The sequence below is a fragment of the Pseudomonas fluorescens genome (assembly GCF_000802965.1).
Classification (GTDB): domain Bacteria; phylum Pseudomonadota; class Gammaproteobacteria; order Pseudomonadales; family Pseudomonadaceae; genus Aquipseudomonas; species Aquipseudomonas fluorescens_A.
In genome coordinates, this window is sequence record NZ_JSAK01000020.1 from 57672 (window position 1) to 173014 (window position 115343).

Sequence of the window (115343 nt, forward strand, 5' to 3'; positions counted from 1 at the left end):
TGCCTGCCAGAAGTTGAGTTCCAACTCGTCAGGAAAATCGCCAATTTCTGCCAGAAGCTGACGACGCTCGCAGCGATCTTCAATGGCGCGGCGGAATTCCATGCGGCGCTGATCTTCTTGCTGACGACGGGTTTTGACAGCGCTGTTGCGTTCTTCGTAGGGCATGGCCATTTCGAGTCTCCCAAGGCGAGTACGGGAGCTTCAAGATAGGCGCGGGGGATGACGGTTTGGCGGCTCAAGCATTACAGACTGATGAAAGTTTTGTTGGCGGCAAGCATACCTGTGGCGAGGGAGCTTGCTCCCGCTGGACTGCGCAGCAGGCCCATTTTTTGGGGCCGCTACGCGCCCCAGCGGGAGCAAGCTCCCTCCCCACAGAGTCCGTGCCAATCCTGGGATCAATCGTCCAGCGCTTTCACCGACTTGGGCGACAACCGCAAGCTGCGAAGGCTACGCTTGACGCTCTTGAGGTGGTTGACCAGGCTCGGCCCGCGCGCCATGGCCACACCCATCGCCAACACGTCGATCACCACCAGGTGAGCGATACGCGATGTCAGTGGCGTATAGATCTCGGTGTCTTCGTGCACATCGATCGCCAGATTGACAGTCGACAGTTCCGCTAACGGTGTCTGGCTAGGGCACAGGGTAATCAGCGAGGCACCGCTTTCGCGCACCAGGTTCGCGGTGATCAGCAGATCCTTGGAGCGCCCGGACTGGGAAATACAGATCGCCACATCACTCGGCTTCAAGGTGACTGCCGACATCGCCTGCATGTGCGGATCGGAATACGCCGCAGCGGTCAGCAGCAAACGGAAGAACTTGTGCTGTGCGTCCGCCGCGACCGCACCCGAAGCGCCAAAACCGTAGAACTCGACACGCTGGGCCTGGGACATCAGCGACACCGCTCGCTGCAACTCCACCGGATCGAGCTTCTCGCGAACCTCCATCAGGGTGTGCAGGGTGGTGTCGAAGATTTTCAGGCTGTAGTCGGCGACCGAATCATCCTCATGGATCGCAAACTGGCCGAAGCTGGCGCCGGCCGCGAGGCTCTGGGCCAGCTTCAGCTTGAGGTCCTGGAACCCGGAACAACCGATGGCGCGGCAAAAGCGCACGATGGTCGGCTCGCTGATGCCCACGCTATGGGCCAGGTCGGCCATGGAACTGTGCATCACCGCCGCCGGGTCAAGCAGCACATGATCGGCGACCTTGAGCTCCGACTTGCGTAACAGGTGACGTGACTGGGCGATGTGTTGCAGCAGATTCAAAGGGCTGGACTCTTTGTTATTGGCAAATGCCGGGGATGTAGCACGCTTGTAGTTATACTACATGAATCGGCTTTTTGCCTGCTCAATGCGTTACCGAATCCCTCGATTTCAGGTGCCCGCACCGCATGTAGCACTCGTTTTCATCTCTCTAGCGGGCCACCTTTACACGCCCTTCAATAGTCTTTTTGCTAATTAACTGCGTTATTCATATCAAACGCCATTAATTAAACTCCAGCAAAAACGTACAAAGCCTTACAACTAAATCAAAAATAACCCACCCACCCAACAACCAAGTTAGTTATAGTTGTCTCCGCAGGAAGCAATAAATATTAATTACAGGAGTTACACATTTATGAGCATTAAAACCAAAGACTGGACCGCACAAATCGATCGCATGCCGGGAGCCCCATCGTTCCGTACCTACGGCACTGTAACCGTTGCCCACACTGGTATCACACCGAAGCTGGAAATGACCGCACTGCAAGACAAGTCCTTTGACCTGCGCCTGGAACTCAAACTGGAAATCTCCAATGAAGTTTCTCTGCAAGTCGAAAATGACAAGTTTGTTGAATACAAAGTACCGGGCAATTCCAATGTTACCGGCGTCAGCATTTTCTACGAAGACAAGTTGTTGCACCATATTGATAAAGTACTGATTACCAACTAAGCACTTATATCGCTTCCGGCAATTCAGGCGTCCCGCAGACTCAGCTGCTGAGGAACGGGACGCCTCCTTCTCGGCCAGCGGCCTGCGCGTGAAGCAAGCCGGCCATGGTATCAGCCTCTACGGGACGGCTGACCAGATAACCCTGTACCTCATCGCAGCGCTCGGCTTTCAGGAATTCAAGCTGCTCCGGCCGCTCCACCCCTTCCGCCACGACCCTCAACGACAAGCCGTGAGCCATGGCAATGATTGCCCGGGTAATCGCCGCGTCTTCACTGCCCTCCCCCAAGCCACGAATGAACGCCTGATCAATCTTCACGTAATCCACCGGAATGCGCTTGAGATAGCTCAACGATGAATAGCCAGTGCCAAAATCGTCGATTGCCAGTTTCACCCCCAGATCACGCAACTGTTGGAACGTCGCGATAATGTGTTCGACGCTGTCCAGCAACTGGCTTTCCGTGAGTTCAAGCTCCAGGTAGTGCGGCGCCAAGCCGGTTTCTTCCAACACCTGTCGCACCAGACTGACCAGCTTGCCCTGGCGCAATTGATGTACCGATAAGTTAACCGACACCCGAATCGGCTCAAGCCCCTGGCGCTGCCACTCGCAGGCTTGCCAGCAGGCCTGGCGCAACACAAACTCGCCGATCGGGCCAATCAAACCGGTTTCCTCTGCCAGACCGATGAAGTCTCCCGGCGGCACGCGGCCCATGGTCGGATGATCCCAACGCACCAACGCCTCGGCGGCATTCAGCTTGCCCGTGGCGAGGCACAGTTTCGGTTGGTAGAACACCTTCAACTGCTTCTCTTCAATGGCTTTTCGTAGCTGGTTTTCCAGCTGCAAACGCTCCAGCGTGCTGGCTTGCAGGCTGTCGGTGTAGAACTGAAAATTGTCGCCACCCAGATGCTTGGCGTGTTGCATGGCCATGTTCGACTGGCTGACCAACGCGGAGATTTCCCGTGCGTTGTCCGGCAACAGACTGATGCCCATGGATGCGCTGACCACCAGTTCATGCCCCTCGACAGTCACTGGCAAACGCAATTTGGCGGCCAGTCGCGTTGCCACCCGTGCCAGGCTCGAAAGGTTGCCGTAGGAATTGAACAGCACGGCAAATTCGTCGCCGGACAATCGCGCAATGGTGTCAGCCTCCGGCAACGCGTTGATTAGCCGACGAGCCATTTTCTGCAATAGATGATCGGCGACTTCGTGACCCAGACTATCGTTGAGCTGTTTGAATCGATCCAGATTAATGTGCAGCAACGCCAGGCTGCGATAGCCGCCCTGGCGCACACGCTGATGCGCTTCGTTGAGTCGTTCGCGGAACATCGAGCGGTTGGCCAGGCCCGTGAGCTCGTCGTAATGGGTCAGGTAGCGCATGCGCTCCTCGGACTCACGGCGGGCCGAAAGATCGGCGAAGAAGCCGACAATGTGGCTCACTTTCCCCCGCGTATCGCGCACCGCACTTAGCTGTAGCCATTGCGGGTACATCTCGCCATTCTTGCGAGTTTCCACCAGCTCCCCCTGCCAACTGCCATGCTGCTCCAGCGCCTGATGAATCGCTCCGTAGTGCCGGCGGGCATCGCGACTGCACGGCAGCTCGACCACATTGCGTCCCAGCATGTCCTCGATTTCGTAGCCGGTTACGCGGCTGAACGCCTGGTTAGCCGCGATCAGGGCGTAATTCGGATCGAAAATCACGATGCCCTCGCTGGCCGCCTCGAACACGGTGGCCGCCAGTTGCTGCTGCTCTTCCAGCGCTTTGCTGACGCTGATGTCGCGGCGAGTGCCGACCATACGGGTCACCCGACCGTTTTCGGCGCGCTCGACGGCTCGCCCGCGGTCCTCGATCCACACCCAATGGCCGTTGCCATGGCGCACGCGGTACTCAACCTGGTAATCCTCGGTACGCCCCTTCAAATGATCGACCAGCGCCCTTCTCAATGCCGGAAGATCTTCGGGATGCAGGCGTGGCTTGAGATGCCGGAGCATCGCCGTGACGAATTCCGGCTCCAGGCCGAACAGTTCCTGAACCAACGTGTGATGGACTTCATCGGTTTGCAGATTCCAGTCCCACAGCCCCAGTTCACTGGCCTTCAACGCCAGCGCCAGACGCGCCTCACTTTTGCTCAGCGCCTGGTTGGCGGCATCCAGCTCCAGGCTGCGCTGGGCGACACGGTTTTCCAGATCGACCTGGATTTCACGCAATTCGTCCTCGGCACGCCGACGCTGCTCGACTTCCTCTGCCAGTTTCTGATTGAGCTGGTCACTGCGGTTCTGCGCTTGCTGCAAATGTTCGATCAGTGATTGATTCTGGAAGCGTCGCATCAAGCCCCTATCAATCAGCCGATTGACCTGCCAGGCAACAACACTCAACGCACCCAGCAAAATCAGGCCGAACCAGCCCCAGCCCTGCTGTTGTTCGTCACCGCCCCAGAACATATAAGCAATGGCTGGCAACAGGCACGGCAAGGTAAATGACAGGAATGCCGGCAGGCTGACTGCATAGGCCACGCTGGCCGAAAGGGCCGCTGCGCCGATCAGGCCGAAGACCCAGGCTTGCTGGATGAAATTGTCGGCAGGAACCAACGCGATGCCAGCGCCGGCCAGGGTCAAACCGGTGAGACCGGAACCCAGCAAAAACATGCGCCGCCAGATCGGATGGGCCTGACGGTTGGGAATCGCCGAGTCGAAGGCCGCTACCTGGATCACCCGCAACGCCACCAGCGACAACAACCACACCAGCCAAACGGTGACCAGGAAGTATCGCTGCGGACTCCAGAGCAATCCGGCGCAGACAAGACCATTGATCAACATGAACAGGGTGGGCAGCAAAGAGCCCTGATAAAGCAGGCGCGTGCGTTCAACCGCCATTTCCATGGCGTATTGTTTACGGATAACCCGGGGCTCCACAGTAGGGCCCGACAGGTCGGAGCTGAGGGTCATAGGCAATGTTCTTGTTCTTATAATGATGAGCATGGGCCCGAAACGTCGACGGAGCATACACAAGCAAATGCCCGGACCAAACTGCTCCCGGTCAAAAAACAGACAAAAATTTTAACCACCCGGCCCGGCGCCAAACCCGCCGGACGAGCCCCACCAATGCTTGCAGCCGATGACTGACCGGTCGTCCCTCGCGTATCTTTCATCGGCTAATGCAAAGCGATGTTTGCCCGGTGTGACGCGGCCCCCTAGAATGCCCCGATGCGCGATGATCTCTCCCTTCTGCTGAACTCCCTCAACGATGCCCAACGCCAGGCTGTAGCTGCCGCCGTGGGTCGTCAGTTGGTCCTGGCCGGTGCTGGTTCCGGTAAAACCCGAGTGCTGGTGCACCGTATCGCCTGGTTGATCCAGGTCGAAAACGCCTCGCCCCACTCCATCCTGTCGGTGACCTTCACCAATAAGGCTGCCGCCGAGATGCGCCATCGCATCGAGCAGCTGATGGGTATCAACCCGGCCGGCATGTGGGTCGGCACCTTCCACGGCCTGGCGCACCGCTTGCTGCGGGCGCACTGGCAGGAGGCGGGCCTGAGCCAGACTTTCCAGATTCTCGACAGCGACGACCAGCAACGGCTGGTCAAGCGGGTGATCCGCGAGCTCGGTCTGGACGAGCAACGCTGGCCGGCCCGTCAGGCCCAGTGGTTCATCAACGGGCAGAAAGACGAAGGTCTGCGCCCGCAACACATTCAAGCCAGCGGCGATCTGTTTCTGGCGACCATGCGCAGCATCTATGAAGCCTACGAGGCCGCGTGCCTGCGCGCCGGCGTGATCGACTTCTCTGAACTGCTACTACGCGCCCTCGACCTATGGCGCGATCACCCGGGCCTGCTGGCGCATTATCAAAAGCGCTTCCGGCACATTCTGGTGGACGAGTTCCAGGACACCAACGCCGTGCAGTACGCCTGGTTGCGTCTGCTAGCCAAGGGCGGCGACAGCCTGATGGTGGTCGGCGATGACGATCAGTCGATCTACGGCTGGCGTGGCGCGAAGATCGAAAACATCTATCAGTATTCCGAAGACTTCCCGGACGCCGAAACCATTCGCCTGGAGCAAAACTATCGCTCCACTGCCGGCATCCTGAAGGCCGCCAACGCCTTGATCGCCAATAACACCGGACGTCTGGGCAAAGAGCTGTGGACCGATGGCGGCGACGGTGAAGCGATCAACCTGTATGCCGCGTTCAACGAACATGATGAAGCTCGCTACGTTGTCGAAACCATCGAAAGCGCGCTGAAAACCGGCCTGGCTCGCAGCGATATCGCGATTCTGTACCGCTCCAACGCCCAATCGCGGGTTTTGGAAGAAGCCTTGCTGCGCGAGCGCATCCCGTACCGCATCTATGGCGGTCAGCGCTTCTTCGAGCGGGCGGAAATCAAAAACGCCATGGCCTACCTGCGTTTGCTCGAAGGCCGTGGCAACGATGCCGCGCTGGAACGGGTGATCAACGTGCCGGCCCGTGGCATCGGCGAGAAAACCGTCGAAGCGATCCGCGACCATGCGCGCCACAGCGATGTGTCGATGTGGGAAGCAATGCGCCAACTGGTGGCCAACAAGGGCCTCACCGGTCGCGCGGCCAGCGCCCTTGGCGCGTTTGTCGAGCTGATCGAAAACCTCGCCGCCAAGTGCATGGAGATGCCGCTGCACCTGATGACCCAGACTGTCATCGAGCAGTCGGGACTGATCGCCTACCACGAAGCAGAAAAAGGCGAGAAAGGTCAGGCACGGGTAGAAAACCTTGAGGAATTGGTCAGTGCCGCGCGCAACTTCGAAAACAGCGAAGAAGACGAGGACCTGACGCCACTGGCCGCGTTCCTCGGCCACGCCTCGCTGGAGGCCGGGGATACCCAGGCCGATGAGCACGAAGACAGCGTTCAGTTGATGACCCTGCACAGCGCCAAGGGCCTGGAATTCCCCTACGTGTTCCTGGTGGGCATGGAAGAAGGCCTGTTCCCGCACAAGATGAGCCTGGAAGAACCCGGCCGTCTTGAGGAAGAGCGCCGTCTCGCTTATGTCGGCATCACCCGCGCCATGCAGAACCTGGTGATGACCTATGCAGAAACCCGACGCCTGTACGGCAGCGAGACCTACAACAAGGTTTCGCGTTTCGTACGCGAAGTGCCGAAAGGCCTGATTCAGGAAGTGCGGCTCTCCAACAGCGTCAGCCGTCCGTTCGGTGGTAATCAGTCGATGAGCGGCGGCAGCCTGTTCAGCGGCAGCGAGATTCCGCAAACCGAATTCAGTCTCGGCCAGGCCGTACGGCATTCGGTGTTCGGTGATGGCGTGATTCTGAACTTCGAAGGCGCTGGAGCACAGGCGCGGGTACAGGTGAATTTCAGCGAAGGCAGCAAATGGTTGATGCTGGGTTACGCCAAGCTGGAAGCGATCTAAAGGCTGAAAAGATCGCAGGCTCCTACAGTTTTCACATTCCCCTGTAGGAGCTGCCGAAGGCTGCGATCTTTTCCCTGAGTCCACTGCGGGTTCAAATGAGGCGCGATAACCATGGGCTCAGGCTTCTTTTCTTCCTGGACTTTCTGGGCTTTGTTGTCTGCTGTATTCGCGGCGATGACCGCGATCTTCGCTAAGATCGGCGTTGAAAACGTCAATTCCGACTTCGCCACGCTACTGCGCACCGTGGTGGTCCTGGTCAGCCTGGCCTTGATTTTGTACGCCACGGACCAATATCAGTCCTTAGGATCGATCTCTGCCAGAAGCTACCTGTTTCTGTTGTTGTCGGGCCTCGCCACCGGGGCGTCTTGGATTTGCTATTTCCGAGCACTAAAAGTCGGACCGGCTTCGCTGGTCGCTCCAGTGGACAAACTCAGCGTTGTGCTGGTGGCCGTGCTGGGTGTGGTCCTGCTGGGCGAGAAGCTCGACCTGCGCCAATGGGGCGGAATCGGTCTGATCACGGCCGGGGTGATCCTGTTGGCGCTACGACGCTAAGCATCTCTCCTACAGAACTTATCCACTCATCCTACAGACCAAAGTTAACAAGCCTTAATGCGCTGACTACAGCTGAATGCAACCTGTCAGGCAAAAGCCCGAAACACTCTGCCGCTAGCCAGTAACACTTCAGCTGTGCAACATGGCGCGCGTGCCTTCCACAAATGGGAATTCCCTATATGAAACGTTTTCTTAGCATCGCCATGGCGTTGTGCATCGGCCTGACGATGAGTCTCGACGTCAATGCCGCCAAGCGCTTCGGTGGTGGCAAAAGCGCCGGCGCTGCGCCGACTCACCAAACCAGCCAGATGGCTCCTTCTTCTCCAGGCATGGGCGGCGCTGCGGCGACCGCTGGTGCTGCCGGTGCCGCTGGCGCCGCCGCCAAGGCCGGCGGTGCTTCGCGCTGGCTCGGCCCTCTGGCCGGCATCGCCGCCGGTGGCTTGCTGGCGTCCATGTTCATGGGCGATGGCTTCCAGGGCATGCAGATCTTCGACATCCTGATCATGGCGGTCATCGCCTTCCTGGTCTTCCGTTTCATTGCCGCCCGTCGCCGCAAGCAGCAAGAGCAGTACGCTCCAGCTGGCCACGCGCCGATGCAGCGTGAAGCGTTCGAGCACAAGCCTGCCGGCGGTTCGATCTTCGGCGGTTCGGCTGCTCCTGTTGCCGCTCGTCCGGTAATCAATGCTCCGGCCTGGTTCAATGAAAAGAACTTCATCGAAGCGGCCCGCAACCACTTCCAGTCCCTGCAGCAATACTGGGACGCCAACGAAATGGACAAGATCGCCGAGTTCGTGACCCCGCAGATGCTGGAGTTCCTGAAGCGCGAACGTGCCGACCTGGGCGACGGCTTCCAGTCCACCTACATCGATAACCTCGTTGTGCAACTGGACGGTGTGGATGATCGCGCCGACAAGACCATCGCCACCCTGACCTTTAGCGGCCTGTCGAAAACCTCGCGTTTCGACCAGGGCGAAGTGTTCAGCGAAAGCTGGAACATGGAACGTCCGCAGGGCGAAAACCAGCCTTGGCTGGTGGCTGGTATCCGCCAGAACGGCTGATCACCCTCCGCGATTCACTTGCTGTAATAAAAACCCCGGCCTCTGCCGGGGTTTTCTATTTCGCGGTTGCATCTATAGCGAGCTACTGTATAAACCGCCCCATATAAACCGCGCCATACAAGCAAGAGGATCCCGGACGTGGAAGAAATCATCGAACAACTGCGTGAAGCCAACGAACCGGTACCGGTCCCCTTGGAGCTGCCTGACGAAGACATGCTGGTGGAAATCGAGGAACAACTGTTCATCGACATTCCGTTCGTCTTCAGAGAATTTCTGCTGACTGTCAGCGATGTGGTCTACGGCAGCCTGGAACCCGTGACCGTCACCGACCCGCAGTCTCACACTTACCTGCCGGACGTTGCCGCCAATGCCTGGGATGCTGGTGTTGATCGCAGCCTGATCCCGATCTGCCAGGACGGTGATGATTACTACTGCGTCGAAGAAGACGGCACCGTGGTGCTTTGGCAGGCCGAAGAAGAGCTGATCGCCGAAGAAACCTGGGAGTCTGTGTGGCATTGGGCGCGGGACGTCTGGCTGGAAAGCTGAGTCCGCTGACGCCCCTTTGGGTTAATGCCCCGGCGAATCCTTGTGGTTGTCCAGGGTATCCAGCAAAGCCACCTGCATCCGCGTGTGAACGCGGATAAACCAACGCCACAGTAGCGCCGCCACGGCGGCAGCCACCACGACGATCAGTACCAGCAACTTGTTGGTCGGCAGAATACTGGCCGACAAGGCGGCCAACAGCAGGAAAATCACCAGCAGCGAGAGGATCGGGATCACTTCCGAGATCACCCGCCGCACTCGCTGCGTGTGGCGGCCGGCCATCTCCGGCTTCACACCCATTTCCGCCAGCAACATCGACAGCGCCTTGAGCTTGCGATACGCGGCGATCAGGAATGGCAGCGACAACAAAAGAGCCCCGCCCCAAATCAACGCTTTCTGCCAGCTCGGGTCGCTGATCCAGCCTTGCAGGTGAGTGGACATGCGTTCGGCGAAGTAAGCGCCCGCAAAAAAGATCGCGATCACCAGCGCCAGATTGACGCCCACCTGCAGCAAAATTCGTCGAATCATCGAGGCCAGCAACGCGCCCTCGCCCTGCGGCTGGATGCTGCGCAGCCATTCGCCATACATGCCCAACACCCGACCCAACCGCTGCGGCATCACGGCGGCAAGCTTGATCGACAGAGGGTCTGCGGCGCGAATCAGGTACGGCGTCAGCAACGTGGTGATCACTGAAACGGCCACGGCCACCGGATAAAGGAAGTTACTGGTGACCTGCAGGGTCATGCCCAGCGCAGCGATGATGAAAGAAAATTCGCCAATCTGTGAAAGCCCCATACCGACGCGCAGTGAGGTGCGTCCATCATTGCCGGCGATAAAAGCCCCCAGGCCGCAGGACAACATCTTGCCCAGCACCACGGCCACGGTGATCACCGCGATCGGCCAGGCGTATTGCAGCAGGATCATCGGGTCAAGCATCAACCCGATGGCGACGAAGAAAATCGCACTGAACAAATCGCGAACCGGTTCGATCAAGCGCTCGATCTTCAGCAACTGTCGGGATTCGGCCATGATCGCGCCAATCAAAAACGCGCCGAGCACCATGCTGTATTCGAGTTTGACCACCAGCAAACAGAAGCCGAAACACAGGCCCAGCACGGTGATCAGCAGCATTTCGTTGCTTTCGAATTTGGCCACGTAGGCCAGCAAGCGCGGTACCAGCAAAATGCCAATGACCAGCGCGACGATCATGAACAGCGAGAGCTTGCCGACGGTGGAAAACACTTCGCCGGAGCTTACTGTGCCGCTGACTGCGATGCTTGATAGCAAGGCAATGATGCCGATGCCCAGGATGTCTTCAACGATCAGCACACCGAAGATCAGCTGCGCAAAACGCTGATTTTTCATCTTCAGATCATTGAGCGCCTTGACGATGATGGTGGTTGAGGAGATCGCCAGGATCGCACCGAGGAACAGCGAATCCATGGTGTTCCAGTCGAACCAACGGCCGATTTCGTAGCCGATCCAGATCATTAGCACGATTTCCAGGAATGCCGCGATAAACGCTGTAGCACCGACTTTGAATAACTTGCGCAGGCTGAACTCCAGCCCGAGGCAGAACATCAGGAAAATCACCCCGAGTTCGGCCAGGGTCTTGATGGTTTCTTCGTCGTGGATCAGACCGAACGGCGGGGTGTGCGGGCCGATGATGAAACCAGCCACGATATAGCCGAGGACCACGGGTTGTTTGAGCCGGTGGAAAAGCACCGTCACCACCCCTGCGACCAACATGATCACTGCCAGATCTTGAATGAAACTGATGGCATGCATGGCGTGGGGCTCCTTGGGTGACATGGCTCAAGCGCCAGACGCGTGAAACGTCCGATCGAGCAGAGTAAAAAATCCGCGCTCCGCGTAGGAATTTGCCCGTTGAGCTGGGCTTTTGCAGGGTAACACCGCGACTTCCGGCAGAAAGGCGGTGCAATATATGGAAACAGATCGATCCGGCGTGACGGCGATCAATCGTCCGGCGTCCCGATAACTGTTGGTTTGAAAAAACCGCGCAGGCACCCGCAGAGGTGCGTCCCTCAAATCCTTGCCTTGATCCGTGAGAACGCTATGGAACCCGGAAACGCCCAACTGTCGATGACGGTATTGATGACCCCCGACATGGCCAACTTCTCTGGCAATGTTCACGGTGGCACCCTGCTCAAATACCTCGACGAAGTCGCCTACGCCTGCGCCAGCCGTTATGCCGGCCGCTACGTGGTGACCCTGTCGGTGGACCAGGTGATTTTCCGTGAGCCGATCCATGTCGGCGAACTGGTGACCTTCCTTGCTTCGGTCAACTACACCGGCAACACCTCCATGGAGGTGGGTATCAAGGTGGTGACCGAAAATATCCGCGAGCGCTCGGTGCGCCACACCAACAGCTGCTTCTTTACGATGGTTGCCGTGGATGATCAGCGCAAACCTGCCGTCGTACCGCCATTGCAACCGCAGAACAGCGAAGACAAGCGCCGTTTCATGCAAGCGCAGCAGCGTCGTCAGATTCGTCAGGAACTGGAAAAGCGCTATCAGGAAATCAAGGGCGACGCATAAAGCAAAAGATCGCAGCCTGCGGCAGTTCCTACAGGAATAGCCTCAGGCTGCGATCTGTTTGTCGTGACCGGATTACAAACTGATAGGCATTGCTTCGAACCGCACCCGCGGATGGGCAATCCGGTCTTGCGCCCGCACCAGTTCCAGCTCGTAGCTGGCGCAGGCCTGAGTTTCCAACAACACCTCATGCACCGCCGATGCGGCGAACTCGAAAGCGGCCACCAGACTATCGCCCAATAACACGCGAGCCAGGAACAACCCGGACGTCAGATCGCCCACGCCTACCGGCTGACGCGGAAACGCCAGCAGCGGACGTTGCAGAAGCCAGCTGCCTTCGGCCGTCACCAGCAGCATCTCAAAGACGTCCGGCGTTTTGCCGGGATAATCCAGGTGCTTGACGAGTATCGCTTTCGGACCACGCGCCAGCAGCGCTCGCGCCATCGCCAGGCAATCGAATAGCGACTGCGGCTTGCGCCCCGAGAAGCTGTCGAGTTCCAGTTGATTCGGGCACATGAAATCCGCCACGGCAGCTGCCTCTTCCAGCAGAAAATCGCTGACTTCCGCCGGCACGCTGCAGCCCTTCTCCGGATGCCCCATCACCGGGTCACAGAGGTACAGCGCCTTGGGATTCATCGACTTGATCCGCGCCACGCCGGTCAGGATTGCCCGGCCCTGGGCAGCGCTACCCAGATAGCCGGACAGAACTGCATCGCAATTGCCCAATTCGCCAATCGCCGCAATGCCTTCCACCAGATCCGGAATCTGGTGGGGTGCGAGCACATCTCCAGCCCATTGGCCGTACTGGGTATGGTTGGAGAACTGTACGGTATTGAGCGGCCAGACATTCACTCCAACCCGCTGCATCGGGAAAACCGCGGCACTGTTGCCGGCGTGACCGAAGACTACGTGGGACTGGATAGCGAGCAGATGGGGCGTACGTTTCATGCGGTGTGTTATCCGTAAAACGATTGAAATTCGAGCCACGCAGTATGCGACTAAACGCAGCCTGTACGACAGACCGGCGACGCAGTTAAGCTGACACTATCTTGTTGGAGCACCCTGTTGATGCTGACCCTTGGAAACATTTTCGTGCTGATGCTGCTCGCCACCGGTGGCGCGTGGCTTTGGCACAACCACGGCTTGCGCGAACGTGCACTGGAGCGGGTCAAGCAACATTGCAGCAAGCTCGGGATCGAGTTGCTGGATGGCAACGTGGCATTGAAAAAAATTGCCTTGATCAAAGATGCCAATGGCCGGCGGCGTCTGGCCCGTGTGTATAACTTTGAATTCACCGTGACCGGCGAAACCCGTCACAACGGCACCATTACTCAGTTTGGCGCCCATAGTGCGCAGATCGAACTGGCGCCCTACCCGATGCCGTTCGACGACACGCCTGCGGTCGCTGATGTGGAGAAGCCCAGCGCCCAGATCATCGAGTTGAGCCATTGGAGGCAGGAACATACGAAGTGGCGGCCCTGAACTGACAGATCGCAGCCTCTGCAGGAGCTGCCGAAGGCTGCGATCTTTTGATCTTTACCCCAACCGACAGTTAGCCAGATCGGTTTGCAACACTTCAACATCCTGCGGCTCACCGAATATCAGCTCAATTCGCGAATCCCGCCGCCATTCGCTGGATTGCCATTGCGGCGCAGAGCTATCCAGCGCATTCGCCGAGACCCAACCCTCGACGCTGTGGATAACCAGTTTAGCCCGCCGCCAGGCCAGGCTTTCCAGCCATCGGCCGACAAGCGCTGCATCGAATGTCTGACTCGGATGCCAACGCCAACCAATGCTCCAGCCGCCCTCCTGTTCCTGACTCAAGCATATCGGCAACGTTGGGTCAGTCCAGATCGCCGGCATCTGCGCCAGTCCTTTGGGTGCAACGAAGCTATCCACACCCGCCACCGCCTGAGATTCCAGCCCGGGCAACTCGATCAATGGCAGCACAGCTTGTTGCGTCCAGTACATCGGGCGCACCGGCAACTGCGCCGTGATGCGCCGGCGATCACCATCGTCGAGACCTTCAGACTTATTCATCAGCAACAACCCGGCACTCTTGAGCGCCTCCTGCTGCGCCTCAGGCAGCGGCTTGCCAGCGGCCAGCGACTGGGCATCCAATACCAGTACGCAAGGCTGAACCCTCAGTACACCTTGCCACGGCGCCTCGCTCAACTGCCTCAGTAATTGCGCCGGATGCCCCAGCCCGGACGGCTCGATAAACAACCGATCCGGCTTTGCCTTGCGCAACAAACGGCCGAGCCCGACCTGAAACGGCGCGCCATTGACGCAACACAAACAGCCGCCGGCCACTTCACCCAGTGCGATACCATCGGCATCCCGGGTCAGCAGTGCAGCGTCGATACCGATCTGGCCGAATTCATTGATCAGCACCGCCCACCGCTCGCCGTCCGGGCGTTGCGCCAGCAGGTGCTTGATCAGGCTGGTCTTGCCGGCGCCCAATGGTCCGGCGATGACGTGGGTTGGAATGTTCTGCAACATGATTGGCGGTTTCTGAGGAGATAAGAATGCGGTGGATGGGATTGTCGTTGCTTCTGGGGCTCGTTTCGAACGAAGCATTCGCCCAAGCCTGCGTAGTACATAGCACAGCTGAAAGATTGGACGTGAAAGTCTGCCAGCAGAATCGCACCATCCCGGAAAAACTGTTCAATGACGGTTTCTGCCAGCCGACACTGGCCGGGCAGAAGGTCGAGGTGCAGTACGTCGACCAGTGCCCCAGCGGTGCGTTCGGCGTGTGCAGCAACGCTCAAGTCGCCAATATGCCTTACCGGCAGGATATTCACTATTACGGTATAGCCACGGACGCGGCGTATTTGAAACCGTTTTGCGAAAGCCAGAGCCAGGGTTCCTGGCTCAAGCCGTGAGCCATTAGCTCGCTTCTTCATACCAAGGGCCGAACGGATCAGGCAGCCCCCTCCAGACTTCCGCGCCCAAGGCCATTTCGTCATCAGTCAGCAGGCAGTCATCGAGCTCTGCGGTCAGTTGCGCGAAGTCGATGTGCTGGCCGATAAACACCAGCTCCTGACGGCAATCGCCGGTAGCCGCCACCCAGTTTTTCATGATGGCGGCGGTGCTTTCTTCGTCCTGCGGCCATTGGTTTTTCGGCACAAAACGCCACCAGCGTCCGGCGAAACCGTAGCGCATCAAACCACCGGCCTGGGACCAACTGCCGGCGTCTTCGTGTTTGTTCGCCAACCAGAAAAACCCTTTGGAACGCAGCAGTTTGCCGTTCTCCCACGACTGATTGATGAAGCTGAAAAAGCGCTGCGGGTGGAAGGGCCGACGCGCACGGTAAGCGCTGGAGGCGATGCCGTATTCTTCGGTTTCCGGTACGTGCTCGCCACGCAGTTCCTGTAACCATCCTGGCGCCTCGGCGGCTTTTTCGAAGTCGAATCGACCGGTGTTAAGGATCCTTTTGAGCGGTACTTCGCCCATCACCATCGGGATTATTTCCGCCTGGGCGTTAAGTCGTTCGAGTATCGCGATCAACTCTTCGCGTTCGCGGCTGCTGATCAAATCGATTTTGCTGATCAGGATGACGTCTGCGAATTCGATCTGCTCGATCAACAGGTCGGTGATCGAGCGCTCGTCCTCTGCTCCCAGGGTTTCGCCGCGGGATGCGAGGCTCTCGGCGGCTTGATAATCGAGCAGGAAGTTCATGCCATCGACCACCGTGACCATGGTGTCGAGCCGGGCGATGTCCGCAAGGCTTTGGCCGTTTTCATCTCGAAAAGTGAAGGTTTCCGCCACTGGCAGCGGCTCGGAAATACCTGTGGATTCGATCAACAAGTAGTCATAGCGACCGTCCCGGGCGAGTTTCGCCACCTCCACCAGCAAGTCTTCGCGCAGCGTGCAGCAGATGCAGCCGTTGCTCATTTCCACGAGTTTTTCTTCTGCACGATTGAGGCTGACATCGCGCTGGACCTCCTCGCCATCAATGTTGATTTCGCTCATGTCGTTGACGATCACAGCGACACGCAGGTTTTCACGGTTGCGCAGCACGTAGTTGAGCAGCGTGCTTTTGCCAGCGCCGAGAAAACCGGAAAGAACGGTAACGGGGAGGCGATTGGGCATCAGGTATTTCCTCATCAGGGATGCCCGGTCGAATCGTCGGGCTTTATTTAGTGTTATGTTATAACCATATTGTTATACCATAACACACCGAATCAACTCCCACGATGGACCTTCTGATGAATGCGCTGACGCTGCCGGATATCGCCACGCAGACCTCACAGCAAACCCTGCCGCTTGAGTGGGTGGGCATGTGCGGTATTGCTCTTCCTGTTTTATTCGATGGCCAACGGCTGAGTGCAAAAGTCGATGCCGGCGTGAGTCTCGATGACGGGAATGCCCGTGGCATTCACATGTCACGGCTTTACTTGGCGCTGGAAATGCTTGAGCAGGAAAACCTGAACCCCGCTCAGTTGCGTCGGGTATTGCAGTGTTTTCTGGAAAGCCATCAAGGCTTGTCCAAAAACGCTTACCTGAAAATAACCACTGATTTGCTGCTCAATAGGTCTGCGTTGGTCAGCCCATTGGCTGGCTGGAAATCCTATCCGGTCTGCATCGAAGCACACTTGAAAAACGCAATGTTCCACGTGGAACTAAAAATCGATGTTGCTTATTCCTCGACGTGCCCCTGTTCCGCAGCGCTATCACGACAGTTGATTCAGCAACAGTTCGTCGATGACTTCGCCAACAGGACACTGCAACACGCCGACATCCTGGCTTGGCTCGGCTCCTCAAAAGGCATCGTCGCAACACCCCACAGTCAACGTAGTACTGCGCAATTACGTTTTCGCCTGAATGACTGTGTGGACGACCTGCCACTCATCGCGCTCATCAACGACGCTGAAGCAGCCCTGGGTACGGCGGTGCAAACCGCTGTGAAACGTGCTGACGAAAAAGCATTCGCCCTGGCCAACGGTCAGAACCTGATGTTCTGCGAAGACGCTGCTCGTCGCTTGAACCTGGCGCTGAAACGCTCGCCCGGCATCAACGGTTTTCACGTACGTGTCGTCCACGGCGAGAGCCTCCACGCCCACGATGCAGTGGCCGAGAGTTACTGGAACTGGAATTGGGAGGCATGAGCATGAATAAAAATTTAAAGAGACCGACACGACAAATGTCTACATGACAGCAGCCAGAGTTTCCCTCTAATGGTTACGCGCTAGTGCATGTGATCGAAGTATCCGAGAACAATAACCATGATCCAGATCACCCTGCCCGATGGTTCATTGCGTGAGTACGATCAGCCGCTGTCCGTGCATGAGGTTGCCGCCAGTATTGGCCACGGGCTGGCCAGTGCAGCGGTAGCGGGTCGGGTGGACGGCAACCTGGTGGATTGCGAGTACATGATTGAGGCGGATGCCCGAGTCAGTATTGTCACGCCGCAAGAGCCTGACGGCCTGGAGATCTTGCGCCGCTCCTGTGCGCTGATGCTGGCGATGGCGGTCAAGCAACTCCATCCACAGGCACAGATGCGCTCCGGCTCGGAACTGGGTGACGGGTTCTTTTACGTGTTTGCGGTTGAACAATCATTGACCCCAGCCGATCTGCCGCTGATCGAAGCGCGTATGCAATCCTTGGCGGCGACCAATCACTCGATCCGGCGCAAGGAAGCGTCATCACCTCCCAAAGAACTGTCGCTTTACCGTCTGGGGGATACCGAATACTTGACCACCGGGCCACATGTTCCCGCCACCAAAGTGTTGCAGGCATTTGCCCTTGATCACATCAGCGGGACCTTGCAACAGCGCATCTACGGTACGTGCTGGTCGAGTCACCAGGAGCTGCAACACTGGCGCCTGCCACCCCATGTGATGGTCGTCAGCATGGATGAGCGGCAGACGACGTATGCGCACGCTGTCACCGAGACTTTACGCCGCAACGGCGTGCGAGCGCTTGCAGACCTGCGCAATGAGAAAGTCCGCTACAAGATTCGCCAGCACAGTCAGACGGTGCCGTATCTGGTGGTGGTTGGGGAGAAAGAAAAGGCCGGCGAGTTTGTCAGTGTGCGCAGTCGTACTGGGGAGGATTTTGGAAGGATGAAGGTTGATGCAGTGTGCGACTGGATGAGATCAACAGGTATTGCCGATGCCTGACCGCCGGCATTGCGAGCAAGCTCGCTCCCACAGGGGTGGTATGTAACCTGAGGGAGCGAGCCTGCTCGCCTAGCTTTTAGGCTCGCGGTTTAACAGTCCCGCAATCCTGCCCCAACCAAACGGCGCGGGTATCGAGGCTACCCTTCTGCTGGATGCCAGTGGCGTTGAAAGTACCGTTGACCTTGGTAGTGAACTCGCGATCACTCAGGAACGTCGCCACCCCCGCACCTTGCGCTTTCGGGCAGCTGAAGCGGAATTTCCACTGGTTGCCGGTACGCTCGGTGATTTCCTGTTTGCAACCCGACTGCGGGTCGGTCAGCGGGATATTGTCGGACTTGACCTGCTCAGGGGTCAGGCACGCCCGAATCCCCTTTCCGCCCATGGTGATGCCCTGTTTTTCCAGTTGTGCGCGTTGTTCAGGGGTCATCTGGCTCTGTATCTGACCAAGGATCAATTGCAGGTCCGGCAGGTTCTGGTCATCGACCTTCATGTTGCTCGAGGTCAATTCCCACAAACCGGGCTGGAGCATCTGCGCCTGAGCAACCACAGGAAGTGCCAAACCCAATGCCATGGCTAAACTCAGCAGACGAACGTTCATCGTGTAACTCCTGATCAGTAGTGGCCGTTAGACGTCGCCGGTCGGCTTCGGTTCATGGGCCAATTAAATAGCGACATTCTGCCCGGAACATGGTCTTTTAAGCATTGAATCTTCAGGAGCAAGGCTGCCCCCATGGATTATTTTGGACCGCACATTTTCGGCTACACCATCGCACTTCTGCACTCACTGGGTATGATCGCAGCGATACATGCCGTGTTGACCGTGCGCACCGCCCAAGGCTCGATCGCCTGGGCCCTGTCGCTGTTCTTCATGCCCTACCTGACGCTCATTCCGTATCTGGTTTTCGGTCGCAGCACCTTCGACGGCTACATCAAGGCCCGACGCCAGGCCAACGAAGAAATGCGCAAGGCAATCTCCGAACTTAACTGGCGGCCATGGGTTGAAGAGGCGCTGACCGCTCGCGCGTCCAATGCTTATGCGTCCTTGCGGGCCATGCCGAAGTTGGGTCGCATGCCGTGCCTGGCCAACAACGAAGTGCAATTGCTGATCAATGGCCAAGCCACTTTCGATGCCATTTTCGACGCTATCCGGCAGGCCAAGGAAGCGGTGCTGGTGCAGTTTTTCATCATTCACGACGATCGCCTCGGCCAACGCCTGCATAAACTGCTGTTGGAGAAAGTCGCCGAAGGCGTGGCGATTTATCTGCTCTACGATCGAATCGGCAGCCATTCCCTGCCCCACAGTTACGTGCAGTCGCTGCGCGATGCCAATGTCCAGGTCAAAGCCTTTGCCACCCGCAGCGGCTGGCTCAACCGCTTCCAGGTCAACTTCCGCAATCACCGTAAAATCGTGGTGGTCGACGGCGTCCTCGGCTTCGTCGGCGGGCATAACGTCGGTGACGAATACATGGGCGAGAAACCGCCCCTGGCGCCTTGGCGCGATACTCATGTACGAGTTCGCGGTCCGGTGGTGGCGTGCATGCAGGAGTCCTTCGCTGAGGACTGGTTCTGGGCAGCCCGCTCATTGCCGCCGCTGATCTTGCCGGAGGTCTACCCGGACGACGGTGTGCTATGCCAATTGCTTGCCAGTGGCCCGGCAGATTCCTACGAGACCTGCTCATTGTTCTTCGTCGAAGCCATCCACGCGGCAACAGAACGGGTATGGATTACCACTCCGTATTTCATTCCCGACGAAGCGGTTCTCGCTGCGCTGCGGCTCGCGGTGCTGCGCGGGGTGGATGTAAGGATTCTTCTACCCTCTCGCCCCGACCACCGAATCGTCTACGCCGCCTCCAGCCTCTATGCCTTCGAAGCGGTGCGCGCTGGCGTGCGGGTGTTCCGCTACGAACCCGGATTTCTGCATCAGAAAGTGGTGCTCATCGACAATGAAATCAGCGCCATTGGCAGCGCCAATATGGACAACCGTTCGTTCCGGTTGAATTTCGAAGTGATGTTGCTGACGGTCGACAGCGCGTTTGCCGCCGAAGTGGCGCAGATGCTCAACAATGACTTCGACCAGGCTCACGAAATTGCCAAGGAAGAAGGCCGGGAGACTGCACGCCTGCAACAGGTGGGCATGCGGGTCGCCCGGCTTATCTCGCCGATTCTTTAAGGCGTATAGATGTCGTCGCGGGTCCATGGCAGTTCATGGCTGCCATCGGCGTGAGCTTTCACCGCGAGAATCTGGTGCAGGTTGATCCAGCCTCTGGCGAACGCGTAAGCACATCCAGCCAGGTAGAGACGCCAGATTCGCAGGGCTTGATTCGGTACCAGTTTGGAAGCGGCGTCGAGGTTGTCCTCCAGGCGTTCGCTCCAGTGATCCAGGGTGCGGGCATAGTGCAGGCGCAAGCTCTCGACATCGACGATCTCAAGCCCTGCTTCGCTGATCTGCGCCGAGATCATCGACAAGTGAGGCAACTCGCCATTGGGGAACACGTACTTCCCGATAAAGTCGCCAGCACCGCGCCCTACCGGACGGCCATCGGTGTATTTGGCGGTGATCCCGTGATTCATCACCAGGCCGCCCTCTTTCACCGCGCCGAACAGGGTTTTGCAGTACTCAGCCAGGTTAGCGTGGCCGACGTGTTCGAACATACCGACGCTGACCACTTTGTCGAAGCGTCCATCCTGAGGGAGGTCGCGGTAGTCGAGTAATTGCAGTTCGACCAAATCCTCTAGGCCCTCCGCTTTCACCCGTTCCCGGGCCAAAGCCAGTTGTTCTTTGCTGAGGGTGATACCGAACACCTTCGCGCCAAACTCACGCGCCGCATAGCGCGACAACCCGCCCCAACCGCAGCCGACATCCAGTAAATACTCGCCCGGTTGCAGGCGCAGCTTGCGACATAAATGGCGGAACTTGGCTTGCTGGGCTTGTTCAAGGCTTTCACTGCCGGTCTCGAAATAAGCGCAGGAATACGCCATGTCACTGTCGAGCCAGAGCTGATAGAACGCGTTGGAAAGGTCGTAGTGGTAGGAAATCGCCTTGGCGTCGGTCTCCTTGTCGTGAACAGTCCGTACAGGCTGATTGTCGTCGTCTTCGTTCAACAACGCCTGACTCCATTCATCGCAGACGCGGATCACGTCGCTGATGGAACCTTCGAGCTCCAATTTGCCTTCGACGAACGCCGCCCCGAGCGCGTCCAGGCTTGGATGGGTGAATTGGGTAACCATTTGTGGGTCCTTGACCACAATCGTGACGCTGGGCGTCGGCCCCAGATTGAATTCATGGCCGTCCCAGAGTCGCAGGCGTAGCGGTAACTGCAGATTCTGTAAGGCCGGTGGAAGTTGCGCGAGCATGGAAAATCCCCCTTGTTTCAGACGTCTGATGAGAGGTTAGACCATCCTTGAAAAATAGCTGGCTATCGAATTAATAGCGGATTTCTATAAGTCCAGTGTGTACCGGATTCACAGAAATGACCGCTCTTACCGTAGATGACTGCAAAAGCGGCGCACAGTTCGATAACTATAGTCCCTGTCAAAATTCGTCGTTGAGCTTGAGGAGCGGCTCTTGAAAGCGTAGTAAACGTCCGGCGTTACCCAGCACCAGCAACGTGCTGAGGTTATGCAATAGCGCCGCAATCATCGCCCCTGCGGCACCGAGCCAGCCGAACGCGGCGAATGCAACAATCGCCAGTGTCCAGCCCAGACCAATGATGACGTTGACCTGCAAGGTTTGCCGACATTGACGGCTCAGCCGTACACAAGTGCCGAGTCGGCGCAGGTCGCTACCGATCAGCACGATGTCCGCCGAGGCGAGCGCAATGTCCGCCCCGCCGGCGCCCATGGCCACGCCGACCACCCCGGCCTTGAGCGCCAGAGAATCATTGATGCCGTCGCCTACCACCATAGGACGGAAGCCGTTACCGATTTCTTTCAGCACGCGATTGAGCTTATCTTCGGGCAGGGCCTGAGCCTCGACATCGCTAATCCCGACATCTCTCGCGAGTGTATGCGCGACACTTTGCCGGTCCCCTGTAAGCAACAGCTGGCGGCCCAAGCCGAGCTCGCGCAACTCACTCAGGGCAAATCTGGCTTCGGGTTTGACGCTGTCGGCGAGTAACAACCAGGCGAGGAATTCACCGTTGAGCGCCAGGCCGGCAATCGGACCATCGTGTTCAGGAACGGCTGAAGTGGGGATGCTCAACTGGCCAAACAACTCAGGTCGTCCCAGCGCAGCCTCACCCTGCTCGGTCATCGCGACCACGCCCAGGCCCTGACGCTCATGAATGTCCGAGAGCAGCAAAAAATGCTCCTGCGTCACCAGCCCGGCCAACGCACGGCTGACCGGGTGACTGCTGGCAGAGCCGAGACTGGCGGCAAGTTTCAACACATGACTGCGATCTTCCAACGGGCTCTCGATGGATTGCAGGCGCAAAGTACCGAAGGTCAGGGTTCCGGTCTTGTCGACCACCAGCGAGGTCAGGTCTGCCAACTCCTCTAGAAATGCCGAGCTGCGGATCAGAATTCCGTGCCGCGCCGCCACCGCCACCCCGGCAATCGCCGTCGCCGGTGCGGACAACACCAGCGCACAAGGACACGCCGCCACCAACACCGCGAGCATGGCTTGGGCATCGTTGGTGATGAACCACGTCACCGCTGCCAGCAGCAACACCAGCACCATGTAGCTGCCGGCATAACGTTCCAGCAGTCGCGTGATCGGCGGCTTGGAGCGCTCGGCGTTTTGCATCAGGGCGATAACTTTGCCAAGGGTCGACTCGTGGCCGGTTCGTGTCACTTCGATGCGCAGCAGGCCGTCGAGGTTGATGGCGCCGCCGAATACCTGCATGCCGACACCCACTTCCATCGGCACCGATTCGCCGGTAATGGACGCAGTGTCCAGGCTCGCCTGGCCGGACAACACCCGCCCATCCGCCGGCACACGATCACCGGCACGTACTTCCACCCGATCACCCGCCATGAGCGTGCCGTTGTCGACTTCGACGATGGAGCCATCTGCCAGAATCTTTCGTGCCTGGCTGCGAGTGAGCTTGCCGAGCGCGTGAATGGCTTCCTGCGAACCGATCACACTGCGCTCCTCCAACACATGACCAAAGATCATGATGATGGGCAGCAATGCCGCCGTGAGCAGATCACCCGTCGCCCAGGCACCGAGCATCGCCAGGGCGATCAACTGATCGGTGATCCCATGCAGGCTCGGATAGCGCAAGCTGTACCAGGCCGAACGCATCACCGGCACGGCCACCAGCAAGGATGCAAAACCGAGCAGCAATTGACTGACACCCGTTTGCTCCGGTGACAGCCAGCGCCACACAAGACCGAGTGCGAGCAGGCCCAACGCGAGCATGGCCAAGGTCAACTGACGGGCAGCGCTGCGTCGTTCGGCCGATGACAACAAGCTCGGTGCAGTGGTGGTTTGCTCGGTCATTGTGCTGCTCCCTGAATGATCAGGCGGGAATCGTCTTTCGGATCAACCGTGGTCAACGAGCCGGCCTGGCCGAGAATTTTCGGCATCCGCTCGCGGTAGAGTCGCAGCAACATTTGCGGGTCAGTGCCCTGTTGTTGCGCCTTCGCCAGGCTCAATACGGTGGCGGTATCCGCTGAGGCTTTTGCCAGCCGTTCGCTCGCCTGGGCGTGGGCGACTTGCAACGCGCGGTCGGCTTGTTCGTTGGCGGTTTGGGTGAGTTTCTCGGCTTCGGTGCGCGCGTTGGCTACGGCTTTATCCGCTTGCTGGCTCGCGGTCAAAACGGCGTTAAAGGCGTTCACCGCCGGGCCAGGCAAACTCGATTGCACATCGACCCGCGCCACTTCAATCCCCAGTCCCTGCCCCGTCGCCGCCAATTCGGCCAGCCGTTGGTTGATGCCTTGCACCAAGTCACCGCGCAAACGTTCCCGTCGTTCGGCCGCGTTTTTATCCGCGCCGATCAGCTCCGGGCGTGCCACCAGGATGGTGTCCAGGTCGCGGGCGGCGGTCAGTGCCACGGCGCTGCGGGTGACGAGGCGATCCAGCGCCGGCAACACGTGTTCACCTTGGAGCACGAACGCATACGGATCGGTGACTTTGTAGAAAACCCGCACATCCAGTTGCACCACTCCCGCATCGCCGGTCAGCAAATAACCGGAGCCTGCCAGTGCATCGCTGATCGGTGTGGCAAAACTGGCCACTCGATCAGCCTGCAACGCTGCATCACTGCGCAGCAGATTTTCCACTCGACGTTCAATCACGCGTTCTGCCGCTGGCAACAAAATCACCTGTTCAAACGGGCGCGGCCACGCTAACAACAATCCGGCATTCTGAATGCGATCCAGTGCGCCGAAATGCAAAACCACGGCGCGATTTTGCGGATCAATCTGCCGCACGTTGGAGAACGCCCAAGCCAAAGCGGCCAATACCGTCACCGCGTACAGCGCGAGAAATGCCAAGCGACCTGCCTGAATCCAAGGACTGCTCAACTCATTTGTTCCACGTGGAACCTGACTCATGGCTGCGATCCGGACTTGTTTTCCAGGTTCGGCGGACCGTCAACCAACACCCGGAATGGCGCGGCATCGGTGCGCAGAATCAGTTTCGTACCCGGCGTGACGATCGTGCCCAAGGTGTCGAGCGAACGAAGCAAGTTGTAGAGCTGCGGCGAACCGGCATAGGCGCGGCCATAAATCTGCGCGGCTTCGAGTCGGGATTGCGCCTCGATGTCGGCCGCTTTCACCGTGGCATCGGCTTGCACGATCCGCGCATCACGCTCGGCGGCGGAACGTATTTGCGCGGCCTCGCGTTTGCCAATGGCGGTGCGTTCGGTGGCGATGGTTTCGCGCTCGGCGCGCATCCGATCAACCGTTGCCGTGAGCGTGACCGATGGCAAGGTCAAACGCTCGATGCCCACTTGCAGCACGCGCACGCCGTAGGTTGTGAGCAACTGCTGATCGATTTGCTGACGCAGTTGCGCTTCGAAATCGGCGATGTGCACCTGATTGGCGTCGGTGTTCACCAGGTTGGCCAAGTCAAAACTGCTTGCGGTGGTTTCCAGCGCCGAGCCGATAAAAGTGCGAATTTGCCGCGCCGCTTCGTCCGGCTGATTCTGCACGGCGCGCATGAAACGTTGCACGTTGTCCGGATCGCCCTGAACCTGCCATGCCACATACGCTTGGACGATGATGCGCAACCCGTCCCGCGTACCCACATCCTGCAAACCGCTGGAAGTAGTGCGCAGCCGCAGATCCACCGGAATTGCCGCTTCGAACGGTGCCGGCCAACGCCAACCCAGGCCCGGCTGCAACAACACTCGCGAAGGATTGCCGAAGCGCGTGATCACCGTTGCTTCGCCCGAGCGCACTTGCACAAGGCTCGCGGCCGCGACTGCAAACGCTACCAGCAATGCCGCCCAACCCATACGTCGCCAAGGGAATGGGCCGGCCTCTTGCGGATCGCCGTGATGGTGGTGATGGCCGTGGTGGTGATGGCCGCCGTGACCGTGATCGTGGCCACTGTGGTCATCGTGATCGTGGGTAGGGTGCTGGCTCAATGGGCGGCTCCTGGCTGAGCGGTTTGACGGGACGGCGCAGGGTCAGCCGGCAACGTGAATGTACGAAGGTCAATGGTCGGCGCATTGCTGCTGCCGCCCAAACGGTGGTCGAGCACCAGCAATCTGGCATTGGCCAGGCCGTGGGAAAGTTGACTGAGGTATTGCTCCAGCACGAAGGCCTGACCGGCGCTGGCGTAAGCCTTTTGTTCGGCGCTGAATTTCAACGCTGCAGCCTGTGCGGTTGCATTGATTTCATGAGCGGTGGCGGTGGCCTGATCATGTGCAATGCTCGCCTGCAACTGCGCCTGGTTAGTGGCTTCGGCGGCGGCTCCGCGCTCACGGGAAATCAACGCTTGCGCGCCGATCTGCGCCGCTTGTACACCGTGATAAGCATTGGCTGCTCCTGCCGGTGGATGAATCGCTTCGACCACCGTCGCGAGTATTTCAACGCCGCTGTCGAGTTTTTTCAGATCCGCCTGAACAGCCCGGCCGATCTCTTCGGCGAGCCCTACCCTGTCCTCGCCAAGCAACCCATCGAGCGTTCGCGATGCAAAATCGTGAACCAGGATTCGGCTGGCTGTGCTGCGGATCAGCGTCGGCACATCGGCGCTGTTGTAGGTCGCGGCCAACGCGGCCTGATCGCTCAGACCGATGCGATAGACAAAGCGCACATCCATGTTGACGATCTGAAAGCTTTGCTTGTCGGCACGGCTGCTGGCGATCACCTGGGATTTGTCGTTCACATGGCTCGCGTCCCACAACCGATTGGCGGTCATCGGCGCCGGGCCTTCGGCAGGGTCGACCTGCACGGGTGCCGACATCTCACCGACACTGGTGGCCAATTCATGGACCACGCCGTTTTCGACACTGAGGACCTGACCCAACGGCCACGGTAAACCTGCGTGCAACCCCGGGCCAAACACCGCCACCGGTTTGCCAAAGCGCTCGTAAATGCCTCGCCCTTGCAGCGGTATTTCGTGAATACCGGTCAGTGACCAACCGACGATGGCGACAACGCCCAACACCGGCAAAAACGCCCGGCGCATGTAAGTGAAAGCCCAGATCTGCCGCAGGTCGATACCGAAGCGGTTGTGTAATTCGTGCTGCAATGCCAGAAGAGGTTGCGGAGGCCAGCGCAGCATATCGGCGAGAAAGCTGCGCGCGAGCAAGGCTGGTTCAAGTTGATCTCGGCGAGGACTGAACAATGACAGCACGGCCCGCAGCAGCAACTCGGCCGCGACAAGTCCCGGCACCATCCCGATCAACACGGCCAAACGTACAGGCCAGACCGAGGTTTCATTGCCGAACAGCAGGCACAACGCACCGAGTACCAGGCTGATGATTGCGACCCGCGTCAACTGCCCCAACGCCCCGGCTTCAGGCCATTGCGCGGTGTTTTCCTGGGCAAGTTGGCGCTCGAGCACCAGCAACCCGAAAGCGAGCAATAACGCGAGGGCCGCGCCGACAGAAGCTGACAGTCCCAGTGCCGCAGGGGGCAAAGTAAGGTTCCACGCCTGTTCGACGCTGAGCAACGCCAACAACGCCCAGCCGCCCAACCACAGCGTCGGTGCCCCTATCTGCCTGAGCACATTCCGTCCGCGCTGGCCGAGCCGATCCAGCAGCCGTTCATACCACCCGACCGGGGCTTCCATGTCTTCAGGCACAATCACTGGCATCACGGGGTTCATCGCCCGCTCGCGCCATTGCGTCACCCACCACGCGGATTGCAGGCCCGCGACCATCACCAGCAACCCAGCGCTCTGATTGAACAGCAAGGCAGGCCAGAGTGATTGCGGCGCAAACAGGCCGACAAAAAAGCCCGATACCAGGCCCATTGCCGCCAGCGTACCCAAGCCGATGGCGAAATGACGCAATCGGCGCCCTTGGAAAACCGCTTGCTGGAACCGCGGCAGCGTCGCTACCTCGGCTCCATCAACATCGAGATCGACTTGCATACCACCCCAGTATTCGAATTTGTGCTCATCGCAATTCGTTACGATATAACAAAAACCGTGAAATTTTTGTACTCAATTGCGCTATCTAAAGATGCCTGACCTGTCGCTTGCCTGAAGCCTTGACCGAAATACGTCGGAACGCACATATTACGCTCGTAATTTTAACCAAAGACTACTTTTACCCCCTCCGATCCCCTTTCAAACCAGGAGTAAATTCATGAGCACTTATGACGTCGTGATACTCGGCGGTGGCCCCGGCGGCTACAACGCAGCGATCCGTGCCGGCCAATTGGGTTTGAAAGCGGCCTGCGTAGAAGGACGCGCCACCCTCGGCGGTACCTGTCTGAACGTCGGTTGCATGCCGTCCAAAGCATTGCTGCATGCCTCCGAACTGTACGACGCGGCCATGGGTGCGGAATTCGCGAACCTGGGGATCGAGGTCAAACCCACGCTCAACCTCGCGCAAATGATGAAACAGAAAGATGAAAGCGTGACGGGGCTGACCAAGGGCATCGAGTTTCTGTTTCGCAAAAACAAGGTCGACTGGATCAAAGGCTGGGGTCATATCGACGGGCCCGGCAAAGTCACCGTGACGGACAATGCCGGTGGCAAGACCGAACTGAGCGCCAAGGACATCATCATCGCCACAGGCTCCGAGCCCACTCCCCTGCCCGGCGTGGACATCGATAACCAGCGCATCCTGGATTCCACCGGCGCACTGTCGCTGACGGAAGTGCCCAAACATCTGGTGGTGATTGGTGCAGGCGTGATCGGGCTTGAACTGGGCTCGGTGTGGCGACGCCTTGGCGCGCAGGTGACGGTGGTCGAGTTTCTCGATCGGATCTGCCCCGGCGTAGACGGCGAAGCGGGCAAAACCTTGCAGCGCTCGTTAAGTAAGCAAGGCATCACTTTCAAGCTGAGTTCGAAAGTAACCAGCGCCACCACCTCCGCCACCGGCGTGCAACTCAGCGTCGAACCCGCTGCGGGAGGTACCGCCGAAATACTCGAAGCCGATTACGTGCTGGTGGCCATCGGGCGCCGACCTTATACACAAGGCTTGGGGCTGGAGAACGTCGGCCTCGCCACCGACAAGCGCGGCATGCTCGCCAACAAAGGCCACCGCACCGAAGCCGCTGGCGTCTGGGTGATCGGCGACGTGACGTCCGGGCCAATGCTCGCCCACAAGGCTGAAGACGAAGCCATGGCCTGCGTCGAGCAGATCGTTGGCAAGGCTGGCGAAGTCAATTACGAGTTGATTCCCAACGTGATCTACACCAAACCCGAACTGGCCAGCGTCGGCAAGACCGAAGAACAACTGAAGGCCGAGGGTCGCGCATTCAAGGTCGGCAAATTCCCCTTCACCGCCAACAGCCGGGCGAAGATCAATCACGAGACCGAAGGCTTCGCCAAAGTGTTGGCCGATGAGCGCACCGACGAAATCCTCGGCGTGCACCTTGTAGGTCCGAGCGTCAGTGAAATGATTGGCGAGTATTGCGTGGCGATGGAATTTAGCGCTTCCGCCGAGGACATCGCCCTGACCTGTCACCCACACCCGACCCGCTCCGAGGCGTTGCGCCAGGCGGCGATGAATGTGGAGGGGATGGCGACTCAGATGTAAATAAAATCAAAAGATCGCAGCCTTGTAGGAACTGCCGAAGGCTGCGATCTTTTCGCTTTTTCAGTTTGGCAAATGCCCCAAAGGCAACGCCCCCGGCGTCTTCACCGTATGAATCGCAAAGTTGCTGCGGATATCGCTCACACCCGGCAACTTCAACAAGCACCCGGTGAGAAAACGGTCGTAGGCGCGCAAATCCGGCACCACCACCTGCAGCAGAAAATCCGATTCCCCAGACACCAGGAACGCCGAAATCACCTCAGGCAACGCCGTCACGGCCAAACGAAAAGACTCCGCCTGCTCGTCGTTATGGCGCTCTACCTTGACCCCGACAAACACGGTCAACCCAAGCCCGACCTCATCGCGATCCAGATTGACCTGATAGCCACGAATCACCCCGGCTTCTTCAAGCATCCGCACCCGACGTAAACACGGCGAAGCCGACAGGCCGATTTCTTCCGCCAGTTGCACATTGCTCAGGCGTCCGTCCCGTTGCAGCGCGGCCAGAATTTTCCGGTCGTAAGCATCCAGTTTCATGGTTTGGCAGATCCCGTTAGTCAAACGATCAGTTAATGGCAGGTTATGCCAACTTTCACCGCATTAGAAGCAAACTACGCAAGCACCTGCCCTGCCTTGGCGCTCTAGACTGGCCGTACCAAATCGACAACGAACGGGGTGCAACATGGCGGGACTGTGGCTGTTTTTCATGGCGCTGGCAGTGGTGTATTTGTTGCCTGGCCCCGACATGATCCTGTTACTGCAAACCGGCGCCCGACAGGGCAAAGGCGCGGCGCTGGCCACCGCCATCGGTTTGGCCATCGCCCGTGGTTGCCATGTGGCGCTGGCGGCACTGGGGTTGGCGGCGCTGTTCAAGGCTGCACCGTGGACGTTTGACCTGGTGCGTCTGGCAGGCGCGGCATACCTGTTGTGGATCGGCATTCAATGCCTGCGATCGACGCTCGTGCCAAACCTGAACGGTGCCGACGAATCCAACACTGACCCCCGTTGGCGCGAAGCGATCCAACGGGGTTTGTTGACCAACCTGCTTAACCCCAAGGCACTGCTGTTCTGTTCGGTATTGCTGCCGCAGTTCATCGATCCAAACGCCGGGCCGGTGCTCGCGCAATTTGCGACCCTGGGCGTCATGTTGGTAGCCGTCGGTTTGCTGTTCGACAGCGCTTACGCCCTCGTCGGTGCGGCGCTTGGCCGATGGTTGCAACGCAGTCCATCGGCGCAGCGCCTGCAGCAGTGGCTATTCGGAAGCCTGTTGATCGGTTTCGCGGTGCGGCTGACGTTTGTTCAACAGGCTTGAGGCTTATTGCTTACGGCGGCGACGATTGATCAACAGCAACGCCGCTGCCGTAACCGCGATCACGGAACCATACTGCAGCGATTTTTTGTAGGGCCGCAGCGTCGAGCGGGCAGCATCAACGACCTGAGTTACATAGCGTTTGTTGGCGCTCTGAAACTCTGGATACGGGCATTGATGACCGAAATTCACTGCCCAATCCACATAGGGACCTTCTTTGACGTAGCGTTGATAGAAGGCGTTATGCTCTTCAAGACTGCTATTCCAACCCGCCGCCGCGCACAGCACCGCCGCAAACGCCTGGCTCGTATGCGGCAAATTGTCGGCGGCGCGACTGGCCAACGCCGTGGCGACGAACCGATAGTGATAACGTTGATCAGGTTGTGCGGCACTGGCCTGCTGACGTTTCACTTCGTCCTGGGCCACCAGCGGCCCGACTTTAAGCTCGGTGGTTTCGAGGCTGTAGTTACCGCCGAACGTCGCGTAATCAGGGGCCATTTCGTAGCCCAGTATGTCCATCCCCCATTCACGCGCCATCCAGCCCGCATTAAATAACGCAGCGGCGCGACGGGTTGGCCACCATGCAGCGTCCGCTTCATCAAGCATCTGGCCATACGCCTTGGCCTTGTTTTGCAGATCACTATTATCGAAATACGCCGGCGCCTCTTCGTAGCGCCCTTCCCGTAGCAAGCGTCGCCCGAGTAAATTGCGCAGGCTCGCCGCCACCGGCAAAGGCACGTAATTATCACGGTCCTGCTGGCTGAGCGGCGGCGGTGCCGACACCTGGGTGTCGACATAATGCTTGAGTTCATCAAGCGTCAGCACACGCTCGGCCACGGTGGCTGCGTCGAACCAATAGATGTTTTGACTGCGATAAAGTTGATCGAAAGCTTGCAGGTAATCCCCGCGTTGCAGGGCCAGAATCGCGCTTTCACCTTCGACCCGACACTTGGGCTGAAGCGTTTCGTAATCGTAGTCCGGCGTTCTCCGGTCACCCCAGGATTCACTCTGCGGGAAGGCCTGGGCCGCCTTCGCATAAGCAGCAGCTGCGGCGCTTTTATCGCCGTCACGCATGGCCAGTTTGGCCCGCAGCCACCACGCCAGGCCACCATCGCCGGCGTGCTCGAGGAAGGCTTTGGCACTGGCGTAATCACCCTGTTGATAATTCATCGCCGCCAGGCGATCGGCGTTATCTAGACTGCCGCGCGTGCTGCTTTGAAGGAGATTGATCAACTTCTGTTCGTTCGACGGTTGATCACCGAATGACCAGCCGAGTCGACTTATCAGCGATGCGGTAACCAATTGCTGTACCGGTTTCCCCTTAAGCAAACCAGTCAGCTGATCCTCAGGCATCGCCGCCAGATCGGCCATCAACAATTTCAGCGAGGTATAACCCACCGCCGAACCATGAACATTCTGCGCGGCGTAGAGTTCGATCGCGCTGTTCCAGTCACCGTCTGTGCGGGCCACGCGGGCCTCTTCACCAAGGCTGGCGACGCCCAGCTCCAGCGGATCGCTGAAGCCGTCGACACTCAATTGGCGTGCCTGCTCGAAGGCCTTGCGTGACTGCGCCAGCAGGTCGGGAGCCGCGCCCGCCTCCGCGCTCATGGCGAACAACGACCGGCCCAACGAGTACGCGGCCCAAGTGCTGCGCAACGCACGTTGATCGGCCGGCAACGCCAACACTTTCTGGAAGTATTCGGCCGCCAGTGCGTGATCACCGGCGCTGAATGCCACGGCTCCGGCCAGGTAGAGTGTGAGTTCAGCCGGCAGGTTCGCGCCCTGAACCTCAACCTGACGCGCATCGGCCAAACCCCGAAACTGTTTCACCAGCGCTTGCTGTTCCACCGTCAAACCGGTTTGTTCGGCCAGGTTTCGCTGCTCCGCATAATCGGAAGCTTCCATGCCGTAGGCGGCTGGCGCAACAGTCTTTAATCCGGCAATCGCGTGGCCGAGACGGCTGACCTCGAAGCTGAAGTTGCCTTCAGGCAGTTCCGCCAGTGATTGGCCACGGTTGTCCAGCAGACGCATGGGAAAATCCGGTCCGCAGGCCAGCGCCGAACCCAGCGGCAAGCTGAGGCTCATGCAAAGCAAATGACGCGGCCAGTTACGGGTAAACATTCGACGCTCCTTGATCAATTTTTGCGCAGCGCGCCCAACCGATGGCACGCTGCCCGCCGGCCGCTATCCGGCCATCGCGTTGGCGGGTGAAGGTAAGCAGATCCGGTTGCTGTTGCAACGCATAACCGGCCAGTGCATCGGCGCCTTCACAGCCCTGCGCTACCAGGGTCAGTCGCTCGGGCCAGGCACTGTCGAGGTTGCCCTCGTTCGAGATACCGATGTCATAGAGGTCGTTCTGGGCCGAGAGTTTCAGCGCCAACCGACTGACCAGCACATCACCGCGAGCCACCGCGCGCAACGTCGTCAGGCTCCAGGCTCGACGGTCATTGGCCAGTGGCAGGCGAAACCAAATCAACCCGGCCAAGTGCGCGGGTGGGTCGTTGCGCAACTCGATGCCGAGTTTGCTCAGTTGTTGCGGGTCGGCCAGCAATTCCCGGCGCTCGCCACCCCGATCGAGCAGCACCTCGCTTTCCACAATTGGCGCGCCACTGGTGCCTGGCAACAACGCCACGCCATAGGCGGGCAGCGCCAGATAGAACGGTTTCGACGAGATGCGACTCCAGGCCTTGGCCCATTGCCGCGCCTGATCCGCATCAAACAATCCCCTACGCGGATCGCTCACCGCATGCACCTGCAACACGCTGCTGTCGACTGTGGATAACAACGCAGGCAGTTCAGGACTGTCGAGCCAGGCCGGCAACGCGGTAATGCTCAGCGGCAACGTTGGGGGTAAACGCGCGTGCAAGTGCGTCAGAAATTCGCGATAGGCCGGTAGCCGAGCATTGCCCGCATCGTGGTCGATTTCCACACCGGCGAGGGTCAGCCCTTGAGCCTGCCAATCGCTGATCACCTGCTGAATCTGCGCTGTCACCTCGTCCTGATTCAATGACTGAAGCTGACCATCAAGGCGGATCACCGCAATCAGCGGACGCCCATCACGGCTTAGCAGCACCGGATCAATTTTCGCCCGACTCCAACCTGCTTGCGGGAAAGCCTGTAACGCGAGTATCCGCAGGGTCGAAAATTCTGCGCGGCTGTCCCTTAACGCAGCGTCATGGGCCGGCGTCCATTGTCTTTGCCAGACGTAAAGTTGCTGATCGAGCGCTGGGGCGTCCTGCCGTTCGCAACCATTGAGCAGCAAAAGCGCCGCCAACGACACGAACAATCGGGTGATTAAAACCATTAGAAATGCCTGTCCCTGAAATGCAGAAAGGGCCTGTCACGGCCCTTTTTCGTACTGCGCCTTACCCTACTCAGCCATCGGCCGATGGGCAATGCTGGCTTGCTGCGCCCCCCTCAGATATCCAGGACCAAAGGCTGCGTTCCTTGAGCAGGAATCGCACAGCAGATCAGTACGTGCCCTGCATCCGGCACTTCCGCCGGTGGCTGTGGGTAATTCACCTGGCCGCTGATCAGGCGAGTCTTGCAGGTCCCGCAGGAGCCTCCGCGACAACTGAATTCAGGATGCAAGCCACGGCTTTCCGCCAACTCCAGCAAACTACCCGCATCAGGCTGCCAGCGCGCTTCCTTCGCCGAGCGCTGGAACACCACCGGCAATGACGTCGTTGCGGCGGGCGGTTGTTCGATAACCACCGCATCGGGATCGGGTTGCCGGCGCAATGTGGAAGGACCGAACGTTTCCGCGTGGATCCGTGCATCGCGGATATCCAGTTCCCGCAGGCCGTCGTACATCGCCTGGGTAAAACTGCCGGGACCACACAGGATAAAATCCAACTGATCGTAGTCGTCGACCTCAAGCAGGTCTTGAAGCAGCGCGACATCAATCCGCCCGGGCAAATCGAAGTCCTCACCCTCCCGGGCGTCCACTTCCGGTTGACTGAGCAGGCGCACTACCCTGACTGCATCACCCGCACTCTCGAGCAAGCGATCCAGCTCGGGACGAAACGCTTGATCCGCCAAGGTCCGCGAACTTTGTAGAAACCAGGTCGGGCGGATACGGCGAGTGCGCAAACCTTGATATACCACCTCACGCAGCATCGATAGCAGCGGCGTAATGCCAACGCCAGCAGCCAGCAATATCAACGGCCGGCGTTCGTGGGGCGCCACGGTGAAATGCCCTTGAGGTGCGCGCGCCTCCAGTAAATCGCCCACCGATATCTGCTCATGCAGGTGCGAAGAAACGCGCCCATCACGCTTCACACTAATGCGGAAGAAATCATCGGACGGCGCGCTCGACAAGCTGTAGGTGCGGATATGCACCTCCCCATCAATGTCGAATCGCAGCGGCAAATGCTGACCGGCCTGGAACAACGGCAGACCGGCTCCGTCGGACGGCTCGAAATAGATCGAGCGAATGTTGTGACTTTCCGCTTCTATGCGGACTACCCGCAACGGTCGCCATTGATCGCCCAAGGCTTTTGCTTGCAGCCGTGCCTTCGCTTGGTCCCAGGTTCCGGTGAGCAAACTGGTGGGTGACACGCCGTCGAAACGCCAGCGCAAACCTAAAGCGGCGGGTCGACGCACCAAATGTTCCACGTGGAACTTCCATAAACGTTCGGCACCTTGAAATGCTTCGACCTGCGGCCCCTCAAGGATAATTTCGGTGCGCCCACTAAGGTGCAGTAGGTCACCGGAATTGAAATCGATGAACAACAAACCAGCCTTTGGGTTAATCAGCAGATTGCCCAAGGTATTGAAAAACAGGTTGCCGGCGAAATCCGGGATGGTCAGGCAATTGCCCTCAACCTGCACGAATCCTGCCTGGCCGCCGCGGTGTGAAACATCCACCGAACGCTCGCCCTCAACGTCCACGAAGCTGGCAACAAAGAATGTGTCGGCCGCTTCGATCATTGCTGTGGCTGCGTCATCCAGATCGCTGAGGTGCTGTGCGATGCGCGTCGTCGGATCTGCCAACGGGACCGAACGAAACTGGCGCAATTGGATGTACTGCGGGCAATTGCCGTAGGACTGTTCCACCGTCACCCCGAATCCACTTGCCGACACGGCCTCGACTCGCCCATTGATCCGGTTGCGCCGGCGAGTGTGCAGTTCGATCCCCAGCAGGCCGATTGCCGCACCATCGCTCAATTGCGCTGGATCGTCCGCAGCCGGCAGGCTGCCGAATTGCAACAGCCCCGGCTCAGGTGAATGAGCAAAGCCTGGTTCACCTTCCAACACGCTGGCCCAAGGATTACCGTCCGCATCCACCGCGCCGTACAGCATGAACGGCAGTTGCTGATAGAACGTACGGTGTTGGTCAGGCATCTCGCGGCGAATCACCCTACGACCCAACGTCTCCATTCGATCGACTACGCCTACATGTGCCTGCAACTGTTTCTCGCCGGCATGCCACGGTGAATGATCCATTACGGCTTCTCCCTGCGCCAACGGCGCAGCGTGAACGGCCCGACAAACCCGGGCCGAAAGCATCAGGCAGTCTTTTGCAGGCCGGCGACGGTGCGCGGCATGCCGACGAAACCGGGCAAGGCTTCGACACGCGCCAGCCAGGCGCGAATGTTGGCGTAGTCGTCGAGCGAGACATTGCCTTCCGGCGCATGCGCGATGTAGCTATAGGCCGCAACGTCGGCAATGGTTGGCTCGCTACCAGCCAGATAAGTCGTGTTGGCCAATTCCTGGTCGACCACCTTGAGCACGGTGTGGGCGTAAGGAATCACTTCTTCAGGCTTATACGGCGCACCAAACACGGTGATCAGTCTCGCCCTGGCCGGGCCGAAAGCGATGGGACCTGCGGCGGCGGACAACCAGCGCTGCACTTTGGCGGCACCGACCGGATCGGCTGGCAACCAGCGACCGTCGCCGTACTTTTGCGCCAGATAGACCAGGATCGCGTTGGAGTCCGCCAACACCACACCGTTGTCATCCAGTACAGGCACCTGGCCAAACACGTTGAGTGCAAGGAACTCCGGTTTCTTATGCTCACCCTTGGCCAGGTCGATGAAGATCAGCTCGGTAGGCAGTTGCAGCAGCGAGAGCATCAGTTCCACACGGTGTGCGTGGCCGGAACGTGGGAAGTTGTAGAGTTTGATGGCTTGCATGGTCGACTCCGCGAGTAAGTGGCGCTGTTCGGGAGAGATCAGCACCGTTGGCGGCCATCTTCTACCAGTCACCAAAACAACAGAATAACCATCAAACGCAATCCATTATTTCGCTGAGTGAAACAAACCATCAAGCCCGTAATGCCGGATGCTCTCGGAGCGCCTTCACCGTAAAGTCGACAAAACTGCGAACCCGCGTCGCAGCCTTGCGCCCGCCCTGATAGATCACATGGATGGGCAGTGGCGGCATTTCGAAATCCGCCAGTACGATTTCCAGCTCCCCGGCCGCCACTTTGCTCGCCGACTGATAAGACAGCACGCGAGTGAAGCCCAGACCAAGGGCGGCGGCGGTAATGGCCGCCTGATTCGCCGTCACGGTGAGTCGCGGATCTGCCCGAACACTCAGCGGTTCGCCATCCTCAAGGAAAGGCCAGTTTTTCAACTGACCGATCGCGGATGTCGCAATGATCGGCGCGTCAGCCAATTCTTGTGGATGTTTTGGCCGACCATGGGTTGCCAGAAACTGCGGTGATGCACAGATCACCCGCCGCACTTCACCCACTCGAATCGCATGCTGATTGCTATCAGGAAGCTCGCCGATGCGCACTGCCACATCAATGCCCTCCTCGACCACACTCACCACCCGGTCAACCAGCAGCGCATTGATCGTGACGTCGGGGAATTGCGTCAGAAAACTCACCATCAGCGGTGTGATAAACAACTCACCAAATAACACCGGCGCAGTGATTGTGAGTTGCCCACGTGGTTGGGCATGACTGCCCGCTGCCGAGTCCTCTGCTTCCTGCACCTCAGCGAGAATTCTCCGACAGTCCTCCAGATACCGCTGGCCCGCCTCGCTCAGATGGACGCTGCGCGTTGTGCGAGTAAGCAAGTGCGTACCGATGCGCTTCTCCAGCGCTGCCACCGCTCGGGTAACGCTGGCCGCCGACAGGCCCAGGCGCCGTGCCGCTGCAGAGAAACCCTGCTCTTGGGCTACGGCGGCGAAGACCTGCATTTCCTGGAAGCGATCCATTAAGGAACCCTCGTTAAAAATCAAAAGATCGCAGCCTGCGGCGGCTCCTGCAGGTGTATATCAATTCCCTGTAGGAGCCGCCGCAGGCTGCGATCTTTTTTGCTTTTTCGCTATCTGTGGATAACTTATTCCACAGTTACCGATTTCGCCAGGTTGCGCGGCTGGTCAACGTCCGTGCCTTTCAACACTGCCACGTAATACGAAAGCAATTGCAGCGGGATGGTGTAGAGGATCGGCGAAAGGATGTCGTGGATGTGCGGCATCTGCACAACATGCGTGCCTTCACCATTGGTCATGCCGGCCTTCTCGTCAGCAAAGACAACCAGTTGTCCACCGCGAGCGCGGACTTCCTGAAGGTTGGACTTCAGCTTCTCCAGCAGTTCGTTGTTCGGTGCAACGGTAACCACTGGCATATCGTTATCCACAAGCGCCAGCGGACCATGTTTCAGCTCGCCGGCCGGGTAAGCTTCGGCATGAATGTAGGAAATCTCTTTAAGCTTGAGTGCCCCTTCCATTGCCACCGGGAATTGCGCGCCACGGCCGAGGAACAGCGTGTGGTTCTTCTCGGCGAACAGCTCGGCGATTTTCTCCACCGTGTTGTCCATCGCCAACGCTTCACCCAGACGGGTCGGCAGGCGACGCAGTTCTTCAACCAGCGTTGCTTCAACGCCTTCGGCCAACGTGCCTTTAACCTGACCCAGGGACAGGGTTAGCAACAGCAGGCCAACCAACTGGGTGGTGAAGGCTTTGGTGGAAGCCACACCGATTTCGCGACCGGCCTGGGTCAACAACGTCAAATCGGATTCACGCACCAGCGAACTGATACCGACGTTGCATATGGCCAGGCTACCGAGGAAGCCCAGTTCCTTGGCATTACGCAGCGCAGCCAGCGTGTCGGCAGTTTCGCCGGATTGGGAAATGGTGACGAACAGCGTGTCGGGTTGCACCACCACTTTGCGGTAACGGAACTCGCTGGCGACTTCGACCTGGCACGGGATGCCGGCCAGTTCTTCGAGCCAGTAACGGGCGACCATGCCAGCGTGATAACTGGTGCCGCACGCGACAATCTGCACGTTACGCACTTTGGCAAACAACTCGGCTGCTTGCGGACCGAACGCTTGCACCAACACTTGATCCTGGCTCAGGCGACCTTCCAAAGTGCGCTGAACTACGGTCGGTTGTTCGTGGATTTCCTTGAGCATGAAGTGGCGGTACGTACCTTTTTCCGTCGCTTCGGCACTGTCGCGGTACTGCACGATTTCGCGCTCGACAACTTGGCCGTTAACGTCCCAGATCTGCGCGCTGTCACGACGGATTTCGGCGATATCGCCCTCTTCCAGGTACATGAAACGGTCGGTCACCTGACGCAAGGCCAACTGGTCCGAGGCGAGGAAGTTTTCCCCCAGGCCCAGGCCGATCACCAGCGGGCTGCCGCTGCGGGCGGCCACCAAACGATCGGGCTGCTTGCCGCTGATCACTGCCAAGCCATAAGCGCCATGCAACTCTTTAACCGCTGCTTTGAGGGCCTCGGTCAGGTCAGGCAAATCCTTGAGTTTGTGGTTTAGCAGATGAGCGATGACTTCAGTGTCGGTTTCCGAGGTGAACACGTAACCCAATGCCTTGAGTTGTTCGCGCAGGGCTTCGTGGTTTTCGATGATGCCGTTGTGCACGACCGCTAAATCACCGGAAAAATGCGGGTGCGCGTTGCGCTCGCACGGCGCACCGTGGGTTGCCCAACGGGTATGAGCGATGCCCAGACGACCGACCAGCGGCGTTTCGGCCAGCGCCAGTTCAAGCTCACTGACTTTGCCCGGTCGACGCACGCGTTCGAGTGTTGCGTCATTGGTGTAGACCGCCACGCCGGCGCTGTCATACCCACGGTATTCCAGACGCTTCAGGCCTTCGACCAGGATGGCGGTGATGTTACGTTCTGCGACTGCGCCGACAATGCCACACATGCTATTTCTCCTGACTGACAGCCGCGCATATCAAAGTGATGCCGCGGGCTTGAATCTGATCGCGGGCCTCAAGCGGCAGGCGATCATCGGTAATAAGGGTATGGACGCTGCTCCAAGGCAGTTCCAGATTGGGAATCTTGCGGCCGATCTTGTCGGCCTCGACCATAACGACTACTTCGCGGGCAACTTCAGCCATGACGCGACTCAGACCCAACAATTCATTGAACGTGGTTGTACCGCGAACCAGATCGATGCCATCGGCTCCGATGAACAACTGATCGAAGTCATAGGAGCGCAGTACCTGCTCGGCCACCTGACCCTGGAAGGATTCGGAGTGCGGGTCCCAGGTGCCACCGGTCATTAATAGCACCGGTTCATGCTCCAATTCACTCAAGGCGTTGGCGACATGAAGGGAATTGGTCATCACCACCAGGCCCGGCTGCTGACCGAGTTCCGGGATCATCGAAGCGGTAGTGCTGCCGCTGTCGATGATAATCCGCGCATGTTCGCGAATTCGCGTCACCGCCGCGCGGGCAATGGCCTGTTTGTATTTGGAGACTGGCAGACCGACGTCAGCCACCAGTTCCTGAGGCATGGTGATTGCCCCACCATAACGACGCAGCAACAGACCATTGCTCTCAAGTGCGGCCAGATCCTTGCGAATCGTAACTTCCGACGTTTCGAAGCGCTTGGCCAACTCATCCACAGTGACTTCGCCCTGCTCAGTGAGCAAGGCGAGGATGTTATGGCGACGTTGTGGTGTGTTGCGCTTCGACATGGCTGATTAAGTTTCGATTCGAAAGATAACGTAAGCAATCAAAACCTATCAGCGAAACTTCGTCAAGCGGTGCAACGAGAAATTATCTGTGGATAAACGAAGGCTGCGATCTTTTGATTGTCAATCGCTGTGGATAACTCAGCTCTTCTTAATCTTCACCGGCCGTTTCCAGCCATCGATATTTTTCTGCCGTGCGCGCCCCACAGCCAACTGCGCGTTATCCACATTCTGAGTGATGGTCGAACCTGCCGCCGTGGTTGCGCCCGAAGAGATATCCACAGGCGCCACCAACGAATTGTTGGAACCGATGAACACATCCTCACCCAGCACCGTTTTCCACTTGTTGGCGCCATCGTAATTGCAGGTGATGGTGCCAGCGCCAATGTTGGTTCGCGCGCCAATTTCGGCATCGCCCAGGTAGGCCAGGTGACCCGCTTTGGCACCTTCGCCCATGTGCGCATTTTTCAGCTCGACGAAGTTACCCACATGCGCCCGCGCTTCCAACACAGAACCTGGACGCAAGCGCGCGAACGGACCGGCATCGCTACCCTCACCCATAATTGCGCCTTCGAGATGGCTGTTCGCCTTGATCACCACACCTTTACGCAGGGTGCTGTCCTTGATCACGCAGTTCGGACCAATGACCACGTCGTCTTCAATGACAACTTTGCCTTCGAGAATCACGTTGATATCGATCAGCACGTCGCGGCCAACGGTAACTTCACCGCGGACATCGAAACGGGCCGGGTCTCGCAGGGTGACGCCCTGAGCCATCAAACGGCGGCCGGCGCGCAATTGATAGTGACGCTCAAGCTCGGAAAGCTGCTTGCGATCGTTGGCGCCCTGCACTTCCATGGCATCGTGAGGTTGTTCGGTGGCTACGACCAGCCCGTCGCTTACCGCCATGGCGATCACGTCAGTGAGGTAATACTCGCCCTGGGCATTGTTATTGGAGAGGCGGCTCATCCAGTCGCCAAGACTTGCGAATGGCAGGGCCAGAATACCGGTGTTGCCTTCAGTGATTGCGCGCTCGGCTTCATTGGCGTCTTTCTGTTCGACGATAGCGGTAACGTTACCCGCCGCGTCACGCACGATGCGGCCGTAACCGGTCGGATCGTCCAATTCGACAGTGAGCAGGCCCAGTTGACGCGGTGCAATCTTCTTGAGCAGACGTTGCAGGGTTTCCACTTCGATCAGGGGCACGTCGCCATAAAGGATCAGCACCGTATCGGATTTTATGAAAGGCACGGCTTGGGCCACGGCATGGCCGGTGCCCAGTTGTTTGTCCTGAAGGACGAAATTCAGATCATCAGCGGCCAGGCGTTCACGTACGGCGTCGGCGCCGTGGCCTATCACCACATGGATCCGCTGTGGATCAAGTTGCCGGGCGCTGTGGATAACATGCCCAAGCATCGAGTTACCGGCAATCGGATGCAAAACTTTTGGCAACGACGAGCGCATGCGGGTGCCTTGGCCAGCAGCGAGAATTACGATTTCAAGAGACATGACTGGCTACCAATCCTGGGTGGTCAGCGGCTGCGACCGGGTTTAAAAATCGGAAAAGAAAAAAGGGTAGCCGAGGCTACCCTTTTTAATCAATCACACAACAAGCGTTGGCTTAGTGGCCAAACTTCTTGCGGATCTGCTGGACGGTACGCAGCTGAGCTGCGGCCTCGGCCAGACGTGCGGCAGCAGAACCGTAATCGAATTCCGCGCCCCGCTCATGCAGGGCTTTCTCGGCAGCCTTAACGGCTTCCTGAGCGGAGGCTTCGTCCAGGTCGGCAGCACGTTGCACGGTGTCGGCAAGAACCTTGACCATGTTCGGCTGAACCTCGAGGAAACCACCGGAGATGTAATACACCTCCTCTTCCCCGCCCTGCTTGACCAGGCGGATCGGACCTGGCTTCAGATTAGTGATCAGCGGCGCGTGACCCAGAGCGATACCAAGATCACCCAGTGCACCGTGCGCAATCACCATCTCGACCAGACCGGAAAAGATTTCTCCTTCCGCGCTGACGATATCGCAATGGACTGTCATAGCCATCTGATTGCCTCAACCTAAATTAGCGCCCGTTGCCGGGCGCCGGGATTACAGTTTCTTGGCTTTCTCGATCGCTTCTTCGATGCCGCCAACCATGTAGAACGCTTGTTCTGGCAGGTGGTCGTAGTCACCGTTGAGGATGCCTTTGAAGCCAGCAATGGTGTCTTTCAGGGAAACGTATTTACCCGAGGCACCGGTGAAGACTTCAGCCACGAAGAACGGCTGCGACAAGAAGCGCTGGATCTTACGAGCACGGTTTACCAACTGCTTGTCGGCTTCCGACAGCTCGTCCATACCCAGGATCGCGATGATGTCCTTCAGCTCTTTGTAACGTTGCAGAACGTACTGGACGCCGCGAGCGGTGTCGTAGTGGTCCTGGCCGATTACGTTCGGATCCAGCTGGCGCGAAGTCGAGTCGAGTGGATCGACCGCTGGGTAGATACCCAGGGAAGCGATGTCACGGGACAGAACGACGGTGGCGTCCAAGTGGGCGAAGGTGGTCGCTGGCGACGGGTCGGTCAAGTCGTCCGCAGGTACGTATACCGCTTGGATCGAAGTGATCGAACCTTCCTTGGTCGAAGTGATACGTTCTTGCAGAACGCCCATCTCTTCAGCCAGGGTCGGCTGGTAACCTACTGCGGAAGGCATACGGCCCAGCAGTGCGGATACTTCAGTACCGGCCAGGGTGTAACGATAGATGTTGTCGACGAACAACAGAACGTCGTTACCTTCGTCACGGAACTTCTCGGCCATGGTCAGGCCGGTCAGTGCTACGCGCAGACGGTTACCCGGCGGCTCGTTCATCTGACCGTAAACCAGTGCCACTTTGTCCAGAACGTTGGAATCCTTCATCTCGTGGTAGAAGTCGTTACCCTCACGAGTACGCTCACCCACACCGGCGAACACGGAATAACCGCTGTGCTCGATGGCGATGTTACGGATCAGTTCCATCATGTTTACGGTTTTGCCTACACCGGCACCACCGAACAGACCAACTTTACCGCCTTTGGCAAACGGGCAAACCAGGTCGATAACCTTGATGCCGGTTTCCAGCAGGTCGTTGCCGCCTGCTTGTTCAGCGAACGAAGGCGCTGGACGGTGAATGCCCCAACGCTCTTCGGTGTCGATCGGGCCAGCTTCGTCGATCGGGTTACCGAGGACGTCCATGATCCGGCCCAGGGTCGCTTTACCGACCGGTACGGAGATGGCTGCGCCGGAATCGGTAACTTCCAGACCGCGCTTCAGGCCTTCGGTGGAACCCATCGCAATGGTGCGAACCACGCCGTCGCCCAGCTGCTGCTGAACTTCCAGGGTGGTTTCAGCCGCGCTCACTACTTTCAGCGCGTTGTAGATGCTCGGTACGCTGTCGCGTGGAAATTCCACGTCGATAACGGCGCCGATGATTTGAACGATACGTCCGCTACTCATAGCTGGATCCTCTGAATATTTGAACCGTTAAACCGCGGCAGCGCCGCCGACGATTTCCGAGATCTCTTGGGTGATCGCAGCCTGACGCGCCTTGTTGTAGACCAGCTGCAAATCGCTGATCAAATCACCGGCGTTGTCGGTAGCGTTCTTCATTGCGATCATCCGCGCAGCCTGTTCAGCCGCGTTGTTCTCGACCACCGCCTGGTACACCTGCGACTCCACGTAACGCACCATCAGGCCGTCAAGCAGCTCTTTGGCGTCCGGTTCGTAGAGATAGTCCCAGTGGTGCTTGAGTTCTTGATCCGGGGTTGCCACCAGCGGAACCAATTGCTCCACGGTAGGCTGTTGCGTCATGGTGTTGATGAACTTGTTGGACACCACGGACAGGCGGTCAATACGGCCGTCCAGGTAGGCATCCAGCATCACCTTGACGCTGCCGATCAGATCATTGATCGACGGCTCTTCACCCAGGTGGCTGATAGCTGCAACGACGTTACCGCCGAAGTTGCGGAAGAAAGCCGCACCCTTGCTACCAATCACACACAGATCAATCTCGACGCCGTTTTCGCGGTTTACCGCCATGTCCTTGACCAGGGCCTTGAACAGGTTGGTGTTCAAGCCGCCGCACAGACCACGGTCACTGCTCACCACGACATAACCAACGCGCTTTACTTCACGGTCGATCATGAACGGATGGCGGTATTCCGGGTTGGCGTTGGCCAGATGCCCAATTACCTGGCGGATACGCTCCGCATAAGGACGGCTAGCAGACATGCGCATTTGTGCCTTGCGCATTTTGCTGACCGCCACTTTTTCCATGGCGCTGGTAATCTTTTGCGTGCTTTTGATGCTCGCAATCTTACTGCGAATCTCTTTTGCGCCTGCCATGTAACACCTATCAGGTTAGCAAGCGGGAGCCTTGCGGCTCCCGCTGCGGCTTACCAGGTTTGGGTGGCCTTGAACTTCTCGATACCGGCTTTCATGCCAGCGTCGATTTCGTCATTGAAGTCACCTTTCACGTTGATCTTCGCCATCAAATCGGCGTGATCGCGGTTGAAGAAAGCAATCAGCGCTTGCTCGAAGCTGCCGACCTTAGTGATTTCAACGTCAGTCAGGAACCCACGCTCAGCGGCATACAGCGACAGCGCCATGTCAGCGATCGACATTGGTGCGTATTGCTTCTGCTTCATCAGCTCGGTAACGCGCTGACCATGCTCAAGTTGCTTACGGGTCGCTTCGTCCAGGTCAGAAGCGAACTGGGCGAATGCCGCCAGTTCACGGTACTGAGCCAGAGCGGTACGGATACCACCGGACAGCTTCTTGATGATCTTGGTCTGAGCGGCACCACCCACACGGGATACCGAAACACCGGCGTTCACTGCAGGGCGGATGCCCGAGTTGAACATGGCCGATTCCAGGAAGATCTGACCGTCGGTGATGGAAATCACGTTGGTCGGAACGAACGCGGAAACGTCGCCAGCCTGGGTTTCGATGATCGGCAGTGCGGTCAGGGAACCGGTTTTGCCGGTCACTGCGCCGTTGGTGAACTTCTCTACGTACTCTTCCGAAACGCGGGATGCGCGCTCCAGCAGACGGGAGTGGAGATAGAACACGTCGCCTGGGTAAGCTTCACGGCCTGGTGGACGGCGCAGCAGCAGGGAAATCTGGCGGTAAGCCACTGCTTGCTTGGACAGATCGTCATAAACGATCAGCGCGTCTTCACCGCGGTCGCGGAAGTATTCGCCCATGGTGCAACCGGAGTACGGTGCCAGGAATTGCAGCGCAGGAGATTCCGAAGCACTGGCAGCCACGATGATCGTGTTGGCCAGGGCGCCGTTTTCTTCCAGCTTGCGAACCACGTTGGCGATGGTCGATTGTTTCTGGCCGATCGCGACGTAGACGCAGAAAATGCCGCTGTCTTTCTGGTTGATGATCGCGTCGATCGCCAGAGCGGTTTTACCGATCTGACGGTCACCGATGATCAGCTCACGCTGGCCACGGCCGACAGGGATCATGGCATCGACAGCCTTGTAGCCAGTCTGTACAGGCTGGTCTACCGACTTACGCCAGATCACGCCTGGAGCAACTTTCTCGACCGCGTCGGTCTCGGTGTTGCCCAGTGGACCTTTGCCGTCAACAGGGTTACCCAGTGCGTCGACAACGCGACCCAGCAGTTCCTTACCAACCGGAACTTCGAGGATGCGGCCGGTGCACTTGGCGCTCATGCCTTCAGCCAGAGACTGGTAAGCGCCCAGTACAACGGCACCTACGGAGTCTTGCTCCAGGTTGAGGGCCATACCGTAGACGCCGCCCGGAAACTCGATCATCTCGCCGTACATAACGTCGGCCAGACCGTGAATCCGCACGATACCGTCAGACACGCTGACGACAGTGCCTTCGTTACGGGCTTGGGAGGTCACATCGAGCTTGTCGATGCGGCCCTTGATAATTTCACTTATTTCGGAAGGATTGAGTTGCTGCATTGCTCTGCTGCCCCTTCAAACTCAAGATTTCAATGCTTCGGCAAGTTTCGCGATTTTGCCGCGAATCGAGCCATCGATAACCAGGTCGCCGGCGCGGATGACAACACCCCCAATAAGGGATTTGTCTTCCTCGACTTGCAGGCGCACTTCCCGGTTGAGTCGTGCACTGAGAACCTTGGCGAGTTTGTCTTGCTGTTCTTGGTTCAATGCAAAAGCACTGGTCACTTCAACATCTACCGATTTCTCTTGTTCGGCCTTGTACAGGTCGAAAAGAGCGGCAATCTCCGGCAGAAGCGAGAGACGGTCGTTTTCGGCAACGACGTTGATGAAGTTCTGTGCCTTCACATCAAACTTGTCGCCGCACACGTCAATAAACGTGGCGGCCTTTTCTGCGCTCGTCAGTCGCGGGGCCTTGAGCACGCGCTGCATGGTGTCGTCTTGCGACACCGCTGCTGCCAGGCCGAGCATGGCTGACCAATTGGCCAGTTGCTGGTGGGCCTGAGCGTGCTCGAAGGCCGCCTTAGCGTAAGGTCGGGCCAACGTGGTCAGTTCTGCCATGATCGCCCTCGCTTAGATTTCAGTAGCCAGTTTGTTTACCAGCTCTGCGTGCGCGTTTTGATCGATTGTGGCACCCAGGATCTTCTCGGCGCCGCCGACTGCCAGCAAGCCCACTTGGGCACGCAGCGCGTCTTTGACACTGTTCAGTTCCTGTTCGATCTCGGCCTGAGCCTGAACCTTCACACGGTCAGCGTCGATACGGGCTTTTTCAACAGCCTCTTCAACGATCTGGTTACCGCGTTTCTTGGCTTGCTCGATGATTTCAGCTGCCTGAGCTTTCGCTTCGCGCAGTTGCTGACCCGCTTTCTCTTGGGCCAACTCCAGGTCGCGAGCTGCTCGGCTGGCAGCGTCCAGTCCATCCGCGATCTTCTTTTGACGTTCGTGCAGTGCCGCGATGACCGGAGGCCATACGAACTTCATGCAGAACAGTACAAAAATCAGGAACGCAACGGACTGGCCAATCAGGGTCGCATTAATGTTCACGCCAACACCTCGCAGTTACGTTGTCCATCACACCAAATTACCCGGAAGATCCGAGTAATTAGCCAGCGATCTGACCAACGAACGGGTTCGCAAAGGTGAAGAACAGAGCGATACCAACACCGATCATGGTTACGGCGTCGAGCAGACCGGCAACGATGAACATTTTAACTTGCAGCATTGGAACCATTTCTGGCTGACGCGCTGCGCCTTCCAGGAACTTGCCGCCCAGCAGGCCGAAACCAATTGCGGTACCCAGTGCGCCCAGGCCGATCAACAGTGCAACAGCGATAGCGGTTAGACCAACTACAGTTTCCATCTTTCCTCCCGACTTTTACGTCGTATGGTTTAGGTTTTTTAGATTAAAGCGGTAAAACAAATCGTTTCAGATGCTCCGTGAGGAGCACCTTCCCGTTTGACCGGGAAGGACATCAGACTAGTCGAGACTGGTCTTAATGGTTTTCTTCGTGCGCCATCGACAGGTAGACGATGGTCAGCATCATGAAGATGAACGCCTGCAGGGTGATGATCAGGATGTGGAACACAGCCCACGCCCACTGCAGAACAACGCCCAGGCCACTAAGCCAGAGCAGACCGCTGCCGAACATCACAGCAATCAGAATGAACACCAGCTCACCGGCATACATGTTGCCGAACAGACGCAGAGCCAGGGAGATCGGTTTGGCGATCAGGGTTACGAATTCCAGCAGGAAGTTCACCGGGATCAGCAGGGCCTGAACGAAAATGTTCTTGCTGCCAAACGGGTGCAGGGTCAGCTCGCCGATAAAGCCGCCGATGCCCTTGACCTTGATGCTGTAGAAAATGATCAGTGCGAAAACCGACAGCGCCATGCCTAGGGTCGCGTTCGGGTCGGTAGTCGACACGGCGCGGAACGGGATGTGTGCATCGCCGGAGATCAGGATGGCCAGCTGAGGAATCCAGTCGACCGGTATCAGGTCGACGGCGTTCATCAGGAACACCCAGACGAAGATGGTCAGTGCCAGCGGTGCAATCACCGGGCTACGGCCATGGAAGCTGTCTTTCACGCTGCCATCGACGAATTCGACCAATACTTCAACGAAGTTCTGCAAAGCACCAGGCTGACCGGAAGTCGCCTTCTTTGCCGCCATGCGGAAAAGAAGAACGAAGATCAGACCCAATGCGACCGACCAGCCGAGGGTATCGACGTGGAAAGCCCAGAAGCCCATTTCTTTGGCTTCTGCTGCGGTGTGGGCAAAGCCCCAGCCGCCGGTAGGGTGCTGACCGAAAGTCAGGTTCTGCAAGTGGTGCTGGATATAGCCCGAAGCGGTTGTTTCTGCCATGGTTGCCTCAAACGCCCTAAGGTCTCGAAAGTCTTGTTCTCATCAGCAGGGGCGCGAACCAGCTGACCAGTTGGGTCAGAACGAAGACGCCGAATACAGCTAGCGGCGCCAATGGCTTCACACCTGCAAACGTCAATGCAAAGAGCACTGCCGTCAAAATCAGTTTGCCCGCCTCGCCGGCATAAAATGACCGGACGATGGCTTGAGCTGCTCGGGCGCCGGAAAACCGAAATGCCCTGTGAGCGAAATAAACATTGGGCAGCAAGGCTATCAGGCCTCCGCAGAGTCCCGAGTACCCGGCAACGACTCCATACAATTGCCAGAGCGCCAAAGCGGCAATCAGCAAAATGACAAACTGAGCCATTAACACCGGAAAAACTGCCAGACGATGGAACGGCAAGCGGTTTGGCGTGCGGGTTTCCATCACTATTGCTCTCCAATGGTCGGCTGCCAGAATTCAATAACTTGGCATAATTTGTGCCGACAAAATGCGCGCAGAGTATAGGGGCGGTTCTGCCCCTATTCAACTGTCAGGTAGTGATTTCCGACTGCGCGCTACATGAGGAAATGTTTCAGCGGATATGCGCGAGCACACCTTGTAGTTCATCCAGGGAGTTGTAGCCAATCACCAACTGACCCTTTCCCTTCTTCCCGTGGCGAATCTGCACCGCAGAGCCTAGGCGCTCGGCCAGGCGCTGTTCCAGACGAGCGATATCCGGGTCCGGTTTTGCCGCTTCAACAGGCTCCGGTTTGCCACTCAACCACTGCCGAACTAGTGCCTCAGTTTGGCGCACAGTCAGGCCACGTGCGACAACATGTCGCGCCCCTTCAACCTGTTGATTATCCGGCAGACCGAGCAACGCACGGGCATGACCCATTTCCAGATCGCCGTGGGACAGCATGGTCTTGATCACTTCCGGCAACGAAATCAACCGCAACAAGTTAGCCACGGTCACCCGCGACTTACCCACAGCTTCGGCGACTTGTTGCTGGGTCAGCTGGAATTCCTGCTGCAAACGCTGCAAGGCCACGGCTTCTTCGATCGGGTTGAGGTCTTCGCGCTGGATGTTCTCGATCAGCGCCATGGCGATCGCGGTTTCATCCGAGACATCGCGAACCATCGCCGGGATGGTTTCCTGGCCCGCTTGCTGGCTGGCGCGCCAGCGGCGTTCACCGGCAATGATTTCGAAACGACCGCTACCGATTGGACGAACCACGATCGGCTGCATGACGCCCTGAGCCTTGATCGACTGCGCCAATTCTTCGAGCGCTTGCGTATCCATATCCCGACGTGGTTGATACTTGCCGCGCTGGAGCAGGTCCAGGGGCAGGTGCTGCAACTCGCGCTGATCGGCTTGCACCGCTTGTTCCTCCAGCGAGCTGACGGTCGGACCACTCAGCAGTGCATCCAGTCCACGTCCGAGACCTCGTTTCTTGACGGCCATGGGGATTCCTTAAGTTGGCTGGGCGGCGGCGATGCGTGAGTTTTTGCGTTGACGACGAACCATTTCACCCGCCAGAGCCAGGTAGGCCACGGCACCGCGCGATGATTTGTCGTACGCCAGCGCCGGCATGCCATAGCTTGGAGCTTCGGCCAGACGGATGTTGCGTGGAATGACAGTGTCGTAGAGCTGATCGCCGAAGTGTTCCTTGAGCTGTGCCGATACGTCGTTCATCAGGCTCAGGCGCGGGTCGTACATCGTCCGTAACAGGCCTTCGACCTTGAGGTTCGGGTTCAGCAGTTCAGCGATGCGCTTGATGTTATCCACAAGGTCGCTCAAGCCTTCGAGTGCGAAATACTCGCACTGCATGGGGATAATCACCCCGTCGGCGGCAACCAAAGCGTTCAAGGTCAGCATCGACAGCGACGGCGGGCAGTCGATCAAAATGTAATCGTAGTTTTCACGGATCGGCGCCAGCGCGCTGCGCAGGCGACTTTCCTTCATCTGCATTTCCAGCAGAACCACTTCGGCGGCAGTCAGATCGCGGTTGGCCGGCAACAACTGGTAACCACCGTGTTCGGAATAATGCATGGCCTGAGCCAGATCGCATTCGCCGATCAACAGGTCATAGACCGAGTTTTCCAGGCCGTGTTTATCCACACCGCTACCCATGGTGGCGTTGCCCTGTGGATCGAGATCGATCAGCAATACCCGACGCTTGGTCGCGACCAGGGATGCTGCGAGGTTGATACAGGTGGTGGTCTTGCCCACACCACCCTTTTGGTTCGCTATCGCGAATACCTTAGCCATTCTTGCTTGTGTTCCCAATCATGCCGTGCGGCGCAGTATCAGCAGATGGCGTTGGCCTTGGCAACCGGGTACGGCCAGGGCGTGTTCGCTATCGAGGTGGAAGTCCGCCGGCAATGCTACCAGCTCATCGGCGGGATGAACGCCCTTCATTGCCAGCCAACGTGTATCGGTGTCGCCGAGGTGGCGCGTCCAGTTGCTGAAGTTCTCCATGCTGCTGAACGCCCGGGAAATTATCCCGTTGAACGGCTGGGCAGGCTGGAAGGCTTCGACGCGACTGTGGATAACTTGCAGGTTATCCAGTTTGAGTTCGAGTTTGACCTGGGTCAGGAAGCGGGTTTTCTTGCCGTTACTGTCCAGGCAAGTCACTTGGGACTCTGGAAACAGGATCGCCAACGGAATCCCCGGCATGCCGCCGCCGCTGCCCACGTCGAGCCAGCGACCGTTTTCGATGAACGTCATCACGCTCAGACTATCGAGCAAATGACGGGACACCATTTCGTCCGGATCCCGCACGGCGGTCAGGTTGTAAGCCTTGTTCCATTTGATCAACAGGGCCAGATAACCCAGCAGCTGCGCGTGCTGGGTTTCAGTCAGAGCGACACCGAGCTGGCGAGCACCTGTGGATAACTCTTCTGCGTGTTGCGAGGTGACCAACGAACTCAAGCGCTTTGCTCCAACTGACGGCCCGCGCCGCGTTTTTTCAAATGAATCATCAACAGCGAAATGGCCGCCGGTGTGACACCCGGGATACGCGACGCCTGGCCCAAAGTTTCTGGACGGGTCGCACCGAGCTTGCTCTGGATCTCCTTGGAGAGACCGGAAATGTTCGTGTAATCGATATCCACAGGCAGTTTTGTATCTTCGCTGGCCCGTAGACGAGCGATTTCATCTTGTTGACGATCGATGTAGCCGGCGTACTTGGTCTTGATTTCGACCTGCTCGGCAACCTGTGGATCTTCTGCGCCCCCGCCGGTCACGGCGATCAGACCAGCGTAGTCGATTTCCGGACGGCTCAAGAGATTGAGCAGGTTGTATTCGTGGGTCAGTGGCGTGCCGAATTTTTCGGCAATGGCATCGCCCTGTTCGGTGCCCGGGCGTACCCAGGTGCTTTTCAGGCGCTGCTCTTCCAGTTCGATGCTTTCGCGTTTTTTGCAGAAAGCCGCCCAGCGCACGTCATCCACCAGGCCCAGTTCGCGACCTTTTTCGGTCAGGCGCAGGTCGGCGTTGTCTTCGCGCAGGATCAAACGGTATTCGGCACGGGAAGTGAACATCCGGTACGGCTCTTGGGTTCCCAAGGTAATCAGGTCGTCAACCAGGACGCCGATATACGCTTCATCGCGACGCGGACACCAGGCGTCTTTACCTTGTGCACGCAGTGCCGCGTTGGTGCCGGCGAGCAAACCCTGGGCACCGGCTTCTTCGTAACCGGTTGTACCGTTGATTTGCCCGGCGAAGAACAGGCCGCCGATGACTTTGGTTTCCAGGCTGTATTTCAAATCGCGAGGATCGAAGTAGTCGTACTCGATCGCATAGCCCGGACGCACGATGTGCGCGTTTTCCATGCCGCGGATCGATTGCACGATCTGCAATTGCACGTCGAACGGCAAGCTTGTGGATATCCCGTTTGGATACAGCTCATGGGTGGTCAAACCTTCCGGTTCGATGAACACCTGATGGCTTTCCTTGTCGGCGAAGCGATGGATTTTGTCTTCGATCGACGGGCAATAACGCGGGCCAATGCCTTCGATCTCACCGGCAGCGGAATACATCGGCGAACGGTCGAGGTTCGCGGCAATGATTCCGTGGGTGCGGGCATTTGTGTGGGTAATCCAGCAACTGACTTGCCGTGGATGCTGTTCCTTGGTGCCCATGAACGACATCACAGGGATCGGTGTATCACCGGGTTGTTCGGACATAACCGAAAAATCCACAGACCGGCCGTCGATACGCGGCGGAGTACCGGTTTTCAGACGACCCACACGCAATGGCAGTTCACGCAGACGGTGAGCCAGCGCGATTGATGGTGGATCACCGGCGCGACCGCCGGAAAAATTCTGCAACCCGATGTGGATAAGTCCACCGAGGAACGTGCCGGTGGTTAACACCACGGAATCGGCGAAGAAACGCAGACCCATTTGGGTGACAACACCACGGACTTGTTCTTGCTCGACGATCAGGTCGTCGGCGGCCTGCTGAAATATCCACAGGTTCGGCTGGTTTTCAAGGATTTCGCGGACAGCAGCCTTGTACAAAATCCGGTCTGCCTGTGCACGGGTTGCGCGCACGGCAGGGCCTTTGCGGCTGTTCAACACGCGAAATTGAATACCACCTTTATCGGTGGCCATGGCCATCGCGCCGCCGAGGGCATCGATTTCCTTGACCAAGTGGCTTTTGCCAATCCCGCCAATGGCCGGGTTGCAACTCATGGCACCGAGGGTTTCCACGTTATGCGTCAGCAACAGGGTTTTGACCCCCATACGTGCTGAGGCCAGTGCTGCCTCGGTACCGGCATGACCGCCGCCGATGACGATCACTTCAAAACGGGAAGGGAAATCCACCACGCACCTCGTGCCTGCTTAAGTAGGTAATTCAGGAATAGTTTGAGCTCAGGTTTTTGGACCTGGTCGACAAGTATAGGGACTTCGCCCTTCCTAAAGAACCCTTTGCACAAAATTTAACCAGCTGTGGAGAAGTCGGGGTTATAGAAATTAAAAAGAGAGAAATTTATTAAATCTTTGTTTTTATGTTTATTTCTACTGACCGATGTTTCTGTGGATAGATCGCTGAAGGCCTTTATATTCAACGTGTACAGAGAATCAAAACCCTGTGGTCATGTGCCAATGAGGCCCTTGGATAAGCGGTCTAAGCCTGTGGATTAAAGTAGTGGTTATCCACAGAGGCGGTTATCTTCAGTTTTGAGGCCCTGTTATCAACTGCCCTTAGCCACGGTTATTCACAGGGCTTAATCCACAGAAAAACGTTGAAGGGGCGATTTCCGGGCACGGAAAATCCGCACAAGCAGAATCTATCGGCTCAGCACTGGAGGTTTATTTCAGAAAAAGGAGAGGACAGACAGGCACGAATGGCCTGTCTGTTAACAATGGGACGACTACTTACCGATGCAGAAGCTGGAGAAGATCCGACCCAACAGGTCATCGGAGCTGAATGCGCCGGTGATTTCACCCAGGGATTGTTGAGCCTGGCGCAAATCTTCGGCCAGCAACTCGCCGGCACCCGCCAGAGTCAGTTGAGCGCGGCCGTGCTCAAGGGAGGCGCTGGCATGACGCAGCGCCTCAAGGTGACGCCTGCGGGCGCTGAAGCTGCTTTCAGAGGTCTGCTCATAGCCCATGCAGGCCTTGAGGTGGTCGCGTAATAATTCCAGACCGACGCCGGCAGACTTGGCGCTCAGACTGATAGTGACATGGCCATCCTCACTGACTTCCAGGGCAATCGCTTCACCCGTCAGGTCAGCCTTGTTGCGGATCAGTGTGACCTTTGCCGGATCGGGACGGGTTTCAAGGAATTCCGGCCACAAAGCAAAGGGATCAAGGGCTTCGGGGGCTGTGGCATCAACCACCAGTAGCACGCGATCGGCTTCGCCAATGGCCTTTAATGCCCGCTCTACGCCAATCTTTTCCACATGATCGTCGGTATCGCGCAGACCCGCTGTATCGACCACGTGCAGCGGCATGCCATCGATGTGAATATGTTCACGAAGAACGTCTCGGGTCGTACCGGCAATCTCGGTCACGATGGCTGCTTCACGACCAGCTAACGCGTTGAGCAGGCTGGATTTGCCAGCATTCGGACGACCGGCGATTACCACCGTCATGCCATCACGCAGCAAGGCACCTTGCCCGGCTTCACGCATGACGGTGGATAACTCGTCACGAACTTTGTCGAGCATGCTCAGTACATGGCCATCGGCGAGGAAGTCGATTTCCTCCTCCGGGAAGTCGATCGCTGCTTCGACATAGATCCGCAGGCCGATCAATTGCTCGGTCAGGTTATGCACACGTGTTGAAAATGCACCTTGCAAGGAACGAAGGGCATTTCGAGCAGCCTGTGCAGAACTGGCTTCGATCAAGTCGGCAATTGCTTCAGCTTGAGCCAGATCGAGCTTGTCATTGAGGAATGCGCGTTCGCTGAATTCTCCCGGCCGGGCCAGACGGCAGCCCAGTTCCAGGCAGCGTTTGAGCAACATATCCAGAACAATCGGTCCGCCATGGCCTTGCAGTTCCAGCACGTCTTCGCCAGTGAACGAATTCGGGCCGGGGAAATACAGGGCGATACCCTGATCCAGCACCTCGTCGTTTTCACCGAAAAACTCACCGTAGTGAGCAAATCGCGGCTTGAGTTCTCGACCACTGAAGGCCTTGGCCGCAACGCTGGCCAACGGTCCCGAGATACGGACGATTCCGACTCCGCCGCGACCTTGTGCGGTAGCAACGGCGGCAATGGTTTCACGAGGAGCGCTCATAAACCGGTATCCAGACAAAAGTGACAGATAGCAAAACGCCCCACTAGGGGGCGTTTTGAGTGGTTATCCACAGTGTAAATCAGGCAGCTGCTTTGGTAGCTGCTTCGATCTTACGCGTGATGTACCACTGTTGGGCGATCGACAGGCAGTTGTTCACTACCCAGTACAGCACCAGACCAGCCGGGAACCACAGGAAGAAGAAGGTGAAGATGATTGGCATCAGCTTCATCACCTTGGCCTGCATCGGATCCGGTGGAGTCGGGTTCAACTGCTGCTGGATGAACATGGTTGCACCCATGATGATCGGCAGAATGAAGAACGGATCCTTGATCGACAGGTCAGTAATCCACAGCATGAACGGCGCCTGGCGCATTTCAACGCTTTCCAGCAGAACCCAGTACAGCGAGAGGAAAACCGGCATCTGCACAAGGATTGGCAAGCAACCACCCAGCGGATTGATCTTCTCTTTCTTGTACAGCTCCATCATGGCTTGCGACATTTTCTGCCGATCATCGCCATGTTGCTCTTTCAGGGCAGCCAGTTTCGGTGCCACTGCGCGCATGCGCGCCATGGATTTGTAGCTGGCGGCCGACAATGGGAAGAAAATCCCTTTGATCAGCATGGTCAGGAAGATGATCGACCAGCCCCAGTTACCCACAATGGCGTGAATGTGTTGCAGCAACCAGAAGATCGGTTGAGCGATGAACCACAGAATGCCGTAGTCGACGGTCAATTCCAGCCCTGGGGACAACTCTTTCAGCACCGCCTGGCTTTTCGGACCGGCGTACAGAGTGGCGCTGGTTTCAGCTTTGGCACCCGGTGCAACGGTCAGCGAAGGACCGGTGTAGCCGATGATGTAGTTGCCTTTGCTGTCTTTACGGGTCTGGACGACGTTATTTTCGCCCTTGGCCGGAATCCACGCGGTCACGAAGTAGTGTTGCAACCATGCAACCCAACCACCGGTAACGGTTTCTTTCAGCTGTGCCTTGTCCATGTCCTTCATGGACACTTTCTTGTACGGCTCGGAACTTGTCCACAGGGCTGCGCCCAGGTAAGTCGCGGTGCCGGTGGCGGTGCTGGAAGATGGATCGGAACTGGCGTCACGCTTCAACTGAGCGAACATTGCACCGGACCAAGGCTGAGCGCTCTGGTTGTCGATCAGGTAGGAGACGGTTACGTCGTACAGGCCACGTTTCAAGGTGAAACGCTTGATGTAGTTGACGCCGTCCTTACTGAACTTCAGGTCCACGACCAATTGGTCCTGGCCGTCAGCCAGTTGATAAACCTTCTTCTCCGAGGAGTAAACCGGACGACCGGTAGGACTTGCATCCGGACCGTTGCTGCCGATCAAGCCACTTTGAGCCAGATAAGTGCGCTCGTTGCCATTATCGAACAACTGGAATGGAATTTCCGGATGGTCCTGGCGACGTGGATACAGCGGCAATTTCAGCTGGGCGACATCACCACCTTGTGGATCGATGGCCAGATCGAGCACATCCGTTTTGATCTGGATGAGGTCGGTGCTCACGGCTACCGGAGTTTCGGCAGGTGCGCTGGTATCGTTTGCGGCGTGTGGAATGTCGTCACTGACGGACGCTTTATTGCCAGTTGCCGTATCCGGGAGGCCCGGTGCGGTCGTACTGGAAGCAACATTCTGAGTCGGCAGGGCAGCCTGACCATAGTCCTGGTTCCATTTAAGAACCATAACGTAGGACACGATTGCCAGGGCGACGATCAGGATCGTGCGTTTGATATCCATGATTACTCGGCCATCGAAGAAGAACGGGAGGTAGGGATAGGTGGAACCGGGTCATAACCACCGGGATTCCACGGATGACAGCGACCTAAACGACGAAAGGTCAGCCAGCCACCGCGAAGAAGGCCATGATTTTCAATGGCTTCTAACGCGTAGCAGGAACAACTGGGGTAGAAACGACAGTGATTGGCCATCAGGGGACTAATGGCATAGCGGTAAAACTGGATCGGAACGAGTGCCAGTTTACGCATCTGGACTGTCTACCCCTACAGTTTCGGTTTTGACTGCTGGTACCGGCGTGCTGCGTGCCAGACGCTTCCAGAGTTTGCCGAAATGCTGAATCAATTCGGGGTTTTCTACGTCGCCCAAACCTTTGCGCGCGACGATAACGATGTCCCAGCCGACCAGTGAATCCTGGTTCAGACGAAACGATTCGCGCATCAGACGTTTGAGGCGATTGCGCTCGACGGAGAGCTTTACGCTCTTTTTCCCGATAACCAGCCCGAGACGGGGGTGATCAAGATCGTTGTTGCGCGCAAGGAGCAGGAGATTTTTCCCCGGAACCTTGCCGGTAGGGGAGTCAAAGACTGCCTTGAAATGCCGGGGGGTAAGCAGACGCTTTTCCCGACTGAAGTCCTGACTCACCTCCAGTGCCGGATTATCAAACTGCCAGACGCGCACGACCTTTGGCGCGACGACGCGACAGGACGGCACGACCGTTCTTGGTAGCCATGCGAGCACGGAAACCGTGGGTACGAGCGCGTTTGATAGTGCTTGGTTGGAAAGTACGTTTCATTGTCGTGTTACCTGGTTCGTCCACAACGGGCCGGAATGGCCCCCGTTTTAAGAGACCGGGGATTCTAGAGAAAGCAAGCCTCTAGGTCAATTTCCAACCAACGTTTCCTTATAAATAGATCTCCAGAGGTTTGGCCGGTACGAATCCACCGATAAACATAAAAATAAAGAAGGAGAGTATTTAAAGCTTTTCTGTAAAGCTTATAAAAGCTAGGGACGCGGCCATCTGTGGATAACTGGCAGTAGCCCTTATTTCTCCTGATGTACAGAGAATGACAACTACAGTGGAAAACCGTGTTCAGCCTGTGCTGCACTGTCGGATAACCTGTGTGTGAAACAGCCGGTTATCCACAGCCAGGTTATCCACCGAGTTTCACCCCCAGTTGTGCAATGAGCTCAGACCCGGTTATCCACAGAGCTTATGCACAGACCATTGGTCGTCTTTTTTGCGTATAAAACGTTGATTGATCCTGGTTTGTGAGCAACCTTCGTGTGGATAAGTCGGCGTCTGGTCGTTACAATGGCCGCTTGTTTTTGCCTCACCGGCTTTCAACTTAGGGGATATCCGTGTCAGTGGAACTTTGGCAGCAGTGCGTGGAGCTTTTGCGCGATGAGCTGCCTGCCCAACAATTCAACACTTGGATCCGTCCACTACAGGTCGAAGCCGAAGGCGACGAGTTGCGTGTTTACGCACCCAATCGTTTTGTTCTGGACTGGGTCAACGAAAAATACCTCGGTCGTGTGATGGAGCTGCTGGACGAGCACGGCAACGGAATGGCGCCCGCGCTTTCCTTATTAATAGGCAGCAAGCGCAGTTCGGCGCCTCGTGCCGCGCCGAATGCTCCACTTGCCGCCGCAGCGTCCCAGGCTCAGGCCGCGTCTGCACCGGTCAGCACGCCGCCCCCGGCGCCAGCGCCAGCCAAGCGTGCGACGCAAAAAGTTGCCGAAGTCACTGAAGAAGAGCCTTCGCGCGATAGCTTCGATCCAATGGCTGGCGCCAGTTCCCAACAGGCTCCGGTTCGTTCGGAACAACGCACTGTGCAGGTTGAAGGCGCGCTCAAGCACACCAGCTACCTGAACCGCACTTTCACCTTCGAAAACTTCGTTGAGGGTAAATCCAACCAACTGGCCCGGGCTGCTGCCTGGCAAGTGGCGGATAACCCCAAGCACGGCTACAACCCGCTCTTCCTTTATGGTGGCGTGGGTCTGGGTAAAACCCACTTGATGCATGCTGTGGGTAACCACCTGTTAAAGAAGAATCCGAATGCCAAGGTTGTGTACCTGCATTCCGAGCGCTTCGTGGCGGATATGGTCAAGGCGCTGCAGCTGAACGCGATCAACGAGTTCAAGCGTTTCTACCGTTCGGTGGATGCATTGCTGATCGATGACATTCAGTTCTTCGCTCGCAAAGAACGTTCCCAGGAAGAGTTTTTCCACACCTTCAACGCCCTGCTTGAAGGTGGCCAGCAGGTCATTCTCACCAGTGACCGCTACCCGAAAGAAATCGAAGGCCTTGAAGAGCGCCTGAAATCCCGCTTCGGCTGGGGCTTGACGGTCGCCGTCGAGCCGCCGGAACTGGAAACCCGTGTGGCGATCCTGATGAAGAAGGCCGATCAGGCCAAGGTCGAACTGCCACACGATGCGGCATTCTTCATTGCCCAACGCATTCGTTCCAACGTCCGTGAACTGGAAGGCGCGCTCAAACGCGTGATCGCCCACTCCCACTTCATGGGCCGCGATATCACCATCGAGCTGATTCGCGAGTCCTTGAAGGATCTGTTGGCGCTACAAGACAAACTGGTCTCTGTGGATAACATTCAGCGCACGGTCGCTGAGTACTACAAGATCAAGATCTCTGACTTGTTGTCCAAACGTCGTTCGCGTTCGGTTGCCCGTCCGCGTCAGGTCGCCATGGCCTTGTCCAAAGAACTGACCAACCACAGCCTGCCGGAAATCGGCGATGTATTTGGCGGACGTGACCACACGACTGTTTTGCACGCCTGCCGCAAGATCAACGAACTTAAGGAATCCGACGCGGACATCCGCGAGGACTACAAGAACCTGCTGCGTACACTGACCACTTGATGAACACCAGCGCAGCTTATTAAGGCAAGGGACTAGACCATGCATTTCACCATTCAACGCGAAGCCCTGTTGAAACCCCTGCAACTGGTCGCAGGCGTCGTCGAGCGCCGCCAGACCTTGCCGGTGCTCTCCAACGTGCTGCTGGTTGTCGAAGGCCAGCAACTGTCGCTGACCGGTACCGACCTGGAAGTCGAGCTGGTCGGTCGTGTTCAACTCGAAGAGCCTGCCGAGCCAGGGTCCATCACTGTGCCTGCGCGCAAGCTGATGGATATCTGCAAAAGCTTGCCGAACGATGCACTGATCGACATTAAGGTCGACGAGCAGAAGTTGGTGGTCAAGGCTGGCCGTAGCCGTTTCACCTTGTCGACCCTGCCGGCCAACGATTTCCCGACAGTGGAAGAAGGCCCGGGCTCGCTGACTTGCAGCCTTGAGCAAAGCAAGCTGCGTCGTTTGATCGAACGCACCAGCTTCGCCATGGCCCAGCAGGACGTGCGTTACTACCTCAATGGCATGTTGCTGGAAGTTTCGGCCGGGATCATCCGCGCCGTGGCTACCGACGGTCACCGTCTGGCGATGTGCTCGATGCAGGCTGACATTGGTCAGCCGGATCGCCACCAGGTTATCGTGCCGCGCAAAGGTATTCTTGAGCTCGCGCGTTTGCTGACCGAGCCGGACGGCATCGTCAGCATCGTCCTCGGTCAGCACCACATTCGCGCCACCACCGGTGAATTCACCTTCACCTCGAAACTGGTCGACGGTAAATTCCCGGATTACGAGCGTGTTCTGCCGAAAGGCGGCGACAAGCTGGTACTCGGCGACCGTCAGGCGCTGCGCGAAGCCTTCAGCCGTACCGCGATTCTGTCCAACGAGAAGTACCGTGGTATCCGCCTGCAACTGGCCAACGGTCAGTTGAAAATCCAGGCGAATAACCCGGAGCAGGAAGAAGCGGAAGAAGAAGTGGGCGTTGAGTACAACGGCGGCTCGCTGGAAATCGGCTTCAACGTGAGCTACTTGCTCGACGTGTTGGGTGTGATGACCACCGAGCAGGTTCGTCTGATCCTGTCCGACTCCAACAGCAGCGCGCTGGTACAAGAGTCCGACAACGACGACTCGGCTTACGTTGTCATGCCGATGCGTCTGTAATCATGCTCAGCAGAAGCTAGATGTCCTTAAGTCGCGTCTCGGTCACCGCGGTGCGCAATCTGCACCCGGTGACCTTCTCCCCCTCTCCCCGAATCAACATTCTTTACGGCGCCAACGGCAGCGGCAAAACCAGTGTTCTGGAAGCCATTCACCTGCTGGGGCTTGCCCGTTCCTTTCGTAGCACCCGTCTGTTGCCGGTCATTCAATACGAGCAATTGGCATGCACAGTATTTGGACAGGTCGAGTTGGCCGAAGGCGGACACAGCGCTTTGGGGATATCACGGGATCGCCAGGGCGAGTTCCAGATACGCATCGACGGGCAGAACGCCCGGAGTGCAGCCCAACTGGCAGAGATCCTGCCGCTGCAGTTGATCAACCCGGACAGCTTCCGTTTGCTGGAAGGTGCTCCGAAGATTCGCCGTCAGTTTCTCGATTGGGGCGTGTTCCACGTGGAACCACGATTCATGTCCACCTGGCAGCGCTTGCAGAAGGCCCTGCGCCAGAGAAACTCTTGGCTGCGGCATGGTACACTTGACGCCGTTTCGCAAGCGGTTTGGGACAGGGAACTGTGCCAGGCCAGCGCTGAAATTGATGAATACCGCCGCGCCTATATCAAAGCCTTGAAACCTGTCTTTGAACAGACCTTGAGCGAGTTGGTTGAGCTTGAGGGCTTAACGCTCAGCTATTACCGAGGTTGGGACAAAGACCGTGAGCTGAGCGCTGTGCTCGCCGGGTCCCTGCAGCGGGATCAGCAGATGGGTCACACCCAGGCCGGACCACAACGGGCTGATTTGCGTCTCAGACTGGGCGCACACAATGCCGCGGACATCTTGTCCCGCGGCCAGCAGAAGTTGGTGGTTTGTGCATTGCGGATTGCCCAGGGGCACCTGGTCAGTCAGGCCCGACGCGGTCAGTGTATTTATCTGGTGGATGACTTGCCGTCCGAACTGGACGAGCAGCACCGCCGCGCGCTTTGCCGCTTGCTGGAAGACTTACGCTGCCAGGTGTTTATCACCTGTGTAGATCACGAATTATTGAGGGAAGGCTGGCAGACGGAAACGCCAGTCGCTCTGTTCCACGTGGAACAGGGCCGTATCACCCAGACCCACGACCATCGGGAGTGAAGGCATTGAGCGAAGAAAATACGTACGACTCAACGAGCATTAAAGTGCTGAAAGGCCTGGATGCCGTACGCAAACGTCCCGGTATGTACATTGGCGACACCGACGATGGTAGCGGCCTGCACCACATGGTGTTCGAAGTCGTCGATAACTCGATCGACGAAGCTCTCGCCGGCCACTGCGACGACATCAGCATCATCATCCACCCGGATGAATCCATCACCGTTCGTGACAACGGCCGTGGTATCCCGGTAGACGTGCACAAAGAAGAAGGCGTCTCAGCAGCCGAGGTCATCATGACCGTGCTGCACGCCGGCGGTAAGTTCGATGACAACTCCTACAAAGTTTCCGGCGGTCTGCACGGTGTAGGTGTTTCGGTAGTTAACGCTCTTTCCGAACAACTGGTCCTGACGGTTCGTCGTAGCGGCAAGATCTGGGAACAGACCTACGTACACGGTGTTCCGCAAGAGCCGATGAAAATCGTTGGCGACAGCGAAACCACTGGTACCCAGATTCACTTCAAGGCTTCCAGCGAAACCTTCAAGAATATCCACTTCAGCTGGGACATCCTGGCCAAGCGGATTCGTGAGCTGTCCTTCCTCAACTCCGGTGTCGGTATCGTCCTCAAGGACGAGCGCAGCGGCAAGGAAGAGCTGTTCAAGTACGAAGGTGGTCTGCGTGCGTTCGTTGAATACCTGAACACTAACAAGACTCCAGTCAACCAGGTGTTCCACTTCAACATCCAGCGCGAAGACGGCATTGGCGTGGAAATCGCCCTGCAGTGGAACGACAGCTTCAACGAGAATCTGTTGTGCTTCACCAACAACATTCCGCAGCGCGACGGCGGTACTCACCTGGTCGGTTTCCGTTCCGCTCTGACGCGTAACCTGAACACCTACATCGAAGCTGAAGGTCTGGCGAAGAAGCACAAAGTCGCGACTACCGGTGACGATGCCCGTGAAGGCCTGACCGCGATCATTTCGGTAAAGGTGCCGGATCCGAAGTTCAGCTCCCAGACCAAAGACAAGCTGGTCTCTTCCGAAGTGAAGACCGCGGTCGAACAGGAAATGGGCAAGTACTTCTCCGACTTCCTGCTGGAAAACCCGAACGAAGCCAAACTGGTCGTCGGCAAGATGATCGACGCAGCTCGTGCCCGTGAAGCGGCGCGCAAGGCTCGTGAGATGACCCGCCGCAAAGGCGCGCTGGACATCGCCGGCCTGCCGGGCAAACTGGCTGACTGCCAGGAAAAAGACCCTGCCCTGTCCGAACTGTACCTCGTGGAAGGTGACTCTGCTGGCGGCTCCGCCAAGCAGGGTCGTAACCGCAAGACCCAGGCAATTCTGCCCCTCAAGGGTAAAATCCTGAACGTCGAGAAAGCGCGTTTCGACAAGATGATCTCTTCCCAGGAAGTAGGTACCTTGATCACCGCGCTGGGTTGCGGCATCGGCCGTGACGAGTACAACATCGACAAGCTGCGTTACCACAACATCATCATCATGACCGATGCTGACGTCGACGGTTCGCACATCCGTACCCTGCTGCTGACCTTCTTCTTCCGTCAGCTGCCGGAGCTGATCGAGCGTGGCTACATCTACATCGCTCAGCCGCCGCTGTACAAAGTGAAGAAAGGCAAGCAAGAGCAATACATCAAAGACGACGACGCCATGGAAGAGTACATGACGCAGTCGGCCCTGGAAGATGCGAGCCTGCACCTGAACGAAGAGGCCCCGGGTATCTCCGGTGAAGCCCTTGAGCGTCTGGTGAATGACTTCCGCCTGGTGATGAAGACCCTCAAGCGCCTGTCGCGCCTGTACCCACAGGAACTGACCGAGCACTTCATCTACCTGCCGGCCGTCAGCCTGGAGCAACTGTCCGACCACGCAGCCATGCAGGATTGGCTGGCCCAGTACGAAGTGCGTCTGCGTACCGTCGAGAAGTCGGGTCTGGTGTACAAGGCCAGCCTGCGTGAAGACCGTGAACGTAACGTCTGGCTGCCAGAGGTCGAATTGATCTCCCACGGCCTGTCGAACTACGTCACCTTCAACCGCGACTTCTTCGGCAGCAACGATTACAAGACCGTGGTTTCCCTTGGTGCTCAGCTGAGCACCTTGCTGGACGACGGCGCGTACATTCAGCGCGGCGAGCGCAAGAAGCAGGTCACCGAGTTCAAGGAAGCCCTTGAGTGGCTGATGGCCGAAAGCACCAAGCGCCATACCATCCAGCGATACAAAGGTCTGGGTGAGATGAACCCGGATCAGCTGTGGGAAACCACCATGGATCCCGGCTCGCGCCGCATGCTCAAAGTGACCATCGAAGACGCCATTGGCGCGGACCAGATCTTCAACACCCTGATGGGTGATGCGGTCGAACCACGTCGTGACTTCATCGAAAGCAACGCATTGGCGGTTTCTAACCTGGATTTCTGATCCAGTAAGCCCGCTAAACTAAAAAGGGCCAACGCGTGTGCGTTGGCCCTTTTTTTATGAGATCAAAAGATCATCCGAGCGCGGCCCGAGCCTTCGGCAGCTCCTACAGCGTTTATTCGCTCGCTGTGGCCACACTCTCCAGCCGATACCCATACCCATAAATCGTCAGCAGCTGCCATCCACGGTCAGCGGTCAGCCCCAGTTTGTTGCGCAAGCGATAGATGTGTGTATCCAGCGGCCGAGAAGAGTCCATTTCTTCGTGAGTCCAGAATCGCTGGTAGAGGTATTCCCGGGACAACGGCCGGCCCAGGTTGGTGAACAGGCAGCGCGCCAGTCGATATTCACGCTCCGTCATGACAATGGGGCTGCCCCCTCGCTTGACGGTTAACTCGGCATCATCGAACACCAGGTCATTGAAACTCAGCACTTCAGCCGCTGCGTTGCGCTGCTGACTGTGCCGACGCAGTACCGCCGCGACCCGGGCTTTCAGTTCGTTGGGGCGAAACGGTTTGCTGACGTAGTCATCGGCACCGGCATTCAAGGCCTGGACGATGTCACTCTCTGTGTCGCGACTGGTGAGCATGATCGCCGCCGGGGGCGCTTCCATGTGTTCGCGGGTCCAGCGCAGCAGTTCGAGACCGCTCAGGTCAGGCATTTGCCAGTCGAGGATAAGCAGGTCATAGGTTTCCCGGCGCAGCTGACGCAACAGGTCCTCTCCCCTCTCAAAACTGTGCAACGACCAGGCATCCTCCCCCGGTTCAGCCATCTGATGCAGGGTCTGTTCTACCCGGCGCAGTTCTGCCGGTTCATCGTCCAGTATCGCGACACGCATGTGCGGTATTCCTTGGGCTCGGGGGCGGTCCGTTGTGAACAGACAATAGCTACTCGGATAACGAAAGTAAAAGCAGCCCACCGTTGGTCGACGTCCGCTATGATTTCGATCATTCATTCAGAACGGTGAGCCATGGACGAATTTTACTGCTACGTCAGTGATGCCAATGATGAATGAGCGCCGGCGGGGACGCCGTGAGCCAACGCAGGTTCAGCGATTGTTCAGACAATTGCTGCGCGAATGGTTGTGGATAAGTCTGGTGCTGTTGCCGTTGACCGCTCTGCTCTCCTATCGCGCGCAAGTCAACTTGCACGATGGCACTCCGACGTTGGGAGTGATGCTCTCGGTCTTGCTGGTGATGTGCGTATTGGGACTGCTGCTGTGGTTGCCGCGCATGAAGCTTTGGATGACCCTCGGAGGCATGGCCGTTGCGTTTCTGGTTGATTTCGGTCTGGCGGAACTGCAGCCGTGGTGGTCACCGACCCCAAGCGTACTGGGTATGTTGTTGGCTTACCTGATCTGGAATTGGCGGCGTCTCAGCGTGGTGTTGACCTACTTCGGATGGGAATTGGCGCGTCTGGACGCTGAACCGAAAATATTGCCTGAACGCCGACGTACGCCGTTCCCCACCGGCGACCGCTTGCAGGGGCAAGTCATGGCGCTGGAGCAGGCCATGAGTCGCGCTCGCGACACCCATCGCTTCATTGCGGACGGTCTGGAGTATCTGCCAGTCGCCACGTTGATCAGTGACCCGAATGGCCGGATCCTGTTGGGCAACCGCAAGGCTCGTGAGCTGTTCAGTAATGATTTGGTGGGCGAAGACGTGCTTGAGCAAATGGCACGATTGGGCTATCCGGAACTGGTTAACGGCGCACCTGCTCTGTTATCTGAATTGCCGCTGCTGGAATTCCGCGACATCAAGGAGCGTAGCCTGCGCCTGGAGCGTGCGCCGTTGCTGCCAGTGGACGGGGAAACGCCGGTGGGTTGGCTGTTGAGCCTGACTGACCTCAGCGTCGAACGCGATGCAGAAGAACAACGCGGCGTCTTGTTGCGCTTCCTGTCACATGATCTGCGGGCACCCCATTCGGCGATTCTCGCCCTGCTTGATGTGCATCGCCAACAGGTGGGTGGCGATGCGCAGTTGTTTGATCAAATCGAGCTTCAGGTGCGCCGCGCATTGGATCTCACCGAAAGCTTCGTGCAGCTGGCGAGGGCCGAATCCGAAGCGTATGAATTTCAACCGAGCCTGTTTGCAATGATGGTGCTGGATGTCTTCGACCAGGCGTTGCCCATTGCCCAGCAGAAGCGGATCGAATTGCTCCAGCAAATAGACGTAGAGGCGCAGGAAAGTTTGGTCATGGCGGATCAGGCGCTGCTGACTCGGGCGCTGTTCAATTTGTTGGAAAACGCCATTAAATACAGCGCTCCCGGTACATCCGTCCGTTTAACAGTCAAGCGCGACGAAGGCTGGCTGACGTGTGAATTGGTCGACCAGGGCAAAGGCATTACCCCCAATGAACTACCCGATTTGTTCAGTCAGTACCGTCGTTTTTCATCGGCCCAGGGTATCGATGGTGTAGGACTTGGTCTGTCGATGGTGAAAGCAGTGGTGGATCGTCACGAGGGGCTGATTGGATGCCGAAGCGTGGTGGGTGAAGGGACTTGTTTCAGTCTTCGGTTGCCTCTGTTCGAAGAGTGAAACTCTCACATCAAGGGTATAAAAAAACCGGCTATATCAGCCGGTTTTTTTGCGCCCGAAAAAAACTTATGCACGTTTTTCGGAGATTTATCTGATTTTGAAATATGTATATAAATCATTACCTTAAAGATAAATTACGCCGCTTTTCTCACAAACGGTACACAGGTTATCCACAGAACCTCAGACAACCACTTGATCATTGGCAACGGGCGCTTGCGGAGCCGGTGGCAGAGAGCCCATTTCCCGTTGCATTTGTTCGTTCCAGGCCTGGATCCTGTCGTTTAATTCGGCGATGGCTCGAGGGCCGCTGCCTTCGGCATACATCGGTTCGCCGATGATTACGGTGATGACACCCTGGTTCTTTTTCCAGCCGGTTTTCGGCCAGAACTTGCCGGCATTGTGTGCAATCGGCAGCACTGGCAGATCGGCATTAACCGCCAACGCGGTGCCGCCCCGGGAGAATTTGCCGATGGTGCCGTAGGGAACGCGCGTGCCTTCGGGGAAGATCAGCACCCAGACGTTGTCCTTGAGCAGTTCGTCGCCCTTCTTCGCTACGTGCTTGAGAGCGGCTTTCGGGTTGTCACGGTCGATGGCAATTGGCCGCAGCATGGCCATCGCCCAACCGAAAAACGGCACATAAAGCAGTTCACGCTTGAGCACCTGGCTCAGCGGTGAGAAATAGGCGGAGAGAAAGAAAGTCTCCCAGGTGCTCTGGTGGTTCGACTGGATTACGCAGGGACGATCCGGCACGTTGTGCTCGCCCTTCACTTCGTAGCGAATACCCAGGAACACCTTGCTCAACCACAAGGCGCAGCGGCACCAATAGACATTGATGAAGCGATAGCGCGCCTTGAACGGCAAAAAGGGCGCGATAAAAAAACTCAGGCTGCACCACAGCAAGGAGCTGGTGCCCAGCAGCAGGTAAAAGAGAAAGGTCCTGATGGCCTGCAATATCGACATGGTGACGTTTACCGTTGCGGGCAACACCCGCCTGTATAAAGCGCACTCCTGATCAATCCTTTATCAGGAAATATCAGAAGCACTCTAATTGTGGATAAGTTCTGCGGCAATCGCCGCCAGATCGTCAAAAATCAATGTGCCAGCCGGAAGGGTCTTGCCCAAAGTCTTTTCGCCTTTCCCGGTCTTTACCAAAACTGGCTGTGAATCGACGGCTTTGGCGGCTTCCAGGTCACCGAGACTATCGCCGACGAACCAGAGATCGGTCAGCGATACGTTGTAATGTGCGGCGATGCTTTTCAGCATCCCGGGTTTTGGCTTGCGGCAGTCACAACCTTCGTCTGGCCCATGGGGACAGTAGACGATCAGCCCGACTTCGCCGCCCTGCTCCGCCACCAGCGAGCGCAAGCGCTCATGCATGGCGTCCAGGGTAGCGATGTCGTAATAGCCGCGAGCGATGCCCGACTGGTTGGTAGCGACCGCTACCGTCCAGCCGGCCTTGCTCAACTGCGCGATGGCTTCGATCGAACCGGGGAGTGGAATCCACTCCTCCACCGACTTGATGTAAGCGTCGGAGTCAAAGTTGATCACCCCGTCCCGATCGAGAATCAGCAGTTTCAAACAGTCTTACCCCAGCAACGAAATGTCGGCGACGCCGAGGAACAAGCCACGCAGACGCGCCAGCAGTGCATAACGGTTGGCGCGCACATTGGCGTCATCCGCGTTGACCATCACCGCTTCAAAGAACGCGTCCACCGGCTCGCGCAAGGCAGCCAGGCGTGCCAGCGATTCGCTGTACTGACGCGCCGCAGCCATTGGCTGGACAGCCTGGTCTGCCTGCTGGATTGCCGAGTACAGGGAGAACTCGTTGGCGTTGTCGAAGTACTTCGCTTCCACCACGGTTGGCACGGAGCCTTCGACCTTGCTCAGCAGGTTCGAAACGCGCTTGTTGACGGCGGCCAGGGCAGCGGCTTCCGGCAGTTTGCGGAAGGCCTGCACGGCTTGCACACGTTGATCGAAGTCCAGCGCCGAACCCGGCTTAAGGGCACGAACCGACAGGTAGGTCGCGACATCGACGCCTTCGTCTTCGTAACGGGCACGCAGACGATCGAAGATGAACTCCAGCACCGAATCGTTCAGGCCGGTAGCCTTGACCTTGGCGCCGAACGCATTCACGGCGAATGCCACGGCGTCGTTCAGGTCCAGATCCAGTTGTTTCTCGATCAGAATACGCAGCACGCCCAGCGCGGCACGGCGCAGTGCATACGGGTCTTTGCTGCCGGTCGGCAACATGCCGATGCCGAAAATGCCGACCAGTGTGTCGAGCTTGTCGGCAATGGCAACGGCCGCACCGGTCAGGGTGGATGGCAATTCAGCGCCGGCACCGCGCGGCATGTATTGCTCGTTCAGCGCCAGGGCAACATCTTCCGGCTCGCCATCGTTGAGCGCGTAGTAGTAACCGGCGACACCTTGCATCTCCGGGAACTCGCCAACCATCTCGGTCGACAGGTCGCACTTGGACAGCAAGCCTGCACGAGCGGCCCATGCGGCGTTGCCGCCGATGCGTTGCGCGATGTAAGCGGCCAGTTTGGAAACACGCTCGGCCTTGTCGTAGACGCTGCCGAGTTTTTCCTGGAACACAACGTTTTGCAGGCGCTGGTTGAAGTCTTCGAGTTTCTGCTTCTTGTCTTGCTTGAAGAAGAACTCGGCGTCGGTCAGGCGTGGGCGAACCACTTTCTCGTTACCGGCGATGATCTGCTGCGGGTCTTTGCTCTCGATGTTGGCCACGGTAATGAAACGTGGCAGCAACTTGCCGTCGGCATCCAGCAGGCAGAAGTACTTCTGGTTGTCCTGCATGGTGGTGATCAGCGCTTCTTGCGGCACGTCGAGGAAGCGTTCTTCGAACGAGCACACCAGCGGCACTGGCCACTCGACCAGCGCGGTCACTTCGTCGAGCAGGTCTGGTGGCACGATCGCGGTGCCTTCCTGGCGGGTCGCCAGCTCTTCGGTGCGCTTGCTGATGATCTCGCGACGCTCGTTGGCATCGGCCAATACATAAGCGGCACGCAGGTCAGCCAGGTAGCTGGACGGCGAACCGATGCGCACGCTTTCCGGGTGATGGAAGCGGTGACCACGGGAATCGCGGCCGGACTTCTGGGCGAGGATGGTGCAGTCGATGACCTGGTCACCGAGCAGCATCACCAGCCATTGGGTCGGGCGAACGAATTCTTCCTTGCGCGCGCCCCAGCGCATGCGCTTGGGAATCGGCAGGTCGTTGAGGGAATCTTCGACGATGGTTGGCAACAGGCTCGCGGTCGGCTTGCCGGCGATGCTCTGGCTGTAGCGCAGTTTAGGGCCGCTCTGATCGATTTCGCTCAGGTCGACGCCGCACTTCTTGGCAAAGCCCAGTGCTGCTTGAGTCGGGTTGCCTTCGGCATCGAAAGCGGCCTGACGTGGCGGGCCATCGAGGTTGATGCTGCGATCCGGCTGCTGGGTGGCCAGCGACGTGATCAGCACCGCCAGACGACGTGGCGCGGCATAAACGGTTTTGGTCTCGTAGTTCAGGCCGGCAGCTTGCAGGCCCTTGTCGATACCGGCAAGAAACGCCTCGGCCAGGGTGTTCAGGGCCTTGGGTGGCAGTTCTTCAGTGCCCAGTTCAACCAGAAAATCCAGAGCACTCATTGTGCAGCCTCCAGCTTGGCCAGTACTTCGTCACGCAGGTCCGGGGTCGCCATCGGGAAGCCCAGCTTGGCGCGAGCCAGCAGGTAGGCTTGCGCAACGGAACGCGCCAGGGTGCGCACACGCAGAATGTATTGCTGACGCGCAGTCACGGAAATCGCCCGGCGCGCATCCAGCAGGTTGAAGGTATGGGACGCCTTCAACACCATTTCGTAGCTCGGCAACGGCAGCGGCTGGTCGAGTTCGATCAGGCGCTTGGCTTCGCTTTCGTAGAAATCGAACAGTTCGAACAGCTTCTCGACGTTGGCGTGTTCGAAGTTGTAAGTGGACTGCTCCACTTCGTTCTGGTGGAACACGTCGCCGTAAGTCACTTTGCCCATCGGGCCGTCAGCCCAGACCAGGTCATAGACCGAGTCCACGCCTTGCAGGTACATGGCCAGACGCTCAAGACCGTAGGTGATCTCGCCAGTCACCGGGTAGCACTCGATGCCGCCCGCTTGCTGGAAGTAAGTGAACTGGGTCACTTCCATGCCGTTGAGCCAGACTTCCCAGCCCAGACCCCAGGCGCCGAGGGTCGGCGATTCCCAGTTGTCTTCGACGAAGCGAATGTCGTGGACCAGCGGGTCCAGACCGACATGCTTGAGGGAGCCCAGGTACAGTTCCTGGAAGTTGTCCGGGTTCGGCTTCAGGACTACCTGGAACTGGTAGTAGTGCTGCAGACGGTTCGGGTTTTCGCCGTAGCGGCCGTCAGTCGGACGACGACTTGGCTGCACATAGGCGGCGTTCCAGGTTTCCGGGCCAATGGCGCGCAGGAATGTTGCGGTGTGGAAAGTGCCGGCGCCTACTTCCATATCGTAGGGCTGAAGTACCACACAACCTTGCTCGGCCCAGTATTGCTGGAGGGCGAGGATCAAGTCTTGGAAGGTACGCACGGCTGGCGTAGGCTGGCTCACGAATTCACCTGTTTCTTGGGCTGCGATTTAAAGAGCGGGAGTATACCCGATTCGATGCTGCGCACGCCCCCTGGAGCCTTATGCCACGCTGCTTTTGGTGTTCCGAAGATCCGCTGTACATGGCTTATCACGATCAGGAGTGGGGCACGCCGCTACGCGATGCGCAGGGTTTGTTCGAGTTGCTTTTGCTCGAAGGGTTCCAGGCCGGGCTTTCCTGGATCACCGTGTTGCGCAAACGCGAGCACTATCGCCAGGTGATGTACGGCTTCGACGTGCAGCGCGTGGCGCAGATGAGCGATGCCGAAATCGAGGAATTGATGCTCGATCCGGGCATCATTCGCAATCGCCTCAAACTCAATGCAGCCCGGCGCAATGCCCAGGCCTGGCTGGCCCTGGAGGACCCGGTGGCGTTTCTCTGGTCCTTCGTCGGCAATGTGCCGAAGATCAATCATTTCAAGGACCGCACCGAAGTCCCCGCCATCACCCCGGAAGCGGTGGAAATGAGCAAAGGCCTGAAAAAGGCCGGCTTCACCTTCGTCGGCCCGACCATTTGCTACGCGCTGATGCAGGCCTGCGGCATGGTCATGGACCATACGCAGGATTGCGACCGCTACGCGCTGCTGGCGAACGGCGGTTAGAATAGCCGCCTCGCGCACAGCACAAGATCAGGAGTGACCTGTGGATAAGTTAAAAGGCGCCTTGCTGGTAGGCGCTCTGCGGCTGTTTGCCCTGCTCCCGTGGCGGGCAGTGCAGGCAGCCGGGTCGGCGATCGGCTGGTGTATGTGGAAATTCCCCAACCGCTCCCGGGACGTGGTGCGGATCAACCTCGCCAAGTGTTTTCCGGAAATGGACCCCGCCGAGCGCGAGCGCCTGGTCGGTCAGAGCCTGAAGGATATCGGCAAGTCCCTGACCGAAAGTGCCTGCGCCTGGATCTGGCCGGCCCAGCGCTCCATCGATCTGGTGCGCGAAGTCGAAGGCCTCGACGTATTGAAGGAAGCCCTCGCCTCCGGCAAAGGCGTCGTCGGCATCACCAGTCACCTGGGCAACTGGGAAGTGCTCAACCACTTCTATTGCAGCCAGTGCAAGCCGATCATTTTCTACCGTCCGCCGAAATTGAAGGCGGTGGATGAATTGCTGCAAAAGCAACGGGTGCAGTTGGGCAACAAGGTGGCCGCGTCAACCAAGGAAGGCATCCTCAGCGTCATCAAGGAAGTGCGCCGAGGTGGTGCGGTGGGCATTCCCGCTGACCCGGAACCGGCCGAATCCGCCGGGATCTTCGTGCCGTTCTTTGCCACTCAGGCGCTGACCAGCAAATTTGTGCCAAACATGCTCGCTGGCGGAAAAGCGGTCGGCGTGTTCCTGCATGCCCTGCGGCTGCCGGACGGTTCGGGTTACAAAGTGATCCTCGAAGCCGCGCCGGAAGCCATGTACAGCACCGATACCGAGACGTCCTGCGCGGCGATGAGCCAAGTGGTCGAGCGCTATGTACGGGCCTATCCGAGCCAGTACATGTGGAGCATGAAGCGCTTCAAGAAGCGTCCGCCCGGCGAAGAACGCTGGTACTGACCGACTTGGCACACTCTGTGGATAACCTGTAGGAGCTGCCGCAGGCTGCGATCTTTTGATCTTGCTTTGCGGCTTATCCACACCCCGTTCATTAGGGCGCAAAAAGATGTCCGAACACCGCAAATCATTTCGCATCAAGATCAGTCACGAAAGCTTCGGCGATTGCCTGGGCCAGACCCGCAATCTCTCGACCACGGGTGTCTACGTCAAACATCCGGCCTTGTCGGCGCTGCCCAGGGGCGCGGTGGTCTACGGCCAGGTGCAGGACTTACCCACAAGCGCGCCGCGGGTGCGTATGGAAGTGGTGCAGGTAGATGCCGAAGGCATTGGTTTGCGCTATCTCTGATCAGGGCGCCTGACGGTCGAGTTTCTTCAGGAACACCGTCATTTCCTTCTCGGCCTGCTTGTCGCCATGGGCAGTGGCGGCTTCCAGGCCTTGCTCCCAGGCCCGGCGCGCAGCCGCATGGTCCGCCAACGCCAGGTGGGCCTTGCCCAATAGCTTCCACGCCGCCGAATACTTTGGATCAATTTCCACACAACGCTGGAAATGCTCCACAGCCTTGGCGTTCTCCCCCAGATCCAGATAACCCTTGCCCAGGCCGAAGCGCAGCAACGAGTTATCCACACCCTTGGCGAGCATTTTTTCCAGGGATTCGATCATGAACACTTTCCTTTGAGAGTAGAAAACTCTGTGGCGAGGGAGCTTGCTCCCGCTCGAGCGCGAAGCGGTCGCCTTTTAGACACCGTGTTCAGATGTTTCGCGACTGCTGCGCAGCCGAGCGGGAGCAAGCTCCCTCGCCACAAAAGATCAGGATCAGAAAAAGCTCAGCCCCACATGGAACAGCTTCTCCACATCCCGAATGTGCTTTTTATCCACAAGGAACAAAATCACGTGGTCGCCGGTTTGGATCACCGTGTCATCGTGGGCAATGATCACCTCTTCGTCGCGGATGATCGCGCCAATGGTGGTGCCCGGTGGCAGGCCGATGTTCTCGATGGCCTTGCCGATGACCTTGCTCGATTTCGCATCGCCATGGGCAATTGCCTCGATGGCCTCTGCCGCGCCGCGGCGCAGTGAGTGCACGCTGACGATATCGCCGCGCCGCACGTGGGCGAGCAAGGTGCCGATGGTCGCCAGTTGCGGGCTGATGGCGATGTCGATGTCGCCGCCCTGGATCAAGTCGACGTAGGCCGGGTTGTTGATGATGGTCATCACCTTCTTCGCGCCCAGCCGCTTGGCCAGCAGCGACGACATGATGTTGGCCTCGTCATCGTTGGTCAGGGCCAGGAAGATGTCGGCATCGGCGATGTTCTCTTCCAGCAACAAGTCACGGTCCGAAGCACTGCCCTGCAAGACCACGGTGCTGTCGAGGGTGTCCGAGAGATGGCGGCAGCGCGCCGGGTTCATCTCGATGATCTTCACCTGGTAACGGCTTTCGATGGCTTCGGCCAGTCGCTCGCCGATCTGCCCGCCGCCAGCGATAACGATGCGTTTGTAGGTTTCGTCGAGGCGACGCATTTCACTCATGACTGCACGAATGTTCGCGCGGGCGGCGATGAAGAATACTTCGTCATCCGCCTCGATCACCGTATCGCCTTGCGGCAGGATCGGCCGGTCACGGCGAAAAATCGCCGCGACGCGGGTTTCGACGTTCGGCATGTGCTCGCGCAACTGCCGCAATTGCTGACCCACCAGCGGCCCACCGTAGTAGGCGCGCACCGCGACCAATTGCGCCTTGCCTTCGGCGAAGTCGATCACCTGCAAGGCGCCCGGATGCTGGATCAGACGCTTGATGTAGTTGGTGACCACTTGTTCCGGGCTGATCAATACGTCCACCGGAATCGCTTCGTTGTCGAAGAGCTCGGTCTTGGTCAGGTACGCGGCTTCACGGACCCGGGCGATCTTGGTCGGCGTGTGGAACAGGGTGTGGGCGACCTGACAGGCCACCATGTTGGTTTCGTCGCTGCTGGTCACGGCGACCAGCATGTCGGCGTCGTCCGCGCCGGCCTGGCGCAGAATCGTCGGCAGTGAGCCACGACCCTGTACCGTGCGGATGTCCAGCCGGTCGCCGAGGTCGCGCAGGCGTTCGCCATCGGTGTCGACGACGGTGATGTCGTTGGCCTCGCTGGCCAAGTGTTCCGCTAGCGAACCGCCGACCTGCCCCGCTCCGAGGATGATGATTTTCATCCAGTCACTCCGTTGAATCCATTTTAGCCGCGCGCGGCGGCGATCTTGATCAGCTTGGCGTAGTAGAAGCCGTCGTGCCCGCCTTCCTGGGCCAGCAACTGGCGACCATGGGGCTGCTTGATGCCGGCCTGTGTGGCGAGGTCCAGCTCACGGGCGCCCGGTGTGCGGGCGAGGAAGGCTTCGATGACTTCGGTGTTTTCGGTCGGCAGCGTCGAGCAGGTGGCGTAGAGCAAGATGCCGCCCACCTCCAGGGTCGTCCACATGGCGTCGAGCAACTCGCCTTGCAACACCGCCAACGCGGCAATGTCATCGGGTTGGCGGGTCAGCTTGATGTCCGGGTGACGGCGAATCACGCCGGTGGCCGAGCAAGGAGCGTCCAACAGGATGCGCTGGAACGGTTTGCCGTCCCACCACGCCTGGGTGTCGCGGCCGTCGGCGGCGATCAGTTCGGCGCTCAGGCCCAGGCGTTCGAGGTTTTCCCTCACGCGCACGAGGCGCTTGGCTTCCAGGTCTACCGCCACGACGCCGGCCAGTTTTGGCTCGGCTTCGAGAATGTGGCAGGTCTTGCCGCCCGGCGCGCAGCAGGCGTCGAGCACCCGTTGGCCGGGGGCGAGGTCGAGCAGATCGGCGGCCAGTTGCGCGGCTTCATCCTGCACGCTGATCCAGCCTTCGGCGAAGCCCGGCAGGCTGCGCACGTCGGCGGCGGCGTCGAGGATGATGCCATCGCGGCTGTACTCGCATGCACTGGCGGCGATGCCCGCGTCGCTCAGCAATCCGAGGTAGGCGTCACGGCTGTGATGACGACGGTTGACCCGCAGAATCATCGGCGGGTGCGCATTGTTCGCCGCGCAAATGGCTTCCCATTGCTCAGGCCAGAAAGCCTTGAGGGATTTTTGCAGCCAGCGCGGGTGAGCGGTGCGCACCACCGGATCACGCTCCAGCTCGGCGAAAATCGTTTCGCTTTCACGCTGGGCATTACGCAACACCGCGTTGAGCAAGGCCTTGGCCCAGGGTTTTTTCAGCTTGTCGGCACAACCGACGGTTTCGCCGATGGCGGCGTGGGCCGGAACGCGGGTGTAGAGCAATTGATAGAGGCCGACCAGCAGCAGCGCTTCGACATCGGCGTCCGCAGCCTTGAACGGCTTCTGCAACAGTTTGGCCGCCAGCGCCGACAAACGCGGCTGCCAACGAGCGGTGCCGAAGGCCAGGTCCTGGGTAAAACCGCGATCCCGGTCCTCGACCTTGTCCATCTGCGTGGGCAGCGAACTGTTGAGCGAAGCTTTGCCGCTCAGGACTGCGGCGAGTGCCTTGGCGGCGGCCAGACGCGGATTCATTGAGCGTCCACCGCTTGACCGAGCACCGTGCCGACGGCGAACTTCTCGCGACGGCTGTTGAACAGGTCACTGAAGTTCAAAGCCTTGCCACCGGGCAATTGCAGGCGAGTCAGGCACAGGGCCTGTTCACCGCAGGCGACGACCAGACCGTCCTTGCTGGCGCCGAGGATTTCACCCGGTGCGCCCTTCCCTTCAGCCAGGCTCGCGGCCAGCACTTTCAGCGCTTCGCCGTTCAACGTGCTGTGAGTGATCGGCCAAGGGTTGAAGGCACGGACCAGACGCTCAAGCTCAACCGCCGGACGAGCCCAGTCAATGCGGGCTTCATCCTTGTTCAATTTGTGCGCGTAAGTGGCGAGGCTGTCGTCTTGCACTTCGCCTTCCAGCGTTCCGGCAGCGAGGCCGGCGATCGCCTGAATGACGGCGGGCGGCCCCATTTCGGCCAGACGGTCGTGCAGACTGCCACCGGTGTCTTCGGCGCTGATCGGCGTGGTGACTTTGAGCAGCATCGGCCCGGTGTCGAGGCCGGCTTCCATGCGCATCACGGTCACACCGCTTTCAGCGTCGCCCGCTTCGACGGCGCGCTGGATCGGTGCCGCACCGCGCCAGCGTGGCAGCAGCGAGGCGTGGCTGTTGATGCAGCCCAGGCGCGGGATATCCAGCACCACTTGCGGCAGGATCAGGCCGTAGGCGACCACCACCATCAAGTCCGGCTTCAGCGCGGTCAGTTCGGCCTGAGCCTCTTCGTTGCGCAACGTGGGTGGTTGCAGCACCGCAATGTTGTTCTCCAGAGCAAGCTGTTTGACCGGGCTCGGCATCAGCTTCTGCCCACGACCTGCCGGGCGGTCCGGTTGGGTGTAGACGGCGACGATCTCGTAAGGGCTGTCGAGCAGGGCCTTGAGGTGTTCGGCGGCGAATTCCGGGGTGCCGGCAAAGACGATGCGCAGTGGCTCAGTCATTCATGAAGTCTCTTGAAAAGAAAAAGGCTTGCCGCAGCAAGCCTTTGAAGATGGGCATCAGGCGTTCTGGCGATGGAGCTTTTCCAGTTTCTTCTTGATGCGGTCGCGTTTGAGCGTGGACAGGTAATCGACGAACAATTTGCCATTGAGGTGGTCGCATTCGTGCTGGATGCACACGGCGAGCAGATCTTCGGCGATCAGTTCGTAAGGCTGGCCGTCGCGGTCCAGAGCCTTGACCTTGACCCGTTGCGGGCGATCGACGTTTTCGTAGAAGCCCGGTACCGAAAGGCAGCCTTCCTGGTACTGGCCCATGTCGTCGGTCAGCGGTTCGAGCTCGGGGTTGATGAACACTCGCGGTTCGGTGCGGTCTTCGGAGAGGTCCATCACGACGATACGTTTGTGCACGTTGACCTGGGTCGCGGCGAGGCCGATGCCCGGTGCTTCATACATTGTTTCAAACATGTCATCGACCAACTGACGCACTTCGTCGTCCACTACGGCCACCGGTTTGGCGATAGTGCGCAGGCGCGGGTCAGGGAATTCGAGGATGTTCAAAATGGCCATAAGCTTGATGACTGCACGTGTGAAGTAAGGTCGGGTCGATGGCCTGGCGGGTCCGAAGATGCAGGCTACCGTTGTAAAACGTAGCTCCCTTCTTTCGATAAGCAAGCCGGGAGCGAGCCACTGACGGCTCTGGCGTTTCACGCGAACGTACATAATAAAGGGATTCACCGCATGAGGAAATCACTACTCGCCCTGCTGCTTCTGGCGTCGGCCGGTTTGGCGCACGGGCAAGTGCAACTCAAGGAAGGTTTTCCACAGCAATACACCGTCGTAGCGGGCGACACGCTCTGGGGGATCTCGGGGAAATTCCTTCGCGAACCGTGGCAGTGGCCCGAGCTCTGGCAAGCCAATCCGCAGATCGAAAACCCTAACCTCATCTACCCCGGCGACTCGCTGTCGCTGGTCTACGTCAACGGCGAGCCACGCCTGACCCTTAATCGCGGCGCCTCCCGAGGCACCATCAAGCTATCGCCACGCGTGCGCAGTAGCCCGGTGGCCGAGGCGATCCCGAGCATTCCGCTGAAATCGATCAACAGCTTTCTGCTGAGCAACCGTATCGTCGACAACGCCGAGGACTTCGACAAGGCGCCTTACATCGTGGCCGGTGATGCCGAACGGGTCCTCAGCGGCATCGGTGACCGCATCTTCGCCCGCGGCCACTTCGACCCGGCGCAACCGGTCTACGGCATCTTCCGTCAGGGCAAGGTCTACACCGATCCGCAGACCCAGGAGTTTTTGGGGATCAACGCCGATGACATTGGTGGAGGCGAAATCGTCGCTACCGAAGGCGACGTCGCCACCCTGGCACTACAACGCACCACCCAGGAAGTGCGCCTCGGCGACCGTTTATTCAGCGGCGAAGAGCGCTCGATCAACTCGACCTTCATGCCCAGTGCGCCGAAAACCGACATCAACGGCTTGATCATCGATGTGCCGCGTGGCGTGACGCAGATTGGTGCGTTGGACGTGGTCACGCTGAACAAGGGCCAGCGCGATGGTCTGGCCGAGGGCAATGTATTGGTGGTGATGAAAACCGGCGAAACCGTGCGGGATCGCATCACCGGCCAGCCGCTGAAAATACCCGATGAACGCGCCGGCCTGCTGATGGTTTTCCGCACCTACGACAAGCTCAGCTACGGACTGGTGCTGAACGCATCACGATCCCTGGCGGTAATGGACAAGGTGCGAAATCCGTAGTGTGCTTCACAAGTTACCAACAGAGTTATCCACAGCTTATTCCCGTTTGTACGGGTGCTCATAACGATCAAGGATGATCCATGTCGATGCCTGCTGCTGCACCGGTTTCCCCTGCGGAACTGGAAGCTCGTCTACGTCTTCACCGTTTACCTGAACTTGGCCCGGCGCGTTTCAAGAAATTGCTGCAGGCCTTCGGTTCGGCGTCCAAAGCCATCAGCGCTCCGGCCAGCGCCTGGCGTGCGTTGGGCCTGCCACTGGCCTGTGCCGAGGCCCGGCGCAGTGCAGAAATCCGCGATGGCGCAAGCCACGCATTGGCTTGGCTAGAGCGTCCTGGCCAGCATTTGCTGATGTTTGACCAAGCCGATTACCCGGCGCTGCTGGCTGAAATCAGCGATGCACCGCCGCTGTTATTCGTGGCGGGTGATCCGGGTATTCTGGAAAAACCGCAACTGGCGATGGTGGGTAGCCGTCGTGCGTCACGACCGGGCATGGATACTGCCGCAGCATTTTCCCGCAGCCTGGCTAGCGCCGGTTTTGTCGTGACCAGCGGTCTGGCTCTCGGTATCGACGCCGCCGCGCATCAGGCGGCGCTGGACGTTGGCGGGCAGACGGTCGGCGTGCTTGGCACGGGTCTTGAAAAGTTTTATCCACAGCGCAATAGACGGCTCGCCGATGCAATGATTGCCTCGGGCAGCGCGGTACTTTCGGAGTTCCCGCTGGACGCCGGCCCGACCGCCAGCAACTTCCCCCGGCGCAACCGAATCATCAGTGGTTTGTCTCTCGGAGTGCTGGTGGTCGAGGCCAGTGTTGCCAGCGGTTCGTTGATCACCGCGAGGCTGGCGGCGGAACAGGGACGCGAGGTGTATGCGATTCCGGGATCGATCCATCACCCGGGCGCCAAGGGTTGCCACCAGTTGATCCGCGACGGTGCGGTGTTGGTGGAAACCATCGAACACATTCTTGAAGCCTTGCGCGGCTGGCAACAGCTGCCGTTATCCACAGAATCCGAGGTGGGAGTGGTGTCCCATCCTTTGCTGGCATTGCTCCACGCCGCACCTCAAACCAGTGAAATGCTGGCTGACGCCAGTGGCTGGGCCTTGCCCAAAGTGCTGGCGGCGTTGACGGAGCTGGAAATGGACGGCCGCGCCGTGTGTGAAAACGGCCGCTGGTTTGCGCGGGTGAGCTAGGTTTTATAAGGAAGATCGGTAAACTGCGCAGAGCCTTATTCTGGAGAGTTTATTCATGGTCAACAGTTGGCGTGTGCAACAAGCCGCGCAAGCAGTTCGCGCCGGGGCGGTGATTGCCTACCCAACCGAAGCTGTCTGGGGTCTGGGGTGCGACCCGTGGGACGAAGAGGCAGTGGAGCGTTTGCTGCTGATCAAGGGCCGGTCTGTGGATAAAGGCCTGATTTTGGTCGCTGACAACATCCGCCAGTTCGACTTCCTGTTCGAAGATTTCCCCGAGCTGTGGATGGACCGCATGGCCAGTACCTGGCCGGGGCCGAACACCTGGCTGGTGCCGCATCAGAATATGTTGCCGGAGTGGATCACCGGCGTGCATGAAACCGTGGCGCTGCGGGTCAGCGATCACCCGCAGGTGCGGGATTTGTGCGCACTGGTCGGACCGCTGGTGTCGACGTCCGCCAACCCGCAGGGCCGCCCGGCGGCGCGCACGCGGATTCGCGTGGAGCAGTATTTCCGTGGGCAGATTGACCTGGTGCTGGGTGGGAATCTGGGTGGGCGCAAGAACCCGAGCGTGATCCGGGATCTGGCGACGGGGCATGTTGTGCGCCCGGATTGAGACCTGGTCGTCCCCATCGCTGGCTTGCCAGCTCCCACAGGTTTCGGCGGTGAATACAAATATTGTGAACACCAGAAATCACTGTGGGAGCTGGCTTGCCAGCGATGAGGCCCCGGAAAACGCTGAAAATCCTAAGGCAACAAAATGACCGAGCCTGTCGTACGCCGCGCCGACAACTCGGTCTGAGCCTTCGCCGCTTCAGCCAATGGATAACGCTGGCTGATGTCCACAGTCAGCTTGCCGCTGATGATCATTTCAAATAGCTCGTCCGCCATCCGTTGCAGATTCTCAGCGTTGTTGGCATAGGTCCCCAGTGTCGGCCGGGTGACGTACAACGAACCTTTCCCCGCCAGAATCCCCAAATTCACCCCGTCCACCGCACCCGACGCATTGCCGAAACTCACCACCAACCCACGCGGTGCCGCGCTATCGAGGGAGGTCAACCAAGTGTCCTTGCCGACGCCGTCGTACACCACCGGGACTTTTTTGCCGTCAGTCAATTCCAGTACACGTTGTGCGACATTTTCATGGCTGTAGTCGATGGTCGCCCATGCGCCATTGGCCTTGGCCAGCGCGGCTTTCTCCGCTGAGCTCACCGTACCGATCAGTTTGACGTCCAAGGCCTTGGCCCATTGGCAGGCCAGGGAACCGACGCCACCGGCCGCAGCGTGGAACAGGATGGTTTCGCCACCCTTGAGTTCATAGGTCTGACGCAGCAAGTACTGCACGGTGAGACCCTTGAGCATCACTCCAGCGGCCGTTTCGAAGCTGATGGCGTCCGGCAGATGCACCAGGTTAGCCTCGGGCAACACGTGAACGTCGCTGTAGGCACCCAACGGACCGCTGCCATAAGCTACGCGATCACCAACCTTGAACCGCGTGACTTCGCTGCCGACCGCCTCGACCACGCCTGCTCCTTCCGATCCCACGCCCGATGGCAGGGACGGTGGCGGATAAAGACCGCTGCGGTAGTACGTGTCGATGAAGTTCAGACCGATGGCCTTGTTGCTCACGCGCACCTGCTGCGGGCCGGGCTCGGCGGGTTGGTAATCCACATACTCGAGTACTTCGGGGCCGCCATGGGCGCGGAACTGAATACGCTTTGCCATCTGCCTTCTCCTTGATTCGTCGATACGAAGCGCCCTATCGAACTCCTAACCTTGACCTTCGTCAACTGCGACGAGTGCATCGGCGGTGGTATGCTACGCGCCCATTTGCGCAGGCTGAGCTCCGATGGAGCGCCGCGTTGTTTTGCCCGATTCAAGGTGATGACATGACGACCCGCACCGAGGCCGTAAAAGCCTATCTGCTCGACCTGCAAGACCGCATTTGTGCTGCCCTGGAAGCCGAAGACGGTGGTACGCGCTTCGTCGAAGACGCCTGGACCCGGCCTGCCGGCGGTGGCGGCCGTACGCGGGTGATTGAAAACGGCACGGTCATCGAAAAGGGCGGCGTCAACTTTTCCCACGTCTTCGGCAGCGGTCTGCCACCGTCCGCCAGCGCCCATCGGCCGGAACTGGCCGGGCGCGGCTTCGAAGCCCTCGGCGTGTCGCTGGTGATCCACCCGCACAACCCGCACGTACCGACCTCCCACGCCAACGTGCGTTTTTTCATCGCCGAGAAAGAAGGTGAAGAACCGGTCTGGTGGTTCGGCGGCGGTTTCGACCTGACCCCTTATTACGGCAATGAAGAAGACTGCGTGCACTGGCACCGCGTCGCCGAGCAGGCCTGCGCGCCGTTTGGCCCGGACGTCTACTCGCGGTACAAGGCTTGGTGCGACAGCTATTTCCACATCAAGCATCGCCACGAGCCACGGGGCATCGGCGGCCTGTTTTTCGATGATCTGAACGAGTGGGACTTCGACACCAGTTTCGCCTTCATGCGCGCCATCGGCGACGCGTACATCGAGGCGTATCTGCCGATCGTGCAGCGGCGCAAGAACGATGCGTTCACTGCCAAGCAGCGCGAGTTTCAGGAATTCCGCCGTGGGCGTTACGTCGAGTTCAACCTGGTTTACGACCGTGGCACCTTGTTCGGCCTGCAATCGGGCGGGCGTACCGAGTCGATTCTGATGTCACTGCCGCCACAAGTGCGCTGGGGTTACGACTGGAAAGCCGAGCCTGGCAGCGAAGAAGCACGCCTGACCGAGTATTTCCTGCAAGACCGCGATTGGTTGGCCAAGGGTTGAGAATTGTTTTGCCGGGGATGGCGCCAATATGGCGGCCTCCGGCAGCTCCTACAGGTGAGGTTTAGATGGACCGTTACGTCGTATTCGGTAACCCGATTGGCCACAGCAAATCGCCGTTGATTCATCGCCTGTTTGCCGAGCAGACCGCGCAGAAACTCGACTACAGCACTTCACTGGCACCTCTTGACGACTTTTCCGGCTGTGCCCGGGCGTTTTTCCTCGAAGGTCGCGGGGCGAATGTGACGGTGCCGTTCAAGGAAGAGGCCTATCGCCTGGCCGACACCCTGACTGCAAGGGCGCAACGGGCTGGCGCGGTGAACACCCTGAGCAAGCTCGAAGACGGCACGTTGTTGGGTGATAACACCGACGGTGCCGGTCTGGTGCGGGACCTGACGGTTAACGCCGGTTTCAGCCTCAAGGGCAAACGCATACTGCTGCTCGGTGCTGGCGGCGCGGTGCGCGGTGCGCTCGAACCGTTGCTGGCCGAGCAACCGGCGTCGGTGGTCATCGCCAACCGCACGGTGGACAAGGCCGAGTTGCTGGCGGAATTGTTCTGCGATCTGGGACCGGTATCGGCCAGCGGTTACGACTGGTTGCAGGAGTCGGTGGACCTGATCATCAATGCGACGTCCGCCAGTTTGTCGGGCGATGTGCCGCCGATTGCCACCAGCCTGATCGAACCGGGCAAAACGGTGTGCTACGACATGATGTACGGCAAGGAGCCGACTTCATTCTGCCGCTGGGCCAGCGAGAATGGTGCAGCAGTGGCGATGGACGGCTTGGGAATGCTTGCCGAACAAGCGGCAGAGGCGTTTTTCCTGTGGCGCGGTGTGCGCCCGGATACGGCACCGGTACTGGCCGAACTGCGTCGGCAGTTGGCGCTGTAGGCTTTTTTGTGGCGAGGGAGCTTGCTCCCGCTCGGGTGCGCAGCGCCCGCAGATTTTTAGGGCTGCTGCGCAGCCCAGCGGGAGCGAGCTCGCCACAGGGTTAGGCATATATCCCGCAGTGTGGTGTTTCAGTCCTCAAACCGAATCGGGCATTTCTCCGCCCCTTCGAGCTTGCGCAATTCCTCTACCACCTGCGGCCTCGCCCGGCGCAGGGTCAAACTGCGATTCTGGCGCAACAACCGCCGCGCTTCCTGATGCAGCATTTCAACCCCTGAATAGTCGATGAAGTTGATCTGCTGCGCCTCGATCACCACCCGCGCACCGTGCATCCGTTGCAGGCGCACTTGCAGGTAATGGCTGGCGCCGAAAAAGATCGACCCGCCGACCCGCAGGATGTCGTCATCGCCGTCGCGCACATGCTGAACCCGCGGTTGCGAGGTGCGCTTGAGGTAGAAGAACAGCGAGGCCAGCACGCCGGCGTAGATAGCGGTCTGCAACTCCAGCAGCAGCGTGGCTACACACGTCAGGGCCATGACCAGGAATTCGGCGCGGCTGACCCGCAGCAACGCGCGAATTGCGCGATGATCTACCAAGCCCCAGGCGATCAACAAAATGCTGCCAGCCATGGCCGGGATCGGAATGTGTGCGATCAGCTGCGCACCGAAAATCGCGAACAGCGCCACCCACAAGGCCGAAAAAATCCCCGCCAATGGCGAGCAGGCGCCCGCGTCGTAACTCAGGCCCGAACGGGTGAAGGAGCCGGCTGACAGCGACCCGGAAAAAAACGCACCGACAATGTTGGACAAGCCCTGGGCTCGGACTTCCTGATTGGCATCGAGCAACTGTTGTGACCGCGCCGACAAGGAACGGGCAATCGACAGGCTGGTCACCAGCCCGAGCATGCCGACCGCCACGGCACTGGGCAGCAGGCGCAGGATCGTGTCGAGGTCCAGCGGCAGCGGGCTGAAGGGTGGCAACTTGCCGGCGAACGCGCTGACCAATTGCACGTGCCCGAACATCGAGGGCCACAGCCAGACCAGTAATGCGCCCAGCACCAAAGTCATCAACAGAGTTGGCCAGCGGGGCAACATCAGTTTCAGGATCACGCCGACCACGACGGTGGCGAGGCCCAATATCAGCGAAGGTTTGTCCACCTCGCCAAGGTGTTGGAACAGGGTAATGAAACTGTCCAACGCGGTGGCCTGGCTGGGCAAATCCAGACCCAGCAGGTTCGGCAGTTGGCCGATGGCAATCACCACCGCCGCACCGAGGGTGAAGCCGAGCACCACTGAATGAGAAACGAAATTCACCAGCGCGCCAAAGCGCAGCAGCCCCAGCAACCACTGGAAAATCCCGGCCAGCAACGTCAGCAGCAGGATCAAGGTGACGTAGTCCTGTGTCGCCGGAACGGCCAGGGGACTGACGCTGGCGTACAGGACAATCGAAATCGCGGCTGTAGGACCGCAGATCAAATGCCACGACGAGCCCCACAGACAAGCGATCAACACCGGAATGATCGCCGCGTATAAGCCGTACTCGGGTGGGAGACCGGCAATCAGCGCGTAGGCAATGGATTGCGGCAACGCGAGAATCGCGCCACTGAGGCCGACGATCAGGTCCCGCCCGACACTGGCGCGGGTTTGCCGTGGTAACCATGTAAGGAACGGGAAGAGTGAATGGCGGCTGGGAAAGGCCATGGGTCCTCTCGGGCAGGATTTTGGCGCAAGGGTAGCAGGACGAAGCCAGCATTGTGTCCAGGGAGCTTGCTGTAATGAGCGAGCCTGGTGTGTTGAGGAGGCTTTGTGTGGCGAGGGAGCTTGCTCCCGCTGGAGTGCGTAGCGCTCCCAATCCGTTCAACGCGGTTTGCCAGCCTTACCGAGTTATCCGGATTTACGTCTGCTAAGCAGTCGAGCGGGAGCAAGCTCCCTCGCCACAGGTAATCATTACCGTCCCTCAGGTAATCATTACAACTTGGCTTTCACCGCAGGCAACGCATCCTTGCCGTCCACGGTCTTCACGCCGTCCAGCCATTTATCCAGCACCGCCGGGTTGGCCTTGATCCACGCCTTGGCCGCATCGGCATTGCTGACTTTCTTGTTCACCACCTCGGCCATGATGCTGTTCTCCATGTCCTGGGTGAAGCTCAGGTTGGTCAGCAGCTTGCCAACGTTCGGGCAGGCCTGTGCATAACCTTTGCGGGTCAGGGTGTAAACGCTGCCGGTGTCGCCGAAGTATTTCTCGCCGCCCTTCAGATAATGCATTTTCAGCTGTACGTTCATTGGGTGCGGGGTCCAGCCGAGGAAGGTGACGAATTTCTGCTTTTTCACCGCGCGGGACACTTCCGCCAGCATCGCCTGCTCGCTGGATTCCACCAGTTTCCACTGCCCCATGTCGAAATCGTTTTTCTTGATGATCTCTTGCAGCGAGATGTTCGCCGGTGCACCGGAGCCGATGCCGTAGATCTTGTGCTCGAACTTGTCGGCGAACTTGTTCAGGTCGGCAAAGTTATGCACACCCGCGTCCCACACGTAGTCCGGAACCGCAAGGGTGAACTCGGTGCCATCGAGGTTCTTCGCCAGTTGCGTAACGTCGCCCGTGGCCACGAACTTGTCGTAGAAACCCTGTTGCGCCGGCATCCAGTTACCCAGGAATACATCGACCTGGCCATCCTTCAACCCGCCAAAGGTGATCGGCACCGCGAGGGTGTCGACCTTGGCCTTGTAGCCCATGCCGTCCAGCAGAAACCCGGTGATGGCGTTGGTCGCGGCGATGTCGCTCCAGCCCGGATCGGCCATTTTCACCGTTTCGCAGTTCTGATCGGCATACGCCGACGTGCTGCCCAGAGCCAATAGCCCGACCGTCAGTACTGTGGATAACCTTTGCATGAACTTCCCCTTAACATTATTGGTTTTGGCAGGGTTGTGGATAACGTGCTTTACGCTCCAGGTCATCGAGGTCGATGTGGTTGCGCATGTATTGCTGACTGGCGTCCACCAGCGGCTGGTGATCCCAGCTCTTCAGCTTGCCGATGGTCAGGGCATCGGCGACGAAGCGTCGGCGCCGCTGGCTCGCGAGCACCTGTTGATGGATCGCTGGAATGTCCCATTTGGCCCGCGCCTCGGCGAGAAAATCGTCGAATAGCCGACGATGTTGCGGCGACTGGCTGAGTTCTTCCAGTTCGCGCGGGTCATTGTGTACATCGAAGAGTAGGCAAGGGTCGTCTTCGCTGTAGATGAATTTGTAAGCGCCACGGCGAATCATCATCAACGGGCTGATAGTGCCTTCAGCCATATATTCGCCGAACACTTCGTCGTGACCGCCCTGCCCTTGCAGATGCGGCACCAGCGAACGGCCGTCGAGTGGCAGGCCCGGCTCAAGGGAGCCGCCCGCCAGTTCCACAAAGGTCGGCAACAGGTCCGCGGTGGAGACCGAAGCGCTGACCCGGCCAGCGCCAAATTGTCCTGGCGCACTTATCAACAGGGGAACCCGCGCTGCCATTTCATACCAATGCATTTTGTACCAGAGCCCACGTTCGCCGAGCATGTCGCCGTGGTCGCCGGAGAACACGATGATGGTGTCATCGATCAGCCCGGTATCTTCGAGTGTTTGCAGAAGTTTGCCGACGTTGCTATCGATATAGCTGCAAGCTCCGAAATAAGCGCGGCGCGCATCACGAATCTTATCCACAGGCAGCGGTTTATCCCAAAGGTCATAAACCTTGAGCAGGCGCTGGGAATGCGGATCCAGGTCGTGCTGGTTTGGCGTTGTAGGCAAAGGGATATCGGCATCGTCGTACATGTCCCAGAAAGCCTTGGGAATGGTGTACGGGTCGTGTGGGTGAGTCATCGAAACGGTCAGGCAGAACGGCTGGTCGCCATCCTCGCGAATGTGATCGAACAGGTATTGCTGGGCCTTGAACACCACCTCTTCGTCGAAATCCAGTTGATTGGTGCGCACGCACGGTCCGGCTTGCAACACCGATGACATGTTGTGGTACCAGGTCGGGCGCACATCCGGCTCATCCCAGTTCACCGCCCAGCCATAGTCGGCCGGGTAGATGTCGCTGGTCAGGCGTTCTTCATAGCCGTGTAACTGGTCAGGGCCGCAGAAATGCATCTTGCCCGACAGCGCGGTGCGGTAACCGAGGCGTCGCAGGTAATGGGCATAAGTCGGCACGTCGGCAGGGAAATCGGCTGCGTTGTCGTAGGCGCCGATCTTGCTCGGCAACTGGCCGCTGACCAGGGTAAAGCGCGACGGCGCGCACAGTGGACTGTTGCAATAAGCGGCGTCGAACACCACGCCTTGGGCGGCGAGGCGACTGAGATTCGGGAGTTTGATCGGCGAAGAACCGTAGAACGGCAACATTGGCGCGGCCATCTGATCGGCCATGATGAAAAGAATATTCTTGCGCTTCATGTGATCGCGGCATTCCATAGTGAATATTTATGCGAGAGTGCTGCGATTGAGCATGGATTCCGCACAGTTTGCGGTAAAGCCCATGCGCGGCAATGACTAGGATAAGCACAGCTTATGTATGACGCCCTCGGTGACCTGTCCCTGGATTTGCTTCGCGCCTTTGAAGCTGCCGCCCGCCAACGCAGCTTCACTGCGGCAGCCGTTGAGTTGGGCACGACGCAACCGGCCATCAGCCAGCAGATCAAACGGCTGGAAGAACAGTTGGCGACACGATTGTTCGACCGAATCTATCGCGGCATCGAATTGACCGAGGCCGGAATGATCCTTTTCGAGCAGGTTCAGCTCGGTTTGCAGAACATCGACGCCGGTTTGAGTGCGATTAGTGCACAGCAACAGCATGAGGTGCTGCAAGTCGCTACCGACTTTGCCTTCGCCGCCTATTGGCTGATGCCGCGCCTGCATCGCTTTCATGCGGCCAATCCGCAAGTGGATGTCAGCCTGGTCACCAGCGAGCGCAGCCACAACATGCTGCGGACCGATATCGACGTGGCCGTATTGTTCGGTGATGGCCGCTTCAAGCAGGGGGAAAGTCATTGGTTGTTCAGCGAAGAAGTGTTCCCGGTTTGCAGCCCACAGTTATTGAGCGAGCGTCCCCTGCCCTTGCCTGCCAAAGCTTTACTGGAGCTGCCACTGCTGCACCTGCGCGGGGAGAACAGCAGTAACTGGTTCGACTGGAGTGGCGTGTTTCGCGAGTTGGGAATCACGTCGCCCCCGGCTCCGGGCCAGTTGCGCTTCGATAATTACACCTTGTTGATTCAGGCCGCGATTGGTGGTCAGGGCGTGGCCATCGGTTGGCGGCACCTTGTGGATAACTTGCTGGCGCAAGGTTTGTTGTGTCGACCGATTGCTGAAACGGTGATTTCCCGGCTCGGTTATTACGTGGTTTTGCCCCAGCGCAAACGGCGTGGCGCGTTGATTCAGCAATTTGTTGATTGGTTGATGGCGGAGCAGGCCAGCAGTGCGCAATCGGTGACGGGGTTGTCGTTTCCTTCGATTGCGGTTTGAAAGGTCAAAAGATCGTCCGAACGCGGCCCGAGCCTTCGGCAGCTCCTACAGGGATGCGATCTTTTACTGGTTATGAAGTCGCAACAAAATTCACATGCTCACCGACATGCAGGTTGAGATGCAGCTCATCAGCGATCCCCACCGCCGTGCGAGCCAGACGCGCGAGCGGCTCGGCCAGCCCCGGCTCAAGGTTGCCGCCGATCTGACTGAAATGCTCAATGGTCAATCCCGGCACTCCACGCGGGGCGTTCACCATCGTCCAGTGCAAGGCACTGCTTTGCAGCGCTTCGCGAATTTCTTCGGCAGCGTGACGTTGCAACCCGTCCTCAATCTCTGGATCGTCCAGGACCTCGAAATCCCCCACCAGAAACAACCGTGCGATACCCGCCGCTTGCATGCCTTCAATCAACGCGTCCACCGCCAGCACCTGCTCGACCGGGCCGGGGATGATGGTTTTTTCCACGTACTCACTGTTGAATGGCAACCCTGGTGCGTCCAGCAAACAAATGACTGCCGAGCTGCCGGCTACGCTTTGCTTCACCCGCTCAGCCTCGAACAGGTCGCCGGTCTTGGTGCGCAAACCCGGACGCGGCGCCAATGCCGTCAAGTCATCGAGAATGGCGATTACTTCATGTTGGCGCCGAAGCATTTCAGCCATCAGCGCACTGCCCAGGCTACTCATGGCACCATAAAGCACCACTTTCACCACCGGCGTTTCGGCGTTTTTCATGGCTGAACTCCCTTGTTTTCATGCGTATATGTCGTGTGACATGCACGGAACGATAAGGGTTCGACTGAGTTTTAGAGGGATTCACATGCACCGGATCAAGGGCTATCACGCTCATGTCTATTTCGATGCCAGCACGATTGATCAGGCGCGGGCGCTGTGTGAGCAAGCGGCGCAGTTGTTCCCGCTGAAGATGGGCCGCGTTCATGAGCGACCGGTCGGGCCACACCCGGACTGGAGCTGCCAACTGGCCTTCGGCCCGGAGCTGATCGGCGACGTGCTGCCGTGGCTGGCGCTCAACCGCAAGGGTTTGGTGGTGTTCCTGCACCCGGATACCGGCGACGATTTGCTCGACCACAGCGAGCACGCGATCTGGATGGGCGCGGTTCGACCGTTGAACCTGTCTATTTTTGATCAGATGGTTTCTTCGGCCTCGCCGGGCAAGTGCTCGTCCAGGTGCAGCCACGGCAAGCGGCTGTCGGTCCAGATGTGGCGCTCGGCGGGTGCCTGTTCGGGGTGATCGAGGGTGGCGACGGTGACGTCGATACTTTCAGGGCTCAGATCTGTCACCAGCGCCAGTTGCGCCCCACAGTGACCGCAGAAATATCGTGCGCAGGTTGACGAAGAGTCGTACCGCGCCGGTGTCCCGGCCAGCCATTGAAAGGCGATTGCCGGGACGGTGATCCAGGTGGTCACGATCCCGCCGCTGACTCGCCGGCAAATCGAGCAATGGCAGTGGGCAATGTCGTGCAAGGGTCCGCTGAATTGATAGCGCAGTTGCCCGCAGTGGCAGCCGCCTGTATGAAATTTGACCATGCCCATTCCTCCTGATGCGTATGCCCCTGTAGGAGCTGCCGAAGGCTGCGATCTTTTGACTTTGATTTTTAGAAGCAAGATCAAAAGATCGCAGCCTTCGGCAGCTCCTACAGGGATCCGTGCCGCGACGCCAATCCGATGTGCGCTAGCTTGTGCGCGAAGACCTCAACTCGCTCCGACGACCGGTCGCACATCCGGTCAATGCTTTCACCAGCGAAAGCTGGCTGAAAGCTTCCCCGATTAGGATCGCCCTCACTGCCGGCAACAGACCGGTTGGCCAATGCCAGCGTTTTATCGCTCGCACAGCCCATTTAACAACAACAATGGTGATTCTGATGTCCTCTACTACCCGCCGCTACGCTGCAACTCCGCCCGTACGCCTCGTGCTTCCCGTTCTGCGCTGATCCCGCCCGATCCGCCCATTCCCTAGCCGCGCTACGCCTGGAGTATTCCCATGCTGACTTTCCTTGGCTTCGCCATGGTCATCACGTTCATGTTCCTGATCATGACCAAGCGCCTGTCCGCGCTGATCGCCCTGATCATCATCCCGATCATCTTCGCCCTGTTCGGCGGCTTCGGTCCGAAAATCGGCCCGATGATGCTCGAAGGCATCACCAAACTTGCGCCGACCGGCGTGATGCTGATGTTCGCCATTCTGTACTTTGCCCTGATGATTGACTCCGGCCTGTTCGACCCGGCTGTGCGCAAGATCCTCAAAATGGTCAAGGGCGACCCGCTGAAAGTCTCGGTCGGCACCGCCGTACTGGCGCTCGTCGTGTCCCTCGATGGTGACGGCGCCACCACTTACATGATCTGCGTGGCCGCCATGCTGCCGCTCTACAGCCGCATCGGCATGAGCCCGCGGATCATGGCCGGCCTGATCATCCTCGCCGGTGGCGTGATGAACATGACCCCATGGGGTGGCCCGACCGCCCGTGCCGCCAGTGCGCTGCATGTGGACCCGTCGCACATTTTCGTGCCGATGATTCCGGCGATGGCGGCCGGTGTCGTGGCAATCCTGGCCATCGCTTACTTCTACGGCAAACGTGAACGTGCGCGCCTCGGTGAACTGCACCTGGTGGGCGACGAGATCGATCACAGTGAAATCAGCGTGTCGCAGTTCCCGGACGCTCGTCGTCCGAAACTGATCTGGTTCAACGGCGCCCTGACCCTGGGCCTGATGTGCACCCTGATCGCCGGCCTGTTGCCGCTGCCGGTGCTGTTCATGGTGGCTTTCAGTATTGCGATGATCGTCAACTACCCATGCCTGCAACAGCAGAAAGATCGCGTCGCGGCCCACGCCGGTAGCGTGCTGGCGGTTGTCGGACTAATCTTTGCCGCGGGCATCTTCACCGGTATCCTGTCGGGCACCGGCATGGTCGATGCCATGTCGAAAAGCCTGTTGGCAGTGATTCCGGATTTCCTTGGCCCGTACCTGGCCGTGATCACGGCGTTGGTGAGCATGCCGTTCACCTTCTTCATGTCCAACGATGCATTTTATTACGGCGTGTTACCGGTACTTGCCGAAGCCGCCAGCCACTACGGTATAACCGCGGTGGAAATGGCACGTGCCTCGATCGTCGGTCAGCCCGTCCACTTGTTGAGCCCGCTGGTACCCTCGACTTACCTGTTGGTGGCCCTGGCCGGTATTGATTTTGGTGATCACCAGCGCTTCACCCTGAAATGGGCAGTGCTGGTTTGCATGTGCATACTGGTTGCTGCATTGCTGATGGGGATTTTTCCGCTGTTCAGCACTCTATAAGCCCAAGACTCGCCACTTCGGGTCCCGGCTTCGCGGTTTGAAGCCCGGACCCGTTGTGGTTTAACACTCGCTCAAAGGAATACACATGGAATGGCTGACCAACCCTGAAATCTGGGTTGCCTTCTTTACCCTGACCGCCCTGGAAATCGTCCTGGGTATCGATAACATCATCATGATTTCGATCCTGGTCAGCCGCATGCCCAAGCACATGCAACAGCGCACCCGGATTTTCGGCCTGGCGCTGGCCATGGTCACGCGGATTCTGTTGCTGCTGTCGATCACCTGGGTCATGCGCCTCACCGCCGACCTGTTCGAAGTGTTCGGCCAGGGTATCTCCGGGCGGGACCTGATCCTGTTCTTCGGTGGTCTGTTCCTGCTGTGGAAGAGCTCGCAAGAGATGTACCACGCGCTGGAAGGTGAAGACGAAAGCGACGACGAGCCAAACCTCAAGGGCGGCAACTTCCTCTACACCATCATCCAGATCGCGATCATCGACATCGTGTTCTCGCTGGACTCGGTGATCACCGCCGTCGGCATGGTCTCCCACGTACCGGTCATGGTCGCGGCGATCGTTGTTGCGGTACTGGTGATGATGCTGGCCTCGGGCACGATCAGCGCGTTCATCGACAAGCACCCTTCGCTGAAGATGCTGGCGCTGTCGTTCCTGTTGATCGTCGGTATGGTGCTGATTGCCGAATCCCTGGACGTGCATGTGCCAAAAGGCTACGTCTACTTCGCCATGGCGTTCTCGCTGGCAGTGGAAGCGATCAACATCAAGATGCGCACCGCGATGGCGAGAAAGAAGAAGCAGCAGGATCCGGTGAAACTGCGCAAGGATATTCCGGGGCAGTAACCCTGTAGTACGCAATACCCTGTGGGAGCGAGCCTGCTCGCGATAGCGGTCCATCATTCAACATCAATGTTGACTGTGTGGGCCTCATCGCGAGCAAGCTCGCTCCCACAGTTGTTTCAGGTGGCTGGAAGACCTGGTTTTCATGACAGTTTTGTTTCAATCACTTCTTTAGCTATGCGATGCTGGCGCCCAGACCGTTAGCCAACTACAGCTTAAGTACAGAACGTAGAACGTCGCGCGGCACCGTTAACTTGCTCCTTTGGGGCGCTACCACCACAGGGGGCCAGTATGCTCACCCTGCTCAATCTGCTCTCAGCCGTGGCCTTGCTGATCTGGGGCACGCACATCGTCCGAACCGGCATCTTGCGGGTCTACGGCTCCAACCTGCGCCACGTCATCGGCCAGAACATGTCCAAGCGCTGGCTGGCGTTTATCGCGGGGATTGTCGTGACCGCGATGGTCCAGAGCAGTAATGCCACGGCAATGCTCGTCACCTCGTTTGTCGGTCAGGGGCTGATGGCGCTGACCCCCGCCCTGGCAACCATGCTCGGGGCCGATGTCGGTACGGCGCTGATGGCGCGAGTGCTGACTTTCGACCTGTCCTGGCTGTCGCCACTGCTGATCTTTGTCGGGGTGATTTTCTTCCTGTCGCGCAAACAGACGCGACTCGGGCAAATGGGTCGCGTCAGCATCGGCCTGGGGTTGATCATTCTGGCGCTGCAATTGATCGTCGAAGCCGCTGCGCCGATCACCCACGCCCAAGGGGTGAAGGTGATTTTCGCCTCGCTGACCGGCGATATTTTGCTCGACGCCCTGGTTGGCGCTCTGTTCGCGATGATTTCCTACTCCAGCCTGGCGGCGGTCCTGCTGACCGCGACCCTGGCCGGCGCCAGCGTGATCAGCCTGCCGGTGGCCATCGGCCTGGTGATCGGCGCCAACATCGGCAGCGGCATTCTGGCGTTCCTCAGCACCAGCATGCAGAACGCCGCCGGCCGCCAGGTGGCGCTGGGCAGCCTGTTGTACAAACTGATTGGCCTGCTGCTGATCATTCCGGTGCTCGACCCGTTGGTGCACTGGATCGACAGCCTCGACTTCAGTCCACAGGAAATGGTCATCGGCTTTCACCTGCTCTACAACACCGCACGCTGCCTGATCCTGCTGCCCAGCGTCGGGCCGATGGCCAAGTTCTGCGCATGGATACTGCCGGAGCGCCCACAAACCAACGGCATGGCCAAACCCCGGCACCTTGATCCGACGGCGTTGGTCACGCCAAGCCTGGCGCTGGCCAACGCCGCCCGGGAAACCCTGCGCATGGGCGATCTGATCGACAACATGCTGGAGGCCATGCTCGACGTGCTGCACGGCAAGCAGACCGCCGTGACCCAGGAAATGCGGCGTCTGACCGATGATGTCGAGGCGCTCTACAGCGCGATCAAGCTGTATCTGGCGCAAATGCCACGGGAAGACCTCAGTGACCAGGACAGCCGACGCTGGGCGGAAATCATCGAACTGGCGATCAACCTCAAACTCGCCAGCGACTTGATCGAACGCATGCTGCGCAAGGTGCAGCAGCAGAAAACCTCGCAGCGCCGGTCGTTTTCCGAGGTGGGCCTGGAAGAGTTGGCCGGGTTGCACAGCCAGTTGATCTCCAACCTGCGACTGGGTTTGTCGGTGTTCCTCAGCGCCGACAGGGAAAGTGCCCGCCAATTGCTGCGTGAGAAACGTCGCTTTCGTGCACAGGAGCGCCGCCTGGCCCACGCTCATGTCAGCCGCTTGCAACGTAAGATCGTGCAAAGTATCGAGACCAGTTCTGTGCACCTGGAGCTGATCGCCGACATGAAGCGTCTGAATTCACTGTTTTGCAGCAGTGCCTACGTGGTATTGGAAACGTCCGACACCGGCGCGCTGGCTGTGGACGATTTGGCTGACATCACGCATTCGCCTTGAACGTCTGGCACGCTGGTCAGTCAGTAACTTTGATTCAGCCTCAAGGCCGTCATCGCTAGCAAGCTCGCTCCCACAGGTTTCGAGTTGATCACAATGGTTGGATCAACCTGGATTCTGTGGGATCGAACTTGCTCGCGATGGCGGACGTAAGGACGAAACGGATCTCCGATTGGTTGCCGGGAAGCTCGTTATGCGTTGTCTGTTATTCGCCTGTTTGTTGCTTGGCTCACTTCCTTCGTTTGCCCTGGACCGCTTCCAGGTCGAGGGCTACACGCTGCGCAACGGTTTGCAATTGCTGCTCAAGCCCGGTACCGAACGCGGCCACGTGGCGATCCGGCTGGTGGTCGGGGTGGGTCTGGATGATTTCAGTTGCGCCGATAAAGAGCTGCCACACCTGCTCGAGCATTTGCTGTTCAGCGGCATCGACGCCAGCGGTGAAGGTGGCCTGGAAGAACGCATGCAGGAGCTGGGTGGCGAATGGAACGCCTTCACCAGCAACGCCGACACCACGTTCGTGATCGAAGCCCCGGCGAAAAACCAGCGCAAGGTGCTTGATTTGCTGCTTGCGCTGCTGACCCAGACCCATTTCGATGACGACGCCATTAACGCCGCCAAGCAAGTAGTCGAGCGTGAAGACGGCGGTCACTACACGCATCTGCAACGCTGGCTGGATCGCCAGGACCTGGGCAATACCGCCAGTAAACAACTGGCCGTGGAGCTGGGCCTCAAATGCCCCGAGCGCGCTGAAGTCCATCACCTGACCCGCGAACAACTGGAGACCGTGCGCAAAGACTGGTACGCGCCCAACAACATGACGCTGATCGTGGTCGGCGACCTCGACCGTTTGCTGCCGGCTTATCTGGATCGGGCGTATGGAGAACTGACCGCCATCAACCCGTCAGAGCACCCGCCCCTGCCGCAAATCCAGGCCAGCGCCGCGCACGAGCGCAGCCTGATTCATGGTTTTGTCGGCGGCAGTGCCAAGCTGCATTGGCTGGTGCCGGAACCGGTACTGGACGACCAGCACGACGAAACGTTCGACCTGCTCAAGGACTACCTGGACTGGGCGCTCTATCGCCAGTTGCGTCTGGCGCATGGCTTGTCCTACGGCCCTTGGGCCGAGCGCGAGGTGTTCGGCGGCGTCGGTTTCATGAGCCTGAATGCCGACCTGGACCGCGACGATGTCGCTGAAGCGCAAAAGGTGCTGGATGAATTGAAGGCCGGGCTGCTCAAGGACGGTCTCAACGCCGAAACCTTCAACCGCCTGAAACAGGCCGCCATTGCGCGCCAGTCCTGGGCCGTGCAAGGCAATAGCGCGCTGGCCGATTACTACTGGAGCGCCCTCGGGGACTACGAGGATGGCCGTTTCGCCAACCCGGTCAAAGAACTCCAAGCGGTGACACTGGCGGAAGCGAACAAAGCCATGCGCGAACTGCTGCTGCAACCGGGGTATGTGCGGATCGAGAAGCCGTTGATGAGTTATGACCAGTTGATGTGGGCGGTTGCTGGAGTATTGGGGCTGCTGGTTCTGGCGCTATTGGGTTGGCAGATTTACCGCAGACGATAACCAAACACTTGTGGCGAGGGAGCTTGCTCCCGCTCGGCTGCGTAGCAGTCGTAAACCTGTAGTCGAGTTGGCATTGAAGGGATGCGGGGGGTCGCTTCGCGCCCCAGCGGGAGCAAGCTCCCTCGCCACAAAAAAACACTATTCTCTGAAGGGATGTGTTTGACGCAAATGACTGGCACCCTCGCCACGCCGCCGCGCCAGCGGTAACCTGTCGAGGATTTTTCCTACGACTACTGTGAACCGCCGAATGCCGACCCTGACCCTGTTCGTCCAGCGCATCCTTGAATTGATGAAGCGCTACCCCGGGGTCATTGCGCTCGGTGGTTTTATCTCCGGAATCGGCAGTTTCATTCTGGTCGATCGCCAACAAGGCCTGGCGAGCTGGATCACCACGATCATGCTGATCAGCTGGATCTGGCTGATGCTGGAAAACAGCCTGACCAAGCTGTTCACCCGAATCTTCAAACGGGAAATTCCCCAGCCCCTGCTGCGTTACGCGACGCAGATGATCCACCAGGAAAGCCTGTTCTTCGTCCTGCCATTCTTTTTCATCACTACCACCTGGAACAGCGGCCAGTTGTTCTTCACCGGGCTGTTGGCCATCGCGGCCCTGATCTCGATCATCGACCCGCTTTACTACAAATGGCTGGCACCACGGCGTTGGGCGTTCCTCGCGTTGCATACCCTGACCCTGTTCGCCGCCCTGCTCACCGCGTTGCCGGTGATCATGCACCTGACCACCGCGCAAAGTTTCAAATGGGCGCTGGGCATTGCCGTGCTGCTGTCGTTCCCGAGCCTGGCGTCGATCTTCCCGATCCGCACCGTGCGCAACGCCGTGGCGATCCTGAGTATCACCATCGGCATTGGCGGCGTCGGCTGGGTGCTGCGCTCGTGGGTGCCACCGGCGACCCTGTGGATGACCAATGTGGCGATTAGCACGCAAATGCAGGATCGCACCCCCGGCGACAGCCTCGAAGAAGTCAGCGCCGAGCAGATTCGTGGCGGCGGACTGTACGCCTACACCGCGATCAACGCCCCGCGAGGCCTGGATGAGCGGATTTATCATGTCTGGCAGTTCAACGGCAAAGAGGTCGACCGCATCCCGCTGGATATCCACGGCGGGCGCAAGGAAGGCTACCGCGCCTGGACCCACAAGCAGAACTTCCCCGGCAACCCGGCGGGCAAATGGCAGGTCCGGGTACTGACCGAAGATGGCCAGTTGATCGGCGTGCTGCGTTTCAAGATTACCGACAGCACACCCGTCAAAGAAAAGTAAGGCAGTTCGTGCTATTACGTAGGTCTGCGTAACAGCCGAAAAAGCACGGAGCTTATGACCAGCAGCACAATGGCCGGCAATGCCCAATTGGACACCTCGCTCACCCCGCCTCAGATCCGGGTCACCGGGGACTGGACGCTCGCCCATTACGCCGACCTCAAGCTTCTAAGCGAAAAGCTCGAAGGCCAATACGACGACAGCACCCGCATCGACCTCAACGGCCTCGGCGCCCTCGACACGGCGGGCGCCTCGCTGTTGGTGGAGCTGCTGGGCTCCGAGCGTCTCGGTCGGTCCGCCGAACACCCCGATTGCACCATCTCCTCCGCCGACCGCGCACTGTTGCAAACGGTCTATCGCTCCCTGACCGATTTCTGCGTACCGATCAAGGAGCCGGAAATCAGCGTCGGCATTCTGCTGCTGACCCGCATCGGTCGTGCGGTGGATACGGTCTGGCAAGACACCCTGCAACTGCTCGGTTTTGTCGGGCTTATTCTGGAAACCATCGTCCGTGGCCTGTTCCAGCCCAAGCGCTGGCGCATCACGCCGATGGTCGCGCACATCGAACAGACCGGCCTCGACGCCGCGCCCATCGTGGCCCTGCTGACCTTTCTGGTGGGCGCGGTGGTGGCGTTTCTCGGGGCGACGGTGCTGGCCAGTTTCGGCGCTACGGTGTTCACCGTGGACCTGGTGGCATTTTCCTTCCTGCGCGAATTCGCCGTGTTGCTCACCGCGATCCTGATGGCCGGGCGCACCGCCAGTGCGTTCACCGCGCAGATCGGCTCGATGAAGGCCAACGAAGAAATCGACGCCATCCGCACTTTGGGCCTCGACCCGATGGAGTTGCTGGTGGTACCGCGCGTCCTCGCCCTGCTGGTTGCGTTGCCGATGCTGACCTTCATGGCGATGCTTTCGGGGATTATCGGTGGCGGCGTGGTTTGCGCGGTGTCGCTGGATATTTCGCCGGCGATGTTTTTGTCGCTGCTGCAATCGGACATCGGCGTTCAGCATTTTCTGGTGGGGATCGTCAAAGCGCCGATATTCGCGTTCCTGATTGCCGCGATCGGTTGCCTGGAAGGCTTCAAGGTCAGCGGCAGTGCCGAATCCGTCGGCGCGCACACAACATCGAGCGTGGTGCAGTCAATTTTCGTGGTAATCGTGCTCGATGCAGTGGCCGCGCTGTTTTTCATGGAGATGGGTTGGTGAGTCGTTTACCCCGAGCGCCCGCCGAGGCGGTGATCGAAGTCCGTGGGCTGTGCAATCGCTTTGGCAGTCAAAGCGTGCACGAAAACCTTGATCTGGATTTGTACAAAGGTGAAATCCTCGCCGTGGTCGGCGGCTCGGGCAGCGGCAAGTCGGTGTTGCTGCGCAGCATTGTCGGCTTGCGCCAGCCCAGCGACGGTGAGGTAAAGGTCTTCGGCAAAAACCTGCCTACACTGCCCGAACACGAACGCTCGCTGATTGAACGGCGCTTCGGCGTGCTGTTCCAGAAAGGCGCCCTGTTCTCTTCGCTGACCGTGACCGAGAACGTCGCCCTGCCCCTGATCGAACATGCCGGCCTGAGTCGCGACGATGCCGAGCACCTGGCGGCGGTGAAGCTGGCCCTGGCCGGATTGCCGCTGTCGGCGGCGGACAAATACCCCGCGTCCCTGTCCGGCGGCATGATCAAGCGTGCGGCGCTGGCGCGGGCCTTGGCGCTGGACCCGGACATCCTGTTTCTCGACGAACCCACCGCCGGTCTCGATCCGATTGGCGCGGCGGCGTTCGATCAACTGATCCTGACCCTGCGCGATGCCCTGGGCCTGAGCGTTTTCCTGGTCACCCACGACCTCGACACGCTCTACACCATCACCGACCGGGTGGCGGTGCTGGCGCAGAAGAAAGTGCTGGTGGCGGATGCCATTGATGTCGTCTCGGAAACCGACGACGCGTGGATTCACGAATACTTCCACGGCCCTCGCGGCCGCGCGGCGCTGAGTGCCGCTCAACAGCTCAACGAGGTCTGACATGGAAACCCGAGCCCATCATGTATTGATCGGCCTGTTCACCGTGATTGTGGTGACGGGCGCCCTGCTCTTCGGCCTGTGGCTGGCCAAGTCCAGCGTCGACACCGAGTTCAAGGACTACGAAGTCGTCTTCAATGAAGCGGTCAGCGGTCTGTCCAAGGGCAGCTCCGTGCAGTACAGCGGGATCAAGGTTGGCGACGTGGTGTTGCTGCGCCTGGACCCGAAAGACCCGCGCCGGGTGCTGGCGCGGATCCGCTTGGGCGGCGACACGCCGGTCAAGGAAGACACCCAGGCCAAACTGGCGCTGACCGGAGTGACCGGGACGTCGATCATCCAACTCAGCGGCGGTACGCCGCAAAGCCCGCCACTCAAGGGCAAGGACGGCAAACTGCCGCTGATCGTCGCATCGCCCTCGCCCATCGCCCGTTTGCTTAACGACAGCAACGACTTGATGGCTGGTGTGAACTCGCTGATGCACAACGTCAACCTGATGTTTTCCACAGAAAACATCGAGCGCGTCAGCAAAACCCTGGAGCATCTGGAAGTCACCACCGGCACCATTGCCGATCAGCGCGACGACTTGAGTCAGGCGATGAAGCAGCTGGCGTCGGTGGGTAAGCAGGCCAGCAACATGATGGAACAGACGTCGACGTTGATGCGCAACGCCAACGGCCTGCTCAATGACCAGGGCAAACAGATGTTCGGCAGCGCCGAGCAGGCCATGAAGTCGCTGGAACAAAGCAGCGCGACCATCAACAAGCTGCTCGCCGCCAATCAGGACTCGCTCAACAACGGCATGCAGGGCCTCAATGGCCTGGCGCCGGCGGTGCGCGAATTTCGCGAGACCTTGAGCTCGTTGCGCGCCATTTCCGAACGATTGGAGGCCAACCCCAGCGGTTACTTGCTGGGCAGTGACAAGAACAAGGAATTTACTCCATGAAGCTGAACCACTTCGCCCTCCTCGCCAGCTTCACGCTGCTCAGTGCCTGCTCGATCCTGCCCAAGCCCGAGCCGTTCGATGTCTATCGATTGCCCTCGGCTCAAAGCACTGCGGCAAGCAGTCATGGCACGCCGCAGCGCTGGTCGTTGCGTTTGAACAAACTCCAGGCCAGCGAAGCGTTGAACAGCCCGAACATTGCCGTCATCCCCCAGGGCGACGTGATCATCAGTTACAAGGCCTCGCGCTGGAGCGACCCGGCGCCGGTATTGATGCGTAATCGGCTGCTCGATGGATTCCAGCGTGATGGTCGAGTGACTTTGCTCAGCACCGACGACAGCAACTTCCAGGCGGACCTGGAGCTAGGCGGCGGTTTGCAGGCGTTTCAGACCGAGTATCAGGGCACCAGTGCGAGTGTGGTCGTGCGTCTGGATGCACTACTGGTGCGCGGTTATGACCAGCGAATCCTCGCCAGCAAACGCTTTGAAGTGCGCCAGCCGCTGAGTGATGTGAAGGTGCCGGCGGTGGTGACGGGGTTTGGCCAGGCCAGCGATCAGTTGACGGCGCAGGTGGTGGGATGGGCGGTTGAGCAAGGTCAGAAAGTCGCGCCGCCACCCAGACCTTGAAGGTCCTGCGGACCTTATCGCTGGCAAGCCAGCTCCCACAGAGACCCCGCAGTACCTGTAGGGGCTGGCTTGCCAGCGAAAAATTCTGGATTCAACCAAAGAACCAGTAGCAAACCCCGATGGCGCCCAGCACCCCGGCCAGCTCCGCCAACAACGCACACCCCACCGCATGCCGCGCCCGCTGAATACCGACAGCACCGAAGTACACCGCCAACACATAGAACGTCGTCTCGGTACTGCCCTGCACCGTCGCCGCGACCAATGCCGGGAAGCTGTCCACGCCGGAGGTTTTCATGGTTTCGATCAGCATCGCCCGGGCGGCGCTGCCGGAGAACGGTTTAACCATCGCGGTCGGCAGCGCATCAACGAAACGCGTGTCCCAACCGGCCCACTCCACCAGGTGCCGAATACCGTCCAGGCCGAAATCCAGCGCTCCCGACGCCCGCAACACGCCCACTGCGCAGAGCATCGCCACCAGGTACGGGAGCAGGTTCTTGGCCACATCGAAGCCTTCTTTGGCACCCTCGACGAACGCTTCGTAGACCTTCACTTTGCGCATCGCTCCGATGATCAAAAACAGCATGATCAGACCGAATAACGTCAGATTGCCGAGGATCGACGACAAACCGGCCAGCGCGGCAGCCGACATGGTCCCCAGCAACGCCATGAAGCCGCCAAGGAGCAAGGCACCGGGAATCAGATACGCCAGCACCACCGGGTCCCAGACCCGCAGGCGCTGCATAAACGCCACCGACAGAAAGCCAACGATGGTCGAGCAACTGGTGGCGAGCAGGATCGGCAGGAACACCAGCGTCGGGTCGGGCGCGCCTTGCTGGGCGCGGTACATGAAGATCGTCACCGGCAGCAGGGTCAGGGAGGAGGCGTTGAGCACCAGGAACAGGATCTGCGCGTTGCTGGCGATGGTGGCGCTGGGATTGAGCTCTTGCAGGGCCTTCATGGCCTTGAGGCCGATCGGAGTGGCGGCGTTGTCCAGGCCCAGGCCGTTGGCGGCGAAGTTCAGGGTGATCAGGCCGATGGCGGGGTGACCGGCCGGAACTTCCGGCATCAAACGCAAAAACAGCGGGCCGAGTGCCCTGGCCAGCCACTCGACGATCCCGGCTTTCTCGGCGATCCGCAGAAAGCCCAGCCAGAGGGTGAGGGTACCGAACAGCAGGACCATGACTTCGACAGACAACTTCGCCATGGCGAAAATGCTTTCCACCATCGCCGCGAAGATCCCGGCGTTGCCGCCGATCAGCCATTGCGCCAGCGCCGATACGGCGGCCACGATGAAGAAGCCAAGCCACAGGCCATTAAGCATCAGTCAAATCCCCCAAAAGATGCGCGAATGATAGCGGGGTGGCCAGAAACGACAAACCCCGGATTTCTCCGGGGTTCATATAGGCACTACACATCTGTAGGAGCCGGCTTGCTGGCGATTGCCGCACCGCGTTGTATCTGTCACACCGCGTTATCGTTCATCGCCAGCAAGCCGGCTCCTACAGCGTTATCAGTTCTTGGAAATCTCGCCAGCCGGCAGCTTTTCCTTGCTGCGCCAGTGCGGCAGGGAGTTCCAGTAGCGCTGGCCCTTGGCGTCGTCGTACATGCCTTCCCAACGTGCGATAACCAGTACGGCCAGGGCGTTGCCGATCACGTTCAGTGCGGTGCGCGCCATGTCCATGATGCGGTCGACACCGGCAATGAACGCCAGGCCTTCCAGCGGAATACCGACGCTGCCCAGGGTGGCCAGCAGCACCACGAAGGACACGCCCGGCACGCCGGCGATGCCTTTGGAGGTCACCATCAGGGTCAGGACCAGCAGCAATTGCTGGCTGATCGACAGGTCGATGCCGTACAGCTGGGCAATGAAGATTGCCGCGATGCTCTGGTACAGGGTCGAACCGTCGAGGTTGAACGAGTAACCGGTCGGTACCACGAAGCTGCAAATGGCTTTCGGTGCGCCGTAGGCTTCCATCTTCTCGATCACGCGCGGCAGCACGGTTTCGGAGGAGGCGGTGGAGTAGGCCAGCACCAGCTCATCCTTGAAGATGCGCATCAGCTTGATCACCGAGAAGCCGAACAGGCGGGCGATCAGGCCCAGTACCACGAAGGCGAAGAAGGCGATGGCGACGTAAACCAGGATCACCAGTTTGGCCAGCGGCAGCAGCGAAGCGAAACCGAAGTTGGCCACAGTCACCGCGATCAGTGCGAAAACGCCGATCGGGGCGTAGTTCATGATCATGTGGGTGACTTTGAACATGCTTTCCGACACGCCCTGGAACATCTTCACCAGCGGTTCGCGCAGGTCCGCTTGCAGGCTCGACAGACCGAGGCCGAACAGCACGGAGAAGAAGATGATCGGCAGCATCTCGCCGCGGGCCATGGCCGCGAAGATGTTCGATGGGATCAGGTTGAGGATGGTCTCGATGAACGCGTGTTCATGCTGAACCTCGGCGGCGGTTGCCTGGTACTTGGAGATGTCCACAGTACCCAGGGTGCTCATGTCGATGCCCGAGCCCGGGTGGAACACGTTGGCCAGCACCAGACCGACCAGAATGGCGATGGTGGTGACGATTTCGAAGTAGATGATGGTTTTCAGGCCGATGCGCCCGAGTTTTTTCGCATCGCCAACGCCAGCGATGCCGACGATCAGCGACGAGATCACGATCGGGATCACAATCATCTTGATCAGACGGATAAAGATATCGCCCGCCGGTTGCAGGACGTTGCTGATCCACCAGGCTTTTTCGGCACTGAAATGGTTGAGCAGCGCACCGATTGCAATCCCCAATACCAGACCGATGAGGATCTGCCAGGCGAGGCTAAGCTTTGCCTTCTTCATATCTTTACCCTTACTTCAGTTTGACTCGAGCAGAGGCACGAACTGCATCGCTTGTGGCGATAAAGCCCAGTGCATTTGCCCCCGTATAAGGAGCCCCGGAGCGCTTGTTAGTGGCTCTCTGGCAGGCGAAAAAAGGCGCAACTATTCCGATGCAAGAGAGCGACGTCTAATGCCGTAAACGACTACCCCATGCCGAATCGGCATGAGGCTATTTTGCTAAAAGCAACGTCGCAAACGGTTCGAATATGACATTTCGGCAGGCATAAGTGCCGTGAACCGGCCATCACAGAGCAGGTTGATTGTTTTTTGATCAAGAGAATAGACGAGATATTTCGGGAAAATCCTACAACGGACGAAGAGCAGTTACGGCCGGAGAAAGTACAGATTTCTCGATATACGGTCGTGGAAAAACGCTATCGGGCGAAGGTTTGGCGGGGTAAGAACGAATCAGTGACTCGCTCTAGCTTGACGCTTTGCACGCACAAGCTCTTCGCAAGTCCGTCAAGTCATGATGACCGGCGAACTTGCGTCGCAGCTTTTTCCTGACCCGGCCCTTGCGCAGGCACTCCCTGTACCCGTAGGTCACTCCACCCCTGAAACAGGTAGAACGTCCCGACCCCTTGGTCATGCGCCTGCCTTCCTCGGGTGGCGCACTTTGAAAGAAGCGGTGCTTCTCTCGTAGTTCAATTCAGTACCAGTTTGGATCTTTTTTCAGCTGTTCCATCAGCAAATCCTGCATGCCCTGATCCGGTTTGCCGATAAAGCGATAGTTGGCGTGCCGGGTCGGCGACTTGTCGGCCGGTAACCCTGTTGGTACTTCGACCAGCATGGCGTAGGCGTCCTTTTTGTCGAAACTGACGGCGACGATCAAGCGTTCATTGAGACAACTCGCTTGAGACTCGCAGAGTGGCCCCACCAGATACTTGTCGCCATCCTCTTCAACGGCATTCATTTGTTCGGCATCACCGGACAAATTCATCACCCATTCCGGCAAGCGTTCTTCTTTCTGCACAACGCCTTGCCAGGTTTCCCTGTATTGCGGGTCCGCGTTCAGTAACTCGTTGACCCGCGCCTGCCCATCATTGGCAGCGACTGCCATGGCACTACCGCCCAGTAGCAGGGCGGCTGCCATTGTCTTCAACAAACCGCTCATGCCTAACCTCGACCGCGACGGCCAAAGAAGAACGAAGCAATGAACATCACCAGGAACACGACAAAGAGAATCTTGGCGATACCCGTGGCGGTGCCCGCGATACCACCGAAGCCCAGTACGGCAGCGACAATGGCAATGATCAAGAATGTGATTGCCCAGCTCAACATGGTGATTCTCCTTACGCTTCTATTTAGAGGTGTTGCATATCCCGGCGCATCGAGCGCGCCAAGTGTGTGAATTTAGAAAACCCAGCGTTCCTGACGAGGCATCTGATCCGCAGGCTGAGCCTGGTCGACATCCATCATTCGCATCGCGGCACTGTCGGCCATTCCACTTTTTGCAGCGCTGAAGTGGCTCTGGACAGGGCGCTCAAACGAAATGCGCGGGGCTTCTTGCTGTTGACTCTGCTCCCAGCGCATAAATTGCTGACCGCCAAGCAAAGTGACCAGCAGGGCAAAAACGGCAAAAAGCCCTTGCTGCAAGTGCAGTGACGAGAAATGCAATTGGGCGGCACGTTGGCGAATCATCCTGAAGCTCCTCCCACGCGGGGTAATCTGGTTGAGGGCTTGTGATTGCCCTGCGTTATTCAAGCTATTGCAGCCGTCATGCCAGATTTTTTCTAATAAAAAATCCTTTAAAATCAATATGTTACAGAGGTGCTGCGAAAGGCTTCGCACGCATCCTGCACGATGGACCCCGATGCGGTCGTGCGATCTGCACGATCGAATCATCGGTCATCGCATTATTTTTGAATTGAGAAGAGGGCGCAGGTGTCAGAGATGAACGTAAGACGTCGCCTGTTGAGAGGCTTTTTTTAAAAAGCTCACAAAATCAGGCGATTTCTAAAGGGCAGGAGATAGCTACCCTGCCATGGCGGGAATGCATCAGAATAAACCATGCAACTTGCCCGATTTTTCCGGGACTAACCAAGATCATTCATTAAGGAGCGTAGGAAAATGGAATCTGCCACTGAGCACCAAGGCCGTATTCTCTTGGTGGATGATGAGTCCGCCATCCTGCGAACCTTCCGTTACTGCCTCGAAGACGAGGGCTACGCTGTGGCAACCGCCAACAGCGCTGCGCAAGCCGATGCGTTGCTGCAACGCCAGGTTTTCGACCTGTGTTTCCTCGACTTGCGCCTTGGCGAAGACAACGGCCTCGACGTGCTGGCGCAGATGCGTATTCAGGCACCGTGGATGCGGGTGGTGATCGTCACCGCTCATTCGGCTGTAGACACTGCTGTGGACGCGATCCAGGCCGGTGCTGCCGATTACCTGGTCAAGCCATGCAGCCCTGATCAACTGCGCCTGGCCACCGCCAAGCAGTTGGAAGTGCGGCAACTGTCGGCGCGTCTGGAAGCCCTGGAAGGCGAGGTTCGCAAACCCAAGGATGGCCTGGACTCTCACAGCCCGGCGATGAAAGTGGTGCTGGAAACCGCCCGCCAAGTGGCCACGACCGATGCCAACATCTTGATTCTCGGTGAATCCGGTACCGGTAAAGGCGAGTTGTCGCAGGCCATTCACGGCTGGAGCAAACGGGCGAAGAAATCCTGCATCACCATCAACTGTCCTTCGCTCACTGCCGAACTGATGGAAAGTGAGCTGTTCGGCCACAGTCGTGGCGCGTTCACCGGGGCCAGCGAAAGTACTTTGGGTCGCGTCAATCAAGCCGACGGCGGTACGCTCTTTCTCGACGAAATCGGCGATTTTCCATTGATTTTGCAGCCCAAGTTGCTTCGTTTCATCCAGGATAAAGAATACGAGCGGGTAGGTGATCCCGTCACCCGCCGCGCCGACGTGCGTATCCTCGCGGCTACCAACCAGAACCTCGAAGACATGGTTCGCGACGGTCGTTTCCGCGAAGACCTGCTGTATCGCCTCAACGTCATCACCTTGCACCTGCCGCCGCTGCGCGAACGCCGGGAAGACATTCTCAACCTCGCCGACCGGTTTCTGGCCCGGTTCGTCAAGGAATACGCCCGTCCGGCTCGGGGTTTCAGCGATGAAGCCCGCGAAGCGCTGCTTGGCTATCGTTGGCCGGGGAATATTCGCGAGCTGCGCAACGTGGTCGAGCGGGCGAGCATCATCTGTCCGCAGGAACGGGTTGAAATCAGCCACTTGGGCATGTCCGAAGCGCCGGTCAATAACGCGCCACGCATCGGCGCTGCGCTGAGCCTGGATGAGCTGGAAAAAGCCCACATCGGCGCAGTGCTTGCCACCGCCGGCACGCTGGATCAGGCGGCCAAGACTTTGGGCATCGACGCATCGACGCTGTACCGCAAACGCAAACAGTACAACTTGTGAGTTGCCAGCGATGAAACTGGCGATGAAGTTGCGGACCCGGCTGTTTCTGAGCATTTCCGCGCTGATCACCGTCGCACTGCTCGGGCTTCTGCTCGGGCTGGTCAGCGTCATGCAAATGGCCGGGACTCAAGAAGCGCTGGTGCGCAACAACTTCGTCACGCTGGACGTGGGTCTAAAACTGCGCCAGACACTGGGTGATCAGCTGATCCTCATGCTCAGCGAGCAACCGGATTCCGCTGCCTTCGACGCCTCCAAAAAGCGTTACTTCGAACTGCTGGAGGAGGGCATTGCCCAAGAGCCAGAGGGCATCGGCAGCGAATACGGTTTCAGGAAAGCCAAGGTGGATTACCTGAGCTTTATCCAGGCGTATGAGGTGTCGCCTGACCCCAAACATGTGCTGAGCGGCAACGACGAGCTCACCGATAAATTCAATGCGCTGCGCAGTGGTTTAATCGCCGAACACAAGCGCGCACTGGACAACATCAACGACATCGAACGGCGCGCCCGTGAACGCGCGTTGCTGATTGCCGGGTTGCTCGGCCTGGTCGGGTTGGCGGTATTGATCATCGGTTTCGTCACCGCTCATGCCATCGCCCGGCGCTTTGGGGAGCCCATTGAGGCCTTGGCGCAGGCGGCGGACCATATCGGCCAGGGCAAATTTGACGTCACGCTGCCGATCTCCTCCGCAGTGGAGTTGAATCAACTGACCCGGCGCTTCGGGATCATGGCCGAGGCTCTGCGGGAACATCAGGCGACCAATGTCGATGAGCTGCTCGCAGGTCAGCAGCGTCTGCAAGCGGTGCTCGACAGCATCGATGACGGATTGCTGATGATCGATCGCGAAGGTCATCTGGAGCACCTCAACCCGGTGGCGCAGCGCCAGTTGGGTTGGGACAGCGATCGACTCGGACAAGGACTGGGTTCGGCACTGGAACGTCCGGAGCTCGATGAACAGCTGCAACTGGTGCTGCGTGGCGGCACGCTGGAGCGGGCGCCGGAGGACCTGAGTATCGAAGTCGATGGCGAGTCGCGCTTGTTGACCTATAGCCTGACGCCGGTCAGCCATACCCAGGGCCATATTCTCGGCGCGGTAATGGTGCTGCACGACGTCACTGAACAGCGCGCCTTCGAACGGGTGCGCAGCGAGTTCGTGCTGCGCGCTTCCCATGAACTGCGCACGCCGGTCACTGGCATGCACATGGCGTTCGGCCTGTTCCGCGAGCGCGCGCATTTTCCCCAGGACTCTCGTGAAGCCGATCTGCTGGACACGGTCAATGAAGAAATGCAGCGCCTGATGCAGTTGATCAACGACCTGCTGAATTTCTCTCGTTATCAGAATGGCCTGCAAAAACTGACGCTGGCGCCGTGCTCCATTGAGGATTTGCTGGAGCAGGCACAACTACGCTTTACCGACGCAGCAGCAAAGCAGGGTATCGATCTGTTGGTGGAAGCGCAGGGGCCTTTGCCGCGTTTACAGGCCGATCAACCGCAATTGGATCGGGTGCTCGACAACCTGATAGACAACGCGCTGCGTCACACCTCGCCAGGGGGGCTGATACGCTTGCAGGCCCGACGCCATGGCGACCGAGTGATCATCAGCGTCGAGGACAACGGCGAAGGCATCGCCTATGGGCAGCAAGGACGGATTTTCGAGCCGTTCGTGCAGGTCGGTCGCAAGAAAGGCGGTGCCGGGCTTGGCCTGGCGTTGTGCAAGGAAATCGTGCAATTGCACGGCGGGCGGATGGGCGTCTATTCACGGCCGGGGCAGGGCACTCAGTTCTACATGGCGTTGACGGTATAGCGCACGTTTATGCTTCGTCATCCAGGCGTCGCTTGGCCAATCGGCGCCCGCGGGTAATCAGTTCGATGAACTGCACCGCGCTCAGCGCATGAGCGAACAACCAGCCCTGACCAAACTTCACGCCTTCACTGCTCAGCAGTGCTGCCTGGGATTCATGTTCGATGCCCTCGGCAATCACCTTGAGATGCAGTGACTGGGCCATGTGAATGATGTGCGGAGCCACGCCACTGCTCGCCGCGTCGTGGCCCAGGGCGTCGATAAAGGCTTTGTCGATTTTCAGGCAATCCACCGGCAGGGTTTGCAAGTAGGCGAGGCTGCAATAGCCGGTGCCAAAGTCATCGATCAATACCTGGTGCCCCACATCGCGCAAGGCTTGCAGGTTTTCCCGCGCCACCACCACATCGATCAAGCCCCTTTCGGTGACCTCAAAGGCAATTTGCTTCGCCGCGACCCGGTGCAAGGTCAGCAGGCGCGCCATCACCTGGCCGATGCGCGGCACCATGACATCACACGCCGCCAGGTTGACCGAGATGTACAGCTGCGGATTTGCCCGCAGCAATTGACCCAATTGCTCAAGCAGGCGTTGCAGGACGAAGTCGGTCATCTGGCGGATTTGTCCGGTGTTCTCCGCCATCGGAATGAACAGGTCGGGGCTGGTCAGGGTGCCGTCGGGCCTTCGCCAGCGCAGCAACGCCTCGGCCCCCACGCAGTTACGGCTGTCGAGATCGAAGATCGGTTGATACAACACCTGCAACTCGCCACGGCGTATGGCGCCTGTCAGTTCGGCATCCAGTGACTGGCGCTGGCGCACCAGCAGAAACACCAGGAAGCCCACGCACGCAGCCAGCACAAGGCTGGCCGGCAGCAACCACCACCACATCGGCGGAATATGCGCTCCGCTGCGCGGAGTGATGAGCACCAGTTGGTACTCCGGGTTGTCAGTGGGCATGCGGTAAATCAAACGTCGATGGGTGACTTGCAACGCATCGCGGCTTTTCGGTGGCCAGGCCTCGGTAGGCGGCCAGGCTTGCGAGACGCCCAGAACCGGAATCGCCCGGGTGCCGTGATCGAGTACCACCAGCAGGCTGCTTCCCGGTGACAGGTCGACCATATCGGTCAAATGTCCACGCGAAGTCGCCACGCGGAAATTGCCGCGCCCGAGCATCAGGGCGGCGCGATTTTCATCGGGTTCAGTGGTGGTGTTCAGCCAGTAGCTGTAGGTGGGACCTTTGATGTCCGGTGGGCGCGCCAGCGACAACCCTTCCTGGCGGGGACGATTGGAGCAGATTCGCGAGGCGTCCATATAAGCCGCTTCGTAAACAAAGCGGTAATTGAAGCTGACCTGCTGCAAGGTCGCGATCATTTCGTCGTCGCAGCCTCGCAGCGGCTGAGCCTCCAGATCATCGAGGCTTTCGCGTAGCTGTCCGAAAAGCTGCTCCAAACGGGCGAGAAAGCGTTCACCCTGGGCGTTCATTTCCTGGCTTTCGTTCTGCTCGACCTGGTGTATCGCGACGAACAGGCTGCCGGCCAACAGCAGTGATGCGCTCAAGGCAGCAGCCAGCATCGCCAAAAACCAAGGGCGATAGAACCAACTACGAATCCTTACTCGAGCAGCAGTCATAGGGAATATCCGGCGAATTACCAATGAGTTATAGCTGCTGGTTGGGAAAACGCCCGAACCGTCGGGCGGCCGTCATTATTTTGTCTGATTCAACACCTGTAACAGTGCTGCAGTTTGAGCGTCCGGCGTGCCGTCGAAGCGGGAAGGGCGGAAATGCATCTGAAAGGCTGAAATCACATGGCGGGTGGCGACGTCCAGCTCGCCGGTTTGCGGCGTGTCATAACCAAAGCGGGCCAACTGCGCCTGAAACCAGCTGATGCTGGGCAGTTGCGCTTCGAACTGTGCCTGTTGTCGTGCAACGGCTTGCTCGTTGGGCCAGATGCCGATGCCCTCCGCCGCGAGGCGCTTCCAGGGGAACAGCGGCCCCGGGTCCAGTTTGCGCAGCGGTGCGATGTCGCTGTGGCCGATGATGCTGCGCGGGTTGATGGCGTAGCGTGCGCTGATGTCCTTGAGCAAGAAGATCATGGACTCGACCTGCGCATCGCTGTAGGGATACCAGAGTCGCCCGGTCGGGGTGTCCTTGAAACCGGGATTGACGATTTCGATGCCGATGGAGCTGGAATTCAGCCATGTCCGGCCTTGCCATTGGCTTTCACCGGCGTGCCAGGCGCGCAGGTTTTCGTCCATCAACTTGTAGATGGTCGCGTTCTTGTCGTCGCCGATCAGGTAATGGCTGCTGACTTCGCCATGGGTCAACAACTGCAATGAGCGCTCAAGCGATGCATTGGTGTAATGCATCACCACGAACTGTATGCGGCTGTCGTGATTGGCTGAAACGTGACTGGTGTCGATACGAGGGCCGCTGGCGCAACCGGCCAGCAGCATCAGGGACACGATGAGAGCGAAATATTTCATGGCGGAAGGCAATACACGCAAGACAATAATGCAACAGTGTAACGTACTGCCCCGCGTGCGGAGGCCAATCGCGATGATTTAAACAAAATGGAACAATTGCCGATTAACCCAACTCGACCCGGTTCCGTCCGGCATTTTTTGCCCGATATAGCGCGAGATCGGCTCTTTTCAGGGCCAGATCGCTATGTTCTCCAGCCTTGAATGCTGTCAGCCCCATGGAAACCGTAATCGTCACGCGCTCACCCTTGAAGTGGAAAGGACACGCTTCGATGGCGGCTCGCAGGCTTTCCAGCAATTTCATCCCTGCCGCCGGCACCGTGGAAGGCATCAACAACACAAACTCCTCACCGCCAAACCGGGCAATGAAATCCGTCCCGCGTAAACGCTTGCGCAGAACGGTGGCAATGAGTTTCAGCACTTTGTCGCCTGCCAGGTGACCGTAGTTATCGTTGATATGCTTGAAGTGATCGAGGTCGAGCATCGCCAGCATCAGCGTGTTGCCGTGTTGTTGCCACTGGCTGATTTCGTGGTCCAGGCGTTCGCTCCAGGCTGCCCGGTTGGGCAGGCCGGTCAGCGGATCAATCAAGGCTTTCTGGCGCTGCTCTTCGAGGTGCTCGCGAAAGCCCGAGGCTTCCTGCTCCATGTGCGCCACCCGTTCCGCCAGGCTTTGCAGGCGGGCCGCCACTTCTTGCTCACGCTCATCGCGCTGCTGGCGGTGTTGATCCATGGTACCAAGCAAGCCTTCGAGGTGGTTTTCCAGCACATGCTTGAGGTCTTCCAGGTCAGCGGCTTCGTGCATGCTGCTCTGCAAACCATCGACCTGCTCGCGGATCTGTGTGTCCATGGCTTGTGCCGCAGAACGGTTGTCGGCGTGACCGGCGCTGGCGGCCTGCAGGTTGCTCTGGAACGACTCGAGGCGTTCGTTGAGCCTCTGCAAATAGGCCTCGAACTCGTGCTGGCCGCTGTCCGAGATCGCCAGCATCAACGTGGCAAGATCGTCGAGAATCGGCAGAAGCTCGTACCAGTTCAAACCGTTTTTCAGGCGAAGCCGCATCGATTCGGCTTGTGGACGATGGCGCTCGGGTAGCGTCAGGTCGTCGAGTAAACCCAGCAGTGTTTCTTCGATGTGCTTGGCCACCGAGCTGTAGGACGGCTCGGGCGAGTCCGGCAGGGCGTAAAGTACATCGTGCTCGGGTTGTCCCGGATCGAAGGCCGGGGGAATTGGCGAGTCGTCCGAAACGACCGTTGGGATCAGTTCGTCGGGGTTGATGCTTTCAGCCGGAGTCGCTGGCGTGACTGGCGCGTCCTCGGGTTGATCCTGTATTTCAAGCGTCGGGGCGAATTCTTGCTGCGGTGCTGGAACGGGTGGAGCAAATGCCCCAGTGACAGGAGGTTCTGGTGCCTCTGGCGATTGCTGCAACGAGTGAGGTTCGACAGCGGCAGGGCGTTCGGCCGCAAGCTCCGCGTGACGCGCATCGGCGGTGGGTTGAGGATCGACGAGGGCTGTCTCACTAGCCATAAGGCCTTCGGCAGGCTGGGCGATGGTGGGTTGCTCTGCCGGGACGGCGGCAGGAGTTGCCTCTTCCTCGGCGTCACGGTGCCCGAACAACCGCTGCAACAAGCCTGGTCGACCGGGTTCCGCCGGGCTCTCCAGTTGACTCAGGGCTTTGCCTTGCAACCCGCTCAGTTCACTGAGCAGCAATGGGATCTCGCGAGCCTGGCTGACGCGGTTATCCAGCTGTTTAGCGAAACTCTTGAGGGGGCGGCTCACTTCCCGAGGCAGCGGCAATTTTTGCAGCTGCGTGACCAGCGCATTCAGCGCAGCGCTGGTCTGGTTAACGCGGGTTTCACGGCGCTGCTCGGAGTCCAGCACGGCCTTTTCCAGGCGCGGGAGCAGGGCGGCCAGGCCGGCGTCCATGTCATCGGTGCGCACGACTTCGCGCATTTCCTTCATGCATTGGTCAACCGCGCGGTCAGTGCCTTCGGCGGCCAGGGTGCTGCGCACCAGCCCGCGGCGTAGCAAGTCGAGCCTGGCATCCCAGCGACGTTCGAGTTTTTCCTGTTGTTCGATGCTTTTGAGGTATTTCTCTTTCCAGCGCTGTGTTTCGTCGCTCATTCAAGGGATCCGCGAGGGGGC

Annotated in this window: 104 protein-coding genes and 1 pseudogene (3 of these 105 running past the window's edge); 40 read left to right on the plus strand and 65 right to left on the minus strand. The window is 58.7% G+C overall.

All coding sequences use genetic code 11. The annotated features are described in order from the left end of the window. On the plus strand, positions 1-17 hold the end of the coding sequence (locus NL64_RS17645; RefSeq protein WP_034149358.1) for a LysR family transcriptional regulator. 946 nt of this gene lie to the left of the window's left edge; only the last 17 of its 963 coding nucleotides appear in the window; its start codon lies off the left edge, out of view; its stop codon occupies positions 15-17. On the opposite strand, the gene NL64_RS29685 is transcribed toward NL64_RS17645, so the two are convergent. Both NL64_RS29685 and hexR read right to left on the minus strand, forming a co-directional pair. Beyond that, on the minus strand, positions 1-171 hold the 5' portion of the coding sequence (locus tag NL64_RS29685; RefSeq protein ID WP_080758011.1) for a PA3496 family putative envelope integrity protein. It extends 42 nt beyond the left edge of the window; 171 of the gene's 213 nt are visible here — the first part of the coding sequence; it begins with the start codon at positions 169-171; the stop codon falls past the left edge of the window. The genes NL64_RS17645 and NL64_RS29685 overlap by 59 nt on opposite strands. A 224-nt stretch (positions 172-395) precedes the next feature. Then, on the minus strand, positions 396-1262 hold the full coding sequence (hexR, locus tag NL64_RS17650; protein ID WP_007896526.1) for a transcriptional regulator HexR: 867 nt from the start codon (positions 1260-1262) through the stop codon (positions 396-398). A 352-nt stretch (positions 1263-1614) separates the two neighbouring features. On the opposite strand from hexR, the gene NL64_RS17655 reads away from it, so the two are divergent. After that, the gene (locus NL64_RS17655; RefSeq protein WP_034149359.1) at positions 1615-1929 is read left to right on the plus strand and encodes a hypothetical protein; all 315 of its coding nucleotides are present in this window, start codon (positions 1615-1617) and stop codon (positions 1927-1929) included. 40 nt (positions 1930-1969) lie between these two features. Here NL64_RS17655 and NL64_RS17660 read toward each other — a convergent pair whose 3' ends face one another. Next, positions 1970-4870 carry an EAL domain-containing protein gene (locus NL64_RS17660; protein WP_034149360.1) on the minus strand — a complete coding sequence of 967 codons (2901 nt, stop codon included), beginning with the start codon at positions 4868-4870 and terminating at the stop codon, positions 1970-1972. A 258-nt stretch (positions 4871-5128) separates the two neighbouring features. On the opposite strand from NL64_RS17660, the gene uvrD reads away from it, so the two are divergent. The 4 genes from uvrD to NL64_RS17680 all read left to right on the plus strand — a co-directional run bounded on the left by uvrD (position 5129) and on the right by NL64_RS17680 (position 9468). Continuing rightward, positions 5129-7312 carry a DNA helicase II gene (gene uvrD, locus NL64_RS17665; protein WP_034149361.1) on the plus strand — a complete coding sequence of 728 codons (2184 nt, stop codon included), beginning with the start codon at positions 5129-5131 and terminating at the stop codon, positions 7310-7312. 111 nt (positions 7313-7423) lie between these two features. Beyond that, a complete protein-coding gene (locus NL64_RS17670; protein WP_034149362.1) occupies positions 7424-7864 on the plus strand; it encodes an EamA family transporter in 441 nt (146 codons plus the stop codon). A gap of 179 nt (positions 7865-8043) precedes the next feature. After that, positions 8044-8922, plus strand: coding sequence for a Tim44 domain-containing protein (locus NL64_RS17675; protein ID WP_034149363.1), 879 nt, complete (start codon positions 8044-8046; stop codon positions 8920-8922). 138 nt (positions 8923-9060) lie between these two features. Further along, positions 9061-9468 (plus strand): SMI1/KNR4 family protein, encoded by a 408-nt coding sequence (locus NL64_RS17680; protein WP_034149364.1) that lies wholly within the window; start codon positions 9061-9063, stop codon positions 9466-9468. A gap of 21 nt (positions 9469-9489) precedes the next feature. Here the strand turns inward: NL64_RS17680 and NL64_RS17685 are convergent, their stop codons facing one another. Beyond that, the gene (locus NL64_RS17685) at positions 9490-11253 is read right to left on the minus strand and encodes a cation:proton antiporter (RefSeq protein WP_034149365.1); all 1764 of its coding nucleotides are present in this window, start codon (positions 11251-11253) and stop codon (positions 9490-9492) included. 288 nt (positions 11254-11541) lie between these two features. Here NL64_RS17685 and NL64_RS17690 point away from each other — a divergent pair, with 288 nt between their 5' ends. Next, positions 11542-12024, plus strand: a complete 483-nt coding sequence (locus NL64_RS17690) for an acyl-CoA thioesterase (RefSeq protein ID WP_034149366.1) — start codon at positions 11542-11544, stop codon at positions 12022-12024. Positions 12025-12096: 72 nt separating this feature from the next. Here the strand turns inward: NL64_RS17690 and pdxY are convergent, their stop codons facing one another. Then, positions 12097-12969, minus strand: coding sequence for a pyridoxal kinase PdxY (gene pdxY / locus NL64_RS17695; RefSeq protein WP_034149367.1), 873 nt, complete (start codon positions 12967-12969; stop codon positions 12097-12099). A gap of 120 nt (positions 12970-13089) precedes the next feature. Here pdxY and NL64_RS17700 point away from each other — a divergent pair, with 120 nt between their 5' ends. Further along, positions 13090-13503 (plus strand): DUF3301 domain-containing protein, encoded by a 414-nt coding sequence (locus tag NL64_RS17700; RefSeq protein WP_034149368.1) that lies wholly within the window; start codon positions 13090-13092, stop codon positions 13501-13503. 54 nt (positions 13504-13557) lie between these two features. Here the strand turns inward: NL64_RS17700 and NL64_RS17705 are convergent, their stop codons facing one another. After that, on the minus strand, positions 13558-14523 hold the full coding sequence (locus tag NL64_RS17705) for a CobW family GTP-binding protein (RefSeq protein ID WP_034149369.1): 966 nt from the start codon (positions 14521-14523) through the stop codon (positions 13558-13560). A gap of 26 nt (positions 14524-14549) precedes the next feature. On the opposite strand from NL64_RS17705, the gene NL64_RS17710 reads away from it, so the two are divergent. Then, positions 14550-14906 (plus strand): hypothetical protein, encoded by a 357-nt coding sequence (locus NL64_RS17710; protein ID WP_034149370.1) that lies wholly within the window; start codon positions 14550-14552, stop codon positions 14904-14906. Between the two features lie 4 nt (positions 14907-14910). On the opposite strand, the gene zigA is transcribed toward NL64_RS17710, so the two are convergent. Then, positions 14911-16116, minus strand: a complete 1206-nt coding sequence (zigA, locus tag NL64_RS17715; protein ID WP_034149371.1) for a zinc metallochaperone GTPase ZigA — start codon at positions 16114-16116, stop codon at positions 14911-14913. Positions 16117-16232: 116 nt separating this feature from the next. On the opposite strand from zigA, the gene folE2 reads away from it, so the two are divergent. Continuing rightward, complete coding sequence (folE2, locus tag NL64_RS17720) at positions 16233-17132, plus strand: GTP cyclohydrolase FolE2 (protein WP_034149372.1); 900 nt, start codon at positions 16233-16235, stop codon at positions 17130-17132. Positions 17133-17249: 117 nt separating this feature from the next. Continuing rightward, positions 17250-18146, plus strand: a complete 897-nt coding sequence (locus tag NL64_RS17725) for a His/Gly/Thr/Pro-type tRNA ligase C-terminal domain-containing protein (protein WP_034149373.1) — start codon at positions 17250-17252, stop codon at positions 18144-18146. A 76-nt stretch (positions 18147-18222) separates the two neighbouring features. Here the strand turns inward: NL64_RS17725 and NL64_RS17730 are convergent, their stop codons facing one another. After that, positions 18223-18744, minus strand: a complete 522-nt coding sequence (locus NL64_RS17730) for a DUF3617 domain-containing protein (protein WP_034149374.1) — start codon at positions 18742-18744, stop codon at positions 18223-18225. A gap of 132 nt (positions 18745-18876) precedes the next feature. On the opposite strand from NL64_RS17730, the gene cls reads away from it, so the two are divergent. Beyond that, positions 18877-20316, plus strand: coding sequence for a cardiolipin synthase (gene cls, locus NL64_RS17735; protein ID WP_034149375.1), 1440 nt, complete (start codon positions 18877-18879; stop codon positions 20314-20316). Here cls and cfaB read toward each other — a convergent pair. From cfaB to hflK (NL64_RS17760), 5 genes are all read right to left on the minus strand, one after another. Next, on the minus strand, positions 20313-21500 hold the full coding sequence (cfaB, locus tag NL64_RS17740) for a C17 cyclopropane fatty acid synthase CfaB (protein WP_034149376.1): 1188 nt from the start codon (positions 21498-21500) through the stop codon (positions 20313-20315). The two genes, cls and cfaB, sit on opposite strands and share 4 nt — an antisense overlap. A gap of 178 nt (positions 21501-21678) precedes the next feature. Continuing rightward, positions 21679-23589 (minus strand): cation-translocating P-type ATPase, encoded by a 1911-nt coding sequence (locus NL64_RS17745; protein ID WP_034149377.1) that lies wholly within the window; start codon positions 23587-23589, stop codon positions 21679-21681. After that, positions 23586-24644 carry a protease modulator HflK gene (gene hflK / locus NL64_RS17750; RefSeq protein ID WP_034149378.1) on the minus strand — a complete coding sequence of 353 codons (1059 nt, stop codon included), beginning with the start codon at positions 24642-24644 and terminating at the stop codon, positions 23586-23588. Before hflK (NL64_RS17750) ends, NL64_RS17745 begins: the two co-directional genes overlap by 4 nt. After that, positions 24641-25681 (minus strand): protease modulator HflC, encoded by a 1041-nt coding sequence (gene hflC / locus NL64_RS17755; protein WP_034149379.1) that lies wholly within the window; start codon positions 25679-25681, stop codon positions 24641-24643. The genes hflK (NL64_RS17750) and hflC overlap by 4 nt, the downstream gene beginning before the upstream one ends. Continuing rightward, positions 25678-27636, minus strand: coding sequence for a protease modulator HflK (gene hflK / locus NL64_RS17760; RefSeq protein WP_034149380.1), 1959 nt, complete (start codon positions 27634-27636; stop codon positions 25678-25680). The genes hflC and hflK (NL64_RS17760) overlap by 4 nt, the downstream gene beginning before the upstream one ends. Before the next feature lie 217 nt (positions 27637-27853). Between hflK (NL64_RS17760) and lpdA the strand changes: the two genes are divergently transcribed. After that, complete coding sequence (lpdA, locus tag NL64_RS17765; RefSeq protein WP_034149381.1) at positions 27854-29254, plus strand: dihydrolipoyl dehydrogenase; 1401 nt, start codon at positions 27854-27856, stop codon at positions 29252-29254. Between the two features lie 60 nt (positions 29255-29314). Here the strand turns inward: lpdA and NL64_RS17770 are convergent, their stop codons facing one another. After that, complete coding sequence (locus NL64_RS17770) at positions 29315-29788, minus strand: Lrp/AsnC family transcriptional regulator (protein WP_034149382.1); 474 nt, start codon at positions 29786-29788, stop codon at positions 29315-29317. A gap of 145 nt (positions 29789-29933) precedes the next feature. On the opposite strand from NL64_RS17770, the gene NL64_RS17775 reads away from it, so the two are divergent. Further along, positions 29934-30563 (plus strand): LysE family translocator, encoded by a 630-nt coding sequence (locus NL64_RS17775; RefSeq protein ID WP_034149383.1) that lies wholly within the window; start codon positions 29934-29936, stop codon positions 30561-30563. 3 nt (positions 30564-30566) lie between these two features. On the opposite strand, the gene NL64_RS17780 is transcribed toward NL64_RS17775, so the two are convergent. From NL64_RS17780 to rpmH, 26 genes are all read right to left on the minus strand, one after another. After that, positions 30567-32681 (minus strand): hypothetical protein, encoded by a 2115-nt coding sequence (locus NL64_RS17780; RefSeq protein WP_034149384.1) that lies wholly within the window; start codon positions 32679-32681, stop codon positions 30567-30569. Then, complete coding sequence (locus NL64_RS17785; protein WP_034149385.1) at positions 32668-33864, minus strand: DUF3142 domain-containing protein; 1197 nt, start codon at positions 33862-33864, stop codon at positions 32668-32670. Before NL64_RS17785 ends, NL64_RS17780 begins: the two co-directional genes overlap by 14 nt. Positions 33865-33977: 113 nt before the next feature. Next, positions 33978-36008, minus strand: coding sequence for an FAD-binding oxidoreductase (locus NL64_RS17790; RefSeq protein ID WP_034149386.1), 2031 nt, complete (start codon positions 36006-36008; stop codon positions 33978-33980). Between the two features lie 62 nt (positions 36009-36070). Continuing rightward, positions 36071-36697: a glutathione S-transferase family protein gene (locus NL64_RS17795; RefSeq protein WP_034149387.1), complete on the minus strand. Its 627-nt coding sequence runs from the start codon at positions 36695-36697 to the stop codon at positions 36071-36073. Between the two features lie 130 nt (positions 36698-36827). After that, positions 36828-37730 carry a LysR family transcriptional regulator gene (locus tag NL64_RS17800; protein ID WP_034149388.1) on the minus strand — a complete coding sequence of 301 codons (903 nt, stop codon included), beginning with the start codon at positions 37728-37730 and terminating at the stop codon, positions 36828-36830. Between the two features lie 125 nt (positions 37731-37855). After that, positions 37856-39688 carry a glutamine--fructose-6-phosphate transaminase (isomerizing) gene (glmS, locus tag NL64_RS17805; RefSeq protein ID WP_034149389.1) on the minus strand — a complete coding sequence of 611 codons (1833 nt, stop codon included), beginning with the start codon at positions 39686-39688 and terminating at the stop codon, positions 37856-37858. Between the two features lies 1 nt (position 39689). Next, on the minus strand, positions 39690-40466 hold the full coding sequence (locus tag NL64_RS17810; RefSeq protein WP_034149390.1) for a DeoR/GlpR family DNA-binding transcription regulator: 777 nt from the start codon (positions 40464-40466) through the stop codon (positions 39690-39692). Positions 40467-40604: 138 nt separating this feature from the next. Continuing rightward, positions 40605-41972 (minus strand): bifunctional UDP-N-acetylglucosamine diphosphorylase/glucosamine-1-phosphate N-acetyltransferase GlmU, encoded by a 1368-nt coding sequence (gene glmU / locus NL64_RS17815; RefSeq protein ID WP_034149391.1) that lies wholly within the window; start codon positions 41970-41972, stop codon positions 40605-40607. Positions 41973-42084: 112 nt separating this feature from the next. After that, positions 42085-42510, minus strand: coding sequence for a F0F1 ATP synthase subunit epsilon (locus NL64_RS17820; RefSeq protein ID WP_007969909.1), 426 nt, complete (start codon positions 42508-42510; stop codon positions 42085-42087). Between the two features lie 45 nt (positions 42511-42555). Next, entirely contained in the window at positions 42556-43935 is a 1380-nt protein-coding gene (atpD, locus tag NL64_RS17825; RefSeq protein WP_007911961.1) for a F0F1 ATP synthase subunit beta, read from the minus strand. A gap of 27 nt (positions 43936-43962) precedes the next feature. Beyond that, entirely contained in the window at positions 43963-44823 is an 861-nt protein-coding gene (gene atpG, locus NL64_RS17830; RefSeq protein WP_034149392.1) for a F0F1 ATP synthase subunit gamma, read from the minus strand. Between the two features lie 50 nt (positions 44824-44873). After that, positions 44874-46418, minus strand: a complete 1545-nt coding sequence (gene atpA / locus NL64_RS17835) for a F0F1 ATP synthase subunit alpha (RefSeq protein WP_034149393.1) — start codon at positions 46416-46418, stop codon at positions 44874-44876. A 21-nt stretch (positions 46419-46439) separates the two neighbouring features. Continuing rightward, positions 46440-46976 carry a F0F1 ATP synthase subunit delta gene (locus NL64_RS17840; RefSeq protein WP_034149394.1) on the minus strand — a complete coding sequence of 179 codons (537 nt, stop codon included), beginning with the start codon at positions 46974-46976 and terminating at the stop codon, positions 46440-46442. Positions 46977-46988: 12 nt separating this feature from the next. After that, the gene (locus NL64_RS17845) at positions 46989-47459 is read right to left on the minus strand and encodes a F0F1 ATP synthase subunit B (RefSeq protein WP_034149395.1); all 471 of its coding nucleotides are present in this window, start codon (positions 47457-47459) and stop codon (positions 46989-46991) included. 58 nt (positions 47460-47517) lie between these two features. Beyond that, positions 47518-47775 carry a F0F1 ATP synthase subunit C gene (gene atpE / locus NL64_RS17850; RefSeq protein ID WP_003097235.1) on the minus strand — a complete coding sequence of 86 codons (258 nt, stop codon included), beginning with the start codon at positions 47773-47775 and terminating at the stop codon, positions 47518-47520. Between the two features lie 133 nt (positions 47776-47908). After that, positions 47909-48778 (minus strand): F0F1 ATP synthase subunit A, encoded by an 870-nt coding sequence (atpB, locus tag NL64_RS17855; RefSeq protein WP_034149396.1) that lies wholly within the window; start codon positions 48776-48778, stop codon positions 47909-47911. Positions 48779-48794: 16 nt separating this feature from the next. Continuing rightward, positions 48795-49202 carry a F0F1 ATP synthase subunit I gene (locus NL64_RS17860; protein WP_034149397.1) on the minus strand — a complete coding sequence of 136 codons (408 nt, stop codon included), beginning with the start codon at positions 49200-49202 and terminating at the stop codon, positions 48795-48797. A gap of 148 nt (positions 49203-49350) precedes the next feature. Beyond that, positions 49351-50223: a ParB/RepB/Spo0J family partition protein gene (locus tag NL64_RS17865; protein ID WP_034149398.1), complete on the minus strand. Its 873-nt coding sequence runs from the start codon at positions 50221-50223 to the stop codon at positions 49351-49353. A gap of 9 nt (positions 50224-50232) precedes the next feature. Further along, positions 50233-51030 (minus strand): ParA family protein, encoded by a 798-nt coding sequence (locus NL64_RS17870; RefSeq protein ID WP_034149399.1) that lies wholly within the window; start codon positions 51028-51030, stop codon positions 50233-50235. 18 nt (positions 51031-51048) lie between these two features. Then, complete coding sequence (rsmG, locus tag NL64_RS17875) at positions 51049-51693, minus strand: 16S rRNA (guanine(527)-N(7))-methyltransferase RsmG (RefSeq protein WP_034149400.1); 645 nt, start codon at positions 51691-51693, stop codon at positions 51049-51051. Next, positions 51690-53588, minus strand: coding sequence for a tRNA uridine-5-carboxymethylaminomethyl(34) synthesis enzyme MnmG (mnmG, locus tag NL64_RS17880; protein WP_034149401.1), 1899 nt, complete (start codon positions 53586-53588; stop codon positions 51690-51692). Before mnmG ends, rsmG begins: the two co-directional genes overlap by 4 nt. Before the next feature lie 551 nt (positions 53589-54139). Further along, complete coding sequence (gene mnmE, locus NL64_RS17885; RefSeq protein WP_034149402.1) at positions 54140-55510, minus strand: tRNA uridine-5-carboxymethylaminomethyl(34) synthesis GTPase MnmE; 1371 nt, start codon at positions 55508-55510, stop codon at positions 54140-54142. 79 nt (positions 55511-55589) lie between these two features. Next, positions 55590-57269: a membrane protein insertase YidC gene (yidC, locus tag NL64_RS17890; RefSeq protein WP_034149403.1), complete on the minus strand. Its 1680-nt coding sequence runs from the start codon at positions 57267-57269 to the stop codon at positions 55590-55592. 2 nt (positions 57270-57271) lie between these two features. Beyond that, positions 57272-57517, minus strand: coding sequence for a membrane protein insertion efficiency factor YidD (gene yidD / locus NL64_RS29695; RefSeq protein ID WP_003213574.1), 246 nt, complete (start codon positions 57515-57517; stop codon positions 57272-57274). After that, positions 57510-57911, minus strand: coding sequence for a ribonuclease P protein component (rnpA, locus tag NL64_RS17895; protein WP_028620331.1), 402 nt, complete (start codon positions 57909-57911; stop codon positions 57510-57512). The genes yidD and rnpA overlap by 8 nt, the downstream gene beginning before the upstream one ends. Positions 57912-57927: 16 nt before the next feature. Continuing rightward, a complete protein-coding gene (gene rpmH, locus NL64_RS29700; protein ID WP_003213577.1) occupies positions 57928-58062 on the minus strand; it encodes a 50S ribosomal protein L34 in 135 nt (44 codons plus the stop codon). A gap of 566 nt (positions 58063-58628) precedes the next feature. On the opposite strand from rpmH, the gene dnaA reads away from it, so the two are divergent. The 4 genes from dnaA to gyrB are packed head-to-tail and all read left to right on the plus strand — an operon-like array spanning position 58629 to position 64836. After that, positions 58629-60146: a chromosomal replication initiator protein DnaA gene (dnaA, locus tag NL64_RS17900; RefSeq protein ID WP_034149404.1), complete on the plus strand. Its 1518-nt coding sequence runs from the start codon at positions 58629-58631 to the stop codon at positions 60144-60146. A gap of 39 nt (positions 60147-60185) precedes the next feature. Beyond that, positions 60186-61289, plus strand: coding sequence for a DNA polymerase III subunit beta (dnaN, locus tag NL64_RS17905; protein WP_034149405.1), 1104 nt, complete (start codon positions 60186-60188; stop codon positions 61287-61289). 20 nt (positions 61290-61309) lie between these two features. Next, positions 61310-62413 carry a DNA replication/repair protein RecF gene (recF, locus tag NL64_RS17910; RefSeq protein ID WP_008064628.1) on the plus strand — a complete coding sequence of 368 codons (1104 nt, stop codon included), beginning with the start codon at positions 61310-61312 and terminating at the stop codon, positions 62411-62413. A 5-nt stretch (positions 62414-62418) separates the two neighbouring features. Beyond that, positions 62419-64836 (plus strand): DNA topoisomerase (ATP-hydrolyzing) subunit B, encoded by a 2418-nt coding sequence (gyrB, locus tag NL64_RS17915; protein WP_034149505.1) that lies wholly within the window; start codon positions 62419-62421, stop codon positions 64834-64836. Positions 64837-64948: 112 nt separating this feature from the next. On the opposite strand, the gene NL64_RS17920 is transcribed toward gyrB, so the two are convergent. Then, positions 64949-65668: a response regulator transcription factor gene (locus NL64_RS17920; RefSeq protein ID WP_034149406.1), complete on the minus strand. Its 720-nt coding sequence runs from the start codon at positions 65666-65668 to the stop codon at positions 64949-64951. A gap of 166 nt (positions 65669-65834) precedes the next feature. Here NL64_RS17920 and NL64_RS17925 point away from each other — a divergent pair, with 166 nt between their 5' ends. Next, positions 65835-67367, plus strand: coding sequence for a sensor histidine kinase (locus NL64_RS17925; protein ID WP_034149407.1), 1533 nt, complete (start codon positions 65835-65837; stop codon positions 67365-67367). A 180-nt stretch (positions 67368-67547) separates the two neighbouring features. On the opposite strand, the gene NL64_RS17930 is transcribed toward NL64_RS17925, so the two are convergent. The 4 genes from NL64_RS17930 to glyQ form a co-directional block, all read right to left on the minus strand. Continuing rightward, entirely contained in the window at positions 67548-68327 is a 780-nt protein-coding gene (locus NL64_RS17930) for a lysophospholipid acyltransferase family protein (protein WP_034149408.1), read from the minus strand. 84 nt (positions 68328-68411) lie between these two features. Next, positions 68412-68945 carry a D-glycero-beta-D-manno-heptose 1,7-bisphosphate 7-phosphatase gene (gene gmhB, locus NL64_RS17935; RefSeq protein WP_034149409.1) on the minus strand — a complete coding sequence of 178 codons (534 nt, stop codon included), beginning with the start codon at positions 68943-68945 and terminating at the stop codon, positions 68412-68414. 6 nt (positions 68946-68951) lie between these two features. Further along, positions 68952-71006, minus strand: a complete 2055-nt coding sequence (gene glyS / locus NL64_RS17940; protein ID WP_034149410.1) for a glycine--tRNA ligase subunit beta — start codon at positions 71004-71006, stop codon at positions 68952-68954. Continuing rightward, positions 71003-71956, minus strand: a complete 954-nt coding sequence (gene glyQ / locus NL64_RS17945; protein ID WP_008155694.1) for a glycine--tRNA ligase subunit alpha — start codon at positions 71954-71956, stop codon at positions 71003-71005. Before glyQ ends, glyS begins: the two co-directional genes overlap by 4 nt. A gap of 80 nt (positions 71957-72036) precedes the next feature. Between glyQ and tag the strand changes: the two genes are divergently transcribed. The 3 genes from tag to NL64_RS17960 all read left to right on the plus strand — a co-directional run bounded on the left by tag (position 72037) and on the right by NL64_RS17960 (position 73868). Further along, complete coding sequence (tag, locus tag NL64_RS17950; RefSeq protein WP_034149411.1) at positions 72037-72594, plus strand: DNA-3-methyladenine glycosylase I; 558 nt, start codon at positions 72037-72039, stop codon at positions 72592-72594. A 40-nt stretch (positions 72595-72634) separates the two neighbouring features. Further along, positions 72635-73522: a lysophospholipid acyltransferase gene (locus NL64_RS17955; RefSeq protein WP_034149412.1), complete on the plus strand. Its 888-nt coding sequence runs from the start codon at positions 72635-72637 to the stop codon at positions 73520-73522. Between the two features lie 106 nt (positions 73523-73628). After that, positions 73629-73868, plus strand: coding sequence for a PilZ domain-containing protein (locus NL64_RS17960; RefSeq protein WP_034149413.1), 240 nt, complete (start codon positions 73629-73631; stop codon positions 73866-73868). Here the strand turns inward: NL64_RS17960 and NL64_RS17965 are convergent, their stop codons facing one another. The 5 genes from NL64_RS17965 to def all read right to left on the minus strand — a co-directional run bounded on the left by NL64_RS17965 (position 73869) and on the right by def (position 78564). Continuing rightward, on the minus strand, positions 73869-74183 hold the full coding sequence (locus NL64_RS17965) for a tetratricopeptide repeat protein (RefSeq protein ID WP_034149414.1): 315 nt from the start codon (positions 74181-74183) through the stop codon (positions 73869-73871). It lies immediately after the preceding gene. A gap of 153 nt (positions 74184-74336) precedes the next feature. Then, a complete protein-coding gene (gene trkA, locus NL64_RS17970; RefSeq protein WP_034149415.1) occupies positions 74337-75710 on the minus strand; it encodes a Trk system potassium transporter TrkA in 1374 nt (457 codons plus the stop codon). A 23-nt stretch (positions 75711-75733) separates the two neighbouring features. Next, positions 75734-77044, minus strand: a complete 1311-nt coding sequence (rsmB, locus tag NL64_RS17975) for a 16S rRNA (cytosine(967)-C(5))-methyltransferase RsmB (protein ID WP_034149416.1) — start codon at positions 77042-77044, stop codon at positions 75734-75736. Next, a complete protein-coding gene (gene fmt / locus NL64_RS17980) occupies positions 77041-78000 on the minus strand; it encodes a methionyl-tRNA formyltransferase (protein WP_034149417.1) in 960 nt (319 codons plus the stop codon). Before fmt ends, rsmB begins: the two co-directional genes overlap by 4 nt. Before the next feature lie 57 nt (positions 78001-78057). Further along, positions 78058-78564, minus strand: coding sequence for a peptide deformylase (gene def / locus NL64_RS17985; RefSeq protein ID WP_034149418.1), 507 nt, complete (start codon positions 78562-78564; stop codon positions 78058-78060). 171 nt (positions 78565-78735) lie between these two features. Between def and NL64_RS17990 the strand changes: the two genes are divergently transcribed. The 3 genes from NL64_RS17990 to NL64_RS18000 all read left to right on the plus strand — a co-directional run bounded on the left by NL64_RS17990 (position 78736) and on the right by NL64_RS18000 (position 81561). After that, complete coding sequence (locus NL64_RS17990) at positions 78736-79761, plus strand: LysM peptidoglycan-binding domain-containing protein (RefSeq protein ID WP_034149419.1); 1026 nt, start codon at positions 78736-78738, stop codon at positions 79759-79761. An 80-nt stretch (positions 79762-79841) separates the two neighbouring features. Continuing rightward, complete coding sequence (dprA, locus tag NL64_RS17995; protein WP_034149420.1) at positions 79842-80948, plus strand: DNA-processing protein DprA; 1107 nt, start codon at positions 79842-79844, stop codon at positions 80946-80948. A gap of 55 nt (positions 80949-81003) precedes the next feature. Beyond that, positions 81004-81561, plus strand: a complete 558-nt coding sequence (locus NL64_RS18000; protein WP_034149421.1) for an L-threonylcarbamoyladenylate synthase — start codon at positions 81004-81006, stop codon at positions 81559-81561. 131 nt (positions 81562-81692) lie between these two features. Here the strand turns inward: NL64_RS18000 and NL64_RS18005 are convergent, their stop codons facing one another. After that, positions 81693-82670: an NADPH:quinone reductase gene (locus NL64_RS18005; RefSeq protein WP_034149422.1), complete on the minus strand. Its 978-nt coding sequence runs from the start codon at positions 82668-82670 to the stop codon at positions 81693-81695. Positions 82671-82834: 164 nt separating this feature from the next. Here NL64_RS18005 and hemF point away from each other — a divergent pair, with 164 nt between their 5' ends. Together hemF and aroE are read left to right on the plus strand one after the other, a co-directional pair. Further along, the gene (hemF, locus tag NL64_RS18010) at positions 82835-83749 is read left to right on the plus strand and encodes an oxygen-dependent coproporphyrinogen oxidase (protein ID WP_034149506.1); all 915 of its coding nucleotides are present in this window, start codon (positions 82835-82837) and stop codon (positions 83747-83749) included. Between the two features lie 65 nt (positions 83750-83814). Next, positions 83815-84636, plus strand: a complete 822-nt coding sequence (gene aroE / locus NL64_RS18015; RefSeq protein ID WP_034149423.1) for a shikimate dehydrogenase — start codon at positions 83815-83817, stop codon at positions 84634-84636. Between the two features lie 128 nt (positions 84637-84764). Here the strand turns inward: aroE and NL64_RS18020 are convergent, their stop codons facing one another. From NL64_RS18020 to betC, 3 genes are all read right to left on the minus strand, one after another. After that, complete coding sequence (locus NL64_RS18020) at positions 84765-86333, minus strand: SulP family inorganic anion transporter (RefSeq protein ID WP_034149424.1); 1569 nt, start codon at positions 86331-86333, stop codon at positions 84765-84767. 267 nt (positions 86334-86600) lie between these two features. Then, complete coding sequence (choX, locus tag NL64_RS18025; protein ID WP_034149425.1) at positions 86601-87521, minus strand: choline ABC transporter substrate-binding protein; 921 nt, start codon at positions 87519-87521, stop codon at positions 86601-86603. A 16-nt stretch (positions 87522-87537) separates the two neighbouring features. Beyond that, the gene (gene betC / locus NL64_RS18030; protein ID WP_034149426.1) at positions 87538-89052 is read right to left on the minus strand and encodes a choline-sulfatase; all 1515 of its coding nucleotides are present in this window, start codon (positions 89050-89052) and stop codon (positions 87538-87540) included. A gap of 114 nt (positions 89053-89166) precedes the next feature. On the opposite strand from betC, the gene NL64_RS18035 reads away from it, so the two are divergent. Then, positions 89167-90117: a choline sulfate utilization transcriptional regulator gene (locus tag NL64_RS18035; RefSeq protein WP_034149427.1), complete on the plus strand. Its 951-nt coding sequence runs from the start codon at positions 89167-89169 to the stop codon at positions 90115-90117. A gap of 70 nt (positions 90118-90187) precedes the next feature. Here NL64_RS18035 and NL64_RS18040 read toward each other — a convergent pair whose 3' ends face one another. Continuing rightward, the gene (locus tag NL64_RS18040; protein ID WP_034149428.1) at positions 90188-90847 is read right to left on the minus strand and encodes an NAD(P)-dependent oxidoreductase; all 660 of its coding nucleotides are present in this window, start codon (positions 90845-90847) and stop codon (positions 90188-90190) included. A gap of 85 nt (positions 90848-90932) precedes the next feature. Between NL64_RS18040 and NL64_RS18045 the strand changes: the two are divergent. Next, positions 90933-91256 (plus strand): annotated as a pseudogene (locus tag NL64_RS18045) (DOPA 4,5-dioxygenase family protein); the annotation flags it as partial. Between the two features lie 2 nt (positions 91257-91258). Here NL64_RS18045 and NL64_RS29710 read toward each other — a convergent pair. Further along, on the minus strand, positions 91259-91660 hold the full coding sequence (locus NL64_RS29710) for a GFA family protein (protein ID WP_080758017.1): 402 nt from the start codon (positions 91658-91660) through the stop codon (positions 91259-91261). Positions 91661-92114: 454 nt separating this feature from the next. Here NL64_RS29710 and NL64_RS18050 point away from each other — a divergent pair, with 454 nt between their 5' ends. The 9 genes from NL64_RS18050 to NL64_RS18090 all read left to right on the plus strand — a co-directional run bounded on the left by NL64_RS18050 (position 92115) and on the right by NL64_RS18090 (position 102631). Then, on the plus strand, positions 92115-93422 hold the full coding sequence (locus tag NL64_RS18050) for a CitMHS family transporter (protein WP_034149429.1): 1308 nt from the start codon (positions 92115-92117) through the stop codon (positions 93420-93422). Between the two features lie 85 nt (positions 93423-93507). After that, complete coding sequence (locus NL64_RS18055) at positions 93508-94275, plus strand: TerC family protein (RefSeq protein WP_034149430.1); 768 nt, start codon at positions 93508-93510, stop codon at positions 94273-94275. Between the two features lie 288 nt (positions 94276-94563). Next, positions 94564-96222 (plus strand): Na/Pi cotransporter family protein, encoded by a 1659-nt coding sequence (locus NL64_RS18060; protein WP_034149431.1) that lies wholly within the window; start codon positions 94564-94566, stop codon positions 96220-96222. A 190-nt stretch (positions 96223-96412) separates the two neighbouring features. Then, positions 96413-97789, plus strand: coding sequence for a M16 family metallopeptidase (locus NL64_RS18065; protein ID WP_034149432.1), 1377 nt, complete (start codon positions 96413-96415; stop codon positions 97787-97789). A 247-nt stretch (positions 97790-98036) separates the two neighbouring features. Further along, positions 98037-99065 carry a DUF5924 family protein gene (locus NL64_RS18070; RefSeq protein WP_034149433.1) on the plus strand — a complete coding sequence of 343 codons (1029 nt, stop codon included), beginning with the start codon at positions 98037-98039 and terminating at the stop codon, positions 99063-99065. A 54-nt stretch (positions 99066-99119) separates the two neighbouring features. Beyond that, entirely contained in the window at positions 99120-100268 is a 1149-nt protein-coding gene (locus NL64_RS18075) for an ABC transporter permease (RefSeq protein WP_034149434.1), read from the plus strand. Then, positions 100265-101068 carry an ABC transporter ATP-binding protein gene (locus NL64_RS18080; protein WP_034149435.1) on the plus strand — a complete coding sequence of 268 codons (804 nt, stop codon included), beginning with the start codon at positions 100265-100267 and terminating at the stop codon, positions 101066-101068. The genes NL64_RS18075 and NL64_RS18080 overlap by 4 nt, the downstream gene beginning before the upstream one ends. Before the next feature lies 1 nt (position 101069). After that, entirely contained in the window at positions 101070-102008 is a 939-nt protein-coding gene (locus NL64_RS18085; protein ID WP_034149436.1) for an MlaD family protein, read from the plus strand. Continuing rightward, entirely contained in the window at positions 102005-102631 is a 627-nt protein-coding gene (locus NL64_RS18090; protein ID WP_034149437.1) for an ABC-type transport auxiliary lipoprotein family protein, read from the plus strand. Before NL64_RS18085 ends, NL64_RS18090 begins: the two co-directional genes overlap by 4 nt. Before the next feature lie 91 nt (positions 102632-102722). On the opposite strand, the gene NL64_RS18095 is transcribed toward NL64_RS18090, so the two are convergent. From NL64_RS18095 to NL64_RS18115, 5 genes are all read right to left on the minus strand, one after another. Further along, positions 102723-103952: a nucleoside recognition domain-containing protein gene (locus NL64_RS18095; RefSeq protein WP_034149438.1), complete on the minus strand. Its 1230-nt coding sequence runs from the start codon at positions 103950-103952 to the stop codon at positions 102723-102725. A gap of 189 nt (positions 103953-104141) precedes the next feature. Next, positions 104142-105473 carry a glutamate/aspartate:proton symporter GltP gene (gene gltP, locus NL64_RS18100; RefSeq protein WP_034149439.1) on the minus strand — a complete coding sequence of 444 codons (1332 nt, stop codon included), beginning with the start codon at positions 105471-105473 and terminating at the stop codon, positions 104142-104144. A gap of 688 nt (positions 105474-106161) precedes the next feature. Further along, a complete protein-coding gene (locus tag NL64_RS18105) occupies positions 106162-106626 on the minus strand; it encodes an inhibitor of vertebrate lysozyme family protein (RefSeq protein WP_034149440.1) in 465 nt (154 codons plus the stop codon). Between the two features lie 2 nt (positions 106627-106628). Beyond that, positions 106629-106793 (minus strand): DUF1328 domain-containing protein, encoded by a 165-nt coding sequence (locus NL64_RS29715; protein WP_003170804.1) that lies wholly within the window; start codon positions 106791-106793, stop codon positions 106629-106631. 72 nt (positions 106794-106865) lie between these two features. Further along, on the minus strand, positions 106866-107153 hold the full coding sequence (locus tag NL64_RS18115; RefSeq protein ID WP_034149441.1) for a hypothetical protein: 288 nt from the start codon (positions 107151-107153) through the stop codon (positions 106866-106868). Between the two features lie 429 nt (positions 107154-107582). Between NL64_RS18115 and algB the strand changes: the two genes are divergently transcribed. Both algB and NL64_RS18125 read left to right on the plus strand, forming a co-directional pair. After that, positions 107583-108929 (plus strand): sigma-54-dependent response regulator transcription factor AlgB, encoded by a 1347-nt coding sequence (algB, locus tag NL64_RS18120; protein ID WP_034149442.1) that lies wholly within the window; start codon positions 107583-107585, stop codon positions 108927-108929. A gap of 10 nt (positions 108930-108939) precedes the next feature. Beyond that, positions 108940-110730 (plus strand): KinB sensor domain-containing domain, encoded by a 1791-nt coding sequence (locus tag NL64_RS18125; protein WP_034149443.1) that lies wholly within the window; start codon positions 108940-108942, stop codon positions 110728-110730. Between the two features lie 7 nt (positions 110731-110737). On the opposite strand, the gene NL64_RS18130 is transcribed toward NL64_RS18125, so the two are convergent. The 4 genes from NL64_RS18130 to NL64_RS18145 form a co-directional block, all read right to left on the minus strand. Next, on the minus strand, positions 110738-112351 hold the full coding sequence (locus NL64_RS18130; protein ID WP_034149444.1) for an EAL domain-containing protein: 1614 nt from the start codon (positions 112349-112351) through the stop codon (positions 110738-110740). Positions 112352-112426: 75 nt separating this feature from the next. Continuing rightward, positions 112427-113206 (minus strand): N-acetylmuramoyl-L-alanine amidase, encoded by a 780-nt coding sequence (locus NL64_RS18135; RefSeq protein WP_034149445.1) that lies wholly within the window; start codon positions 113204-113206, stop codon positions 112427-112429. Positions 113207-113309: 103 nt separating this feature from the next. Continuing rightward, the gene (locus NL64_RS18140; RefSeq protein WP_034149446.1) at positions 113310-115322 is read right to left on the minus strand and encodes a GGDEF domain-containing protein; all 2013 of its coding nucleotides are present in this window, start codon (positions 115320-115322) and stop codon (positions 113310-113312) included. Next, positions 115323-115343 carry the 3' portion of an endonuclease/exonuclease/phosphatase family protein gene (locus tag NL64_RS18145; protein WP_034149447.1) on the minus strand. It continues 855 nt past the right edge of the window, so the window shows 21 of its 876 coding nt (coding positions 856-876); its start codon lies off the right edge, out of view; it ends in the stop codon at positions 115323-115325.

Coding starts and splice junctions, on each gene's coding strand:
- NL64_RS17865 (WP_034149398.1), bottom strand. CDS start 50,223: ATGGCCGTCAAGAAACGAGGTCTCGGACGTGGACTGGATGCACTGCTG.
- NL64_RS18055 (WP_034149430.1), top strand. CDS start 93,508: ATGGAATGGCTGACCAACCCTGAAATCTGGGTTGCCTTCTTTACCCTG.
- NL64_RS17790 (WP_034149386.1), bottom strand. CDS start 36,008: ATGGATCATTCACCGTGGCATGCCGGCGAGAAACAGTTGCAGGCACAT.
- NL64_RS17820 (WP_007969909.1), bottom strand. CDS start 42,510: ATGGCTATGACAGTCCATTGCGATATCGTCAGCGCGGAAGGAGAAATC.
- NL64_RS17965 (WP_034149414.1), bottom strand. CDS start 74,183: ATGATCGAATCCCTGGAAAAAATGCTCGCCAAGGGTGTGGATAACTCG.
- NL64_RS17725 (WP_034149373.1), top strand. CDS start 17,250: ATGATCCAGATCACCCTGCCCGATGGTTCATTGCGTGAGTACGATCAG.
- NL64_RS18135 (WP_034149445.1), bottom strand. CDS start 113,206: ATGAAATATTTCGCTCTCATCGTGTCCCTGATGCTGCTGGCCGGTTGC.
- NL64_RS17920 (WP_034149406.1), bottom strand. CDS start 65,668: ATGCGTGTCGCGATACTGGACGATGAACCGGCAGAACTGCGCCGGGTA.
- atpD (WP_007911961.1), bottom strand. CDS start 43,935: ATGAGTAGCGGACGTATCGTTCAAATCATCGGCGCCGTTATCGACGTG.
- zigA (WP_034149371.1), bottom strand. CDS start 16,116: ATGCCCAATCGCCTCCCCGTTACCGTTCTTTCCGGTTTTCTCGGCGCT.
- NL64_RS18020 (WP_034149424.1), bottom strand. CDS start 86,333: ATGGCCTTTCCCAGCCGCCATTCACTCTTCCCGTTCCTTACATGGTTA.
- NL64_RS17685 (WP_034149365.1), bottom strand. CDS start 11,253: ATGCATGCCATCAGTTTCATTCAAGATCTGGCAGTGATCATGTTGGTC.
- NL64_RS18000 (WP_034149421.1), top strand. CDS start 81,004: ATGGTCAACAGTTGGCGTGTGCAACAAGCCGCGCAAGCAGTTCGCGCC.
- yidD (WP_003213574.1), bottom strand. CDS start 57,517: ATGCGTAAACTGGCACTCGTTCCGATCCAGTTTTACCGCTATGCCATT.
- lpdA (WP_034149381.1), top strand. CDS start 27,854: ATGAGCACTTATGACGTCGTGATACTCGGCGGTGGCCCCGGCGGCTAC.
- NL64_RS17780 (WP_034149384.1), bottom strand. CDS start 32,681: ATGTTTACCCGTAACTGGCCGCGTCATTTGCTTTGCATGAGCCTCAGC.
- NL64_RS18130 (WP_034149444.1), bottom strand. CDS start 112,351: ATGACTGCTGCTCGAGTAAGGATTCGTAGTTGGTTCTATCGCCCTTGG.
- trkA (WP_034149415.1), bottom strand. CDS start 75,710: ATGAAAATCATCATCCTCGGAGCGGGGCAGGTCGGCGGTTCGCTAGCG.
- NL64_RS17840 (WP_034149394.1), bottom strand. CDS start 46,976: ATGGCAGAACTGACCACGTTGGCCCGACCTTACGCTAAGGCGGCCTTC.
- gltP (WP_034149439.1), bottom strand. CDS start 105,473: ATGAAGAAGGCAAAGCTTAGCCTCGCCTGGCAGATCCTCATCGGTCTG.
- yidC (WP_034149403.1), bottom strand. CDS start 57,269: ATGGATATCAAACGCACGATCCTGATCGTCGCCCTGGCAATCGTGTCC.
- hemF (WP_034149506.1), top strand. CDS start 82,835: ATGACGACCCGCACCGAGGCCGTAAAAGCCTATCTGCTCGACCTGCAA.
- NL64_RS17800 (WP_034149388.1), bottom strand. CDS start 37,730: ATGGATCGCTTCCAGGAAATGCAGGTCTTCGCCGCCGTAGCCCAAGAG.
- NL64_RS17925 (WP_034149407.1), top strand. CDS start 65,835: ATGATGAATGAGCGCCGGCGGGGACGCCGTGAGCCAACGCAGGTTCAG.
- NL64_RS17810 (WP_034149390.1), bottom strand. CDS start 40,466: ATGTCGAAGCGCAACACACCACAACGTCGCCATAACATCCTCGCCTTG.
- NL64_RS18005 (WP_034149422.1), bottom strand. CDS start 82,670: ATGGCAAAGCGTATTCAGTTCCGCGCCCATGGCGGCCCCGAAGTACTC.
- NL64_RS18115 (WP_034149441.1), bottom strand. CDS start 107,153: ATGATTCGCCAACGTGCCGCCCAATTGCATTTCTCGTCACTGCACTTG.
- atpA (WP_034149393.1), bottom strand. CDS start 46,418: ATGCAGCAACTCAATCCTTCCGAAATAAGTGAAATTATCAAGGGCCGC.
- NL64_RS18140 (WP_034149446.1), bottom strand. CDS start 115,322: ATGAGCGACGAAACACAGCGCTGGAAAGAGAAATACCTCAAAAGCATC.
- choX (WP_034149425.1), bottom strand. CDS start 87,521: ATGCAAAGGTTATCCACAGTACTGACGGTCGGGCTATTGGCTCTGGGC.
- NL64_RS17870 (WP_034149399.1), bottom strand. CDS start 51,030: ATGGCTAAGGTATTCGCGATAGCGAACCAAAAGGGTGGTGTGGGCAAG.
- NL64_RS17775 (WP_034149383.1), top strand. CDS start 29,934: ATGGCGGGACTGTGGCTGTTTTTCATGGCGCTGGCAGTGGTGTATTTG.
- NL64_RS17675 (WP_034149363.1), top strand. CDS start 8,044: ATGAAACGTTTTCTTAGCATCGCCATGGCGTTGTGCATCGGCCTGACG.
- glmS (WP_034149389.1), bottom strand. CDS start 39,688: ATGTGTGGCATTGTCGGCGCAGTCGCAGAACGTAACATCACCGCCATC.
- tag (WP_034149411.1), top strand. CDS start 72,037: ATGCCACGCTGCTTTTGGTGTTCCGAAGATCCGCTGTACATGGCTTAT.
- rsmB (WP_034149416.1), bottom strand. CDS start 77,044: ATGAATCCGCGTCTGGCCGCCGCCAAGGCACTCGCCGCAGTCCTGAGC.
- cls (WP_034149375.1), top strand. CDS start 18,877: ATGGATTATTTTGGACCGCACATTTTCGGCTACACCATCGCACTTCTG.
- cfaB (WP_034149376.1), bottom strand. CDS start 21,500: ATGCTCGCGCAACTTCCACCGGCCTTACAGAATCTGCAGTTACCGCTA.
- rpmH (WP_003213577.1), bottom strand. CDS start 58,062: ATGAAACGTACTTTCCAACCAAGCACTATCAAACGCGCTCGTACCCAC.
- NL64_RS18060 (WP_034149431.1), top strand. CDS start 94,564: ATGCTCACCCTGCTCAATCTGCTCTCAGCCGTGGCCTTGCTGATCTGG.
- dprA (WP_034149420.1), top strand. CDS start 79,842: ATGTCGATGCCTGCTGCTGCACCGGTTTCCCCTGCGGAACTGGAAGCT.
- NL64_RS17705 (WP_034149369.1), bottom strand. CDS start 14,523: ATGTTGCAGAACATTCCAACCCACGTCATCGCCGGACCATTGGGCGCC.
- betC (WP_034149426.1), bottom strand. CDS start 89,052: ATGAAGCGCAAGAATATTCTTTTCATCATGGCCGATCAGATGGCCGCG.
- folE2 (WP_034149372.1), top strand. CDS start 16,233: ATGAATGCGCTGACGCTGCCGGATATCGCCACGCAGACCTCACAGCAA.
- NL64_RS17930 (WP_034149408.1), bottom strand. CDS start 68,327: ATGTCGATATTGCAGGCCATCAGGACCTTTCTCTTTTACCTGCTGCTG.
- aroE (WP_034149423.1), top strand. CDS start 83,815: ATGGACCGTTACGTCGTATTCGGTAACCCGATTGGCCACAGCAAATCG.
- NL64_RS17670 (WP_034149362.1), top strand. CDS start 7,424: ATGGGCTCAGGCTTCTTTTCTTCCTGGACTTTCTGGGCTTTGTTGTCT.
- hflK (WP_034149380.1), bottom strand. CDS start 27,636: ATGCAAGTCGATCTCGATGTTGATGGAGCCGAGGTAGCGACGCTGCCG.
- dnaN (WP_034149405.1), top strand. CDS start 60,186: ATGCATTTCACCATTCAACGCGAAGCCCTGTTGAAACCCCTGCAACTG.
- NL64_RS17990 (WP_034149419.1), top strand. CDS start 78,736: ATGAGGAAATCACTACTCGCCCTGCTGCTTCTGGCGTCGGCCGGTTTG.
- NL64_RS17655 (WP_034149359.1), top strand. CDS start 1,615: ATGAGCATTAAAACCAAAGACTGGACCGCACAAATCGATCGCATGCCG.
- uvrD (WP_034149361.1), top strand. CDS start 5,129: ATGCGCGATGATCTCTCCCTTCTGCTGAACTCCCTCAACGATGCCCAA.
- NL64_RS17690 (WP_034149366.1), top strand. CDS start 11,542: ATGGAACCCGGAAACGCCCAACTGTCGATGACGGTATTGATGACCCCC.
- NL64_RS17745 (WP_034149377.1), bottom strand. CDS start 23,589: ATGACCGAGCAAACCACCACTGCACCGAGCTTGTTGTCATCGGCCGAA.
- glyS (WP_034149410.1), bottom strand. CDS start 71,006: ATGAGTGCTCTGGATTTTCTGGTTGAACTGGGCACTGAAGAACTGCCA.
- NL64_RS17770 (WP_034149382.1), bottom strand. CDS start 29,788: ATGAAACTGGATGCTTACGACCGGAAAATTCTGGCCGCGCTGCAACGG.
- NL64_RS18095 (WP_034149438.1), bottom strand. CDS start 103,952: ATGCTTAATGGCCTGTGGCTTGGCTTCTTCATCGTGGCCGCCGTATCG.
- def (WP_034149418.1), bottom strand. CDS start 78,564: ATGGCCATTTTGAACATCCTCGAATTCCCTGACCCGCGCCTGCGCACT.
- atpG (WP_034149392.1), bottom strand. CDS start 44,823: ATGGCAGGCGCAAAAGAGATTCGCAGTAAGATTGCGAGCATCAAAAGC.
- NL64_RS29715 (WP_003170804.1), bottom strand. CDS start 106,793: ATGTTGAGCTGGGCAATCACATTCTTGATCATTGCCATTGTCGCTGCC.
- NL64_RS17710 (WP_034149370.1), top strand. CDS start 14,550: ATGCGGTGGATGGGATTGTCGTTGCTTCTGGGGCTCGTTTCGAACGAA.
- pdxY (WP_034149367.1), bottom strand. CDS start 12,969: ATGAAACGTACGCCCCATCTGCTCGCTATCCAGTCCCACGTAGTCTTC.
- atpE (WP_003097235.1), bottom strand. CDS start 47,775: ATGGAAACTGTAGTTGGTCTAACCGCTATCGCTGTTGCACTGTTGATC.
- NL64_RS17730 (WP_034149374.1), bottom strand. CDS start 18,744: ATGAACGTTCGTCTGCTGAGTTTAGCCATGGCATTGGGTTTGGCACTT.
- NL64_RS17795 (WP_034149387.1), bottom strand. CDS start 36,697: ATGCAAGCCATCAAACTCTACAACTTCCCACGTTCCGGCCACGCACAC.
- mnmE (WP_034149402.1), bottom strand. CDS start 55,510: ATGAGCGCTCCTCGTGAAACCATTGCCGCCGTTGCTACCGCACAAGGT.
- NL64_RS17700 (WP_034149368.1), top strand. CDS start 13,090: ATGCTGACCCTTGGAAACATTTTCGTGCTGATGCTGCTCGCCACCGGT.
- NL64_RS18050 (WP_034149429.1), top strand. CDS start 92,115: ATGCTGACTTTCCTTGGCTTCGCCATGGTCATCACGTTCATGTTCCTG.
- NL64_RS18105 (WP_034149440.1), bottom strand. CDS start 106,626: ATGAGCGGTTTGTTGAAGACAATGGCAGCCGCCCTGCTACTGGGCGGT.
- NL64_RS18085 (WP_034149436.1), top strand. CDS start 101,070: ATGGAAACCCGAGCCCATCATGTATTGATCGGCCTGTTCACCGTGATT.
- NL64_RS18075 (WP_034149434.1), top strand. CDS start 99,120: ATGACCAGCAGCACAATGGCCGGCAATGCCCAATTGGACACCTCGCTC.
- NL64_RS18125 (WP_034149443.1), top strand. CDS start 108,940: ATGAAACTGGCGATGAAGTTGCGGACCCGGCTGTTTCTGAGCATTTCC.
- glmU (WP_034149391.1), bottom strand. CDS start 41,972: ATGTCTCTTGAAATCGTAATTCTCGCTGCTGGCCAAGGCACCCGCATG.
- fmt (WP_034149417.1), bottom strand. CDS start 78,000: ATGACTGAGCCACTGCGCATCGTCTTTGCCGGCACCCCGGAATTCGCC.
- NL64_RS18065 (WP_034149432.1), top strand. CDS start 96,413: ATGCGTTGTCTGTTATTCGCCTGTTTGTTGCTTGGCTCACTTCCTTCG.
- NL64_RS18040 (WP_034149428.1), bottom strand. CDS start 90,847: ATGAAAAACGCCGAAACGCCGGTGGTGAAAGTGGTGCTTTATGGTGCC.
- NL64_RS29710 (WP_080758017.1), bottom strand. CDS start 91,660: ATGGTCAAATTTCATACAGGCGGCTGCCACTGCGGGCAACTGCGCTAT.
- NL64_RS17960 (WP_034149413.1), top strand. CDS start 73,629: ATGTCCGAACACCGCAAATCATTTCGCATCAAGATCAGTCACGAAAGC.
- atpB (WP_034149396.1), bottom strand. CDS start 48,778: ATGGCAGAAACAACCGCTTCGGGCTATATCCAGCACCACTTGCAGAAC.
- NL64_RS17860 (WP_034149397.1), bottom strand. CDS start 49,202: ATGGAAACCCGCACGCCAAACCGCTTGCCGTTCCATCGTCTGGCAGTT.
- hflK (WP_034149378.1), bottom strand. CDS start 24,644: ATGAGTCAGGTTCCACGTGGAACAAATGAGTTGAGCAGTCCTTGGATT.
- NL64_RS18035 (WP_034149427.1), top strand. CDS start 89,167: ATGTATGACGCCCTCGGTGACCTGTCCCTGGATTTGCTTCGCGCCTTT.
- NL64_RS17785 (WP_034149385.1), bottom strand. CDS start 33,864: ATGGTTTTAATCACCCGATTGTTCGTGTCGTTGGCGGCGCTTTTGCTG.
- NL64_RS17660 (WP_034149360.1), bottom strand. CDS start 4,870: ATGACCCTCAGCTCCGACCTGTCGGGCCCTACTGTGGAGCCCCGGGTT.
- algB (WP_034149442.1), top strand. CDS start 107,583: ATGGAATCTGCCACTGAGCACCAAGGCCGTATTCTCTTGGTGGATGAT.
- recF (WP_008064628.1), top strand. CDS start 61,310: ATGTCCTTAAGTCGCGTCTCGGTCACCGCGGTGCGCAATCTGCACCCG.
- NL64_RS18090 (WP_034149437.1), top strand. CDS start 102,005: ATGAAGCTGAACCACTTCGCCCTCCTCGCCAGCTTCACGCTGCTCAGT.
- NL64_RS18070 (WP_034149433.1), top strand. CDS start 98,037: ATGCCGACCCTGACCCTGTTCGTCCAGCGCATCCTTGAATTGATGAAG.